Source organism: Burkholderia sp. NFPP32 (genome assembly GCF_900119325.1).
Classification (GTDB): domain Bacteria; phylum Pseudomonadota; class Gammaproteobacteria; order Burkholderiales; family Burkholderiaceae; genus Burkholderia; species Burkholderia pyrrocinia_C.
In genome coordinates, this window is record NZ_FPJP01000011.1 from 57,672 (window position 1) to 172,630 (window position 114,959).

The following is a 114,959-nucleotide window of genomic DNA, read 5'->3' on the forward strand; positions in this document are numbered from 1 at the left end:
CTTCGTCGCGATGAACGAGAACAACGGCAGCTTCCGCGATACGGTGTCGAGCAAACGCTACCTGTTCGCGCCGTCGTTCACGTGGGACATCGGCGCGGACACGACGCTCCACTACGAGTTCGAAAGCGTGCGCCAGCGCGCGCCGCTCGATCGCGGCGTGGTCGCGGTCAACGGGCAGCTCGGCGCGATTCCGGCATCGCGCTTCCTCGGCGAGCCGCGCGACGGCGACTACGACGTGCGCAACACGGGCCACCAGTTCACGCTCGAGCACCGTGTCGATGCGAACTGGTCGATCAATGCCGGCTTCGCGCAGCGCGACACCGACCTGTCCGGTCGCTCGTCCGAAGCGTTCGCGCTGCAGCCGGACGGGCGCACGCTGTGGCGCCGCTACCGGCAAGTCGCGTTTCACTCGAACGACCTGCAAGGCCGCATCGAAACGACCGGCAAGTTCCGCACCGGCGGCATCGGCCACACGCTCGTGATGGGCGTCGATGCGTATCGCTTCAACTACGACCAGTTCGTCGCGCGCTCGACGCCGAGCGCCGCCGCGCCGTATGCGATCGACATCTTCGATCCGGTCTACGGCCAGCCGGCACCCGCGCTGCGCACCGCGACCAGCCTGCTCGAGCGCGACGACGGGCAAGGTGCCTATGCGCAGGACACGCTGGCGTTCGGGCCGCACTGGAAAATCCTCGCCGGGCTGCGCTGGGATCGCTTCCACCAGTCGGTCGAGAACCGCCTGAAGGGTGTGACGAGCAGCCAGCTGCAGACCGCGTTGAGTCCGCGCATCGGCGTCGTATACGAAATGAGCCCCGCGCTGTCGCTGTATGCGAACACCGCATATTCGTTCCGGCCGAACAACGGCGCCGATGCCAACGGCCGCGCGTTCGACCCGGAGAAGGGGCACGGCTACGAAGCCGGCGCGAAATGGGCCGGCACGCGCTGGCTCGCGACGGTCGCGGCGTTCTACGTCAACAAGCGCAACGTGCTGACCGCCGATCCGGCGAATGCCGGCTTCTCGCGCGCAGCCGGCGAGGTGCGCAGCCGCGGCGTCGAATTCGAATGGAACGGCGACCTGGGCCACGGCTTGCGCGGCATCGTCAACCTTGCGTACGTCGATGCCGAGGTCACGCGCGATGCCGTGCTGACGCCCGGTGCGCGCCTCGTCGACATTCCGAAGCTGAGCGGCAGCGCGCTGCTCATGTACGAAACCGCGCTGCCGTTCGCGGACAAGGCCGGCATCGGCACGGGCTTGATCTATGTCGGGCGCCGCGCCGGCAACACCGCGAACACGCAGGACGGCTTCGAGCTGCCGGCCTATGCGACCGTGCAGCTGAACGGCTATGTGCAGGTCGACAAGCACCTGCGCGCGTCGGTCGTGTTGAACAACCTGTTCAATCGCACCACCTACGTCAGCTCGTACAACAGCCTGTGGGTCACGCCGGGCGCGCCGCGCAGCCTGTTCGCGTCGCTCTCCTACTCGTTTTAGTCGAAGCGGTCGCCTGGCGTGCGTCGCGCGTCAGGCGCCGAGTGCAGGCATGCGCGAGCCGTACAGCACCAGATTCGCCAGGTTCGCGATCGGCAGCACGAAGCGCGCCGCGTTGGCCACGAACACGCAGATGTACAGCAGCGGCATCGGGTCGGCCTTCGCGCGGCGTGCACACGCGACGAAGGCCGGATAACCGAACTGCCGCTCGGGGACGCCGCCCAGCGCGGGACAGAGCACCACCCCGGCCCCTGCCCGTTACATTCGGGAAAGGCGGATGAAAGACCGAAACAATAGACTGCCATCGCATGCATTCGCACCGATCGCGTCAGGCCGCCGCCGCGCATTCCGCTTACGCATCGCAAAACAATCATTACCACCGAGGGCCTCATGCGCCATCTGTCGATCCGACCGCTATTTGCAGCGTTGTTCACCGTGGCCGCGCTTTTCGGCGCCACGCCACCTTCGCGCGCATGCGAGGTACCTACCCCCGTGCGGACGATCGATCCACCCGGCTACTACGACGACGCCGCCGGCTATGCGCGCGCCGTGAAGCCCATGCGCGATTTCGTGTCGAAGCTCAACACGGCCGCGAGCCACGGCGACTGGTCGTGCGCATTGACGCTTCTCGACAGCTGGGCGCGATCGGACGCGCTGATGGGCCATATCTCCGGTTATCAGGGCTATTACGAGCGCTCGTGGGCCGGCACGGATTTCGCAATGGTGATCCTGCGCGTGCCGCGCGGCTTGCGCGAAGCGAACCGCGCGCAATTCGACGCGATCGATCCGTGGCTCGAACGCATCGCGATCGCCACCCGCGATGCGGAAGCGATCAACCACCTGCACAACAATCTCGTGTACTGGGCGGGGCTCGACCTGATCGCGATCGGCACCGTCACCGGCAATGCGAGCCTGATCGATTCGGGCCTGCTGCGGGTCCGCGAAGGAATTCGCGACATCGGCCCGGACGGTTCGCTCGCGCGCGAAGTCAAGCGCGGCGACCGCGCGCTCCACTATCACACCTTTGCGCTGCTGCCGCTCGTGTTCGCGGCGGAACTCGTGCAACGGCGCAATATCGACCTCTATCGCGAAAACGACGGCGCGATCGGCCGCCTCGCAAATCTCGTGATCGACGCGGTGGACAATCCCGCGAGCTTCACGAAAATCACGCCGGTCAAGCAGGACCTGTTCCCGTGGACGTTCCGTGACGAACTGAGCTGGGTCGAGCCGTACTACGCGCGCTTCGGCGATCGCCGCCTGCCCGCAATCATCGCGCCGCGCCGCCCGTTCGACGAATGGCGGCTTGGCGGCGACGTGACGGCGGCGTGGGGCGTGCCGCTGCCGTAGGTCCCGGGCGCTCTCGCAGAGCGCGCCCCCGGCGCGACGCCGGGCGTGTCGTGCCCCTGATCGCACCTGCTCTCCCGGCATTGACCCGGCTGGTCGGGGTGCACGGTGCACGAGCGCCGTCATAACCAGACGGTAAACTGCGTTCCCGTCGCGAGACTGCTCACCGTCAACCGCCAGTTGTGCGCCGACGCAATTTCCTTGCATATCGCCAACCCAAGGCCCGCGCCGTCGTGCCTGGTATCGGGCGCGCGCCAGAATCGCTTGAACAGAAACGGAAGATGATCCTTCGGGATGCCGCGGCCTTCGTCGCGAACCTCGATCGAGGCGTCGTCGATCGTCAACGACACGATGCTGTTGGCGGGCGACGCATGGATCGCGTTTTCGACGATATTCTTGAGCAGGATGAACAGTGCGCCCTTGTCCGCCCAGATCGGCGGCGATGCGCGACGCTCCTCGATCCGCAGCGTCACCTGCTTTCCATCTGCCTGACGGGCCAGATACTCGACGACATCCTGCATGACATCGATGGTGCGGACTTCGCCGAAATCGAAATTCTGCGCCTCGCTGACTTCGGCAAGATGCAGTAGCTGCCGAACCTGTCGTGACATCAGATCGATTTCGCGAAACAGCAGGTCTTTTCCTGTGATCTCCGGCTGCAACTCGATCTGGCCGCGGATCAACGTCAGCGGCGTGCGAAGTTCATGCGCGGCAGCCGCAAGAAATTCCTGCTGGACCCTGAAACCGTTCTCCAGCCGTTCAAGCGCGTCGTTGAATGCGTTGATCAACGGCTTGATCTCGCTCGGAACGCCACTGGCCGAAAGGCGCGTCTTGAGCCGGTGCGGCGTTATCCGCGCGGCCGCCCCGGACGCATCTCGCAACGGCTTGAGCACCCGATAGATCGTAAGCGGCAGCACCAGGCCGGAAATAATGAATATAACGAAGAAAATGACCTTGACCGTGGCCGGAATCGACTTGACTTTCGAACCGACCAGCGCGTTCAGGAAACGTTCGCTGGTTGCGGTCTGCACATAGAACACGGAGCGCCCCCGCAGAACCCGCCGCGTCGCGACGAAGAACAGCTTTCCGTCGATATTCAGGTAAGCTATCTTTCCGACGGCTGCAGCCGGATCGTCTACCGGCCATTGACCGGCTGTCTTTGCTCCGATCGACGCAAGCAGGACTCGACCTTGCCCATCCAGCACACGGTATTTGAGTTCCGCGGGCACGAGATCGAACCCGCCCCCTTCGTCACGATCGGGAAGATCGACGGAATAGGGGCGATCGGCTTCGTTGAACCTGAGTCCATTGATTACCCTGTCGACGTTCTCCGTCAGCTCGTGGTAACCCAGCGTCTGCTCCGGATAGCGGTCGAATACGTAGATAACCAGACCGGCGATCGCCGTCAGGCTGATTGCAAGGGCAACGACCGTCGTCGCCCACAGTCGCGCCGACAGACTTCGAATCCAGTGATTGAGCATGACGTCCCCATATTGGAACGGGTGTGGAATGCCGTAGCCGAGCGAAGCGCCGCTCACCGAGCATCTTTGTCGGATGCGCCGCCGGGCGAAGCGATCCGTCCAATCCTTCCGCTCACACGCACGAGCCTGCCACTCGCGTCCGGGCAGAGCGCACCCTCGTGCACGTATCGTCCTCGTCACCCCTCACGCATCGCGTCTCGTCCCACCCCAAGACGCCTCCGGCGAGCGTGCTCGAGTGTGGAACGCTCCGCTACCGTTGCGGCGGCCCGGAGACTTCCTCGACGGCGAATCCCACGCCGCGAAGGTTCGTCAGGCGTGTCCTTGTGTCGATCGACGCCAGTTTTTTACGCAACCGGTGCACGGTCACTTCCAGTGCATTCGGTGTTACGGCGTCGGCAAGCCCCCAGGCGGCATGCTCGAGCGCCGCATGCCGCACCGTTCGGCCGGCCGCTTCGATCAGGCAAAGCATGATCTGCAGTTCAGCGGGCGCAAGCTGAACCGACCGCGCGCCGCAGCGCATCTCACGTTGCAGCGGATCCACTGCAATGTCCGCGAATGACGCGACAAGCGCGGTCAGCGCCGCTGGCCGACGCATCAGCGTGCGCACCCGCGCAACCAGCTCGCTCATTTCAAACGGCTTGGTCACGTAGTCGTCCGCGCCGCTTTCGAGCCCGTCGACACGATCGTGCAAAGCATCGCGCGCCGTCAGCATGAGGCATGGCGTCATCCGACCGGCCGCGCGCAACGCGCGCAGAAAGGACAGCCCGTCGCCGTCCGGAAGGCTACGATCGATGATCAACACCGCGTAGTCGAGCTGGCGCACGCCGTAGGTCGCTCCGGAGATGTTGCGAAACTGATCGGCTTCGATGCCCACTCGCATGAGGGCCTGGCTCACCATGTCGGCAAGGCGTGCATGGTCCTCGACAATCGCAACTCGCGACATGACGTTGCACTCACTTGAATTGGTACAGGTAGCCGACCCGGATCTCCGGGATGAACCGCTTGCCGACCAGAGGACTATCCGTGAGACCGCTGCCAAGATGCGACACGCCGACGTCCAACAGGAGGCGTTGATGCTTCGCGAAGTTGTAATCGACACGCGTTCCCAACGAAGTCTTCCAGGTTGCCGTGCCGGTGTACGCCGGACGTCCGGGGCGCACCTCGGCGGGGCGCACGCCGTAATAGTAATCGACGTATTTGCCGCTCAACCAGTCCACGCCCACATGCGGAGCGATCGAGAAATCTCCGACATCAAAAGACTTGCTGTAGTCCAGGCTCGCACGCTGCCCCTTGTTTCCGCCCGCCAGATAGTCTCCCGAAAGCGTGCCGAATGCGGTATGTAAAGCAAGCGCGGGACCGTACCAGAATGCACCATGTCGGTCTTCCATGCCATTCAGGATTGGTGCATCGGACTGCTTGTAACCATCGCCGAGCGAAAACTTTCCGCGCAGCGCAACGCTTATACCACTCCAGTTCCCGATCTTCACGTCGATCGCGGTACCGAAAACATGTACCCACTTGTCGTCGAAGTAGACCAGCGGGAGCGGCTCGACTTTCGAGCCGTATCCCTTGTATGGCGATTCCCCGATGCCGACGCCCGCACCAAGACCCCAGTGCGTCACGTTCGCCGCATTGTTCAGGATCGCAAGACCGGAACGCTGCGCATCGATATGGTCGGCGTCGCCTTCTTCCGCCCACGCCGGCCCGGAAATGAGCGCGAACCATGCAGCAGTCAGCAATATACGGCGAACAGGCAACGGATTTTTTATCACGATCGATCCCAGGAAGTCGGTGGACAAAGCGGAACCGACTTTATGGGAACCCGACTTACCGGTTACTTACCGTTCAAAAGTTCACCGCGTTGCAGCGCGCGCAGCGTCGATGATGCGATGGCCGCCGAGGCCAGTCGGGCCTACGATTTGTCGCCCTCCGACATCGAGCCCGACGGCACGCACCTTGCTAATCACGACGGCATCCACCGGCCCCCCGGACATCGACGTGACGAGCAAATCAGGTGAAATTCACATCGGCATTTCAGGCTGGCGCTACGGCGGCTGGCGCGGCACCTTCTATCCGAAAGGGCTGAAGCAGGCCGCCGAGCTGCAGTACGCATCGAACCGGATGCAGACCATCGAAATCAACGGTACGCACTACAGCCTGCAATCGCTCGACAGCTGGCAGCACTGGTACGACGAAACGCCGCCGGATTTTACGTTCAGCGTGAAGGGTTCACGCTACCTGACCCACATGCTGCGCTTTCGCGGCGAAACGGCGACGGTCGCATGCGCGAACTTTTTCGCGCAGGGGCTCCTGGCGCTGAGGGACAAGCTCGGGCCGATCCTCTGGCAGTTTCCGCCGTCGCTGCGGTTCGACCCCGAGCACATGGAGCACTTCCTGGGCCTGCTGCCGACCGATACGGCAGCCGCGCTCGCTCTCGCGCAACAGCACGATCGCAAGGTCAGGACGCCGTATCTTCGGATCGACCGCAAGCGCAAGCTGCGTCACGCAGTCGAAGTGCGTCACGCGAGCTTCGTGGATCCGGCGTTCGTGAAGCTGCTGCGCCGCCACCGCGTGGCGCTCGTCGTGTCGGATTCGACCGAGCCATGGCCGCGGTTCGAAGACCTGAGCGCGGGCTTCGTCTACATGCGACTGCACGGTACCGAAACGAAGTATTCCGGCGAATACTCCGATGCGGCACTCGAACACTGGGCGCGCAGAATCGAGTCGTGGAGCCGCGGCGAACAGCCCGCCGATGCCCGTCTCGCCGCACCGGAGCTGCCTGCGCCGCGCGCGCGAACACGCGACGTGTATTGCTACTTCGACAACGACGCAAAAACGAACGCACCGTTCGACGCCCGGCGTTTGATGGAACGCCTCGGTCTGCGTGCGCACGAAGCGGCGGCCGGATAAAACGGCATGCCGCACGGCAGCAGTCTGCACGATGTAACCGAACCGCAAGGAGAGGAACGATGACCCTGCTTATCTACCTGGTCGGATGGATCATTTTCATCGGCGGCGTGGCATGGGGACTGGTGACGCTGCACGTGTCCCAGCACATCGTCGAGATCGTCGCCGTCATTCTGTTCGGCATCGCGGTGATCACGGGCGCGACGCGCGCCCGTAACCGCGACCGGACGTAGCGCGCGCCGCCTCACCGCCGGTTCGACCGCGACACCACGTCGATCCACACCGCCAGCACCAGCACCGCGCCCTTGACGATCATCTGCCAGTACGCGTCGACGTCCAGCATCGACATGCCGTTGTCGAGGCTCGCCATCACGAGCGCGCCGATCAGCGCGCCGTAGACGGTGCCCGACCCGCCGCGCATCGACGTGCCGCCGATGAAGCATGCGGCGATCGCGTCGAGTTCGCCCATCGAGCCCGCGGACGGCGAGCCGGCCGCGAGCCGCGCGGTGTTGACGATGCCCGCGAACGCGCACATCAGCCCCATCAGCGCGAAGATCGCGAGCTTCACGCGATCGGTATCGACGCCCGACAGCCGCGTCGCCTCGAGATTCGAGCCGACCGCGTAGATGCGCCGGCCGAACACGGTCTGCGTCGCGATCCACGAGAAGATGCCGAGCAGCGCGAGCAGCAGCAGCACCGGCACCGGAATGCCGCCGTAGCGGTCGAGCGTCGCGACGAACGCGAGCAGCACCGCGCCCGCGCCCGCGATCTTCACGACGTCCTGCCACAGCGGCGCGACCGCGAGCCGGTAGCGGCGCCGCGTGCCGCGCTGCCGCACGACCAGCAGCACGACGAGCGCGAACAGCAGCAGCGCGAGGCCGTCCCCCGCCACGCGCGGCAGATAGCCCTGCCCGAGGAACACGAAGCCGTCCGACACGGGCGCGATCGTCGAGCCGCCTGTCACGCCAAGCAGGATCCCGCGAAACGCGAGCATCCCGCCCAGCCCGACGATGAACGACGGCACGCGCCGGTAGGTCGACCACCAGCCGTTGAAGAGCCCGATCAGCACGCCGAGCGCGAGCACGGCCGGCACCGTCGCGGCGACCGGCCAGTGGCGGTTCACGTCGAGGATCGCCGCGACGCCGCCGAGCAGCCCGAGCAGCGAACCGACCGACAGGTCGATCTCGCCCGCGATGATCACGAACACCATCCCGCACGCGAGCATGCCGGTGATCGACATCTGCCGCAGCAGGTTCGACACGTTGCGCGGCGTGACGAACGCGCCGTCGGTCAGCACCGAGAAGAACGCCCAGATCGCGACGACCGCGAACAGCAGCGCGAGGATCTTGTAGCGCACGAAGACCTGGCGAAGCGGACGGCCAGTTGAACGGCCGCGCGCGTCGGCGTCCGGCGCCGCCGGAGTAGAGGAGGAAAGTTCGGAATTCATGTCGCACTCGCTGCAATGGGTTCGGTCGGACGCCGCGCGGGCTTCAGCGCGGCGCCGAGGATCTGTTCCTGCGTGAGGCCGTCGTTGACGAAATCGCCGCGCAGCTCGCCTTCGCCGATCACCAGCACGCGGTCGGCAAGCCCGAGCACCTCGGGCATTTCCGACGACACGACGATCAGCGCGACGCCGCGCTTCGCCAGCGCAAAAATCAGCCGGTAGATCTCGGCCTTCGCGCCCACGTCGACGCCGCGCGTCGGCTCGTCGAGGATCAGCACCTGCGGCTCGGCCAGCAGCATCTTGGCGAGCACGGCCTTCTGCTGGTTGCCGCCGGACAGGCTCGAGATCGGCAGGAACGGATGCGCGGCGCGCACCGACAGCCGCTGCATCTCGGTGCGGATCGCGTCCAGCTCGGCGGCCGCGTCGATCCGCCCGTGCGCCGCGAAGCGCCGCAGCACCGTCAGCGTGATGTTGTGGCCGACGCCGAGCTGCGGCACGATGCCGTGGCGCTTGCGATCCTCGGGCACCATCGCGATGCCGGCGCGGATCGCGTCGGCGGGCGAGCGGATCGCGAGCGGCCGGCCGTTCATCAGCACGGTCGCCGTGCACGCGCCCGGATACGCGCCGAAGATCGCCTGCATCAGCTCGGTGCGGCCCGCGCCGACGAGCCCGGCGACGCCGAGAATCTCGCCGCGCCGCACGCTGAACGACACGTCGTCGACCCGCTTGCGGCGCGTGTTCGTCACGTCGCGACAGGTCACGTGGCGCGCTTCCAGCACGACGTCGCCGATCTCGTGCGGCTCGCGCGGATACAGGTCGCGGATTTCGCGGCCGACCATCATCGAAATGATCCGGTCGGTCGTCAGCGTGCGCATCGGCTCGGTCGCGACATGGCGGCCGTCGCGGATCACGGACACCGTGTCGCACACGGCCTCGACCTCGTCGAGCTTGTGCGAGATATACACGCACGCGACGCCGCGGCGCTTCAGGTCGCGCACGATGTCGAGCAGGATGCGCGTTTCGGAAGCGCTCAGCGACGACGAAGGCTCGTCGAGAATCAGCAGCTTTGCGCGCTTGTTCAGCGCCTTCGCGATCTCGATCAGCTGCTGGTGTCCGCCGCCGTAGTTCATCACCGGCTGCGCGACGTTGATCGAATCGATCCGCAGCTCGTGCAGCAGCGCCTCGGCACGCTGGACCATCGCCGCGTAGTGCATCCGGCCGCCCGGCAGCGTGATCTCGTTGCCGAGGAAGATGTTCTCGGCCACCGACAGTTCGGGCACGAGCATCAGTTCCTGGTGGATGATCACGATGCCCGCGCGCTCGGTGTCGCGCACGCCGGACGCGATCAGCGGCGCGCCTTCCCAGCGAATCTCGCCGTCCCACGTGCCGTGCGGATAAACACCCGACAGCACCTTCATCAGCGTCGATTTGCCCGCGCCGTTCTCGCCGCACAGCCCCACGCACTCGCCCGGCCGCACCGTCAGGTCGATGCCGTCGAGCGCCTTTACTCCGTCGAAATCCTTGACGATGCCGCGCATCGTCAGCAAGGGTTCGGTCATTCGCTCATGCCTCGCAGTATGCGCGCGGACGCACCGGTGGGCCGTCCGCGCGCCGCGCCGTTACTGGCTCGCCAGCTGCGCCTGGGTATAGAAGCCGTCCTTCACGACGATGTCGACGTTGCGCTTGGTCAGCAGCGTCGGCTGCAGCAGCACCGTGTCGACCTTCTTCTTGCCGTTGTCGTATTGCGCGTTGAACGCGGGCTTCGCGCCCTTCGCGAGATCCACCGCGAGCTTCGCCGCTTCGCTCGCGATCAGCTTGAGCGGCTTGTAGACGGTCATCGTCTGCGTGCCGGCGATCACGCGCTTGACCGCCGCGAGGTCCGCATCCTGCCCGGACACCGGCACCTTGCCGGCCAGATGCTGAGCGGCGAGCGCCTGGATCGCGCCGCCCGCGGTGCCGTCGTTCGATGCGACGATCGCATCGATCTTGTTGTTGTTCGCGGTCAGCGCATCCTCGACGATCCGCAGCGCGGTCGACGCGCTCCATTCCGGCACCCACTGCTGGCCGACGACCTTGATGTCGCCGCGATCGATCGCCGGCTTCAGCACCTTCAGCTGTCCTTCGCGCAGCATCTTCGCGTTGTTGTCGGTCGGCGCGCCGCCGAGCAGGAAATAGTTGCCCTTCGGCTTCGCGTCGTAGACGCCCTGCGCCTGCAGCTCGCCCACCTTCTGGTTATCGAACGAGATGTATGCATCGACGTCGGCGTCGAGAATCAGCCGGTCGTACGACACCACCTTGATGCCCGCCTTGCGCGCTTCGGCGACGACGTTGCCGAGCGTCTTCGAATTGAACGGCACGATCACGATCACATCCACGCCGCGCGAGATCAGGTTCTCGATCTGCGAGATCTGCCGCGCCTCGCTCGCGTCCGCGGACTGCACGGACACCTTCGCGCCGAGCTGCGTGGCGGCGGCCACGAAATAGTCGCGGTCGCGCGACCAGCGCTCGACGCGCAGGTCGTCGATGCAGAAGCCGATCTCCGGCTTGTCCTTGCTCGCATGCGCGAGCGGTGCGCCAAGCGTGAGAGCCGCCAACGTGGCGGCGCCTGCCAGCGCACTCAATACGGTACGACGCGTTACGGATTTCATGTCTCCAACTCCTCTCTTTATTGGACAACCCCACGAACGCCGGGCGACCGCCGAAACGCGCCGCCCTTTGTCTGGCCACTACACGGCGCGGCGTTATGCGGTATGACCCGCGCCTGCCGAAAACACCGGTTCGAGTGCGCGATACAGCGCGCGAAACGTCGGCCGCCGCGCGTCGCGATACCACGCGTGGCGCGCCATGTCGGGCTCGCGCACGGCCACCACGGGCGGCTGCGGGCACACCGCGTCGAGCGGCGTATCCGGTTCGAGCGCGAGATGCGCGAGCCGCGCGGCGCCGAGCGCCGGGCCGACTTCGCCGCCCGCGCGCAGCGTCAGCGCGCGGCCGCTCAGGTCGGCGAGCATCTGCGTCCAGTACGCGCTGCGCGAGCCGCCGCCGATCACCGTGATGCCGTCGGGCGCGAGCCCGGCCGCATGCAGCGCGTCGATCCCGTCGAGCAGCGCGAAGCCGACGCCCTCGATCGTCGCGTTCGCGAGATCCGCGCGCTGCGAGTCGGGCGTCAGCCCGTAGAACACGCCCTTCGCATTCACGTCGTTGTGCGGCGTGCGCTCGCCGCTCAGATAAGGCAGGAACCATGGGCGGTCACGGCGCGCGTTCGCCTCGGCGTCGGCGAGCAGCGCGGCAATGCCGTCGTAGCCGGCCAGTTGCGCGGTGAAATCGATGCAGCCGGCCGCATTCAGCATCACCGACATCAGGTGCCAGGTATGCGGCAATGCATGACAGAAGCTGTGGACCGCCGATTCGGGATTCGCGCGGAACCCGTCCGATACCGCGAAATAAACGCCCGACGTACCGAGCGACAGCAGCGCATCGCCGGGCCGCACGATGCCGACGCCCACCGCGCCGGCCGCGTTGTCGCCGCCGCCCGCGACGACCGGGATCTCGCGCAGCCCCAGCGTGCGCGCGACGGCCGGCAGCAGCGTGCCGGTGATGCGGTTGCCCTCGAACACGGCGGGCATCTGCTCGCGCGACAGCCCGCACGCGGCGAGCAGCGTGTCGTCGTAATCGCGCTTGGCGACATCGAGCCACAGCGTGCCGGCGGCATCCGACGGATCGGTCGCGAACACGCCGGTCAGCCGGTAGCGCAGATAATCCTTCGGCAGCAGAACGTGCGCGATCCGCGCGAACACGTCCGGCTCGTGCCGGCGCACCCACAGCAGCTTCGGCGCGGTGAAGCCCGGCATCGCGAGATTGCCGGCGACGGCGCGCAGCGCGGGCGCGAGCCGCTCGAGCTCCGCGCATTCGGCATCCGCGCGGCCGTCGTTCCACAGGATCGCGGGGCGCAGCACGTCGCCGTGCGCATCGAGCAGCGTCGCGCCATGCATCTGCCCGGTCAGGCCAAGCGCGCCGATGTCGTGCGGATCGATGCCGGCCGCACGCGCGTCGGCGACGAGCGCCGCCAGCGCGCCGCATGCCCCATCCCACCAGTCGAGCGGCGCCTGTTCGGACCAGCGCGGCCGCGGCCGGCTCACCGACAGCGGCCGGCTCGCGCTGGCCCGCACCGCACCGTCGCGGTCGAGCAGCACGGCCTTCACGCCCGACGTGCCAAGATCGAGTCCGATGTACATGAAGTCAGCGCAGCCCGTAGATCGCCTGGTTCACGATGTTCTCGAGCCGCTCCTGCGCACCGCTCGCATGCCGCGGGTTCACGCCGCGCGCGAGCGCGTCGGCGGCGAGCGACTCCAGCGTGTAGCCGCCCGACAGGATCTCGCGGCCGAATGCGCTGTCCCACTGCGCGTAGCGCTGCCGGCGCAGCGCGTCGAGCCGGTCGTTGCCGACCAGCACGGCCGCGCGCTCGAGCGCGAGCGCAAGCACGTCGATCGCGCCGACATGGCCGTAGAACAGGTCTTCCGGATCGACGCTCTGGCGCCGCACCTTCGCGTCGAAGTTCATGCCGCCGGTGGTAAAGCCGCCGTGGCGCAGGATCTCGTAGAACGCGAGCGTCAGCTCCTCGACGCTGTTCGGGAACTGGTCGGTGTCCCAGCCGTTCTGCGGATCGCCGCGATTCGCGTCGACGCTGCCGAACACGCCGAGCGCAAATGCGTTCGCGATCTCGTGATGGAACGAATGGCCGGCGAGCGTCGCATGGTTCGCCTCGATATTCACGCAGATTTCGTTCTGCAATCCGTATTGCGTGAGGAAACCGTGCACCGTCGCGACATCGTAGTCGTACTGGTGCTTCGTCGGCTCCTGCGGCTTGGGCTCGATCAGCAGCGCTCCTTTGAAGCCGATCCGGTGCTTGTGCTCGACGACCATCGACAGGAAGCGGGCGAACTGCTCGCGCTCGCGCACGAGATCGGTATTGAGCAGCGTCTCGTACCCTTCGCGGCCGCCCCACAGCACGTAGTTCTCGCCGCCGAGCCGATGCGTCGCGTCGAGCGCATGGCGCACCTGGGTGGCCGCCCACGCGAACACGTCGGGGTTCGGGTTGGTCGCCGCGCCCGCCGCGAAGCGCGGATGCGAGAACAGGTTCGCGGTGCCCCACAGCAGCCGGACGCCCGTCGCCTGCTGACGCTCGCCCAGGTAGTCGGTCATCCGCGCGAAGTTCTCGACGTACTCGTGCAGGCTGTCGCCCTCCGGCGACACGTCGGTGTCGTGGAACGTATAGAACGGCGTGCCGAGCTTCGTGAAGAACTCGAACGCCGCATCCGCCTTCTGGCGCGCGCGCTCGAGCGGGTCGCCCGGCTGCTGCCATGGCCGCTGGAACGCGCCCTGGCCGAAGATGTCGTGGCCCGGCCACACGAACGTGTGCCAGTAGCACACCGCGATCCGCAGGTGCTCCTCGAGCGTCTTGCCGAGCACCCGCTTCGTGCGGTCGTAATAGCGGTATGCAAGCGGGTTGTCCGACTGCGGACCTTCGTAGCGAATCGCGGGAATATGTTCGAAATACGACATGGCGTCTCCGTCCGGTTTCTTGTTGCAGTGCGGCGTGCATCGCGTTGGCGTGCGGGCCGGATTCGATCTGGCTGGATCGTGCCCGCGCGCCCCCTCGCCCGCAATTGCGAAATTGCGCAGCACGCTTAACGTTTCTTGCCAGCGCGCTGCGCACGGCACGCGTTCCGTCCTACAATCGCCGGACACCAGACAGATCAGACAGCCGCGCGGCGCTGCCCGCGCGCCCGGAGACAACGGCGCGACGCCCCGCACGGCGCGCGCTTCGAGACCGAGATGAACCGCGCCCCTTCCACCCAGACGCCGCACCGCATCGCGCTGCTGTTCAACGCCAACAAGGTCTACGACCGCGAGATCATCAGCGGCATCGGCCAGTACCTGCGCTCGACGCGCGTGGTATGGGACCTGTTCCTCGAAGACGATTTCCGCTGCCGGCTCGCCGGCATCGAGCGCTTCGACGGCGACGGCATCATCGCGGATTTCGACGATCCGGCCGTCGCCGACGCGCTCGCCGGCTCGCCGCTGCCTATCGTCGCACTCGGCTCGTCGTACGAGGATCCGGCGCAGTATCCGGACGGCGTGCCGTATATCGCGACCGACAACGCGAAGCTCGTGTCGCTCGCATACACGCACCTGATCGGCGCCGGGCTGCCGCACTTCGCGATGTACAGCCTGCCCGTCGCGCAGCAGAACCGCTGGGCGCAGCAGCGCGAGCTCGCGTTCGACGGCCTCGCGCGCGCGGACGGCGTCGACGCGCCGATCTACCGCGGACTGTCGACCAGCGCATCGGGCTGGAACCACGCGATCGAGCAGCTGATCGGCTGGCTGCACGCACTGCCGAAACCCGTCGGCGTGATCGCGGTGACCGACGCGCGCGCGCGGCACCTGCTGCAGGCGTGCCTGATCGCCGGCCTCGCGGTGCCGGAACAGGTCGCGATCATCGGCATCGACAACGATCCGCTCACGCGCACGCTCACGCGGATTCCGCTGTCGTCGGTCATCCAGGGCACCGAGGAAATGGGCCGTACGGCCGCGCACCTGCTGCACCGGATGCTGCGCGGCGCGCGTTTTCCGGACCGGCGGATTCTCGTGCCGCCCGTCGGGATCAACGTGCTCGAATCGACCCGCCACCAGCCGCTCGCGAGCCCGCACGTGATGCGCGCCCGCCACTTCATTCGCCAGTACGCGTGCCAGGGCATCAAGACCGAGCAGGTCGCCGACTACGTCGGTGTGTCGCGCTCGCTGCTCGAAGAGCACTTCCGGCGCGAACTGCAGCGCACCGTGCACCAGGAAATCCTGCGCCACAAGCTCGAAGCGGCGCAGGCGCTGCTCGCCAGCAGGCAGGCGTCGAGCGCCGAGGTCGCGATCCGCTGCGGGTTTACGTCGCTCCAATACATGTATGCGGTGTTCCGGCGCGAGCTGGGCTGCACGCCGCGCGAATACCAGGAACGCGCGATCGCCGCGCACTGAAGCCCGCCGTTCACATCGAATCATCCTATGCACATCGATACCGATTCCCCCCGCCCGACGCCCGGCGTCGCACGCGTACACGCCGAGCCGTGGGGCACGCTGCCCGACGGCGACACGGTGCGACGCTATACGCTGCGCAACACGCACGGCATGCGCGTCGTCGTCAGCGACCTCGGCGCGACCGTCGTGTCGTGGCTCGCGCCCGATCGCACCGGACGCTTCGCCGATATCGTGCTCGCGCACGACACGCCCGCGGAATATGTCGAATCGGGCGCCTACCTCGGCGCGACGGTCGGCCGCTGGGCGAACCGGATCGCCGGCGCGCGCTTCACGCTCGACGGCGTCGACTACCTGCTCGATCGCAACGAGAACGGCAATCTGCTGCACGGCGGCGCGAGCGGCTTTCACCGCCAGCGCTGGGAAGTCGTCGACGACTGCGGCGGGCTGACGCTGCGACTCGATTCGCCGGAAGGCGACGCGGGTTTTCCGGGCAACGTGAGCGTGCAGGTTCGCTACGCGCTCGACGACGACGGCACGCTGACGATCGACTACACCGGCGTCACCGACGCGCCCACGCCGCTCAACCTCACGAATCACAGCTATTTCAACCTCAGCGGCCGCGCGGGCAGCGACGTGCGCGGCCACGTGCTGAGCATCGACGCCGACGCGTTCCTCGAGGTCGACGACGCGCTGATCCCGACCGGCACCGCCGACGTGACCGGCACGGCTTTCGATTTCCGGCACAGCGCGCCGCTCGGCGCGCGCCTCGACTGGCCGCATGCGCAGCTTGCAAGGGCGCGCGGCTTCGATCACTGCTTCGTGCTGCGCGACGGCGCGCGCGCGGTCAGGCCCGTCGCCGGCATCTACGATCCCGAAAGCGGCCGCGAGCTGGTCGTGTCGACCGATCAGCGCGGCCTCCAGCTTTATACCGGCAACTATCTGGACGGCGTGCGCGTGAGGGGCGGCACGCGGTGCGCGCAACACGCCGCGCTGTGCGTCGAAGCCGGCGGTTTTCCGGACCAGGTCAACATGGCCGACCTGCGCGACGACGTCATCCTTCATCCGGGCGCCGTCTATCGTCAGACCACTCTGTACCGGGTAGCCGTTCGCGCGTAACGCGCGCGCCGGCCGCCTTCGACAACAAGCACCGGCGGCCAGGCATCAACCACGTCGCGCGTGCCGCCACCCCGTTGCCCGTCACCGCACGGCGCGCGCCGTGCGCTCCACTACACGCACTACACGCGCCGCATCGTCGACACCAGCGCCGCGTCCTCTCCGGGCTCGGCCGGCCGCGCGTGCGCGGAGTCGCGCTTCGGCTGCTGCGCGCCGAGTCCCGTGCCGCCCGTGCGCCGCCGCGTTGCGTGCCGCTCGATGACCCGCTGCAGCACGCAGAACACGCACAGCAGCGCGCCGATCACGATCCGCGTCCACCACGAACTCAACGTGCCGTCGAACGTGATCAGCACCTGGATCGTGCCGAGGATGCCGACGCCGAACACCGAGCCGATCACGTAACCCACGCCGCCCGTGAGCAGCGTGCCGCCGATCACCGTCGCGGCGATCGCGTCGAGCTCCATCCCCTGCGCCTGCAGCCCGTAGCCCGACAGCACGTAGAGCGTGAACACCACGCCGCCGAGTGACGAACACAGCCCGCTCAACGCATAGACGCCGATCTTCGTGCGCGCGACCGGCAGCCCCATCAGCAGCGCCGAACGCTCGTTGCCGCCGATCGCATAGACGTTGCGGCCGAAACGCGTGAAATGCGCAACGTAGATCGCGACGGCCAGCGTCGCGAGCGCGATCAGCGCGCCCGCGCTCAGCGTGCCGCCGCCGACCGGCACGCTGACGCCCGCGATCGCATGAAACGTCGGCTCGTTGATCGTGATCGACTGCGTCGTGATCAGGAAGCACGCGCCGCGCGCGAGAAACATCCCGGCCAGCGTGACGATGAACGGCTGCAGCCGGAAATAGTGGATCAGCGCACCCATTGCCGCGCCGTACAGCGCGCCGAACGCGAGCACCAGCGGCACGATCACCCATACGGGCCAGTGCAGCCGCTCGGCGCCGACCGCGCAGAAGATCGTTGTCAGCGCAACGACCGAGCCGACCGACAGGTCGATGCCGCCCGACACGATCACGAACGTCATGCCGATCGCGACGATCAGCAGGAACGCGTTGTCGACGAGCAGGCCGGTCAGCACCTGCATCGAGAAGAATCCCGTGTACATCACGGATCCGAAGCCGAACAGCGCGGCGAACAGCATGATCGTCACGACGATCGGCAGCGTGCGCGGGTCGGCGAGCCGGCCAAGGAATCGGGTCATCGGGGCGTGGCTCCGGAGGTGGCGCGCGAACGCGCGGAAGGCAGCAGCCGCGACGCGTGCCGGACCGCGAGCGCGCGCGCCGCGTCCGACTGGATCAGCGTCACGACGATCACGACGACCGCCTTGACGACCAGCGTCGCCTCCGGCGGCACGCCGATCGAATAGGTCGTGTAGGTCAGCGTCTGGATGATCAGCGCGCCGAGCACCGAGCCGGCGAGGCTGAAGCGGCCGCCGAGCAGCGACGTGCCGCCGAGCGTCACCGCGAGGATCGCGTCGAGTTCGAGCAGCAGCCCCGCGTTGTTGCCGTCGGCGCTGCGCACGTTGGAACTCGCGAGGATGCCCGCGACCGCCGACATCACGCCGGAGCACAGGTACACGCCGAACACGACCGCGCCCGAGCGCAGCCCGACGAGCCGCGTCGCAACCGGGTTCACGCCGATCGCGCGGATGAACAGCCCGAGCGCCGTGCGGTTCACCAGCAGCGCGGTCGCGGCGATCGTCGCGAGCGCGATCCACACCGAACATGGCACCGTCGCCAGATAGCCGCCGCCGAGCGCGAGGTAGCCGGGCGCGCCGATCGGAATGATCTGGCCGCCCGTCAGCAGTTGCGCGATGCCGCGGCCGGCCACCATCAGGATCAGCGTCGCGATGATCGGCTGCATCCCGACGAACGCGACGAGCAGGCCGTTCCACGCGCCCGCGAGCAGCCCGACGCCGAGCGCGGCGGCCAGCGCCGTGCCGACCCGCGACGGATCGGCTTCGAGCACGATCGCCGCGGCCGCGCCGGCAATCGCGACGATCGCGCCGACGGAGATGTCGATCCCGCGCGTCGCGATCACGAGCGTCATGCCGAGCGACACGATCACGAGCGGCGCCGCCCGGTTCAGGATGTCGATCGGCGCGCCGAACAGGTGGCCGTCGAGCAGCGCGATCGACAGGAAGCCCGGACGATGCGCGACGTCGAGCGCGAACAGCAGCGCAAGCGTCAGCAACGGCCACGCGAGCGGATGACGAAACAGCGTGCGTACACGCATCATGACTGGCCTCCCGCGATCAGCCGGTAAACCTGCTCCTCCGACGCGTCGGCGCCGGTCAGTTCGGCGACCTTGCGCCGGTCGCGCAGCACCGCGATCCGGTGGCTCACGCGCACGACCTCGCCGATCTCCGACGAGATGAACAGGATCGCGAGCCCGGTCGCGCACAGCGCGAGCACGCGCTCCATGATGTCGAACTTCGCAGCGACGTCGATGCCGCGTGTCGGCTCGTCGAGAATCAGCAGCTTCGGGTCCGTCGCGAGCCAGCGCGCGAGCAGCACCTTCTGCTGGTTGCCGCCCGACAGCAGCCCGATCGGCTGCTCCGCGTCGCGCGCCTTGATGCCGAGCCGCGCGATGTACGACTCGGCGATCTCGCGCTGGCGCGCGCGCCCGATCAGCCGCCACCAGCCGCGCCGCGCCTGCAGCGCGAGGATGATGTTCTCGCGGATCGACAGCGCGGCGACGATGCCCTCCTTCTTGCGGTCTTCCGGGCAATACGCGATCCCGTGCCGGACCGCATCGTGCGGCGACGCAAGCCGCTTGCGCGCGCCGTCGATCTCGATCGCGCCGGTGTCGGTGCGCTCCGCGGCGAACGCGAGCTGCGCGGTTTCGGTGCGCCCCGAGCCGAGCAGCCCGGCCAGCCCGACGATTTCGCCGGGCCGCACGTCGAGATCGAGCGGGCTCATCATCCCGCGCCGGCCGACCTGCCGCATCGACAGGAACGGTGCGGCAGTGCCGGCCGCGCGCTCGACCGCGGCGGCACCCGCCTGCAGCGTGTCGGACATCCGTTCGCGGCCGGTCATCTTCGCGACCAGCACGTCGACCGGCAGGTCGCGCGCCAGGTACTCGCCTTCGCGCTCGCCGTTGCGCATCACGGTGATCCGGTCGGACACCGCATAGGTCTGCTCGAGGAAATGCGTGACGAACAGGATCGCGATGCCCGACGCCTTCAGCCGGCGCAGCACGTCGAACAGCCGCGCGACCTCGCCGTCGTCGAGGCTCGACGTCGGCTCGTCGAGTATCAGCACGCGCGCATCGACCGACACGGCACGCGCGATCGCGACCATCTGCTGCACCGCGATCGGATACGCGTCGAGCGAGCGCGTGACGTCGAGCGACAGGTCGAGTTCGGCCAGCGCGGCGCGCGCCCGTGCATGGATCGCGTTCCAGTCGATCGCGCCGCGCCGCGTCGGCTGCCGGCCCGCGAAGATGTTCTCGGCGACCGACAGGTTCGCGCACAGGTTCACTTCCTGATACAGCGTCTGGATCCCGGCCGCCTCGGCCTCGCGCGGCGCGGCGAAGCGCACCGGCTCGCCGCCGACGCGAATCTCGCCCGCGTCGTGCGCATGCACGCCGGTGAGCACGTTGATCAGCGTCGACTTGCCCGCGCCGTTCTGGCCCATCAGTGCGTGGATCTCCCCCGGAAACAGCCGGAAACTCACGCGCTGCAGCGCGCTGACGCCCGGAAACGCCTTGTCGATGCCGGTCATCTCGACCACCGGCGGATGCGTCATGAACCCTCCCTCGGAGCGGTTGCCGGACGACGGCGTGCCATGCCGCCGCCCGCACGGACATCAATATTTGCGGGTCGGCAGCACCTGCGCCGCAACGCTCATCGGGAACACCGTCTCGTTCGTCACGATGCGCTTGGGCAGCGGCTTGCCGGCGACGACGTCCTTCACCGCGCTCATCAGCTGCGGGCCGAGCAGCGGGCTGCATTCGACGTCGACGTTGATCTTGCCGGCGATCATCGCCTGGAAGCCGCCCTTCGTCGCATCGAACGACACGACGCTCACGTCCTTGCCGGGCTTGATCCCGGCCTCTTCCATCGCCTGGATCGCGCCGAGCGCCATGTCGTCGTTGTGCGCGTAGACGACGTTGATCTGCTTGCCGTAGGTCTTCGCGAACGCTTCCATCACCTGCTTGCCGCCGGCGAGCGTGAAGTCGCCGCTCTGCGACGCGATCACCTTGAACTTCGGATTGCTTTTGATCACTTCGAGCAGCCCGGCGCGACGATCGTTGGCCGGCGCCGAGCCGACCGTGCCCTGCAGCTCGACGATGTTGATCGGGCCCGCGTCGTTCTTGTAGCGCTCTTCCATCCAGTGGCCCGCGCGCCGCCCTTCCTCGAGGAAGTCCGAGCCGATCATCGTCACGTACAGCGACGGATCCTTCACGTCGACCGCGCGGTCGGTCAGGATCACCGGGATGTGCGCGGCCTTCGCCTCGGTCAGCACCGGCTCCCAGCCCGATTCGACGACCGGCGAGAACGCGATCACGTCGACCTTCTGCGCGATGAACGAGCGGATCGCGCGGATCTGGTTCTCCTGCTTCTGCTGCGCGTCCGAGAATTTCAGGTTGATGCCGGCGTCCTTCGCCGCACCCTTCACCGACACGGTGTTCGCGGTGCGCCACGCGCTTTCCGCGCCGACCTGCGAGAACCCGAGCGTGATCGGCTTTTGCTGCGCGAATGCGCCGGGCGCGAGTACCGTCGCCGCGGCGACGATCGCACCGGCCGCCAGCTTCCTGATGAATGTCATGGTCCGTCTCCGATGATGTCGTTGTATGCCGCGGCGCTGTTCTGTTTCTGCGTGGCGCGCGCGGTTCAGGGCTGTGCCGGGCAGCCTGTCCGGCCGGCCCGGCCCGGTATGCATGCCCCGGATCAGTCTAGGAACAAGTCCGATAACCTTCCAATGAAATCTTGGATTGAATCGATATCGGAATCGGCATACGTATAAACACCTAAGCGCGCGGGGGCGCCTGGAGCGGCGGCGGACGACGCGCCGCCCCCGAAACCGGGAACCAGGACGGCCATCGCCGCGGCGCTCGACGAGACTCAGTTCCGGCGGGCCACCGCCCTCCTGTCGGTCCCGCCGCTCGAATTCGACGCGACGCCGGCGGCATGCGCCCGCGTCGGATTCAACTCGCGCAGCACGCTGGCGCGCCCGCCGTCGTCATCGGACAGTTGCGGCTGCCCGCGCGCAAACGCCGGCGTGATCGCCGCCGCGAGCAGCGCGGCGATCGCCAGTCGGGAAAGGAACTTCATCACCCGACTCCCGGCTTACTGCGCGCTGACGGTCGGCACGGACGCCGACGCGGTCGCGACGCCCGGCTCGCCGTGCGCGATTGCGTAAAGCTCGCGATTGCGCGCGATCGTCCGCGTGCTCGGCGGATAGTCCCAGTTCGACGTGGGCACGGTGCCGTCGCGCTGCGCCTGGACCAGATCGGCGATCACATCGGCGCGCGTCAGGCCCGACGACGACGTCTGTGCGAAAGCGGCGACCGGCGTGCCGATTGCGAGTGCGAGCAGCGCGGCGGCTGCGATCAGTCTGCGATTCATGATGAAACTCCCGAGAACGGTTCGATGAGGACGCATCGTCGATGCGCCGCCGGCGGGACCGCGGATGCGTTTTCGCCGCCTGACACGTTCATTCTGGTGATCGCGGCCGGCGCGACGCTGACCGCCGGATGACAATTTCGAAATCTGCGGCGCGGCACGCAGATAACAGCTTCGTAATCTTCGAGTCAGGGTCGGGTCAATGCGGCATCGTCAGACTGCATGCTCGTCGCATCGAATGCGGCACCCCTGCCCTGCTTCGAGGAAAACATCATGTGGATCGTCCGGCTGGCGTTACGCAGGCCCTATACGTTCGTCGTGCTCGCGCTGCTGATCTTCATCGCGGGACCGCTCGCGCTCCTGCGCACGCCGACCGACATCTTTCCCAACATCGACATCCCGGTCGTCAGCATCGTCTGGTCGTACAACGGCTTCTCCGCCGAGGACATGGCCAAGCGCATCACGTCGAACTACGAGCGCGCGCTCACGTCCGACGTCGACGACATCGAGCACATCGAGTCGCAGTCGCTGAACGGCGTGTCGGTCGTGAAGATCTTCTTCCACCCCGGCGCGGACATCAATCGCGCGATCGCGGAAGCCGCGAGCAATTCGGCGTCGATCCTGCGGATCCTGCCGCCCGGCACGCTGCCGCCGAACATCATCACGTACAACGCGTCGACGGTGCCGATCCTGCAGCTCGGGCTGTCGAGCGACACGCTCGCCGAGCAGCAGCTCTACGACCTCGGCAACAGCTTCATCCGCACGCAGCTCGCGACCGTGCAGGGCGCGGCCGTGCCGCTGCCGTTCGGCGGCAAGATCCGCCAGATCGTCGTCGATCTCGATACGCGCGCGCTGCAGGCGAAGGGGCTCGCACCGATCGACGTCGTGAACGCGATCAACGCGCAGAACCTGATCCTGCCCGGCGGCACCGCGAAAATCGGCACGCGCGAATACAACGTGCAGATGAACGGCAGCACGCAGACGGTCGCCGCGCTGAACAACCTGCCGGTGAAGACGATCGGCGGCAGCGTCGTCTATGTGCGCGACGTCGCGCACGTTCGCGACGGCTACGCGCCGCAGACCAACATCGTGCGCGCCGACGGCAAGCGCGCGGCGCTGCTGACCGTCGAGAAAACCGGCAGCGCGTCGACGCTGACGATCATCGACCAGGTCAAGACGATGCTGCCGAAGATCGCGGCCGGCCTGCCGAAGGCGCTGCACATCTCGGCGCTCGGCGACCAGTCGGTGTTCGTGAAAGCGGCGATCCAGGGCGTCGTGCGCGAGGCGCTGATCGCCGCGTGCCTCACCGCGCTGATGATCCTGCTGTTCCTCGGCAGCTGGCGCGCGACGCTGATCATCGCGGTATCGATTCCGCTCGCGGTACTCACGTCGCTGCTTGCGCTCGCCGCGCTCGGCCAGACGATCAACATCATGACGCTCGGCGGGCTCGCGCTCGCGGTCGGGATCCTCGTCGACGATGCCACCGTCGCGATCGAGAACATCACGCATCACCTCGAACGCGGCGCGCCGCTCGAAGACGCGATCCTGACCGGCGCGGGCGAGATCGCGGTGCCGACCTTCGTGTCGACGCTGTCGATCTGCATCGTGTTCGTGCCGATGTTCCTGCTCACGGGCGTCGCGCGCTACCTGTTCGTGCCGATGGCCGAGGCGGTGATCTTCGCGATGGTCGCGTCGTATTTCTTCTCGCGCACGCTGGTGCCGACGCTCGCGATGGCGCTGATGCGCGCGAAGGGGCACGGCCGGCCGCCGCACGGCGTGTTCGCTCGGATCGCACGCTTCCAGGCCGCGTTCGAACATCGCTTCGAGGCGGTCCGGCTGCGCTATCGAGCGCTGCTGTCGGCGGCGATCGCGCGCCGCCGCCGCTTCGCGGCCGCATTCCTGCTCGCATGCGTCGCATCGACCGCGCTGTTCGCGTTCGCCGGGCAGGATTTCTTCCCGTCGGTCGACACCGGCGAGATCCGCCTGCACCTGCGCGCGCCGACCGGCACGCGGATCGAGGAAACCGCGCGCCTGACCGACGAAGTGGAAGCGCGCATCCACGACGTGATTCCCGCGAACGACATCGCGAGCGTGCTCGACAACATCGGCGTGCCGGTGAGCGGCATCAACCTCACGTACGACTCGTCCGACCCGATCGGCACCGAGGATGCCGACGTGATGATCACGCTGAAGCCGAACCACGCGCCGACCGCCGCCTACGTCGCGAAGCTGCGCAACCTGCTCGCGCAGTCGTTCCCCGGCGTGACGTTCGCGTTCCTGCCGGCCGACATCGTCAGCCAGATCCTCAACTTCGGGCTGCCTGCGCCGATCGACATCCAGATCGTCGGCAACAAGCTCGACCAGAACCGCGCGGTCGCGAACGCGCTGCTCGCGAAGCTGCGCGGCGTGCGCGGCCTCGTCGACGCGCGCATCCAGCAGCCCGGCGACGAACCGGCGATCAACGTGAACGTGGACCGCACCAAGGCGATCCAGGCCGGCCTCGAACAGCGCGACGTCGCGCAGAACCTGCTGATCGCGCTGTCCGGCAGCTCGCAGACCACGCCGAACTTCTGGCTCGACCCGCGCAACGGCGTCAGCTATCCGCTGCTGGTGCAGACGCCGCAGTATTCGGTCGATTCGCTGCAGGCACTCGCGAACGTGCCGCTGCCGGCGGGCACCGCGCGTTCGCCGCAGACGCCGGCCGGCGGCCCGGCGGCCGGCGCGCCCGCGCAGAACCTGCTCGGCTCGCTCGGCAGCTTCTCGCGCGCGACGCAGCAGGCGGTCGTCTCGCACTACAACGTGCAGCCGGTGCTCGACATCTTCGCGTCGGTGCAGGGGCGCGATCTCGGCGGCGTCACGGCCGACGTAACCAAGCTCGTCGACGATGCGCGCGCGCAGTTGCCGCCCGGTTCGTCGATCGTGCTGCGCGGCCAGGTGCAGGCGATGCACGAGTCGTTTGCCGGGCTGCTCGGCGGCCTCGCGATCGCGATCGCGCTCGTCTACCTGCTGATGGTCGTCAACTTCCAGTCGTGGCTCGACCCGCTCGCGATCGTCGGCGGCCTGCCTGCGTCGCTCGCCGGCATCGCGTGGATGCTGTTCGTCACGCGCACGACACTGTCGGTGCCCGCGCTGACCGGCACGATCCTGTGCATCGGCATCGCGACCGCGAACAGCATCCTCGTCGTCAACGCGGCACGCGAGCTGATGGCGGGCGGCGCGCCGCCGTGGCAGGCCGCGCTCGACGCAGGCTTCAGCCGCTTCCGCCCGGTCGTGATGACCGCGCTCGCGATGCTGATCGGCATGCTGCCGATGGCGCTCGGCCTCGGCGACGGCGGCGAACAGAACGCGCCGCTCGGCCGCGCGGTGATCGGCGGGCTGGCGTTCGGCACGCTGTCGACGCTGCTGTTCGTGCCCGTCGTGTTCGGCTTCATCCATGCATGGCTCGAACGGCGCCGCGATGCGGCCGCCGCGCGCCGCGCGCAGGACACGCCGGCATTGCGCTGATCGCGACTTCACCTCGACTCCCTTCGACTCGCCCGACCCGGAACCCATCATGAACGACTCGACCGAACCTCTCGCCCCGCCGCCGGCCGCCGAAGCGGACACGGCACCGTCAACCGCGCGCGACACGGCGCCCGACACCTCGCCGCCCCGCCGCGGCCGCAAGCTGGCCGTTCCGCTCGTCGCGATCGCGGCGGCCGCCGCGCTGCTGGCCGCCGGCATCGTGCCGCGCATCGACGCGCGCGCCGCGCAGCGCGTGCAGGTCGCCGCGCAGCAGGCGCTGCCGGTGTCGGTGATCCTGCCGGGCGCGGCGCCCATCGACCAGACGCTGACGCTGCCGGGCTCGGTGATGCCGTACGCGGAAGCATCGATCTATGCGCGCACGAGCGGCTATATCGCGCACTGGAGCACCGACATCGGCGCGCACGTGAAAGCCGGGCAGACGCTCGCGCAGATCACGGCACCCGACCTCGACGCGCAGTTGCGGCAGGCGCGCGCCGACGCGGCGACCGCGCAGGCGAACTACGACTACGCGAAATCGACCGCGCAGCGCTGGCAGGACATGCTGAAGACGCAATCGGTGTCACAGCAGGACACCGACACGAAGGTCGCCGACATGAACGCGAAGCGCGCGATGCTGGCCTCCGCGCAGGCGAACGTCGCGCACCTGACCGAGCTGGTGTCGTACGAATCGGTCGCGGCGCCGTTCGACGGCGTGATCACCGCGCGCAACGTCGACGTCGGCACGCTCGTCACCGCGGGCGGCACGCCGGGCAGCCCCGGCCTGTCCGGCGAACTGTTCCATCTCGAACAGACCGGCACGCTGCGCGTGTTCGTCGACGTGCCGCAGGACAGCGCGGCAGGCGTGACGACCGGGACCGCCGTCTACCTGACCACGCAGCAGTATCCGGGGCGGCGCTTCGCCGCGCGCGTCGCGCGCAGCGCGGGCGCGATCGATCCGGTCACGCGCACGCTGCGCGTCGAGATCGACGTCGACAACGGCGACGGCGCACTGATGCCCGGCGCGTATGCGCAGGCGCACCTGCTCGTGCCGAGCGCGGCCCCGGCGTTCGAGCTGCCCGTCAGCGCGCTGCTGTTCCGGCCGAACGGCGTGACGGTCGCGACCGTTGCCGCGAACGGCACCACCGCGCTGAAGACCGTGCAGATCGGGCGCGATTTCGGCACGCGCGTCGAGATCGTGTCGGGGCTCGCCGCGAGCGATCGCGTGATCGACAACCCGGGCGATTCGATTGCCGCCGGCGAGGCCGTGAAGATCGTGTCGGGCGCACCGGCGGTGCAGATGGGCGCGGCAGCCGGTGCGACGGCAGCGTCTGGCGCGACTGCGTTGACGCCTGCCGCCGTCGCAGTGCCGGCTTCGATACCGGCGGCAGCTTCAACGCCCGTTCGCGGCTGATCCATTCACGAACTCTCACGGGATACCCATCATGCGCTTCCTCCCTCCGCTTCCGTTCACCCGGCGCGTCGTCGCGCTCGGCGTCGCCGCCGCGTTGGCCGCGTTGTCCGCGTGCTCGACATTGCCGCCCTATTCGCCGCCCGCCGTCGCCGTGCCCGCGCACTATGCGGGCGTACCGGCATCGGGCATACCGGCTGCGGGCGTACCGGCTGCGGGCATACCGGCTGCGAACGCCCCCGCCGCCCAGCCGGGCTGGAACGTCGCGGCGCCGGCCGATGCCGCATCGCGCGGCGCATGGTGGACCGTCTTCGACGACGCCGACCTGAACGCGCTCGAAGCGCGTGTCGACGTGTCGAACCAGACCGTGAAGAAAGCCGTCGCCGATCTCCAGCAGGCGCGCGCGATGGTCGACTACCAGCATGCGGGGTTCCTGCCGACCGTCACGGCCGGCGTCGCGCAGAGCCGCGCGCGCCTGTCGCAAAACAAGCTCGGCTCGTCGCTCGCCGGCAAGACGACGCCCGACTATCAGGCCGGCGTGGCCGCGAGCTGGGAACCCGACCTGTTCGGCCGCGTGCGCGACGCGGTGACGGGCGCGCAGGCGAACGCCGACGCGAGCGCGGCCGACCTGCAGGCCGTGAAGCTGTCGGTCACGGCCACGCTCGCGACCGACTATTTCGCGCTGCGCTCGCTCGATACGCAAAAGCAGTTGCTCGACGATACGGTGCGTGCGTATGCGGACGCGCTGAAGCTGCTGAAACAGCAGCTCGCGGCCGGCGCGATCGACGCGTCGGCCGTCGCGCAGGCCGCGACGCAACTCGAATCGACCCGCACGCAGGACACCGACATCGATGCGTCGCGTGCGCAGCTCCAGCACGCGATCGCGACGCTGGTCGGCGAAAGCGCGTCGACGTTCGCGCTGCCGCCGCGCGTGCAATCGTTCGCCGTGCCGGCGATCCCGGCCGGCGTGCCGTCGCAACTGCTCGAACGGCGGCCCGACATCGCGGCGGCGGAGCGTCGCGTCGCGGCCGCGAACGCACAGATCGGCGAGGCGCGTGCCGCGTTCTTTCCCGATCTCGTGCTGTCGGCGAGCGCCGGGCTTGAAAGCTCGTTCTTCGCGCCGTGGCTCACCGCACCGAGCCTGTTCTGGTCGCTCGGCTCGCAGCTCGCCGGCACGCTGTTCGACGGCGGCCGCCGCAGCGCGTCGCTGCGCGGCGCGCATGCGCAATACGACAGTACGGTCGCCGATTACCGGCAGACCGTGCTGGTTGCGTTCCAGCAGGTCGAGGATCAGTTGTCCACGCTCGATGCGCTCGCGTCGGAAGCCGGCAGCCAGCAGCGCGCGACCGATGCGGCCGACCTGTCGCTGCGGCTGACGACCAACCGCTTCAACGCGGGTGCCGTCAGCTACCTCGATGTCGTGACCGCCCAGACGATCGCGCTGACGAACCGGCGTCTGTCGGACCAGATCGCCGCACGCCGGATGGAGGCGGCGGTCGGGTTGCTGACCGCGCTGGGCGGCGGCTGGCATACCGGTGCAGATGCGGATGCGGACGCAACCGCCGCCGCGCACACGGCCGCTACGCCGTCGGCGTCTTGATGAACGTCAGGATGAACCGCGTGCCGGCCGCATCGCTCTCGACACGTGCGGTGCCGCCGTGCAGTTCCATCACCGACCGCACGATCGCGAGGCCGAGCCCGGCCGTGCCGCCCGGCACGCCGCCGCTGCGCGCGGGGTCGCCGCGCACGAAGCGGTCGAAGATGCGCGGCAGCAGCGCGGGATCGATCGGTTCGCCCGGGTTCGAGACGACCACGTATACCGCGTCCGCCGTTTCGTCGACGCGCAGCACGATCACGCCGCCCGCCGGCGTATAGCGCAGCGCGTTCGCGAGCAGGTTGCTGACCGCGCGGCGGAACAGTTCGAGATCGGCGGTCAGCCGGCCGTGCCCGTCGACGCGCAGCATCGAACCGGCTTCGTCCGCAAGCCCTTCGAAATAACCGGCGATGCGCTCCAGTTCGTCGTGCACGTCGAAGGCGCGCTGCCGCGTGACGAAGCCGGGATGCTCGGCGCGCGCGAGAAACAGCACGTTCTCGATCATCCGCGCGAGACGGTCGTATTCCTCGAGATTCGATTCGAGCAGCGCCTGGTATTCGCCGGCGGAACGCGGCCGCGCCAATGCCACCTCGGTCGCGCCGCGCATGTTGTTCAGCGGCGTGCGCAGGTCGTGCGCGAGATCCGCGCTGAATTGCGACAGGTGCCCGAACGCCTGCTGCAGGCGGCCGAGCATCGCATTCTGCGCGTCGACCAGCGCCGTCAGCTCGCGCGGCGCGCGCGATGCATCGAGCCGCGTATCGAGCTTGTCGACGGTGATCCGGCCCGTGTTCGCGACGATCTCGCGCAGCGGCGCGAGCGCCTTGCGGATCAGCCAGTAGCTGAGCAGCATCGCGAACAGCGCGCCCAGGCCGCCGGCGATCTTCAGCTTGTCGCGGTAGCCGTCGAGCAGTTCGACGCGATCGCTCATGTTGCGCGCGATCGCGATCCGGATCTTCGTGCGGTCGCGCAACGCGGCCTCGGCGACGACGCCGCGCACGGGCGTGCCGCCGTCGGCGGTCCACGTCGCGATCCGGTCGGCGGTAATCCGTTCGTTCGCGGGCACCGGCGTCGCGTGCGGCGGAAACAGTTCGGCATCGGGCAGCACCGGCACCGCGGGCGACGATGCGCCGGCTGCCGTCCCGGGCAGATCCCCGAGCGCGGTCCGCTCGACGTTGTGGCGCGCGAGTATGCTGCCCTGCCCGTCGACGACGGCCAGCGACAGCGCCTCGTTGCCGAGCACCTGGCTCGTCAGCCGGTCCGCATGCGCGCGCACCGCGTCGAGCGAATCGAGTTCGCCCGCCAGCCGGCGCGTATGCCGCGCGGCGAGCACGATGTCGAAGTCGTCCTGCGTGCTCACCTGCCGCTCGAGGCCGGTGTACACGTATGTGCCGACAAGCGCGAATACGGCAAGCAGGGTCGCGCCGAACCCGAGCGCGAGCGTCGCGCCAAGCGAGCGGCCGAGCGTCATGCGGCTTCCTTCGGTTCGAGCACGTAACCGACGCCGCGCACCGTATGAATCAGCTTGACCGCGAACTCGTCGTCGATTTTCGCGCGCAGCCGGCGAATCGCGACCTCGACGACGTTGGTATCGCTGTCGAAATTCATGTCCCACACGTACGACGCGATCTGCGTGCGGCTCAGCACTTCGCCCTGCCTGCGCGCGAGCAACTGCAGCAGCGAGAATTCGCGCGGCGTCAGGTCGATCCGCACCGTGCCGCGCTTCACGCGGCGGCGCACGACGTCGATCTCCAGGTCGCCCACCGAAATGCGCTCCGTCTCGCGCGGCGGCCCGCGGCGCGCGAGCGTGCGGATCCGCGCGAGCAGCTCGACGAACGCGAACGGCTTCACGAGGTAGTCGTCCGCGCCGAGTTCGAGGCCGTGCACGCGGTCCTGCACGTCGTCGCGCGCGGTCAGGAACAGCACGGGCGTCGCGTGCGTGTCGCGCAGCCGCTTGAGCACGCTCCAGCCGTCGAGCACGGGCAGCATCACGTCGAGCACGATCACGTCGTAGCTCTCTTCCTGCGCGAGTGTCAGGCCCTCGCCGCCGTCCGTCGCGAGATCGACGCTGAAGCCCGATTCCTCGAGCCCTTTCTTCAAGTACGCGCCGGTCTTCGGTTCGTCTTCGACTATCAGGATGCGCATGTTCGACTCCGTCGCATTCGGTGGTGACATGCGCCGATGTTACCGGGAAACGGCGCGGGCGAACGGCAGCGCGCAAGCGCGCCACGCCCGGATGACGAAACCGTAATCGGCGGGTCAGGGTGGTGACGGCCGCGGCGGCCAGAATTCGAAGCGTGGGCCTACCCCCACTCGCCCGTTCACTCATCCATCCAGGAGCCGTCATGAAACTCGTCGCCGCTTTCGTCGTTGCCACGCTGAGCCTGCCGTTCGGCGCGCAGGCCTTCGCCCAGTCCACGCAGGCGCCGCTCACGCGCGCCGAAGTGCGCCAGCAACTGATCGATGCCGAAGCCGACGGCCTGCTGCCGTCGAACCGGAACGACTATCCGCCGTCGCACGCGGAGATCGCGCGAAATCGCCAGATTTACGCGATCCAGCATCACGACGCGACGCCGATCGCGACGGCTTCGGCCGGAACTTGATCGCGGCATGTCACCGGCATCCGGCCGACAGCCGGATGTCGGGCCGGCCCACGATGCACTTGCACCCGACGCCAAGGCCCGCGCACTGGCCCGTTTCTTCATCGCCAGGCCATCCGAAGACCAACTGGCGCGCGCCGGTCGAACGATCGCGCCAGGCACGCTGCGGGTTCGTGCACGGCCCGCTCGCCCCTTCGATATCGATGCGCCAACCGCTGCCACGGCGCGTTTCGCTGCGCCATGTCGTACGCGGCCCGGTAGCGAAGCCCGCTCGCAAACGCCCGATCCGGCACCACACGCAGCGCTCGAACCCGTGTCGTTTACGACCGAATTGCGGGCGCATGACCGATAGCCGGTTGCGCCCGATTCTCTAAACTGGTTCGCACAACACGCCTGCCCGGTGTCGCCCGCTGCGCGCGTCATCCCACCGACATCGAGGCCCCCCTAGACATCCGCCTTCGCTGTCCATCGGCCCGCACTACTTCGTCGCATGTCCGCCCGGCTGACCGCCAAGGCAATTCCAGGAGAGTTCATTGAGCCAGTCGCAAGCGCACCCCGCGAAAGCCCGGTCTTCGCGCAAGTCCGTCAAGCTGGACGACATCACGATCGTCGACCCTGCCGTCCTCAAGCGCGCGGTGGGCGCAATGGCGTTCGGCAATGCGATGGAATGGTTCGACTTCGGCGTGTACAGCTATATCGCCGTCACGCTCGGCAAGGTGTTCTTCCCGTCCAGCAGCCCGTCCGCGCAGTTGCTCGCGACCTTCGGCACGTTCGCGGCCGCATTCCTCGTGCGCCCGCTCGGCGGCATGGTGTTCGGCCCGCTCGGCGACCGCATCGGCCGCCAGCGCGTGCTCGCCGCGACAATGATCATGATGGCCGCCGGCACCTTCGCGATCGGCCTGATCCCCAGCTACGCGTCGATCGGCATCATGGCGCCCGCGCTGCTGCTCGTCGCCCGCCTCGTGCAGGGCTTCTCGACCGGCGGCGAATACGGCGGCGCGGCCACCTTCATCGCCGAATTCTCGACCGACAAGCGCCGCGGCTTCATGGGCAGCTTCCTCGAATTCGGCACGCTGATCGGCTATACGCTCGGCGCGGCGACGGTCGCGCTGCTGACCGCGACGCTGTCGCAGGACGCGCTGCTGTCGTGGGGCTGGCGCGTGCCGTTCTTCATCGCCGGGCCGCTCGGCCTCGTGGGCCTCTACGTCCGGCTGAAGCTCGAGGAAACGCCCGCATTCAAGAAGGAAGCCGAAGCACGCGAGGCGGACGAACGCGCGCGGCCGAAGCAAGGCTTCGCGACGCTGCTCGCCGAACAATGGAAGCCGCTGCTGCAATGCGTCGGCCTCGTGCTGATCTTCAACGTGACCGACTACATGGCGCTGTCGTATCTGCCGAGCTACCTGTCGGCGACGCTGCACTTGCGCGAATCGCACAGCCTGTTCATGGTGCTGTTGGTGATGGTGCTGATGATGCCGATGACGCTGTATGCGGGGCATCTGTCGGACAAGGTCGGCCGCAAGCCGGTGATGATGGCCGGCTGCGTGGGCCTGCTCGTGCTGTCGGTGCCGGCGCTGATGCTGATCCGCACCGGCGGCATGCTGCCCGTGTTCGGCGGGATGCTGATCTACGGCACGTTGCTGTCGACGTTCACGGGCGTGATGCCGTCGGCGCTGCCGGCGCTGTTCCCGACGCGGATCCGCTACGGCGCGCTCGCGATCGGCTTCAACGTGTCGGTATCGCTGTTCGGCGGCACGACGCCGCTCGTCACCGCGTGGCTGGTCGATCGCACCGGCGACCTGATGATGCCCGCGTACTACCTGATGGGCGCGTCGTTCATCGGCATCGTGTCGGTGCTCGCGCTGCGCGAAACTGCGCGCCAGCCGCTGCCCGGTTCCGGGCCGTGCGTGTCGAGCCGTGCGGAAGCGCTGAGCCTCGTTCGCGGCGGTGCCGAACAAGCCCGCGTGCCAGGCAGGAAATTCACGCCGGTCAGCGAGCGCGCGTGACGCGGTTCGGCGTGATGCGGCGCCGCGCGGCAGGTGCCGCCGGCGTCGCCCGCGCGTGCGTACGTCAGTTCGACGACAACCGCTGCCCTTCGAGCCAGTCGAGCAGCGCGCGCGTGACGAACGCGGGATTTTCCAGATTCGAGATGTGGCCGGCATCCGGCACCAGCGCATGCGCGCAGCCGATCACGCTCGCCATCTTCACGGTTTCCGACGGCGGGCGCGCCATGTCGCCCGCGCCGCACATCAGCAGCGTGCGCTCGGCGTCCAGGCCGGCGAGCGCCGGCAGCGTGTCGGGCCGGCCGAAGATCAACCGGCCGAGCGGGACGATCGATTGCCGCAGCCGGTCGGCGGGCAGGTTCGCCAGCGCGTCGCGAAACGCGGTCGGCACCGGGTCCGCCGGATTGACGTCCGGCCGGAAGAACAGCGGCACGATCGCGTCGAGCAGCGGCGGCGCGATGCGGCCCGCGGCGGCGATCGCATCGAGCATGCCGAAGTAGCGCAGGCGCGTCGCATCGGGCTCGGCCTCCAGCGACGCATCCATCAGCACGAGCGAGCGGACGCGCTGCGGTTCGCGCAACGCGAGCAGCGCGCCCCACATACCGCCGACGCTGAGGCCGACGACCGCACATTGTTCGATCTCCAGCGCGTCGAGCAGCGCGCTCGCGTGCGCGGCGAGATCGTCGAGCGTCTGGGTTCCCTCCGGCAATGCGCCCGATGCGCCATGCCCCCACAGGTCCGGCACGATCACGCGATACTTGCGCGACAGCGCGTCGATCTGCGGCGCCCACATCGCCGCGTCCCACAGATAGCTGTGCCCGAGCAGTACCGGAAATCCGGTGCCGTGGTCCTGGTAATGCAGGGTACTGCCATGAATGGTGTGTGCGGGCATGTCGTCTCCGGATGTCAACACGATCGGCAGCGGCCCGGAAGCGGGCGCCGCGGTCTGCGGCGTGCTGCGACGAACGCAAAGCGGCGCATCATCGCACAGGTAGCGGACGTGCGTGTGACGAGCCGCATATCGTGCAGCGACGAAAACGCCGCGCCGTATGCCGCCAGTCAGTTCGTCCCGTCGTACGTGACGATCTCCACCCAGTTCGCACCCTTGCCGACCGGGTATTTGCCGATTTCGTCGAGGCGGCCCGTGCCGCGGTCGATCCGGTAGACGGCAAGCGTCGGCGACAGTTGCCCGGCCGCGAGCAGATAGTTGCCCGACGGGTCGATGCCGAAGCCGCGCGGCTGCTTCTCGGTGGCGAACGTGCCGATCCGCGCGAGCTTGCCCGACGCGGCGTCGACGCGATATGCGGCGAGCGTGCTCGACGTGCGCTCCGACGCATACAGGAATCGCCCGTCCGGCGTCAGGTGCAGGTCCGCGCCCCACGGCTTGTCGCCATGGAAATCCGGCGGCAGGATCGATACGGCCTGGATCGGCCGCACATCCGCGCCGCCGCGCGACAGCGCGAGCACGTGCAGCTTGCCGTCGAGTTCGTCGATCAGGTATGCAAAGCGCCCGTTCGACGAAAACACGAAATGGCGCGGGCCGGATTTCTCCGGCAGCCGGTACGCCGGCGTCGCGACGTCGGTCAGCGTCCCCGTCGACGCATCGAACGGCAGCCGCAGCCACGCATCGGCACCGAGCACCGACGCGAACGCGTGGCGGCCGTCCGGCGATTGACGGATCGCGTGCGCCATCGGGCCGGTCTTCACCGTCTGCTGCACGTCGGCCGCGACGCCGTTCGCGTCGATCCGGTTCACTGCGAGCAGGTTGCCGCCATACGACGCCGAAAACAGATAGCGGCCCGACGCATCCGTCGAGACATAAGCCATGCTGTCGGCGAGCGGCGCGCGGCCGAGCTCGATCAACCGTCCGTCGAGCGGGTTGATCGCGAAGCTGATGACGCGGTACGGCGTCGAGCGCAGCGCCGCATAGAGGCGATGATGATCGGGCGACAGCGCCATCGGCATCACGGTGCCGCCGACCGGTACGGTTTCGATCGCGGTCAGCGCGCCGTTCGACGTGTCGATGCCGAACACCGAGATGTCGCGGCTGTCGCCGTTCGATATGTACGCATACGTCGCCGCGTGCGCGAGCGACGCGACCATCCCGAATGCGGCCGCGGCAACGGCAACGGCGCGCCGGAGTGTTTTCGTGTTCATGAGTCTTCAGGTGAAGGAAAGCGAACGACACATGCAACTGCGGCGCCGGACAACCTCGGTCGTCCGGCGCCGCGACGGGTGAAGACAAGCGCAACGCGCGATCAGAACACCGCGTGCCCGCTGATGACGCTCGGCAGCCAGGTCGAGAAGAACGGCATGTACGTGACGATGTTGATCGCACTGAAGATCGCGAGGTAGTACGGCCACGCCATCTTCGTGGTCTCGCCGATCGACACGTTGCCGATCGCGCAACCGACGAACTGCACCGAGCCGATCGGCGGATGCACGAGGCCGAGCGAGCAGTTCAGCAGCAGCATGATCCCGAACTGCACCGGCCCGACGCCGCACGCCATCGCGATCGGCAGGAACAGCGGCGTCGTGATCAGGATGTGCGCGGCCATGTCGACGAACGTGCCGAGGAACACCTGGATGATGTTGATGTACAGCAGCATCAGCCAGGGCGCTGCGGTCGACTGCTTCAGCAGCCCTTCGATCGCATCCGGGATCTCCAGGTACGACATCTGGAAGCGCAGCATGTTGGACACCGCGATCAGCAGCAGCACGACACCCGTCGTACGCGCCGCATGCGACAGCGCGCGGCGCAGCTTCTCGACCGTCAGCGTGCGGTAGACGATCGCGGTCAGCACGAGCGAGTACACGACGGCGATCGCGGCCGCTTCGGTCGCGGTTGCAATCCCCTTCGCGACGCACACGAGGATGATTGCGATCACCATCAGCCCGGGCACCGCGCCGACGAAGCTGCGCAGCACCGCATACCAGCCGGGAAACGCGGGCAGCGCGGACGAGCCGTCCGCACGGCGCGGATAGCCGTGACGCACGGCCTGCCAGTACGCGGCCGCGAGCACGAAGCCCATCACCCACAGCACGGGCAGCAGCCCCGAGAACAGCAGGTCGCCGATCGACACGCCGCTCACCGGCTGGCCGTGCAGCATCCCCGTGATCCCCTGCGCGGCGAACGCATAGATGATCATGTTGGTCGACGTCGGCATCAGCGCGCCCGCGAGCGACGCATGCGTCGTCACGTTGACCGCGTACGCGGCGCTGTAGCCTTCGCGCTTCATCAGCGGAATCACCACGCCGCCCATCGCCGACGTATCGGCGGTCGGCGAGCCCGACACGCCGCCGAACAGCGTGCACGCGACGACGTTCGCCATCCCGAGGCCGCCGCGGAAATGGCCGACGGTCGCCTGCGCGAAGCGCAGGATCCGGTCCGCGATGCCGCCGTGCAGCATCAGCTCGCCCGAGAAGATGAAGAACGGCACCGCGAGGAACGAGAACGCATTCATCCCCGAGATCATCGCCTGCATCGCGGTCGCGATCGGCAAGCCTTCCACCATATAGGTCAGCACGCAGGCTATCCCGAGCGCGAACGACACGGGCACGCCGAGCACGAGGAAAATCAGAAAACTGACGGACAGGATCGCTAGTTCCATGGCGTTATTGTCCCGACGAAGAACGACGAAGCGCGAGCAGGTGCTCGAGCGAGAAAAGGATGATCGCGACCGCCGCGGGCATCGTGATCAGGTAGCGCACGCCTTCGGGCAGCCCGATGATCGGAATGCGGTCGCCCATCGTCTCGGCGGCCATGCTGCCGCAGCCGACCATGATCGCGATCGCGAACGCGATCAGGCTCAGGTGCTGGATCGCGACGACCGCGGTGCGCGCGTTCGGCGGCAGCCGGCACACGAGCGAATCGAGGCCGATATGGCCGCCGTCGCGCACCTTCATCGCCGCGCCGAACATCGCGATCACGATCACCAGCAGCAGCGCGATCGGCTCGACGAAATCCGGTGCGTTCTCGAACACGTAGCGCATCACCACCGCGTAGAACACCAGCATCGTCAGCACCGCGAGACAGGCCGACGCGATCACGGCCAGCACGCGGAACAGCACGTCGTTCACGCAGCGCAGGAGCGGCGCGGCGTGCGGCCGCGCCGGCGCCGCGCCGTCCGGGGCGGCGGCCGGCGAACTAGCGGCCGCCGCGCTGTTCAGGGAAGTGCGACGCGTCACTTGGTCGCCTCGATCTCGTCGACGATCTGCTTCATCTGCGGCGTCTTTTCATACTTCGTCCACAGCGGCTGCATCGCCTTCACGAACGCCGCGCGGTCGATCTGCGCGGCCGGCAGGATCTTCGCGCCGCCCTTCGCCACCGCCTGCTGCGCGGACGCCTCGCGCGCGGTCCACAGCTTCTGGTAGTACGGCACCGAATCGGCCGCCGCCTTCCTGATCGCCGCCTGCTCCTGCGGCGACAGCGTGTCCCAGACCTTCTTCGAGAACACCAGCACTTCAGGCGTCATCGCGTGCTGCGTCTCCGAATAGTCGGGCGCCACTTCGTAGTGCTTCGTTTCCTCGTACGACGGCAGGTTGTTTTCCGCCGCGTCGACGAGGCCCGTCTTCAGGCCCGTGTATACCTCGGCGAACGGCATCGGCGTCGGCGTGCCGCCCATCGCCCTGATCTCGTCGACCATCAGGTCGGACGGTTGCACGCGCACCTTCAGCCCCTTCATGTCGGCCGGCGTGCGCACCGGGCGCTTCGCGTAGATCGAGCGCGCGCCGCTCTCGTAGAACGTCAGCGCGATCATCCCCTTCGCGGTGAACGCATCGAGGATCTTCTGGCCGGCCGGGCCGTACATCGCCTTGCGGAAATGATCGACGTCGCGGAACAGGAACGGGAATGACGGGATCAGCGATTCCGGCACGATCTCGTTGAACGACGCGCCGTTCACGCGCGCCATGTCGATCGCGCCGATCCGGACCTGGTCGACCGTGTCCTTTTCGGAACCGAGCGCGCTGTTGCCGAACACCTTGATCGAATCCTTGCCGCCCGTCTGCTTCGACAGTTCGTCGCCCATGAACTTCACCGCCATGTTGGTCGGGAAGTTGTCGCCGTGCACGTCCGCCGAGCGGAACACGCGCGCCTGCGCGGACATCGCGAAGCCGGCCAGCAGCGCGACGGCCAGTGCGGTACGGGAACCGGTGAATCGATGCTTCATGGTGAGTCTCCTTGATGGTCGTTCGTTGTTGTGCGGCGATCCGTCGGCATGCGCGTTCGGCGGCGATGCGCTCTCCCCTGAGCCGCAGAGTCATACGTCGTATGATGTGTTGACGCGAATGTACGTCGGTTAATCGTTTAACTCACTTGGTGCATACCCCTATAATCACTACCGCTGGGGTTTTCGGCAGAAGTCGTGGAATCGCGTTCTCTGTTCTGGCGGTTTTCGGCGAAACGTTTTCCGGAAATGGGTCCGCGTTTGAGTCAGGTGCCCGCATGGCTGGTTTCCCGACGCCGGAAAGCAATCTTTCGCTTCGGTTGCTTTCGTTATAGGATGACTGACCACGACGCAAGCACGCCCGCGTGCGGCCAAGAGCACGTGCCGGCACACGCATCGTGTGCGGCGGACCGACGAAGGTTCGGGAGGAATCCGTGCAAGCGCGGGCGCTTGCCGCGCCGTCACGTCTGCATGACCAGCGACGTCAGTTGCGCCGCGCGTGCCACATCCGTCTTCGCGTAGATCGATTTGATCTGCGCGCGAACCGTGCCGATCGACACGCCGCGCAGCGCCGCGCATTCCTGCGGCGACAGCCCGTCGCAGCACAGCAGCGCGGCGAGATCGGCTTCGGCCGACGACAGCCCGTAGAACACGCGCAGCCGCTGCGCGCGGGCCGCCGGCGAACGCAGGTCGGCGGCCGTCATCAGTGCCGCGACGCCGGGCCGTTCACGCAGGAGGCGCGACTGTTCGGGAATCGGCATCAGCGCGAGCGACAACCGTTCGTCCGTCGCACGGCGCAGCAGCAACCCGCCGCACGCGAACGCGTGCCGCCATTGCGCATCGTCGACGCAGCCTTCCGGCGCGAAGCGCCCGTTCACGATCCGCATTGCCGGTTCCGCCGCGATCAGTTGATCGGCCGCGCGATTCGTATAAAGCAGTTCGCGATGCGCGCCGAGCAGGAACACCGGTACCGGAATCGCATCGAGCGCCGATTCCGCAGCGGCCACGCGTGCCTCGAGTTCCCCGATGCGCGCCTGGATCCGCAGCGCGCGGCTGATATGCGTACCCATGATTTCGATCGTGCGGCGCTGATCGCCGGATAGCCCTTGCGATTCGGGGCCGCTCTGTACGCTGAGGAATGCGCCGGCCCCCGCTTCGCGATGGATATACAGGCCCGAGATGCTGCCGAGCCCATACGGACGCAGGAATTCCTGATAGAACACGCCGTGTGTGCGCTGTCGCGGGGACAGGTGCTTGACGTCCTCGAACCAGCGGCCCGCCGGCCAGTTGCCGGCGACCGGCACGACCGGGTCGTACCGGTAGAACTCGGTGTTGTAGGTGTGATAACACGCGGCGACCCACGACGCGTCGTCGCCGGCCGCCTGCTCGATCGCCGGCACCCTCGCCGCGTCGTCGAACGACAGCAGCGTGGCCATGCGCACGCCGACCGTCGATCGCAGCCCGTCCAGCGCCGTTTCCCATCGCTGATCGCCCAGTGCCGCAGCGTAGATGTCATCGATCCATGCCGATGGAATCAATCCGTTCCGTTGCATCTGGCTACCCCGCGCCGTGCGTTTTTGTCGAACGTCTTGCGCGAATCTTACTCAACCAGCGGCATTGTTCAAATTATCGGTGCGCATTTGATTCGGAATACCACGTTTGTTACCGCTTATCGTCAGACGTAATGGCCATTCTCAACAAGCTTTCGGTTCCTTTCCGCGCAAATGACGGACCCTGGCACTCGACGACGCCGATCGGGATTGCAGCGCGCATTCCGCGGAATTCATCACGACGCAGGCTATTCATCAGGATCGGCGTATGTCATGATGCAGCGCATGAAGATCCGAAACGCGACGACCCACCTGCACCATCACCACGGACGCCCTTTGTTGCGCCGTGGATCGTTTCGCATCTAGCACTTGAATCGGGGCTTTCCCGATCAAGACGACAACCAAGGCGCCTCTGGCGCCTTTTTTGTTTTTTGTCGCCTTAAAAACCTGCTGCGCCGATCAATCGATAACGTACGGAGTGTTTCCAATGCAACGACCGTGGAAAGAAGTGTCCCTGTCGGATTTGCCGCTCAGGGAGGATCTCAGGTTGCAGCACGCTTACGGGGCGCCGCAACTCGACGTGCCGGTCTGCCTGAACGTCAACGAGAATCCGTATCCGCCGTCGCCATCGCTCGTCGAGCGCATCGCGACTGCCGTGGCCGACGCGGCGCGACAGGCGAACCGCTATCCCGACCGCGACTTTGCCGAGCTGCGCGCGCATCTGGCCGCTTATCTGACGCACGATACAGGCGTGACGATCGACGCATCGAGCGTCTGGGCAGCCAACGGTTCGAATGAAGTGATCCAGCAGATTCTTCAGGCGTTTGGCGGCCCGGGGCGAGCGGCGCTGGCCTTTACGCCCGCGTATCCGATGTACGACGAATACTGCCGCACGACCTTCACTCGCCTGCATACGTTGCCGCGTACCGAGGATTTCGCGCTGGATCTGCATCAGGCGATCGACAGCATCCGCGCGCATCGGCCGAGCGTGATTCTGCTGACTTCGCCGAACAACCCGACCGGGACCGCGCTTCCCGTCGACGATATCCGCGCCATTCTCGACACCGCGCCGGGCGTGGTGGTCGTCGACGAAGCGTATGCGGAGTTCCGGCGCCAAGGCGTCCGCAGCGCGGTGACGCTGCTGCCCGACCATCCGCGGCTCGTCGTTACCCGCACGCTGAGCAAGGCGTTCAAGTTCGCGGGCGGCCGCGTCGGGTATTGCGCATGCGCGCCTGCGATCGTCGAAGCGCTGAAGCTGGTTCGGCTGCCCTATCACCTGTCCGCCTTTACGCAGGCGGCCGCCTGCGCGGCGCTGGTCGCGCGTGACGAGATGCTGTCGCAGGTCGACGCGATCAAGGCCGAGCGCGACGCAATCGTTTGCTGGCTGCGCAGCCAGGGTTTCACCGTGGCCGATTCGGACGCCAACTTCGTGATGTTCGGCAAGTTTGCCGATCGCCACCGGATCTGGAGCGGGCTCCTGCGCCACGGCGTCCTGATTCGCGAGTCCGGCCCGCCGGAATACCTGCGCGTGTCCATCGGCACCGCGGCGGAGATGGCCGCGTTTCGCGCGGCGTTGCTTGCGGTGATGGCGAACGAACAGGCAGCGGACCATGCGGTCGATGGCGCGATGGAGAGCGACGTTTGATGATCGCGCCCGTTCGGGTGCGCCGTGCCGGCCACGTCGCCCGTCGCGGCGGCCGGCGCGTGTCGGTGCAATGACCAACGATGCGCTTACTTCATCGCCACGTATCGCGATTCCATCTCGTCGATTTTCGCGAGCACCGTTTCGCTGAGCTTTCTGAGGTGACGCGGCACGTCGGGCGTCGACAGCAGTTCCTCGATCCGCCCTCGCCAGTAACTCGGGTGCCTCACGCGTGCGGCGCCCGACATCGACACGTCGTCAGCGATCGTCTCGCTGTCCAGGAGAGCCACCATTCTCTGGATGTGAGAAAGCTCTCGTTCTACATAGTCTCGTGCCAGCATATTGATTGAAATTCCCCGAAATGCGACATCAGGCCTTCCGTCATCAACGCGCCATCGTGCGGCGATGCAGTGAGGCATGATGCACCGCACACGTTGCCCGTCAGCGTACGCCCAGCCTGTGTCAGTCGACTGCGTGGGCCTTGCCGGCATTCGACACGGAATGGCGACCCTGTCCGTGCGTTCCGGTTACATCCATCCCCGATGCCCTGCTGCCAATCGTAGGCGGACTGCCCGGCGCCGGCATCCCCAAAAGTGGGGATGCCGGTCGAAATCGGGGAAGTGGCGGTTTCAGGAAATGACGGGAAGCGGAATGGCCGGCGAGCACGCGGCTGCCCGCCGGCGCTGCTGCGCGATAGCGCCCGACTCGAACGGCCTGCCGCCGGTGCGCTGTTGTCGGGCGAGTCGGAAACGGGGATTTTCAGCGTGCCCGAACGGATCTCGCCCCGTGCACGACGGAGCGCGGTTACCGCCGATAAGGCGGCGGCTCGAGTTTGACCGGATCGGGGTTCAGGCGCACCCATGCGACGGCGAACCGGCACAGTTGCGCCGGATCGCCGGACTGGCGCTTGACGTCGTGCACGACCGCTTCCACGTCCGACAAATCGGCCGACGGCAGCGGCGTGCCGGTGCGCACGAATGCCGCGAACGCATCGGCCATCTTCCGGAAGTCCGCGTCCCAGTTGCAGCCGCCGTTGTGGTCGAGTTCGTACGCGATGCGGCCCGAGATCCGGATGAGTTCGCCCTGCACCGTCGCTGCATGCCCGGCCCCCGGCACCAGTTGCGTCCACAAAGCCTGATGCTGCTCTTGCCACGTGCCGGCCGCGACGACGATCGGCCGTCGCGCGTCGTGCAGTTGACGGCGCGGCACCGGCGGCACGTCGAACAGCGTGTAGAGCCGCTCCAGCGCGGCGCTGGCCGCATCGACGGACTCCGGGTTGAAGCGCTCGCGCATGAACTCGAAACGCTCGCCGATCTCCGCGACGCTGGTCTGCATGGGCAGCGTCCTCGCCGCGCCGGCGCCGAGCAGCACCTCGGCGAGCGCGACCATGTGTTCCAGATCCGCATTGCCGCAGGTGCGCAGCGCGCGCTCGAGCGGCGTCTGCCCGTCGCGGTTCAACGCGTCGACGCGGGCACCGTGGTCGAGCAGCACGCGGGCGGACTGCGCATTGCGCGAATCGGCCGCCGCGTGCAGTGCGGTGCCGATCGATGCACCGTCATCGTGAACGTCCGCGCCGAGTTCGAGCAGCACGTCGAAACGACTGCGGCGGCTGCGGGCGCGCACGTGCAGCGCGGTGTTGCCGTATGCGTCGGCCGCTCCGATATCTGCGCCCCGCGCAACCAGCCAGCGGGCAAGGTCATCGGGGCAACGGTCGAACGACAGCGCCGTCCGTTTGCCGACCCCGCCGCGCGCATTCACGTCGCAGGTGTCGAACACGGCCTGCAGCTTCGCGAGGTTGCCTTCGTCGAGCAACGTTTCGAAGTCCTTCGGTAGCAGCTTCTTTTTTGCTTTCGGCATTGCAAGTCTCCGCCATCGCAAGAATACGCATCATGCATCGGTTGTCTGAATGTGTTTCGCAAGGCTGCCTGCACGTGAAATCCGGCTCGCGGAGAATCAGCTACCGGCATTGCTACGCTGCAACCGGAAAATGAAATCCGCTTCCACCGAAGCACCTTTCGGCAATTGCAGCACGCCGACCGACGAACGCGTATGAACGCCCGCATCGCCGAGCACCGCATACAAAACGTCGGACGCACCATCGGCCACTTCGCTTTGCATCGTGAAGCCGGGTGCGCTCCGCACGTACACGGTGATGCGCGGAACCGTCTCTATCGCATCGAGCGTGCCGCAGTGCTTGCGAATCAGCGACAGCGCACGCAGCGCCGATATTCCCGCCGCACGGCGACCGTCATCCAGCGAAACGGATTCGCCCACGACGCCGACGAAATGCACCACTTCCCCCACCCGCGGAATCTGGCCGGCAATATAGGCCGTACTCCCGTCGACCAGAACCGGCGTGTACTTTCCGCCGATCCTGATTTCCTCGTCCGGATCGAATCCGAATTCGGCCGCAACCCGTATCAGCTTATCGTCTCTGTTCATCAGTGAATTCCCCGATACTTCCGAAAAAAAGATAAAGAATAATTGAGTCTCGGGGGCGTGTCCCGAAGGATAGGTTCCGCCTCTAGGTTCCGCCTCGAACGGCCAAAGAGACGTGGCCAGACCGTTTGTGCTTCTCGGCAATCATGTATGCGTTCGCCAAATGCGACGCACTTTTCAGGTGTTCGAAGCAGTCTTGCGCGCCATATCGCCGATGGAATTCGTAGTCGGAGAGAATTTCCTCATCATTTCCGATTGAAACCGCTATCATGTGTGAACACACAACCCCAAGAGCGATATATGGCAACTTACAAGGAACTGAAAGCCCAAATGGAAGCTTTGGCCGAGAAAGCCGAAGCAGCGCGCGCCGCGGAATTCCAGTCGATCGTCGACGACATCCGCGCCAAGGTCGCGGAATTCGGCATTACCGAGAAGGACATTTTCGGCGTACGTCGAGGCCGGTCGGCCAAGCAAGCAGCAGCCCCCGTGCAGGCAAAGTATCGCGACCCGAAGACCGGGGCAACCTGGTCCGGTCGCGGCCGTGCGCCCGCATGGATCAAGGATGCGAAGAATCGCAATCGATTCCTGATCCAGGAATAAGGTTCTCGACGCGCACCGGCGCGCGGTTCAGCGCGCTGTCCGGCGATATTGGGCATCGATACCGGCGGTATTCAAAGACCGCTCCGGGTTGATGGCGATTTGTGTCATTCAGCGCGTGGCGCGCCGGCTAATCGTCAGATTGCGTCGCGCGCCAATACTTTCTTCAGCGTTCGTAATAGATCGCAAGCCAGACGGATTGCTCGTCTTCATGCGTCCACGCGACGCGATGGCGGCAATGCGGCTCGATCAGCACGTAATCGCCGGGGCGCATGTCGTGCCGCGTCGAACCCTCTTCGAACTCGAGCACGGCCGCCCCCGACAGCAGCACGACCCATTCGGCGCGCGAGTCGTCATACCAGAACCCGTCGGGACTCGCGTGCCCCATCGACACGATCCGCTCGACATTCAGGCGCTGCCCCGTGACGAGGATGTCGATCCGCTCGTCGCCGCCGCGCTGCCCTTCGACGCTGAACAGGTTGCCGGTTTGAAGTTGCATGGTTTGACCTCGTCGTTGGCCTTCGTTTGAAGGAAGCAGGTTCAAGAGTGCCGGGAATGTTCACTGTAGCCTAACGGTCGCCTTGTTTACAAACGCGTCGATGAATGCACGCAAAAAGATGATGAATGGGCGTTGAACGACGGATCCCGCTTGTAGACCCACCATTCGCGCGTTCCAGGTTCGATCGTCATATCGACCCGCCAACATTCAGCTGCACGATCGAATCCCCAACAATGAGTTGGGTGTGCCGGATGGCAGCATTCTGAAATATCAAGTGCAGACGCGAAAGTTCACGGCACCCATTCGGGATCACCAAGCCAAAGCCCCGTTCTGAAACACTTCAGATGACCGCCGGCCACTTTGTGACATTCAACCGCAGTGTAAAAGCCGGGAAATTTCCCGGCCTCTTTCAGAATCGGAAATTGATGCCTGCACCTCCATAGTAATTGCTCCGCGTCTGCACGATGGGGTTGTCGCCGTAGCGGCCACGGATTCTCGATATCCCGGTCGTTGCAACAACCGACCAATGTTGCGACACTGCGCGCGTCCACGCGAACGACATCGACGCGTGATGAAATCCGCCGGTCAATGAATACGGCCGGAATCCGCTTGACGCCGCCTGCGCATCCGTCACGCCATAAAATGGCTGCATATAACGGCCTGTCGCCGCGTGTGCGGTTCCCGTCAAGACGATTTGATTCTTGCCCGCATGCAGCAGCGGCACCGCCAGATCGATGTGTTCGGCGAACCCGCGCGATGTGTGCGTGATCGGTGCATCGATCGTCACCGACAGTTCGACACCCTCTTTGTCGCACACGCCTGCCCGCCGCTAGCGCGATCACCGAACCGGGCGCGTTGCCCATGCCCTTCAGGTAATCCGAACCCTCCCCGCTAAAACTGTTCGAATCCTTGCGCCCGCCCGCGTAGCCGATCGATGCGGACACGAACATGCCGCGCGGCGATGTATGGCGGTAGCCTGCCCCGCCTGTGGAGCTGATGAAGAAGCCGTTTCAAAATTCCCATGAGGGGACGACGGCAATCCGGGGACGCACGGATCCCCAAGACAGTGGCCTGGCCTCGTGGATATCAACGAGACGGTCGAGCCCGGACGTGTGCCGTGAACGCGAAGATCAGGATCGCGGATCGAGCCAGTCCCGGACGAGCCGGGCAACCTGCCTCCGGCGCTCGATCATCACCATATGCCCTTCGCCTGGCAGCGCATGATGAGTGACCGACGGCACCCACGCGGACGTTTCGCGCGCTGCGTCGGCGAAGATCGGGTCGGCGGTGCCGCCGACGATCAACGTATCTGCGCGGATCTGGCGGGGCCACGGCGAACCGTCGTGTGCGTCGTCACGCAACGCGCGCAGGGTGCGGACTATGACGTGTCCTGCGTTGACCGACGACGCGACGCTGCGGCGTCGACCGAGCAACGCTGCGCGCAGAAGCAGGTTGCGCCAGCCGGCGCGGAAGCATCCCGACATCGTATCGAGCAGGCGTACGAACTCGGAGCGGGTCGCGTGAATGATTTGCTGCTCGACCAGCCGGCAGCCGCCCGGAGCCAGGCGATGCGCACTCGAGATCAGCACGAGTCGCGAGACGAGTTCCGGATGGGCGGCCGCAAGGCGAGCCGCGACGACGCCTCCGAACGAGATGCCGATGAGCGTCGTGCACTGCCAATGCGCGGCGATCCCGCGCGCGATATGCGCGACGATGTCGGCGATCCGGTATTGCGCGCCGGGCTTGTCAGGATATCCGAGCAGTACGAACGGCGTGTCGGGCGGCAGGATGCCGGCAACGCGGCGCAGGTCGCGGCGCAGCCGACGCGGGGTCGCCTTCGAGACGAAGGCTTGTCCGCCATTCAGTACGACGACCGCTGGCGGTCCGTTACCCACCTGCGCGGCCAGGATACCGCCGTCCAGCCGCATCGCTCGAACGGGACGAGCACCGATCCGGAACTCGTTCAGTTCGTCAGGTATGGAGTTCATGCGCTTCCTCCGATGAAAAGACGCCAGCATGAACCCTGACGTCCACGTGAGGGTCAAGCGCCAGACTCATCGTTACCGTCGTCGGCAATGACGGCTCCCTGACGTTGCAGCCATGCGAATACGTCGGAATCGATCGGATGGCCGGCTTGCAGAATGGGCTCGTCACGCAGTGCCTGTTGCAGCTTGCGGCGTAGCGCGACGTCGCCGCGCGTCGTTCGTTCGAGCAGCGAGTGCCAGCGGCTCGCGAGCGAGGCGTGATCTCCATTGTCGGCGCCGCAAGCGATCGCCCGTCTGATGTCTGCACCGAGCGTGATCCATTCGGCCGACAGCGTCTTGTCGAGGCGCTGGAGTTCGTCCTCCGTCAGGTGGCGCCGCCAGGCCGCCAGATGCAGACGGGTCGCCTGTTCGATGTAGGCGATCAGCGTGTGATCGAGCCCTGCATGGTCGGGAGCCGGCGCCGCGCCGACATGCAATTGCCGCCAGCGCCGCGTGATACCGATGTCGCCGTCCATCCATTTCATCGCGGCGGCAAGCCAGCGATACGCGAGCTTTTGCGCTTCGCGGGAGTCGGGCGGGACATGCCGATCCATTGCGTCGCGCACGTCCGCAAACAATGCCGACAAGGCCGCTTCCATGTCCTTCCAACGCGCAAGGATCGTCGCAATTTCTGACGTGTTGAAGTGTTCCCGATACCGATCGAGCAACGCGAGCGTGTCCGGCCAATCCGCATCACGCCAGGTCATGCCTGAATCGGAGGCCGCTTGCAGCACCCCGAGCCGCTCGCTTAGCGTATTCAACCTTGTCAGTTCAGCGTCGATTGCGCGCCGGCTCTCGGCAATCACTTCCGCCAGGGCGATCTGCCGGTTGCGCAGCATCTGCGCGATCGCATCCAGTGTCAGTCCCAGACCACGCAGCGCCTGGATCGTCCTGATCGTCGACACGCTGGCTTCGTCGTACAACCGATAGCCTGATGTAGAGCGGCCGATCGGCTTCAGTAGACCTGTCTGATCGTAGTAGTGCAACGCGCGGACGGTAATGCAGCAACGTCGGGCAAGCATGCCAACCGTTAATGGCATAGAAATTCCGTCAACAATATGGAGTATGGCGGATAAGGAAGCGGGAATTGCTCAATGTCCGTGACTGCCGCGTTCCGGGCGAATTTCTGCTCCTGAACAAACAGCAACTGCTTTCAGACATTCGCTGGCGTAGGTTCCAGCGTAGCTTTCTGATTCCAGCCTCGTCACACAAAGCGCAAAGGCCTGCGCATCATTGGAGCGACGTTGGCAGGTGCGTCGGGGCGTTGAGCGCTCATGTGACCGGGAAAAGTTGTCTTGGCCGCCCGAGTTTACCAGCGGCCCGGACGTGCAAGCGCGAAGTTCGCCTTTCGGCCAGATGCCCGAGGTCACGACCGACTGAATCTGAAGCCGGAAGCAGCCGATCGCGTACGTCGTTAGCCGACCATCTCCGAGCACCCTTCCGCACCCGTCAAACCATCGTCTTCAACCACGCAAGCAGATCCGACTGCGCGCTTCCGGCCGTCACGGGTTCCGGCGTCAACAAGCAGTAGTGCGAGCCGTCTTCCACGAAGCCCATCGGCGCGACCAGCACACCGCTTTCCAGATCGTCGCGAACGAGATGCCAGGGGCCGATGGCAACCCCCAGCCCCGCGACAGCCGCCTGCAGACTGAAGTAGAAATGATCGAACATCTGCCGCCGCCCGTTCCCCGCCGGCCGATTCGCGGCCACCGCCCATTCCTTCCACGCGTCCGGCCTGGTCCACGTATGCAATTGCGGCGCATCCGGCTTCAACAAACAACCATCGCGGCCACTGGAAAACCACGCATCGACTTTGTCCGGCCGACAAACCGGCCCCACCCTCTCGGCAAACAAACGCTCGGCGTGAAAACCGGCCGGCCACGCAAAGTCATTCCGCCGGATAGCCATGTCGATGCCGCTGTCGAACGAAAACGGACCGCCCGCAGCGGCCAGGTGGATATCGACGCCCGCGTATCGGGCCTGGAAACCCGGCCAGCGCGGGATCAGCCAACGCATCAACAGCGTGGGCTCGCACGACAGAACCCAACGCCGCGCGCGGGCGGCCTCGGTGCGCAATTCGTGCGCGGCGTGACGCATCAGCCCCAGGCCGTCATGCACCGCCTGGGCCAGCTTGCGGCCCGCGTCGGTCAGGAACACACGGCGGCTGCGCCGCTGGAACAGCGCCACGCCCAGGTCGTCTTCGAGCAGACGCACCGCACGGCTGACCGCGCCGTGGGTCACGCACAGTTCGTCGGCGGCACGGCTGAAATTCTCGTGACGCGCCGCCGCCTCGAAACAGCGCAACGCCATCAGCGACGGCAGGTTTGTGCGAACGTGTTGTGAGTCAATCTCACCATTCTGGTCAGAAATCATCGCTTTTCCGGATGGAATACGGTCCCTAAGATTGTGCCACGACGACATCAATCGAAAGGACGACGCGATGACAGAACTGATAGTTGTATTCACCATCACGCTGCTGGCCGTCATCAGCCCCGGGCCGGACTTCGCGATGGTCACGCGCAACAGCCTGATGCTGTCGCGCCGATCGGGCCTGCTCACTGCGCTGGGCATCGGGCTCGGTGTGACGGTGCATGTGAGCTACACGCTGCTGGGCGTGGGCCTGCTGATCCGGCAATCGCCGTGGCTCTTCAATGCCGTCAAGCTCGTCGGCGCGATCTACCTGATCTACCTCGGCGCGAAGATGCTCATGACGAAGGCCAACACCGGGCAACCCGACGCAAATGTGGCGCCGCTGTCCGATCTGGCGGCGCTGCGCACCGGTTTCTTGACCAATGTGCTGAATCCCAAAACCACGGTATTCATCGTCAGCCTGTTCATGCAGGCAGTCCGGCCCGACACGCCATTGATCGTGCAGATCGGCTACGGCGCCTTCATCGCGTTCGCGCATGCCGGCTGGTTCAGTCTGGTGGCCGCCTGCTTCTCCGCCACGGCCGTCCGCGAGCGATTGCTGTCGCTGCGTCACTGGATCGACCGCACCTTCGGAGGCTTGCTCGTGGGCTTCGGCGTCGCGCTCGCCATCGCGCGCGGCGGCCGCTGATTCGTGTGTCCGGTCCGCGCTTCGAGGCGGCCGTCAGGCACGTTCCGCTGACGCGCCGGATGCGAAGCGCGGCTGCCTTATTCAGAACGCGCGCGCAATCGCGCGGGCTTCGTCGATCGCACGACTGCGATCGACCTTTCCGTCCGGACCGAACAACGTGCGCTCGACCACAATGCCGGTGATGTCTCTCACGCCCACGAATTTCAGCCAGGTTTCCATGTACGGGCGCTGAAGGTCGAACTCGGCGGCCGGCGTAAACGAACCCGGCGACTCGTAACTGAGCCCGCGCGCGTAGACGACCGCCGCCTTTTTCCCGGCCAGCTTGCCGGCAAAACCCGAACCGTCGAACGTGAACAGCACGTCCTTCTGCGAGATCGCGTCGATCAGGTGCTTGAGTTTGTACGGAATACTGAAATTCCACAGCGGCACACCGAACAGGAACTTGTCCGCTTCATGGAACGGCGCCGCGAGCTGCTCGATCTGCTGCCACGCCGCGGCCTGTTCCGGCGTCAACGCGGTTCCGCTCAATCCGGCGTATTTCGCGGCCAGCGCGGCTGCGTCGAACTCGGGCATCGCCAGATCCCAGATGTCGAGCTTCCGGATCTCGTGATCGGGATGTGCGTGCCGGTATGCATCGAGAAATGCCTGACACACTTCGATGGACGCCGAATATGCCTTGTTGGGTGAACCTTCGATATAGAGCACGCGTGTCATGGAGCCTGTCCTCGCCAAGAGCGACGGCGACGCGCGGGATGCGCGGCCGCCCACTACGATCCGCAGACTATCGAATCGGCCTATAATTTTGAAACGCTATTAATTGATTAAATTGACCCGATCTGGTGATCAATGAGCCATCCCCTCGACACGGCGCTGCTTCATACGTTTGTGGCGGTCGCCGACATGCGGAGCTTTACCGGCGCCGGTCGCAGACTGAATCTCAGCCAATCCGCGGTCAGCGCCCAGGTCGTTCGTCTTGAAGAGCAGGTCGGCCGTGCGCTGCTCGTGCGCAATACGCGCAGCGTCACGCTCACCGCGCATGGCGAGACGCTGCTCGGATACGCTCGCGCGATGCTCAATCTGAGCGAGGAAGCCCGGTCCAGGCTGGGGCCCGGCAACGCAGTCGAGATCAAGCTGCGTATCGGCGCTTCGGAGGATTTCGCGGGAGGCTGGCTACCCGATGCGATGCGCCGCTACAGCGCCGCGCGACGTGGCTTGCGGCTCGATCTGACGGTCGACATCGGCGACAGTTTGTTTCGACGGCACGCAAACGGCGAATTCGATCTCGTGATCGGCAGCCGGTGTGCGCACTCGGGCCAGGGCGCGACGTTGTGGCAGGAACCGCTCGTCTGGGCATTTGCGCGCCACGAGCCGCTTCCGGAAGGCGATGTCCCGCTCGCATGCTTTCCCGATCCGTGTCCGTACCGAGGCGCCGCCATCAAGGCGCTCGCGCTGGCCGGCATGCGCTATCGGATCGCATGCGAAAGCCCGAGCGTCACCGGCATCCTCACGTTCGCGCGCGCCGGTATCGCGATCGCACCGGTGCCACGCAGTGCGATCGACGACACGCTTCGCGAACTGGCCGGGCCCGAAGGGTTGCCGGAACTGCCGGACACGGAATTCGTGATGATGCATGACGCCCGGATGCCGGCCGCCGTCGAATTCGCCGCGACGATTTCAGATGAAGCGGCGGTTCGCACGGGGGCAGGCAAGCGCAACCGGCCGTAGCGAGCTTCCTTCGCGCCTGATGCGCAGGCCGGCGCCGCGAAGAAGGTGCCCTATAACGCCGAGCGGCAGATGGAACAGCGGGGCGCGCTACAGGCCGGTGCGTTCCGCCAGTTCCCCGATCGTCATAATTCCGGGACTCCCCGGCCGGACCGCAGCCGACCATTCGACCCGCCGCGACAGTAAGTTTTCTCCTCACATTGATTCGCAATCCGATCTGCATAGCGGACAGGAATCGCGCTCAAATCACCTCGAAACGCAACCCCGCGTGGCGAACCAGACGCTCGACAAAACGCTCGTCGAACATCGTCGCGGGCGTCCAGAAACCGCCGCCGCGCCCGGTCTTGATGCCGTCCCTGCCGCAATCCAGCGCAAGACTGATCGCGGCCTGGCCCAGCATCTTGCCGGTGGAGCCGTAACCCGGATCGCGGTCGCCGGTGACTTTTACGCGCAAGCTTCGCCCGTCGTCGGTGCGGCCGAAGAAACGCAAGTCGTAGCGGCCGGCCAGTTGAGCCGCGGCACTCGGACCCTCACCGGGTTTCGGCAGCAGGAAGCGCTCCATCAGGCTGCGCACCGGCTTGATGACGACGCCCACCATGAACGCACCCAGGCCCGCCACCATCGTCAGCGCGGTCAGACGGCCCTTGAGGCCCGTGCCGGTCATGACGGCTTCGTCATAAGTGAACCGGCTGCCGTACGCATTGCCCGCGAGCGCATTGGAGCGATGCACGACACGCTCGTTGACCGCCGCCATCACGAAGGGCGCGATCCACGCGTCGCAGTCGCGATCGAATTCGGCCGATCGAACCGCATGCTGCCGCACCGTAAAGCCATGCCCTTTCGGGCACAGCGAATACGGATCGAGCAGTTCCCTGCGCAACGCGGGATCGGCCGCGGCTTCCCGGACGACGTTGATCATGCTCGCCACGGTACCGCCCGACGCGCCGCCCTTCAGTGTTCGGACGCGCATCTTCACCTGCCCGGCCGGCATGCCCCACTGTTGCATTGCCTGTTGCTGCAGGAAGAACACGCCCATGTCCGACGGAACCGAATCGAACCCGCAGCAATGGACGATGCGCGCGCCCGATTGCCGGGCCGCGGGCTCGTATTTTTCGATCATCCGCTTGATCCACTGCGTCTCGCCGGTAAGGTCGCAGTAGTCGGTGCCGGTTTCCGCGCAGACCCTGACCAGCGGCTCGCCGTAAAGCGCGTAGGGTCCGACAGTCGATACGACCACCCGCGTTTGCGCACAGAGCGCCCGCAATTGCGCTTCGTCGGCCGCGTCGGCCACGATGATCGGCACCGACCGTCCCGCCGCGCCGAGCGAATCCCTGACCTGCCCGAGCTTCGTTTCGGAACGGCCGGCAATGGCCCAGCGCAGCGTCTCGCCGGCGCCCGACAGGTATTCGGACAGGTAGCGGGTCAGAATCCGCCCGACGAAACTGGTCGCGCCGAATACGACGAGATCGTGCGTCGGCTGGGTCATGGACGGCTCCTTCGGCGCGGGCGTGTCGCGAGCGTCCGTGCCGTGAACGTAGCTTTCCGGGTTCATCGATGGCCTTCAAAGGCGTCGGCAGGTTCAGGACCAGTTGCGCGTCTTTTACCACATCGAGACGCATGATGGTGGATGCGCCGAGCCCGTCGAGCAGTTGGCTCAGCGGGCCGCCGTGCCGCACCAGCTCGACATCGCGCGGCAACAGGCGCTGGGCGAACGATAGCGTATTGGTCTGCACCGAGGTCTGGTGCCATTCGCCGTCGATGCGATTGATCATCGTCGTCATGCTCATCCGCGACTGGGACGCGACGTTGATCAGCGCAGGCAGCGGCACGCTCAGGCTCAGAAGTGAAGTATCGAAGCTGGCGAGGGGCGTCCCGCCGCGAACTCGAACCGCTCGGCCTGGTGCTCAAGGGCGGCGCCTGGTATCTGATTGCCAAGGTCGTGGGCAAACCGGGCGCACTCACCTTCCGGCTGGCGAATATCTGCGAATTCAGCGCGACGCGGCGCCGTTTCAAGCGCCCTGCGCGATTCGATCTGGCGCAGCACTGGCGTGACGCAATGAGCCGGTACGAGACCGATATTTACCGGCTGACCGCTCATATCGCCGTCTCGCCGCGCGGCGAGACCTGGCTGGCCAATGCGCGGATCAAGACCGCGCCGGTTTTGCAGGAGGCCGGCAACGCGGAGGTGTCGTCAGGATGGAAGGCGTTCCTGATCCCCATCGAATCCATCGAGCACGGCGCGCGGAAGCTGCTGGGGTACGGCGCGCATCTGAAGATCCTCGGGCCGCAAGCGCTCAAGGATCAACTCATCGAAGAGTTGTCGCAGTTGAAGACGCTCTATCAATCGGGCGGCGATTGAAGCGTCGCCTTTGGCGTCGATGCACCGCGTATGCCGTATCGAACCGTGTTTGCCGGCCAATAACGGTATCTGAGGCCACCGTCGGCACAATCAAATCTCGTCGGCAAACTCGTCGAGAAAGCGGCGCAAGCGATCGTGGCGGATGTTCGCCAAACGGGCACCGGCAGCGGTCTGAAAACCCGACGCCAGCTTCAGCAGTTTCGTGTGAAAGTGATCGATCGCGAATCGCGTGTCGTCGAGCTCGCGTGCCGATGCGTGCGGATCGGCCGGGTCATACAGCGCACTGCCCATCCGGCCGGCGACATAAAAACAACGTGCGACACCCAGCATGCCGATCGCATCGAGCCGGTCGGCATCCTGCAGCGTTTTTGCTTCGAGCGTCATCGGCGTAACACCGGCCGAAAAACTATGTGCTTCGACCGCATGCGCGACAGCGTCGATCTTCGCGTCCGGCCAATCCAGCGACTTCAGCACCAACCTGGCCTGTTCCGCCGACAGACGCGACGCCTGCGGCCGAAGCGGAGAGTTTTTCTCTACCGACATGCAATCGTGCAGCAGCGTTGCCGCAAACAGCACTTCGGCATCTCCGCCCTCCTCGGCATGGATCGCCGCCGCGTTCTTCCACACGCGTTGCAGATGCGAAGTGTCATGGGAGCCGTCGCCGTTGGCGTCGTTCCAGTGAGCCAGCAGGGTCTCGGCCAAATCCTGAAAGGGGGCATACGCAGATGTCGTCACGGGTGCGAGCGATGAAAGACTGAATGCCGATTATCGCCGCAAGCGCGACACGGCACACGATCCGCGGTCCATGCGAGTGCATAAAGCAAGCCGTTCCCTCCGGCGGAACCCGATTGGCTTATAGTGCGGAGTGCCCATTCGACGAGGAGATCCGCAATGAAACTGCAGGCCAACGGTCCGTTTGAAGTGAAGCTGAATCCAGAATCGCTGAGTAGCGTCGCGGAAAACACCGGACTCGGCCGCATGTCGCTCGACAAGCAATTTCGCGGCGACCTGGAAGCCATCAGCCACGGCGAGATGCTCGCGTTTCGAAGCAGCGTTCAAGGCTCCGCGGGCTACGTTGCGATGGAAGCCGTGCAAGGCACGCTGGGTGGCCGCCAAGGCAGCTTTGTCCTGCAGCACAGCTCCACCATGACCCGTGGGCAGCCGAAGCAATCGATCACCGTCGTGCCCGATTCCGGAGCGGGAGAATTGCTGGGGCTCTCAGGCTCGATGATCATCAACATAGATAACGGCCAGCATTCGTACACCTTCGACTACGAGTTGCCCGAATCGCCGCAGTGAATCGACATGCAAAGGTACCGCTAGACGATGACGCACTCCAGCCTCTCGCGCGCCGTACGGAAAGCAGCGGCCTGAGTCTTCAGCACGTCGCGAAAGCAATCGACATCGACAACCCGGCTGCGGTCGCAAGCGTCAGCACGTCATGCGACTGCCTCGTCGCGCAGACGGAACTGCGCGACCGCCGCGCTCAGCCGTGAACCCTGCTCGTCGAGCGACAGCGCCGCGGCCGCCGCTTCCTCGACCAGCGCGGCATTGCGTTGCATCGTCTGCTCCATCTGGATGACCGCGGCGTTCACCTGCTCGATGCCCGACGACTGTTCCTCGAAGGCGTTGCTCGTTTCGCTCATGATCGCGTTCACGCGCTCGACCGCGGCGACGAGTTCGGCCATCGCCGAGCCGGCCAGCGTGACGAGGCCGCTGCCGTCTTCGACCCGTCGCGCGGAATTGCCGATCAGATCCTTGATTTCCTTCGCCGCCGACGCGCAACGCTGCGCAAGCCCGCGAACTTCCGTTGCGACGACCGCGAAACCGCGCCCCTGCTCGCCGGCACGAGCGGCTTCGACGGCAGCGTTCAACGCGAGGATGTTCGTCTGGAACGCGATGCTCTCGATCACGCCGACGATGCCGGAGATCCGCGCGGAGCTGTGCGAAATCTCGGACATCGTCTCAACGACGCGCCGCATCGTGTCGCCGCCGCGCGACGCGATGCCGGCCGCGCCCTCGACGTAAGTGCGGGCATCGCGTGCGTTGTCCGCATTCTGGCGCACGGCCGCCGTCAGTTGCTCGACGCTCGCCGCCGCCTGCTGCAGCGATACGGCCTGTTGCTCGGTACGCGCGGACAGGTCGACGTTGCCGCTCGCGATCGTGCGAACGTCGCCGACGATCGTCTCCGTGCTCGCACGCACCTGGTTCACGGTGTCGACGAGGCCGTCCTGCATCCGCTTCAGCGCATTCAGCAGATAAGCCATTTCGTTTGCGCCGGGAATGACGACCGTTCCGGTCAGGTCGCCTTTCGAAATCTTTTCGAATTGATCGACCGCGAGATTGATCGGCTCGATGATCGCCTTCGCGAGCACGCGCTGCGCAAAGAAGCCGACGACGAGCGCAAGCACCGCGACCGCCGCCATCCCCCACACGATCCGGTGGAAATTGACACCGGCTGCATCGTAGCGGGCTTTTTCGCGTGCGACCTGGAACGATTCGAGCGCGTCGATCGCATCCTGGTACGCAGCGAACAGCGCCGCTGGCGCCGTACGCTGCGTATCGAGGAAGTTGAACGCGTCGTCGCCGTCGAGCTGCGACAGCGCCTTCAGGAACACGCGCTCGAGCAGCGCGCGGCGGCGGTTCTGCAGCGTGTCGAACAGCGCCTGCTCATTGGCGTCGCGCACATGCAGGCGCGTGTAGGCGTCCAGTTCGTCGTTGCTCTGCTTGAGGAGCACGTGCAGCTGCGCGATTTCCGCTTTGCCCGACTGGCCCGCGCTGATGATCTGCGCGACGTCGCTCATGCGTTCGCGCAGCACGAGCATCCGCTCGGAGCTGGTCTTCAGGTGCAGCAGCGACGCGGTGTCGTCGCGGTACATCGCCTCGAGCGAGCCATTGCTCACGTAGAGGCCGGCGATGCATGCGCCGACCACCAGCACGAGCAGCACGGTATAGCCGGCGATGGTCGCGACGAGTCCGCCACGGATGGTGAATTGTTTTCGCATGACGTTCCCTTGCGCCAACCACGCGCGGCCGGCGGCGGATGTGGATTCCGGATCACGAAAGACGAGCGCTGCATCGCAACACGCGGCGCGTGGGCTACGAACGGGTTAACGGCGGGGTCGGCGGGAAGGTTTTATCTGCACGCGACGCGAATCTTGACGATTGCGACAAATGGGGCGCGGAAGAGGCGTGCGGCCGGTGCGTTCGCTGTCGAGCGAAGCGGTGCTGGCGGGGCGCCGTGGGCGGAATTCGGGCAACTGCGGACGGAAAGCGGAACCCTCGGAGCGCGCGCTGCACCGCTGCCATCGGCTATCCGTCGTTGGCCAGCCTCGAACGAATCTCGTCAACCGGGAAGTCGCGCTGGTGCGTGGCAATCTGCCATGTGTTTCCCCATGGATCCTTCACCATCGCGCGCCTGTCGCCGTACGGCATGTCGGCCGGAACTTCGAGCGAGATCGCATGCGCTGCAATCGCTCGCCGATAGGTCGAATCGGCATCCTCGACGTAGACGTACAGAAACGCCGGCATCGGATCGCGCAGGCCGTCTCCGCCGCTGATCATCACGACGGAATCGCCGATCCGGATTTCGGCAGGCAGCCCGGCGCGGAATTCGCCCAGTGCGCGAAACACCGTCCGGATGAATTCGATCAGGTTCTCCGGATCCCGGACGACGATTCGAGGCGTGATGGTATGCCATCCATCGGGCTGAAATTTGGTCATGTCGCGCTGCCTCCGACGAGATTTCCCGGGGTATTGTCCTCCCGGCGCCGAAGGTCTGCAAAGGGAGAGGCAACGGCCGATTGCGTCTGTCGGCAACCGGCATGGTTCAGTCGCCTGTCGGTTCCACGATCTTGCGAAATAAGCATTCCTATTCGTGCCGCCTCGACTTTTCCTGATTCTCGTTACCGCGCCAGATTCGATCACGGATGGCCAGGCAAGCCTCCGGCCTCGTTTCGGGCAGTTGGCGGCGATCGACGTCGATCTTGTTGACCATCGATGTGCACGGTGCAATCGGCGCGGTAACCGCTAGAATTGCGGTTTTAGCCCGGAATACGCCCATGTCTTTTGCCTCGCTTGGCCTGATCGAGCCCTTGCTGCGTAATGTGCAGGACCTCAATTACCAGACACCTACGCCGGTGCAGGCCAAGGCGATTCCTGCCGTGCTCGGTGGCAAGGACGTCATGGCCGCGGCACAGACCGGCACCGGCAAGACGGCGGGGTTTGCGCTTCCGCTGTTGCAACGGCTGGTGCAACACGGCCCGGCGGTATCCAGCAACCGCGCACGTGTTCTGGTGCTGGTGCCCACGCGAGAACTGGCCGAACAAGTGCTGCAAAGCTTTGTCGATTACGGCAAAGGCCTCGATTTACGATTTCTGGCCGCCTACGGCGGTGTGAGTATCAACCCGCAGATGATGAAGTTGCGCAAAGGCGTGGATGTGCTCGTTGCCACGCCGGGCCGTTTGCTGGATCTCAATCGCCAGAACGCCGTGCAGTTCGATCAAGTACAAACGCTGGTGCTGGACGAAGCCGACCGCATGCTGGATCTGGGCTTTGCGCGCGAACTCGACACCGTCTTTGCCGCGTTGCCCGCTCGGCGCCAGACTCTGCTGTTCTCTGCCACGTTTACCGACGATATCCGTGCCATGGCGGCGGGCATTCTGCGCAGCCCGGTCAATATCAGCGTCAGCCCGCCCAATGCCACGGCCAGCAAGATCAAGCAGTGGGTGGTGCCGGTGGATAAAAGGAACAAGCCCGACCTCTTCATGCACCTTGTGGCCGAGAACAACTGGGAGCACGCGCTGGTGTTCGTCAAGACCCGCAAAGGCGTGGATTACCTGGCGGCCATGCTGGATGAAGCGGGCTATGCGATCGACACCATCCATGGCGACAAACCGCAACCCGCGCGCCTGCGTGCGCTGGAACGCTTCAAGACGGGCGAAGTCAATATGCTGGTCGCCACCGATGTGGCTGCGCGCGGGCTGGATATCGACGACCTGCCGCTGGTGATCAACGTTGATCTGCCGATCGTGGCGCAAGACTATGTGCACCGTATCGGCCGTACCGGCCGCGCGGGCGCCAGCGGCGTGGCGGTGTCCCTGGTGTGTGCCGATGAAGCGCCGCAACTGGCCGCGATCGAAGCGCTGATCCGGCAAACGCTGCCTCGTGAAGAAGAGCCGGGTTTCGAAGCCGAACACCGCGTGCCGGAAACCAGCGCAACGGGGCAGATCATCAAGAAACCCAAAAAGCCCAAGAAGCCCAAAGTGCCGCAAGCTGCGTCGGGCGCCCTGCAGGCGCCCGGCAAAAAACCGCGCCCGCAAGGTGGCGAAAACAAGCACAAGCCGGCGGCGCAGCGTGCTGTAGCCGCGGGGAAAGGCACGAGTTCGTCGAGCGGCAACCCATTCAGCGCTCAGAAGCCACGCAGCAAACCCGCCAGCAAACCGGCTGCGGGTTCACGCAAGCCGGCTGGCAAACTCGCTGGCGGCCGCGGCAAACGTCAACCCTGATTCGTTGGGATGAGTCACGCCAGCCTCGCAACAGGCCGGCGGTTTGCGGCCCCCGCCGGCAGGCAGCAGCGCGGCTTCGGCGCGCATCGGGTTGGCGGGTAACGGCGCACTGAATCCAGGATTCGCAACAACTTCGGGGCCGAACGGACGTTGAAATCGTGCGCAGCGAGCGCCCGATCGAGGTCGTCTCCGGCGAATGTGCCCGCTTCTCACACGAAAGCCGTCATTTGATCGGCATCGCGAACTACCGCTTAGGGTCGTTCGGAATCACCGACCGGCTTACGCTCCGCCTAACCCGCGCGCCATGCCACGCATGGCGCGCAGCCACGCAGGGCCACATCGCTTCACCCGCAAAACGGACCGCCCGGCAACACAGTTACAAGATAATTATTGACGCTGGCACTACCCGGCGGTTAGTGTGTGCATCGAAGTTCAAGAAGTTCGATTGCTGTTCATCAATTGCTCGCTCCTCGGCGGTATTCGTTGTCCTCTCCCTCCTTGACGCTTCACGCGCTCTTCAACAGAGCAAATCTCCGTATTTTTTTCTCAAGGATTCTTCATGGATACCGGTATCGTCAAGTGGTTCAACGACAGCAAAGGCTTTGGCTTCATCACTCCGGACAAGGGCGGCGACGACCTGTTCGCTCATTTCTCCGAAATTCGGACCGACGGCTTCAAGACGCTGGCTGAAAATCAGAAGGTGAGCTTCGAAACGAAGCAAGGCCCGAAGGGTCTGCAAGCGGCTAACATCCAGCCGCTGTAAAGTTTGAAGAACCCGGCCTCCCGAAACGGACGCCGGGTTGCAGCGACACCCTCGCGGAGCTTCGTCTCCCAAAGTTGGCGCGATCGCTCTTAGCTGCATCTGTTTATTCAGCAGCTTGCCAAGCGCCACACGCCTCGTTGCACTTCATTCTCCCCTCTGGCTGCAAGGCCCTTTTTTCGCTTTCCGACTGCTTCAGATTCAGCTCGCAATGGCTTTGAATCGGCGCACCCGTGCATATTTCGCACGGCACGCGCGCATTCGCACATCATTATTAAAATTAAAATGCAGAACAAACGAATTCAACAATACAACGGCTATGCCGTCCAACCCTCGGCGCATCGTTTGCCCGACGGTAGTTTTTCATCCAACCTGCTGCTCGAACACACCGATAGCTCGCGCGCCGAAGGCCGCTACCAGTTCTATTCGCTCGATTACTTCACGAGCGAAGCGCAGGCGCTGCAGCACTCGACACGCTGGGCACGCAACTGGGTCGACACGCGCGGTTAAGCGCAACGCCCCCGGTACCGGAAACCCAACGTATCCGAGGCACCGGGGCGCGCTCGACAAAGCGCGCCCAAACATCACTCGAGCGGATCGGAAGTCGACCTAAAGAATGCGGTCCAGCGCGCCGGCGAACCTTGCAACCGCGCCTTCGACGTCATGCAGTTTTTCCAGGCCGAACAGTCCGATGCGGAAGGTCTTGAAATCTTCAGGCTCGTCGCATTGCAGCGGAACGCCGGCCGCGATCTGCAAGCCGACATCGGCGAATTTCTTGCCGGATCGAATGCCGTCATCGTCCGTGTAGCAGACCACGACGCCCGGTGCCTGAAAACCTTCAGCCGCCACGCTCCTGAAACCCTTGTCTGCGAGCAGCGCACGAATGCGCTTGCCGAGCTCGAGCTGCTCCGCTCTCACCTTGTCGAAACCGTATGCGTCGGTTTCCTTGATCACATCGCGCAGCGTCGCGAGACTGTCCGTGGGCATCGTCGCGTGGTACGCGAACCCGCCGTTCTCGTACGCCTCCATGATCTGCAGCCATTTGCGAAGATCGCACGCGAAACTGGTGCTGGTCGTCGCATCGATTCTTTCGCGGGCGAGCGGGCTGAGCATGACCAGTGCGCAGCAGGGTGGCGCACTCCAGCCCTTTTGCGGCGCGCTGATCAGGACATCGACGCCGCTGGCCTGCATGTCGACCCAGACCGTACCGGAGGCGATGCAATCCAGTACGAACATGCCGCCGACGGCATGCACGGCGTCGGATACCGCGCGCAAATACGCATCGGGCAACATCATCCCGGATGCGGTTTCGACGTGCGGCGCAAAGACCAGATCCGGCTTGTGCTCCCTGATCGCGGCGACCACCTCGTCGATCGGGGCCGGTGCATAGGCGGCCTGCCTTCCCTGTTCGACCGGGCGTGCCTTCAGCACCGTCGTCTCGGACGGAATGCTGCCCATGTCGAAAATCTCCGACCAGCGGAAACTGAACCAGCCGTTGCGGATGACCACACACTTCTTGTTCGTCGCGAACTGCCGGGCGACGGCTTCCATGCCGAACGTCCCGCTGCCCGGGACGACGACGGCCGACTTCGCGTTGTAGACCTGTTTCAGCGAAGCGGAAATGTCATGCATGACGCCCTGAAAAAGCTGCGACATATGATTGATCGATCGGTCGGTGTAGACCACGGAATATTCGAGGAGCCCGTCGCGGTCGACATCGGGAAGCAAGCCTGGCATGGTCGTCTCCGGTAATAGATGAGCAATGGCGTCGGGGCGAGCCGTATCCGTGACGGGGTACAGCTGCACCGATGCAAATTCGTTTTTTTTCTCGACGAAAGCCGATTCTAACGAAGGCCGCCCGCAACCTGGCGCATATTTTGTCTGGTCTCGCGCGCACGCTTGAAGTTGCGCGGCGGCGGCCGGAGCGAAGCGCCGGCGGGCTGCGAAACGGCGCGCCCCCATGCGCGCGCAGCGACGGTATTGAACGGGAGATCGAGAACCACCGGGACGCCGGCCTGCAACACGGCGCGGACGTGATCGGCGATCACATCCTTGATGCGCGTTGCACATCGGACATAGTCGTCGATCGACAGAATCTCGCCCGGATAGAGGCGAGCAAGCCAATCGTCTTCGCTGATCGGGATGGTCCGCTCGGCGCTTGCGTGCGTCGCGGTCAGCGTCGATTTTCCGGACGCGATCTTGCCGCATACCATGTGCAGCGTGACCGCATCGTTCGATGCCGTCGCGCGATGCGTCGTTTCAGTCTGCCTTTCCAGGCTCTCCATCGATTGCCCGGAAAGCAAAAAACCCGCCTTTCGAGCGGGTTGTGATGACATGCATTCAGTCGATGGCTACCTCGCCGGCAAGATTGCGGCGCGTCCACGTCACGCCGCCCCGCCACTCTCCTTCGGAAACACCCCCTTGCTCATTGCATCCAGCTGCCGGACGATCTCCGAACGCAACTCGGCCGATACCTCGACGCTGTCGAGCAATTCCGAAATCCACAGCCCGTCGGCCGCGAGCCGGCAGATCATCAGCGTCGCCGCCCGCTCCAGCGGCACGGGATCGGGCCGCGTCCATTCCCGCATCGGCACCGACCATCGCGCGCGCGTCTCCTGCTCGGTAATCATCGACGCGACCAGCACGCGCAGCACATCGGTACTCGCCGCCGGATTGGCCGCGTCGAGCACCGCGTGCAGATAGGCCCGCGCCGCCGCGCCGTCGCCGCCGGGATCCGCCGCCGTCCGCGCGGCCATTTGCGCGGCGAACCGCTCGGTCGCCTGCCCGAACAGCGCATCCAGCAGCCCTTGCTTGTTCGCGAAGTGATATTGCAGCGCGCCTTTCGTCACGCCGGCACGCTCGGCCACCGCATCGAGCGTCAACGCCGCAACGCCGTGATGCGTCGCAATCTCGGATGCCGCCGCCAGCAATTGCGCGCGCACCTGATCCGGCGCTTTTTTCCGCCGCACGCCGGCAGCGGCGGCAGCCACCGGCACCGATGATCCTTCGGATGCCCGCACAGCGGCCGTTCCAGCCGGTTCGACAGGCGCGGACACGTCGTGCGGCGCAGGTTCAAGGCGTTTTTTCATGGTGCGGATGTTAGCACCCGAGGGTCTCGATATAAACATTCCGGCCGGATGGTATGATCCGCCGCATGAACAAACCCGCTCCATCCCCCCGGTCCGCGCTCGACACCGCCATCGCCCGTGGACGCGACGCGCTCGTGCGTCTTCAGCAGCCCGACGGCAGCTGGTGTTTCGAACTCGAATCCGACGCGACGATCACCGCGGAATACATCCTGATGATGCATTTCATGGACAGGATCGACGACGTCCGCCAGCAGAAGATGGCGCGCTACCTGCGCGCGAACCAGCGGCTCGACACGCATGGCGGATGGGATCTGTACGTCGACGGCGCACCGGACGTGTCGTGCAGCGTGAAGGCGTATTTCGCGCTGAAGGCCGCCGGCGACAGCGAACACGCGCCGCACATGGCCCGCGCGCGCGACGCGATCCTGAAGCTCGGCGGCGCAGCGCGCTCGAACGTGTTCACGCGCATCCTGCTCGCGACGTTCGGCCAGGTGCCGTGGCGCGCGGCCCCGTTCATGCCGATCGAATTCGTGCTGTTCCCGAAGTGGGTGCCGATCTCGATGTACAAGGTCGCGTACTGGGCGCGTACGACGATGGTGCCGCTGCTCGTGCTGTGCTCGCTGAAGGCGCGCGCCCGCAATCCGCGCAACGTTTCGATCCGCGAGCTGTTCGTCACGCCGCCGGACCAGGAACGTCACTACTTCCCGCCCGCGCGCGGCATGCGCAAGCTGTTCCTCGCGCTCGACCGCACGGTCCGCCATCTCGAGCCGCTGATGCCGAAGCGCCTGCGCCGGCGCGCGATCCGCCACGCGGAGGCGTGGTGCGCGGAACGCATGAACGGCGAGGACGGGCTCGGCGGCATCTTCCCGCCGATCGTGTACAGCTACCAGATGATGGAAGTGCTCGGCTATCCGGACGATCATCCGCTGCGGCGCGATTGCGAAAACGCGCTGGAAAAGCTGCTGGTCGCGCGGCCGGACGGCAGCGTGTACTGCCAGCCGTGCCTGTCGCCGGTGTGGGACACCGCATGGAGCACGATGGCGCTCGAGCAGGCGCGCGGCGTGGCAGTGCCGGAAGGCGGCGAGCCGGCCGGCGCGCTGCGCGAACTCGACGAACGTATCGCGCGCGCGTACGACTGGCTGGCCGAGCGCCAGGTGAACGACCTGCGCGGCGACTGGATCGAGAACGCGCCGGCCGATACGGAGCCGGGCGGATGGGCATTCCAGTACGCGAACCCGTACTACCCCGACATCGACGACAGCGCGCTCGTCACCGCGATGCTCGATCGCCGCGGCCGCACGCATCGCAACGCGGACGGCACGAACCCGTATGCGCCGCGCGTCGCGCGCGCGCTCGACTGGATGCGCGGGCTGCAATCGCGCAACGGCGGCTTCGCGGCCTTCGACGCCGACTGCGACCGCATGTACCTGAACGCGATCCCGTTCGCCGATCACGGCGCGCTGCTCGATCCGCCGACCGAAGACGTGTCGGGCCGCGTGCTGCTGTGCTTCGGCGTGACGAAGCGCGCGGACGACCGCGCGGCGCTTGCGCGCTGCATCGACTACGTGAAGCGCACGCAGCAGCCCGACGGCAGCTGGTGGGGTCGCTGGGGCACGAACTACCTGTACGGCACGTGGAGCGTGCTGGCCGGCCTCGCGCTTGCCGGCGAGGACAAGTCGCAGCCGTACATCGCCCGCGCGCTCGACTGGCTGCGCACACGGCAGCACGCGGACGGCGGCTGGGGCGAGACGAACGACAGCTACATCGACCCGAAGCTCGCCGGCACCAATTCCGGCGAGAGCACGTCGAACTGCACCGCGTGGGCGCTGCTCGCGCAGATGGCGTTCGGCGACTGCGAATCCGATTCGGTGAAGCGCGGCATCGCGTATCTGCAGTCGGTGCAGCAGGACGACGGTTTCTGGTGGCACCGCTCGCACAATGCGCCGGGCTTTCCGCGCATCTTCTATCTGAAGTATCACGGCTATACCGCGTACTTCCCGCTGTGGGCGCTTGCGCGTTATCGGCGGCTCGCGGGCGCTGCGTCATCGCCGGGCTCGACCGTGCGCGGTACGATGGCAGTGGAAACAACCGACACGGCAGTCGCCTGAGCGACGCCGCGCCGGCGCGCTCCACTCCACCCAACTCGACGAAGCATGCCGATCATGATCGACGTTTCATCCATTACCGACGCACTCACCCCGAGCGGCGAGCCGACGCAGTACCACGTGTCGCCTGAGAAGCTGATTTCGGGCGATCCGCTGCAAACGCTCACGCCCGGCTTCGCGAGCCCGTGCGGCCGTTTCTCGACCGGCATCTGGGAAAGCACGCCGGGTTGCTGGCACGTCGCGTACACCGAAGCGGAATACTGCGAGATCCTGGAAGGCACGTCCGTGATCACCGACCTGGAGGGCAACAGAAAGACCCTGCGTGCCGGCCATCGTTTCGTGATTCCGCCGGGTTTTCGCGGCACGTGGGAAGTCGTCGAACGCACGCGCAAGATCTTCGTCGCGTACGACGAACAACCGCCCGAGTAAGCGGCGGCGCTTCGTCCGCCGCTGGAAGCATTACCGGCCGCCGCCGAGCGACTCGAGAATCCGGTATGCCGTCTTCACTCGATCCTCGATCGGGAAGCTGCGGTTCGCGAGCATCACGATCGCGATCCGCTTCGCGGGGACGAACGCGACATACGTGCTGAAGCCGTTGGTCGAGCCCGTCTTGTTGATCCATGTGTCCGGGTTCGGCGCGAGCGGCGGCTTGATCGCGCTGGCCGGCGTCGCATCGAACAGCATCTTCGGCGCGTTGCCGTCGAGCAGCGTCGACAGCGCGACCGGATACGGATACTGCTCCCAGATCAGGTCCTGCGTCAGCGGCCCTGCACGGAAATAGCCGGTGTGCGTGCGCTCGATCGCGCGCTGCAGCCGCGGCGCCGTTTCGATCAGCCCCATGTTCGCCTGCACGAAACGCAGCAGGTCGGCCGCCGTGGTCCGGACGCCGTACGCCGGCTGCCACAGCATGCCGCCCGTCATCCGGATCGGCTTGCCGTCCTGCGTATAGCCCTGCGCATAATCGGCCGTGCGCGCATCGGGCACGTTGATATACGTGTGCGTCATCCCGAGCGCGGGAAAGAGCCGCTGCTCCATCAGCACCGAGAAATCGCGGTTCATCGCCTTCGCGGTGAGCCACCCGAGCATCCCGATCGCGACGTTCGAATACGTACGGCGCGTGCCCGGCGCATACGCAGGCCGCCACGCGTCGAGATAGCGGATCAGGCCGGCATCGTCGCGGATGCTGTCGGGCACCTGCAGCGGCATGCCGCCCGGCGTGTGCGTACCGAGCTCGAGCAACGTCACGCCGCCGAACGGCTTGCCCTGCATTGCGGGCAGGTACTTGGCCGCAGGGTCCGACAGCGACAGCTCGCCGCCTTCTTGCGCGTCGGACGCGAGCGTCGCGGTCAGCGTCTTGCTGACGGAGCCGATCTCGAACAGCGTGTCGCCGGTGACGGGCTTGCCGGTTTGCGTCGACATCACGCCGTAGTCGAACACGTAGGGCTTGCCGTCGGCGACGATGCCGATCGCCATGCCGGGAATGGCGTACTGCTTCATCAGCGGCGCGACGTGGCGGGTCACGGTTGCGTGGATGTCGTTCTGCGTGAATGCGGCCGCGCGGCCGGCCATGGCGGTGGCGCACGCGGCGACGAACAGGGTCGCGGCGAAGCGTGTCGCGTCGAATCGCATGGTTGCGGTTCCTTTGATATCGGATGGTTGCATGAACAACGGATTCGGCCGCGCCGCGCGGAAATCGCGGTGGCCGGCCAGTCGAAGCAGGACTATCCATTACCGGCCGGCCGCGCACAATCGACGATATGTTGCGCGAGCCTAAAGAAAAACTTATGAAACGCACGAAGCGCCGGATCGCCCCGCTGCAACCCCGAATCGCTCGACGGTTTGCCGGAAAAACCTGTCGGCTTTAACGGCATTCAATCCGGCAGCCGAATGGCGCTGCATCGAAAATCGATGAAAAAGAGATAAGTCTTGTCAGATCGGCAAACGCCGGCGCGCCGCGTGATTGATTCGTCCGCGCGGATCGCAGTAAACTCGCGGCAGCAAAAAATAAAATTCGTCCTGAGAGAAACCATGAATCGCCATTCCTCGATCGCCCGCTCCCGCGTCATTGGCCGCCGCGCGGTCGCGTGATTTTCACGCGTCGACCGACCAGCATCGGGCACCCGCAATACCGCCGCGTATCGCGCCCGCATGCCCTCCAGCACGCAAGCCAAAAACCTCCAGGGTCCCGCCCGCGGACGCCCTGCCTGACCGGAGAGTGACCCCGTGACCGAAACCGTCGCCGCGTCCGCCTATCGGCCGCGCGATGTCGTCAACGCGCCCGACATCAAGGCGGCCATCGCGCGCCGCAGCGCCGAACGCGGCGATCCGGCCGACATCCGCGCGTGGCTCGGCAATCATTTTTTCCGCTGGGTCGTCGGCGCGTTCGAGCAGGCGCGGCCGCTCGATTCGCTCGCCGATTACCGCGCGCTCGCCGGTGCCGACCGGCCGGCGCCCGACTGGCTCGTGCGCCGGTTCCGCACGCAACCGGCATCCGGCTGCGTCAACGGCGCGGCGGTCGAGCCGAAGCCGCTCTACTTCATCGATCCCGAGCACATGCTGCTGATCGACCGCGAGCGCGTGCTGGTCGAATTCCTGCGCTCACGCGCCGGCACGCGGCTCGCGCAGAAACTGCAGCGCATCACGTGCGCGATGGCGCTCGACATGCGGGAGCGCGAACACCAGCGGATGCAGGCGCGCCGCGACAAGGGCTGGGTGCCGAGCAGCGGCCTCGCGCTACGCGAGGTGCTGCGCACGCCGAACGGGATCGTCTTCGAATTCGCCGGCGATCATGCGGCGCTGCGCGAGGAGCTGGCTTACGAGTCGTACTACATGCAGCACTGTCTCGGCCAGTTCGCGGATCGCCGCCGGCTGCGCGGCGGGTACGGCGAGCAGTATGCGCAAGCCGCGCAGGACGGCCGGCTGCGCCTGTTCACGCTGCGCGGCGCGGGCAACCAGCCGCACGTGACGATCAGCCTGTCGGTGACCGGCGACGGCCTGCGCATCGACCAGATCAAGGGCAAGCAGAACCGCCATCCGGTGCGCCGCTATGCGGACGACGTGCGCCAGTTCCTGCGCACGCTCGCGCCGCGCGGCGAGCGCCATCCCGATTGCGAGGGCATGGGCCTCGTGTTCGAGCCGGACACGCCGGGCGCGGCCACCGGCGAATGGACCTTCGTCACCGACGTGCGCTCGCCCGACCATCTGCTGAGCGTGATGAGCGAGAACTTCCACCTGATCGAGCATTTCGCGCAGCCGCCGGCCGTGCTGCAATGGCTGCTGCTACGCAACGCGCCGTACGCGCTCGGCCAGCTTCGGCAAATCGACCCGGCCGTCGCGGCGGCCGCGCGCCACGCGTTGCCGGGCGATGCGCTGCCGGCCGCGCGCGAACCTGATGCACCTCGGGCAGCGGCAGCCTTCTCGATCGAGGGCATTCCGATCGATCCCGCGCTGTGCGCGGCGTTCGCGCTGCCCTCAACAGCGGCCGGGAGCCCGTCATGCTGAAACTGCTGATCGGCGCGGCCGTGCTGTGGCTCGTGTGGTACGTGTGGCGTTCGTTGCGGATCGCCGCGCGGATGGTGCGCGAAGTCGACGCCGACCAGGCCGCGGGCACCGACCGCGCGGTGCCGGTCCGGCAGACCGCCGCGGTTTCGCTCGCCCTCACGCTCGCCGACCAGGCGCCGCCGAATCGCCGCCGCTGGTCGCTCGCACTTGCCGACATCCTGCTGATCCGCAACGGGCTGCGCTGCGATTGCGACGACCTCGTGTACGCGCTGCCCGACACACAGCGCGAACAGCTCGCCCGCCAGTTGCGGCGCGAACTCGACCTGCCGGCCGACCTGCCCGAGTGGCAGATCATGCAGCGCGTTGCGCCGATCCTCGCGGGCTGGATACGCGGTGTCGGCCGCTCGCACGAAGGCTTCTACGAACAGCTTGCGGCCGTCGGGCGCGTGCGCGACGCGCTGGCGTTCGATTGCGCGCGCACCGCGTTTCTCGTGCGCTGCATCGCGCTGCTCGGCTGGGCGTCCGAACAGCAGGCGTGGGTCGTGCTGCTGCTCAATGCGCAGCGCGCGCAGGACAGCTTCGACAGCTGGGAAGACTTCGGGCTCGCGTATGCGCGGGCGCGCCAGCACTGGTTGCGCGGCAGCGGCCAGGACGGCCCCGCGTCGTCGCGCGCCACGCAGGAAGTGCGCGAGCACCTGCGCAATCCGTCCGGAAACTGGCTTTCGCTGCCGTGGAAGCGCTACCGCATCTTCGATCCCCAACCCGTTTCGTCATGACCGCCGACACCGACATGTCCTCTGCTCCCGCCGACCTGATTCCGCCCGCGAAGTCCCGATGGTTCATCTGCGACGTCGACGCGCTGCTGCGCGCGGGCGATTTTGCCGCGCTCGACACGCAGCTCGACGCCGCGCTCGCCGCCAGCTTCGCCGACCGCACGGCCGAGGCGCTGTACGTCGACGCGCTGCCGGCCGACGTGCAGCCGTGCATCGAAGCCGGCGCCGAAGGCCTCGCGCGCCTGCGCGCCTGGCAGGCCGCGAACCCGCAATCCGCGCACGCGTGGCTATGCGAGGCGCATTACTGGCACCACTGGGCGTACGAGTACCGCGGCTCCGGCTGGGCCGAGACGGTGACGGAAACCGGCTGGATCTGCGCGCATGCGTGCGCAACGCTGACGATCGTCGCCGCGCTGCGCGCGCTCGTGCTCGCGCCGACGATGTGGAGCGCGCCGAAGGTGATCTTCACGAGCGTGTCGTCGTTCGACGAACCCGAGTGGCTCACGCAGCTGGTGCAACAGCGGCGCTGGCCCGTGACCGAGCTGCACCTGAACGTCGGCGCCCACGACGAGGCCACTCGCGCCGAACTGCAGGGCATGCTCGCGCGTTCGGGGCTGAACCCCGGCGCACCCGTCGCCTGTCCGGCGGAATTTCCGGAAGCGCTGCCCGGCCCCGTCCAGGGCAAGAAGCTGCGCAAGGGCAAGTGGTACTGGATGGAAGCGACGCTGCACATTCACCCGCACCAGTTTTTCCCGATGCGTACGTTCATCTGGTACATGCAGCCGCGCTGGGGCGGCTCGCACGACCACGTCCGCGCGTTCGTCGATTCGGACGCGTGCGCGCACCTCGACGCGGTCGAGAAGGACCGGCTGCGCCACGAGATCTGGCGCGACGACCATATCGGCAATACGCTCGATTCGAATGACGACGACGACGATGCACGCCGCGCGATGGCCGCGACGCTCGCGCGGGCCAAGGCCGCGCTGCATCCGTATCACCGCTGGGAAACGCTGCACTGGCTCGCGCACAGTCATTTCATGCGCAGCGAATACGAGCAGGCTTACGCGCGCCTGCGGGAAGCCGAGCACGATCAGCCGATCGACGACAACCACGCGATGGCAATGGGCGTACGGCTGGCGCTCGACCTCGATCCGCAGGGCACCTGGCTGACCGGCGCGATCGAGCGCGCATCGGATGCGCGCGCATGCACGTCGGCGATGATCCTGCGCGGCTACGCCCATCGCACCGGCACGTTCGGCTTCGCGCAGGACGACGCACGCGGCGATGCGTGGCTCGAAGCCGCGCGTGTGAACGAGCCGGGCTCGCTCGCATGGAACCAGCTCGCGTCGGCGATGCGCGACGAAGGCCGTCGGCCCGCCGACGCCGTCGCGCTGTGCGAACTCGGCTATGAAGCGGGCGGCGATTCGTGCGGCTACCTGCTCGGCTGCTTCTACGAAGACGGCATGCACGTCACGCAGGATCTGTATCGCGCCGCCCATTACTTCCGCGAGTCGGTCGACGACGGCGGCAACATGGCCGCGTACAAGCTCGCGTTTGCGTACTATCACATCGCGGGCGCCAGCAAGGACGAAGCCGAACGCACGCGCATGCAGGTCGAAGCCGTCGAGGCCGCGCGCGTGGCGCATGAGATGGGGCATACCGAGGGCCTCGAGACGATGCTGATGTTCATCGCCGACGTCGACGATCTCCCGTCGCGCCATCGTTACGTCGACGAACTGCGCCGCCATGCGGAAGGCGGCCATCCGGCGGCGATGGCCGCGTTGTCGTCGATCCTGGCCGACAGCCGCGACAAATCGCTCTACAACTATCGCGAAAGCGTGCGCTGGATCATGGGCGCCCAGGCGATCGCTCCGGACGACGAATACGTGCGCAACATCACGCGCCTGCGTCACGAGGACGGCATGCTCGGCAAGCTGCTGTACAAGCTGCACCGCAAGCAGATCAAGGCGCACGAGATTCCCGGCAACGACAACGCGATGGTCTGAGCACGGGCGACCAACGCGCGCACCCATCGACGGCGCGCGCGGGCCGCACGAGCGGTCAGCCCGGCAGCCGGTCGAGGAAGGCCAGCATCGCCGCGTTGAATCGCGCGGGCCGCTGCAGCGGCGCGAAGTGGCTCACGCCGGGCAGGATCGTCAGCGTCGCGCCCGGGATCGTGCGCGCCAGATACGCCGCATGCTCGGGCCGGATGAATTCGTCGTGCTCGCCCTGTACGATCGTCACCGGCACCGCGATCGCCGCGAGATCCTGTGCGCTGTAATTCGGTTGCGTGCGCATCATTTCGCTGACGGCCGAAACGAATGCATCGAACTGGTCCGGCGTTGCGGACAGTTGCGCGTAGTCCTTCCGGTGGCGCGCGAAGCAGCGGTCGATCAGCGGGCTCGGCACTATCTCCTTCGTGCCGCCCGGGTCCATGTTGCACGCGAAGAAGAACACGCCGGCCGCGCGCTCCGGCGCACGGGCCGCCAGCACGAGCGCGGTGCATGCGCCGTCGCTCCAGCCGACGAAGCGTGCGCGGTCGACGTGCAGCGCGTCCAGGACCGCAAGCACGTCCGACGCCATGCGTTCATAGGAATACGGTTGATCGTCGCGCGTGCTGCGGCCGTGGCCGCGGCTGTCGATCAGGATCGCGCGGTAGCCGGCCGCGAGCAGCGCCGGCACCTGGTTGCCCCAGTTGCCGCCGTGGCCGAGGCCGCCGTGCAGCAGCACGACGGGCGGGCCGTGGCCGAACGACGCGTGCCAGATGCGCGCGCCGTCGTGTTCCAGCCATCCTTGCGCATCGGCCGCCGGCAGCGGCGTGCCGCCGTGCGCGTCGAAGCGGACGAGTTCGTCGTCGTCGAGTTCCGCATGCATCGTTCTGCCGTCCTTTCGAGGGAGACGAGCTTGCGATTGTAATGCGTGCGGCCGACGCGGCATTGACGGCGCGCGCAGCCGGAAACCGTCAGGCCTGCGTCGACACCAGCCCGCCCGCCGACGAGCCGCCCGACTTCTCGATCGCCGCCGCGAGCTGCGAGATCGCCGTCGCCAATGCCGCCGAGATCGCGCTGGCCTCCGCGCTCAGCGACTGCTGTTCGACCGCCGCGGCCGGGTCGTCCTTCGCGCGCTGGGCGGCGCTCGCCATTTGCCGCTCGAGCGTCGCGAGCTGCTTCTGCAGCCGTTCGATCAGCGCCTTCAACTGGCTGACTGCCGGGCTTTCCGACGACGCGCCCGATGCGCCGAGCGTTTCGCCGGTGCCGCCGGTCGAACTCTTCGCGCCGGTGGTACTCGTCGTGCCGGTGGTACCCGCGGTATCCGTTGCGCCGTCGGCGGATGATGTCGTGGCCGATGCGCCCGGCGGGTTTGCTGTAACGCTGCCGTCCGCCAGTGGGGATCGCGCGGTCGTGGAAAAATCGATCTGCATCGTGTCGGTCCGTGTGTCGGTAAACAAATCGTGACGGGGTGGCATGAAATGCCTTCCGACTCGTTTACGTCATTCGTCACACGAAACTTGAGTATCGGGGTCGGACGGATTCCGCGGATTCCGCGGTAGATCGCGGCACTCAAGTCGCGAAAGGGCCAGATTGGCGGCGAAACGGCGCTGGTAAAATTGCCGTTTCGCCGGGCGGATCCGCGCGTCGACGGCCTGCGGGCACGGTCGCGCAACGCCGCCGGGTTCGACTCCCGCCCTTCCGGGCGTGGCACGTGAGCGTGCCGCGCCGCCGTCGCGGCTTCGCGGGTCACCCTCTCCGTCCGCCTTCGTGCACCGCTCGCCGGGCGGCGCCCACTTCATTACGCATTCGAGGAACAGACGATGGCCCGCATCGGCGCCTTCTGCATCACGACGTGGCTTGCTGCCGCGATTCTCTACTTCGGCCAGCATTCCGTTGCGATGATCGCGCTCAGCGGTGTCGTCGTATTCGGCGGGTTCGATCTGCTGCGGCCGTAACGCGCATCGACGGGCGCCTGGAAAATCCGGGCGCCGCATGAATGCACGGAGGTGAACGAACCGGCGCCCCGCACGTTAGCGCGGCAACGTCCTCAACGAAGACGGCCCGCCGGTCAGCGCGATACGCTTGCCCGTATCGCGCAGCTTGCCGCCTTCCACCGCATAAAGCGCAAGCTGCCGTTCGACGTTGAACTGCACGATCACGTGCCGGTTGTCGGCGGTAAACACGATGCCCTGCGCGGCTTCGCCGCCGGGCAACTCGCTGGTCTGCACGGCCTGCCCGTCGCGGATCTCGAACAGCAGCACCTTGCCGAGCTTGCGGCGGCCCGGATTATCGGACGTCAGGTTCGAGCCGTCCATCGCCTGCACGGCGATCCATTTCCCGTTCGGCGAAATCGCGACGCCTTCCGGCAGCGACGGCACCGTCAGGTACTGGACCGTCCGGAACGGCACGCGCGACACGTCGATCAGCGCGACCGTATCGGCGTCGCCCGCGAGCGTGCCCGTATAGCCCGGCAGCCCCGCGAGCCCGACGTTGCTGACGACCGCCCAGCGGTTGTCGCTCGACACGTCGATCGTGTAAGGCGCGACGCCCGTGCTCAGGCGCGTGCCGCTGTCGGTCACCTTGCCGTCGTCGACGTTCAGCACCGCGACGCCCTGCTCGTCGCGCAGCGACACGAGCGCATGCTTGCCGTCGTGCGTGAAGCTGATCCCTGCGAGCCGCTTCTTGCCGATCTTCAGGTTGCCGTCGAGCGTCACGTGCGTGCCGTCGATGCGCAGGATCGATACGCTGCCGTCGACATTGGCGACAAGCGCGAGCCGCCCCGAACGGTCGATCGCGATCCCTTGCGGATGCGTGCCGAGCTCGATGCGCGTGATCGCGGGCGGTGCGGCGTCGAGATTCACGACCTGCAGGAACGTGTCGAACAGGAGTTGCTTCGCGGCCGCGTCGTAGCGCGTCGGCGCGCCGACGAGCGCGAGCTTCGCGTCGGGCGTGATCGCGACGGCCTGCGGCGGCCCCTGGATGCCGTTCTCGACGTCGACCTGCAATGCGACTTTCGGCGGGAACGTGCTGGCGTCGAGCAGTGTCAGCGTGTCGGCGGGCGGTGAGGCGAGGAAGGTGTCGCGGCCCTCGACGCGCTGGTACTTGCCGTCGTTGCCGGACACGATCCAGTCGGCGGCGTGCACGGCGACGCCCGTCGTGGCGAGGGTCAGCGCGGCGAGCAGGCGCGCGCCGCGCAGGCGGAAAGGATTCGAATGCATGGCGATCGATTCTCCGGATCGGTTGCGGACGCAATGGATTGCACGACCCTGCTGCTCGACGGGCCGCTGCCATCGCATGATGCCCGAAAGCGTGCGAATCCGGCGTCTCGCGCCCCGCTCCGTCAGGCCGCCGGTGACGCGCCCGGCCCCCACCGATCGACGGTGTCGAGCGGATACACGGGCCGCGCGAGCCGCTCGTAGCGAAACAGCCCGTAGTCCGAGCCCGTCACGCCGCGGCTGTCGCATTCGACCAGCGCGGCCGCGATCGGCACGAATACCGGCCGACAATACATCCGCGATTTCAGCAGCAGGAAGCGCGCACGGCGCGGATCGACGCCGACGCTCTCGAACACGCCGAGATCCCACGGCTCCTGCGTGCGCTCGGTGACGACGAGCGTCGCCGCGCCGATGTCGAGCACGGCCGTGCGGCCCATGTACGCGCGCTGGCCCGTATAGGTCGGCCCCGTGATCACGTATTCGCCGTCGGTAATCGCGCGCACGACGCCGGTCGCGCGAAACGGCTCGCGCCGCACGCCGCCGTGCGACGGCAGCCGGTTGCCGACCGGCACCGTGACGGTCGCGCCGACACCCGCATCGATCAGCGCCGCGACCGCTTGCGGGTCGCACAGCGGCCCGCTGACGATCCCGTCGAGCCCCTGCGCGAGCGCTTCTTCGAGCAGGTCCATCGTGTCGCACGGGCCGCCCGACATGCAGTTGTCGCCGTGATCGAGCATCAGCACCGGGCGGTCCGCGCCGCGCGCGAGCGCTGCGGCCTGCGCAACCGACTCCGCGAGCGGCGCGCTGCGGTAGACGAATTCGTCGCGTGCGTCCCAGATCTGCCGCGCGATACGTTCGGCGACGGCATCGGCCGCCGCGCGGTCACCGTCGCCGACCACGACGACGCTGATGCACGGCGCGGGAATGTCCGCGAGCGAGAAACCCGAAAGCACCGACACGGCGAGCACGCCGCCGACCTCGGCCTCGGCCGCGCGCGCGGCCTCCACCGCGCGCCGCATCGCGCCTTCGGCGCTCGCGCTGCGCAGCGTCGACGTCATCAGCGGCGGTTGCCGCCACGCAAGCACCGGCCGCGCGCGACCATGAAGCCGGTCGAGCAGCACGCGCGCCGCATGCTCGCCCGTCTCATACATGTCGACATGCGGATAGGTCTTGAAACTGACGATCACGTCCGCATGGTCGATCATCTTCTGCGTGACGTTCGCGTGCAGGTCGAGCGCGACCGCGATCGGCGCGTCGGGCAGCGCCGCGCGCACGCGCGCGAGCAGGTCGCCCTCGCCGTCCGCGCTCTGCTCGGCGACCATCGCGCCGTGCAGGTCGAGCATCACCGCGTCGCAGCCGGGCGCGGCCGCGACGATCGCCTCGCAGATCGCCGCATACGCATCGGCCGCAACGGGCCCGCTCGGGTTCGCGGCCGCCGACACCGGCGTCACGATTTCAGCGCCTTCACGCGCGGCCGCATCGATGAACGCGGCCATCGCGGTACGCATCCCGTGGTTCGCGCGATATGCGTCGTCGCCCCAGTCGGGGCCGTTGCGGCCGAACGCGGCAAGCGGCGTCGGCACCGGCGAGAACGTGTTGGTCTCGTGGTTCATCCGGGCGATCAGGATCTTCATCGTGCGCCACCTTCCGCGATCCCGGCAGCGCCCAGCATCGCCTGCAGCAGCACGTTGCAGCCGGCTTCCAGATGCACCGGATCGGCGTCCTCGATCTCGTTGTGGCTGATCCCGTCCTTGCACGGCACGAAGATCATCGCGGTCGGCGCAACGCGCGCGAGATACACCGCGTCGTGGCCCGCGCCGCTGATCACGTTCATCGACGACAGCCCGAGCGCGCTCGCGCCGGCCCGAACCTGCCCGACCAGCGTCGCGTCGAACGGCTGCGGCGGGAAGTACACGACCTGCTCGACGTCGATCCGCATGCCGGCCGATGTGCCCAGGTCGGCGCAGGTCGCGCGCAGTTGCGCATCCATCGCCGCGAGCGTCGCATCGTCGGCCGCGCGCAGGTCGACGGTCAGCGTCACGCGGCCCGGAATCACGTTGCGCGAATTCGGGTACACGTCGACCCAGCCGACCGTGCCGCGTCCGTGAGGCGGATGCGCGCGCGCGATGCCGTTCACCGCGCGCACGAGATCGGCCGCGACCAGCAGCGCGTCGCGCCGCAGCTCCATCGGCGTCGGGCCCGCGTGCGCCTCCATCCCGTGCACGGTCACGTCATACCAGCGCTGCCCGAGCGCGCCCTCGACCACGCCGATCGTCGTGTCGTGCGCCTCCAGCACCGGCCCCTGCTCGATATGCGCTTCGAAATACGCGCCGACCGGATGCGCGTCGCGCCCATCGTCCGCATCGCCCGCATAACCGATCTCGACGAGCGCGTCGCGCACCGACACGCCGTCGCGATCGCACTGCGCGAGCGCATGGTCGAGCGTGAACGCACCCGCGAACACGCCGGAGCCCATCATCACGGGCACGAAGCGCGAGCCTTCCTCGTTGGTCCAGACGGCGACCTCGAGCGGCGCACGCGTGCGCACGCCCGCATCGTCGAGCGTGCGCAGCACTTCGAGGCCCGCAAGTACTCCGTAGTTGCCGTCGAACTTGCCGCCGGTCGGCTGCGTGTCGATATGGCTGCCCGTCGTCACGGGCGGCAGGTCGTCGCGTTCGCCCGCACGCCGCGCGAAGATGTTGCCGATCGCGTCGACACGCACCGTGCAGCCGGTTTCCTTCGCCCATGCGACGAACAGGTTGCGCGCCTCGCGATCGAGTTCGGTGAGCGCGAGTCGGCACACGCCCCCTTTGTCGGTCGCGCCGATCCGCGCGAGACGCATCAGGCTGTCCCACAGCCGCGCGCCGTCGACGCGCAAGCCGGACGCCGCGACGCCCGGTGTCGAATCCTGAACTTGCATCGATGGAATTCCTCGCAATGAAAAGGCACGGCGCTTACGCGACGCCGACGCCCAGGTAACGGTCCTTCACCTCGTGATCGGCGGCGAACGCCGCGTTGCTGCCTTCGTAGACGATCACGCCCTGTTCGATCACGAAGTGGCGGTCCGCAAGCCGGGTGCACACTTCGAGGTTCTGTTCGACGAGCAGGATCGCGACGCCGGCCGCCTTGATCCGCTTCAACTGCTCGACGATCTCCTCGACGATCACCGGTGCGAGCCCCTCGACCGGCTCGTCGAGCATCAGCAGCCGCGGGTGGTTCATCAGCGCGCGGCCGATCGCGAGCATCTGCTGCTCGCCGCCCGACAACTGCGCGCCGCCGTTGCGGCGGCGCTCCTTCAGGCGCGGAAAGATCCGGTAGATATCGTCGAGCTGCCACGGCGAATCGCGGCGCGCGCCGAGCCGCAGGTTTTCCTCGACCGACAGCAGCCGGAAAATCCCGCGATGCTCGGGCACGAAGCACAGGCCGCGCGCGGCGATCCGGTGCGCGGGCTGCCCGGCGATCGGCCGGCCCGCGAACGTCAGCGTGCCGCCGGTCGGCGCGACGACGCCCGCGATCGTCTTGAGCGTCGTCGACTTGCCCGCGCCGTTGCGGCCGAGCAGCGTCACCGTCTCGCCTTCGTTCACGTTCAGCGTCATGCCTTGCAGGACGTGGCTCTTGCCGTAGCACGCATGGACCTCCTTCACGTCGAGCATCATGCGCGGCCTCCCGTGATCATGTTGCCGAGATACGCACTGCGCACGCGCTCGTCGCCGCGAATCGCGTCGGGCTTGCCTTCGACCAGCACGCGGCCCTGCTGCATCACCGTGATCGTGTCCGAGATGTCCATCACGATTCCCATGTTGTGTTCGATCAGCACGACCGTGTAGTCGTCGCGCAGGCCGCGGATCAGCGCCTTCATGTCGTCGAGATCGTCGATCCCCATACCCGACGTCGGCTCGTCGAGAAAGATCGCGCGCGGCCGCGCCGCCAGTGCCATCCCGACCTCGAGCCGGCGCTGCTGGCCGTGCGACAGCACGCCGGCCGCCGTGTCGGCGAAGCGCTGCAGGCCGAGCCGCTCGAGCACGTCGTCGACGATGCCGTCGTGCGCGAGCGCACCGCGCGGCGGCGTCCACGGATTCAGCGCGCGCCGCGATTCGACGCCCTGTGCGGCAACCCGCAGGTTCTCGCGCACGCTCAGGTTCGGAAACAGGCTCGTCACCTGGAACGAGCGTGCGATGCCGCGCCGCACGCGCTTGTGATCGGGTTCGCGCGACACGTCGTGACCGTCGAACAGGATCGAGCCCGACGTGATCGGCAGCGTGCCCGTCAGCGTATGGAACAGCGTCGTCTTGCCCGCACCGTTCGGGCCGATCACCGAATGCACGGTGCGCGGCATGATCCGCAGGTCGACGCCGCCCAGCGCCGTGAACTTGCCGTAGCGCTTGACGACGCCGCGCGCCTCGAGAATCGCTTCGCTCATTGCTGCTCCCTCGCATCGGTCGCCGTGCCATCGGTGCGCCGCAGTTTCGCCGCGACGCGTTCGCCCAGCCCCCACAACCCGCGCTGCATGAACAGGCTGACCGCGATCAGCACGAGGCCGAGCAGCAGCAGCCAGCGCGGCCACAGCGTCGACAGCCAGTCCGCGAACAGCACGTAGAACGCCGCGCCGAGCACCGACGCGAACAGGTTGCCGGTGCCGCCGATCACCGTCATCACGAGGATCATCTCGCTCGTGTGATAGTCGATGTTCGACAGCGGCGCGATGCCCGTCATCAACGCGTGCAGCGCACCCGCGAGGCCCGTGACCGCACCCGAGATCACGAACGCCGCGAGCTTGAAGCGCTTCACGTCGTAACCGGCCGCCGCCGCGCGCGCCTCGTTGTCGCGGATCGCGAGCAGCGTACGGCCGAACACCGAGCGCGACACGCGCAGCAGCAGCCAGAACACCGCGACGAACAGCACCGCGACGAAGCCGTAGTAGCGCCACGGCGAATCGAGCGAAACGAGCGGATGCCCGAACGCGGCGAGCGCGGGGCGCGGGATGTCGAGCAGCCCGTTGTCGCCGCCCGTGACGTCCGGCGTCGTATAGGCGAGAAAGTAGAACAGCTGCCCGAACGCGAGCGTCAGCATCACGAAATAGGTGCCGCGCTGCCGGATCGAGAACCAGCCGACGAGCGCTGCCGCGACGGCGCCGAGCGCGGCGGCAGAGAGCAGCGCGACGCTCACCGACGCGACGCCGCGCGTCAGCACGAGCCCCGCCGCGTAGCTGCCGAGCCCGAAGAAGATGCCCTGCCCGAACGACAACAGCCCCGTATAGCCGAGCAGCAGGTTGCAGCCGAGCGCGGCGAGCGCGAACACCAGCACTTCGGTCGCGAGCGATCCCGAGCTCAACACGAGCGGCAGCACGCAGGCCACGGCCACCGCGAGCCAGCCTTCCGGGCGTTGCAACGCGGCGCGCCATGCCGGCGCGCGCTGCGAGGCCGCCGCCCCCGGCGGCAGCGGTTTCGACGATTCGATCATGCGGCCCTCCCCAGCAACCCGTTCGGACGCAGCAGCAGCACGGCCGCCATCGCGACGTAGATCATCAGTCGCGCGCCTTCCGGCCACAGCGTGCTCATCAGGCTCTGCACGATGCCGACCAGCAGCCCGCCGACGAGCGCGCCGAGAAAATTCCCCATCCCGCCGACGACGACCACGACGAACGCGACGCCGAGCGCCTCGATGCCCATGAACGGATCGACGCCGCGGATCGGCGCGGCGAGCACGCCCGCGAGTGCCGCCGTCGCCGCGCCGAGCGCGAACACGAGGCTGAACACGCGCGTCACGTTGATGCCGAGCAGCGAGACCATCTCCGTCGATTCGCTGCCCGCGCGCACCGTGCTGCCGAGCCGCGTGCCTTCGAGCACCCACCACAGCAAGGCGGCGAGCACGGCCGTGAACGCGATCACGAACAGCCGGTATTTCGGGTAGACGAAGCCGCCCCAGATCACGACGCCGTTCAGCGCGTCGGGCGGCGGCACGTTGTCGCCGAGCGGGCCCCATGCGAGGATCGCGCACTCCTGCAGCACGAGCGCGAGCCCGACCGTCGCCAGGATGTGGAATTCATGCTGCTGCGCGTACACATGACGCAGCACGAGCTTTTCGACGCCCCATGCGAACGCGCCGACGACGAGCGGCACGACCGCGAGCGCGACCCAGAAATTCGCCGACCATTGCAGCGCCTGGTAGCAGAGATATGCACCGAGCAGGTAGAACGCGCCGTGAGCGAAATTCACGAAGCGCAGCAGGCCGAATACGATCGACAGGCCGACGGCGAGCAGGAAATACAGCATGCCCACGCCGATGCCGTTGACGATCTGCAGCAGATAGACGTTCATGGCTTCCGTGTCGGAAAGGAAGGTAACGGACGTCCGCGGCGCACGACGGCCGCGGACGCATGCACGGCGTCACGCGAGCTTGCAGCCCGTCTTGTCGACCGGCAGGAACGACTGGCCCGAGCTGACGATGTCGGCATAGTCGTCCGCGCTCTTCATCCGGCCCTTCGGCTTGCCCTTCAGCAGGTAGTAGTTCTTCAGCACCTGGTGGTCGGCCTTGCGGATTTCCTCCGGGCCCGTGAGGCCGTCGTACTTCATGCCCTCCATCGCCGCGACGACCTTCTTCGGATCGGCGCTGCCGGCCTTCACCATCGCGTCGATCAGGATCTTCGAGCAGATGTACGAACCCGCGAGGCTGTAGTTCGGGTTCGCCTTGAACACGGCGTTCGTGCGCTTCACCAGGTCGCGGTTCAGCGGCGAATCGATGCCGTGCCAGTACTGCGCGCCGAAATACACGCCGTCGCAGATGTCGGGCCCGAGCGCCTCGAACTGCTCGAGGCCCGATGCCCACGCGAGCAGGATCGTGCAGTTGCGCTTCATCCCGAAGCTGACGGCCTGGCGCAGCGTGTCCGACGACTGCGAGCCGAAGTTCAGGATCAGCAGCACGTCCGGCTGCGCGGCCGCCGCGTTCGTCAGGTAGCCGCTGAACTCCTTCTCGGCGAGCGAGTGGTAGCTGTTGCCGACATGCTCGATGCCCTTCTCCTTGAAGATCGCTTTCGCGGCCGACAGCAGGCCGTCGCCGAACACGTATTGCGGCGTGATCGTGTACCAGCGCTTCGCCTTCGGCAGCATCTGGATCAACGGGCGCACCGTCTGCTCGATCGCACCGAAGGTCGGCACCGACCAGCGGAACGTCGCGGCATTGCAATCCTTGCCGGTGATTTCGTCCGCGCCGGCCGTGGTGATGAACACGCCGTCCGCCTTCTGGACTTCCTTGCCCATCGCCAGCGATTCGGACGACAGGATGCCGCCCGCGAAGAAGCGCACGCCCTTCTGCTGCGCGATCTCCTGCACGCGCCGCACGGCGGTCGCGGGCTTGCCCTCGGTGTCGAGCGCCGTATAGGCAAGCGGCGCGCCGAGCACCTTGCCGTATTGCTTGACGGCGAGCTGCATGCCGAGATCGGCATACTTGCCGTTGGCGGCGAACGGCCCCGACATCGGCACCGGGCACGCAAGCTGGATGGTCGAACCCTGCGCGAACGCGGCACGGGACGACATGCTGCCGAGCGCACCCGGCACGGCCGACAGTGCGGCCAGTTTCAACAGTTCTCGGCGATTCAAGTTGACGCTCCTGATAAAGGGGACACACGCGATGCGACCGACTGCCAAACCGTGCCCACGCCCTGCAGGATGCGCGCCGCCGGTTGATCCTATTTATCATGATAAATAGAATGAACATGATGCTAGAGTTGATCAAAATTGGTGTCAATCAGGCAAAATTCCGTACCCTGCGCCGGAACGGATCGTCGACGATGACGCGGCGCGCAGTCAGACAAAGGAGTCGTGAAGATGGTCATGGACCGAGCCAGGGCGGGCCTCGCGGTCGAAATCAAGCAGCCGAAGCGGGCCGATCTCGTCGCCGAGGAGATCAAGCGGCTGATCACCGAGAAGGACCTGAAGCCGGGCGACCGCCTGCCGCGCGAAGCCGAGCTGCAGCAGCTCTATGCAGTGAGCAAGAGCACGATCCGCGAGGCGCTGAAGTCGCTCGAGGTGCAGGGGCTCATCAAGGTCACGACGGGGCCGTCGGGCGGCGGGATGGTCGTCGAGGTGCCGCTCGACCGCACGCTGCAGCTCCTGCAGAACTACCTGTTCTTCAAGGACGTGACGATCGACGACATCTATACGGTGCGCCAGCTGCTCGAACCCGAGCTGGCGGCGGGCGCCGTGCCGCACCTGAGCGAGCGCGACTTCGCGGCGCTGGAGTCGAACATCGCGTGTTGCGACGGCGCGTCGGGCGTGCACGACCGCGGCCACATGCTGCGCCAGCGACAGGAGGACACGACGTTCCACGACATCCTCGCGGCCGCGAACCCGAACCCGTTCCTGCGATTCAGCTGCGAGCTGATCAACGAGATGATCCGGCAGTTGATCGAGTTCCGGAACGATACGCCGCTCGTCGAACACAAGCGCTTCGGCGAAGCGAACGTGTCGATCCACAAGGCGATCCTGCAGGCCGCACGCGAGCGCGATGCCGAGCGCGTCCGTGCGCTGATGGTCGAGCACATGACCGAGGCGCCCAAGCATGTGAAGCGGATGAAAGGCAAGCTGCGCGGGCGTCTGATCCTCGACTCCGAGATCCGCAGGCGGGCCGCCGCTCACGTAGCGGGATCCGATGCGGCCGCAACGGATCCCGAAGAGGGCTGATCGTCGGCAAACGCAGTCTTTATCGCGCGCCGCCTTCCGTGTACCCCGTCGTGCCCTTCGTCTCCAGATATTCGACGAGGCCGAACTCCGCATACTCGCGCCCGTTGCCCGAGCGCTTGTAGCCGCCGAACGGCGCGGCCGGGTTCCACGCCGGATAGTTGATGTGGACGTTGCCGACACGCAGCCGCGCCGCGATCCGGCGCGCGCGTTCGAGATCCTTCGACTGCACGTAGGCCGCGAGCCCGTACACCGAATCGTTCGCGAGCGCGACCGCCTCGTCCTCGGTCCGGTAGGTCATGATCGACAGCACCGGCCCGAAGATTTCCTCGGTCGCGATCGTCATGCCCGGCGTGACGTTCGAGAACACCGTCGGTCGCACGTAGAAGCCGTCGCCGAGCCCGTCCGGCCGCCCCGGGCCGCCTGCGACGAGCGTCGCGCCCTCCTCGATCCCGAGCCGGATGAAATGCTGGATGCGGTCGAACTGCGTGCTGCTGACCACCGGCCCGATGCCCGTCTCCTGCGAACGCGGATCGCCGACGACGGTGCGCTCCGCCTCGCGGCGCGCGGCCTGCTCGGCCAGCGCCAGATGACCGGCATGCACGAGCATGCGCGTCGGCGCGTTGCACGACTGGCCGCTGTTGCTGAAACAGCTGCGCACGCCGCGCGTGACCGCATCGTCGATATCGGCGTCGGGCAGGATCAGGTTCGGGCTCTTGCTGCCGAGCTCCTGGTGCACGCGCTTCACGGTATCGGCGGCGGCCTTCGCGACCTCGACGCCCGCGCGCGTCGAACCCGTGAACGACACCATGTCGACATCCGGGTGCCGCGACAGCGCGTCGCCCGCTTCATGCCCGTAACCGTGCACGAGGTTGAACACGCCGGGCGGCACGCCGGCTTCGTGCAGGATCTCCGCGAACAGGATCGCGCTGAACGGTGCGATCTCGCTCGGCTTGAGCACCATCGTGCAACCGGCCGCGAGCGCCGGCGCGACCTTGCACACGATCTGGTTGATCGGCCAGTTCCACGGCGTGATCAGCGCACACACGCCGATCGGCTCGTGCGACACCAGCAGCGAATCGGTCTGCGTGCTGAAGCGGAACGACTGCAGCGCGCGGATCGTCTGTTCGAGGTGCGCGGTGCCGACCGCGGCCTGCATTGCGCGCGCGAACGCGATCGGTGCGCCCATCTCCTGGCTGATCGTTTGCGCGACCTCTTCGTAGCGGCGCCGATAGATGTCGAGCACGCGCCGCAGCAGCGCGACGCGCTCGGCCACGGACCAGCGCGAGTATGTTTCGAAGGCCTGCTTCGCCGCGCCGACCGCGCGGTCGACGTCGGCCGCGCCGCCGATCCTGAGCTGCGCATACGGTCGCGCGGTGGCCGGGTCGACCACGTCGATCGACCGTGCATCGGCCGGATCGAGCCACTGGCCATCGATATAGGACTGTTGTGACGTTCGCATCGAATGCTCCTGTTGTGAGGATGCCGGCTCAGCGCATCGCACGCGTATAGGTGTCGACGAGGATGTCTCGAATCTGCGCGACGAACCACACGATCTCGTCGCGCGACATCACGAGCGGCGGCGAGAACTGCACGATCGGCGTGCCTTCGTGATCGACGCCCGCGCGGCACAGCAGCCCCGCGTCGAAGATCGCGGGCGCAAGCAGCGTCGACACGAACGCCTGCGCGCCGATGCCGGCCGACCAGCGGTGCGCGGCCTTGTCGGTCACGAGTTCGAGCGAGTAGTGGTAACCGTCGCCGCGCACGTCGCCGACGCACGGCAGTTCGAGCAGGCCGTCGAGCGTCCGGCGGAACATCGCTTCGTTGTCGCGGACGTTCGCGAGCACGCCTTCGCGCTCCATGATCGCGAGGTTCGCGAGCGCGGCCGTGCATGCGACCGGATGGCCGCCGTACGTCGCGCCGTGCAGGAACATCTGCTGCGGCCCGTCGAGCACCGTATCGACGACCGCGTCGCTCGCGATCACGCCGCCGAGCGGCACGTAGCCCGACGCGATGCCTTTCGCGAACGTGATGACGTCCGGCTTCAGCCCGTAGCGCGCCGACCCGAAATATTCGCCGAGCCGGCCGAACCCGCAGATCACTTCATCCGCGACGAGCAGCACGCCGTGCCGGTCGCAGATGTCGCGCAGCCCGGCCGTGTAGCCGGCGGGCGGCGTCAGGCTGCCGCCCGCGTTCTGCAGCGGCTCGACGACGATCGCGGCGACCGTGTCCGGCCCTTCCTGCACGATCAGCGATTCGATCTCGTCGAGCAGGTGGCGCGTGAACTGCGCTTCCGTCTCGCCCGCCGGGCGGCCGTAGCGCTTCGTGTTGCCCACATGCCGCACGCCGGACATCAGCGGCTCGAAATGCTTGCGGAAGTTCGTCATTCCGTTCAGTGCCAGTGCGCCGAACGACGTGCCGTGATACGCGACGCGCCGCGCGATGAACTTGCGCCGCTGCGGCTCGCCGCGCGACTGGTGATACTGGCGCACCAGCTTGATCGCCGATTCGTTCGACTCCGAGCCGCTCGACGTGAAGAACACGCGGTTCAGGCCGTCGGGCGCGAGCGCCGCGAGCTTGTGCGCGAGACGGATCGCCGGTTCGTGGCCATAGCCCCAGTTGGTTGCGAACGGCAGCCGCACCATCTGCTCGCGGATCGCGTCGCCGATCTCCGCGCCGTGGCTATAGCCGACCTGCACGCAGTACAGCCCGGCCAGCGCATCGAAGTAGCGCTTGCCGTTGCGGTCGACGAGCCAGCAGCCTTCGCCGCGGTCGAACACGGTCAGCGCGTTGTCGCGATACGCATCGGCATGCGTGAAGTGCATCAGCAGGTGGCGCTTGCCGAGCGCCTGCAGGTCCGCATCGGGATTGACGTCAACGGCGTTCATGGATCACTCCTCCTTCAGGGTTTCAAAACCGGTATCCGGCGACCGGTCGTTCAATTCATCGACAGCGTCGGCGCCGGGCGCGTGAAGCCGCGCGTCAGCCACACGAGCTGGCAGAGCCCGAGCGCGAGCCAGCCGATGCCGACGTAGAACGTCTGGCGCGACAGCCCCGACCAGAGCCACACGTTCATCGCGAAGCCGATCGCCGGCATCGCGCCGAACGCGATCCAGCCCGCGGCATGACGGTGCTCGGGCCGGCACAGATAGCTGCGCATCACGCACAGGTTCACGATCGCGAATGCGACGAGCGCGCCGAAGCTGATCATCGTCGACGCGAGATCCAGCGTGACGAACAGCGCGGACAGCGACACGACGCCGACCGCGAGCGTCGCGCGCACCGGCGTGTGCAGCCGCGCATGCAGGTGGCCGAACACGCACTCGGGCAGCACCCGGTCGCGGCCCATCGCGAACAGCACGCGCGTCACGCTCGCCTGCCCGGCCATCGCGCTTGCGAAGCAGCCGGCCACATACACCGCGACGAACAGCGCCGACAGCGTGCCGCCGCCGATGCGCCGCATCAGTTCGAGGCTGGCCGAATCGAGATCCCTGAACGCGTGCCAGTCGGGAAACACCACTTGCCCGATGTACGCGATCAGCATGAACAGCAGGCCGCTCGCGAGCGTGCAAAGCAGGATCGCGAGCGGGACCGTGCGCCGCGGCTCGCGCGTTTCCTCCGACAGCGTGGTGACCGCATCGAAGCCGAGGAACGACAGGCACAGGATCGCGGACCCGGCGAAGATCGCGCGCGCATCGCCCGACGACGGCAACGCGACGGCCATCGACAGGCCTTCGCCGCTCGCGACCCGCGCCGATGCGACGACGAAGATCGCGATGAACACGAGCTGGCTCGCGATCAGGATCAGGTTCACGCGATTGACGAGCCGGATGCCGATGATGTTCAACCCGGTGACCAGCGCAATGCTCGCGACGATCCACACGCTGGCCGGCACGGCCGGGAATAGCTGCTTCATGTAGATGCCGATCGCGAGGTAGCTGATCATCGGGATGAACAGGTAGTCCATCAGCAGCGCCCAGCCGACCATGAAGCCGGCCGACGTACCGAAGTTGCGGCTCGCGAACGTATAGGCCGACCCGGCGCTCGGCATCAGCCGGGCCATGTGGCCGTAGCTGCGCGCGGTGAACAGCATCGCGATCAGCGTGACCGCATACGCGGCCGTCAGATGCCCGTTCGTCTCGCTCGTGACGATTCCGTAGGTCGTGAACACCGTCATCGGCAGCATGTACGCGAGGCCGAAGATCACCAGCGTGAACAGTCCGAGCGGATGCGCGTCGCGTCGTCCGTTTGCATCGCATCGATGCGCGCGCGGCTCCGAGTCATTCGCCGAATCGACCGATGCGGACCGACCTGGCCTGTCGTTGTTCATGCTGTCCTCACGTGGATTTCGTTCATGACGTCAACACTCGTTTCGTCGGCAACGCGTGCATTGCACGATTCGGAAACGAGTGTGGTGCGCCAAAAAATCGACGACGAATGAGAAAAGCGGACGTAATAGAGGGATATTTTCGGACACATCGCCGCGCGTCGTGCCGGCCAGTCATGAATGGTGCTGTGCCGCACTGGCATTTTGCGGACATTCCGGCTATGTTCTACGCGATCCCGTCGCCGCATCCGCACCATGGACAGCCGCTCCCACCAAAACCAGAGCAGGGCCGAGCGCAGCCTGCGTTCGTCGCTCGGCCTCGCGCGTCCGGCCGGACGCCAGGAAGACATTCCCGCCACCGTCCACGCGATCGCGGTCGCGCTGGACGAGTGCCGCGTGCGGCGCATCGACGGCGCCGCGCTGCTCGAAGGCACCGGGCTCGGCGCGGACGAAGTCGCGTCGCCGAACCTGCACGTGAATCGCGGCCAGGAGCAGCGCTGTTTCCGCAACCTGCTGCGCTGCAGCGGCGTGCCGTCGATCGGGCTGTCGATCGGCGCGCGGCTTCACGTGTCGACGCTCGGCCTCGCCGGCTACGCGATGCTGATCAGCGGCTCCGTGATGCAGGCGTTCCGGTGCATGAGCCAGTTTCCGCTGTTCATGGGGCTGTATTTCGATGTGCGTATCGATGCGCATGCGGAAGGCATGAGCGTGACGATCGGCCGCTACAACGGCGAGCCCGATCTCGAGGTGTTTCAGGTCGACATGTGCCTGTCCAGCCTGCGCCTGATCGTGTCCGACCTCGTCGGCAAGCCGGTCTGGCCCGAGCAGTTGCAGCTTGCGCGCCGCACGCCGCGCAACGCGGCCGACTACACGCGCCACTTCGGCTGCAAGGTCGCGTTCAATGCGGGCGACAACCGTCTCGTGTTCACGTCCGTGAACGGCACGGAAACGCCGCGCCTCGCGAACGAAGTCAGCTTCAACGCACTGCACTATCAGTGCGAAGCACTCGAACGTCAGTGGGCCGCGTCGGTCGGCACGCGCTTCGCCGATCGCGCGAAGGAGCTGATGGCGCGCGACCTGTCGCGCTTCAAGTCGATGACGTCGCTCGCGGATGCGCTGCATCTGACGGAGCGCACGCTGCGCAGGCGGCTCGACAAGGACGGCATCACGTTTCAGTCGCTGCTCGACGAAGTGCGTCACGACGAAGCGGCGCGGATGCTCGACGACCACACGCTGACGGTCGCGGCGATCGCGGAACGTCTCGGTTACAGCGAGCCGCGCAGCTTCCGTCATGCGTACCGGCGCTGGACCGGCAAGGCGCCGCGCGCCGAGCCGGACGTCGACGCGTGAGCAGCACCGGTTACGGCTTCATTGCCGACATCGGGATTCTTTGCATACATCATCCATGACCAGCGCCTGAATGGAGACATGCTCGACAAGTCGGTCAATCGACAACCGGGTAACGCGTATAGATCGCGCATCGAAAAATCTGCAACCCGGAATGAAAATCGCAATGAATCGACTCGCGTAGAATGCCCGCAACAATCAATCCGAACGCGGCCACGCTCCGATTCCGCTCGCATCGACGCAATGCGAAAGAGACCCGCGGCATCCGCTGACGCCGCCGCGTAATCGGGCGAGCGCAACCGCGACGATCGTCGACCGACGAAGCCTCCATGAGCAAACCGATCCTGTACCTCCTCGCCGGCAACGGCAGCGCGGCCGACTGGTGGGACGATGCGCTGCCCCACTTCCACCGCTACCAACCCGTGCCGCTGGAACTGCCGGGCTTCGGCGACAATCCCGCGCCGCCGTGCGAAGACCTCGCCGCCTACGCGCAAGCGCTGCTGGACGCGACCGAACCGGGCCACGCGATCATGGCGGTCGGCGTGAATGCACTGCTGGTGCTGCACGCGTTGCAGCGGTGCCCCCGCCACTTCAGCCGCAGCGTGCTGCTCGCGCCCGTCGGTGCGTTCCTGTGGGAACGGCGTTTGCCGAAACTGATGGCGCCGAAGCCGCTGCGCAAAGCGATCCACTGGCTGCTCTCGCGCTACCCGACGCTGTTCGCACGCAAGTTCTCGAACCAGACCTGGACACACGCGCAGTACCGCCGCATGGGCGCCGGTTATGCGCGCTGCCGTGCGTTCCTGCCGCATTGGGATCTCGTGCGCGCCGATACCGCGCTGCCGCTGCTCGAGTGGATCACCGATCGCATCGAACTCGTGTGGGGTGACCAGGACAACGTGCTCGGCGTGCGCCAGGCCGCCGCGTGGTCGGCGATCCTCGCGCGCGCCGACCTCACCGTCACGCTGCAGGCCGGCTGGGGACACTATCCGTGGATCGATGCGCCGGCAACCTTCGCGCAGTGGCTCGAAGCAGGCGACACGGGTTTCGTCGCGCACACGAAAGGCGGACGCCTGGCGCTGGCAACGATGGCCGGTCTGCCCGTACCGCCCGCGCTGTCGCTCACCCGAGCCGACGACCCGCGCCTGCCCGGCTTTCTCGCGAGCCAGCCCGATGCCGAGTGGGCAGTCCGGTCGTCGAGTCATGGCGAAGACCAGGCCGATGCGGCCAATGCCGGCCTGCACACGACGTTCCTGCGCGTGCCGGCGTCGCAGGCGGCCGCGCGCGTGGCCGCGCTGCTCGACGGCGGACTCGAGGAAGCGGTCGTGCAGCGCTTCGTCGCGCCCGTGCTGTCGGGCATCGCGTTCGTGCGACATCTCGCGGTCGAAGTCGAATGGGTGCAGGGCCACCTCGAAACGCTCGCCGACGGGCAGGCGAGCCCGCAGCGCGCGATCCTGTCGCGGCTCGGCGAGCCATGGCAGAGCGGCACGTTCCCGACCGCGCACGGCTTGAACGCGACGCAACTGTGGACCTTCCTGCAACGCGTGCTGCGCGCGTTCCATTACGTGCCGGGCGATGTCGAATGGGCATGGGACGGCACGCGGCTGTGGCTGCTGCAGTACCGGCCGATCAGCAGCTACGGCTGGCACCGGCACCTGACCTCGGCCAACATCGCCGAGATCCTGCCGCCGCAGCCGAGCCGGCTGGTCGAGTATGCGCAGCGCCGCGCGGCCGGCAGCATCCCGGCCATCATGGCGCGCTGGGATGCACGCGTGCTGCGGGACAACGAACCGTTCACCGCGCTCCATGGCGGCGCGTCGTACATCAACAACGACCTGTTCCTGGCGCGCCTGGCCGACTGGGGCGTATCGGCCGGCAACTACAGCGGCGAGATCGGCGGCGCGACGCCGCCGCTGCGCTGGCGACCGCTGCGCCTGCTGCAATCGCTGCCGGTGTTCTGGCGCATGCTGCGCGTCGCGCGCACGCACCTGCCGACGCTCGAGCACGGCTTGCGGCGCTTCGACCGGGAACTCGCGACGCTCGTCGAGCAGCGCGCCGACGGCCGGCAACTGGCCGACTGGTTCACGCGCTTCTACGTGTTCGTCGTGCAGGGCAACCTGTGCATCGCGGCATCGCTCGCCAGCAGCGGCGGCGCACTGTGGGGGCGCCCGCCGACCGTGTACGGCCAGCTCGACGACAGCCCGCACCGGCTGCCGTGGGAAACCGATCCGGGCACGGCGCGGCCGGCGGCCACGGACCTGCCGCTGCAGGCGTTTCCCGACTGGCCGCTGCCGGTTCGCGTGCTCCATACGCTCGGCGCGCCGGGCATGCGCGGCTGGTATCTGCAAGTGCGCGAGTGGTATCGCGACAACCTGATGCGCGTGTTCTTCCGCCTGCATCATGCGATGCCGGCCGCCGATCGCGACGCGTGGTTCGCGCCGCATCCCGAGCGCCGCGAACGCAACGGCAGCTTCTGGCAGGACGGCAGCGAAGGCGCCGATGAGGCGACCGGCTTCATGATCTATCCCGGCCACACGCAGGGCGTGCTCGGCCGCGACATCCTGCTGGAAGACACGCTCGACCCGGGCCGGCACGCGCAGTACCAGGCCGCGCGCGCCGTGATCGCGCGCATGGGTGGCCGGCTGTCGCACGGCGCGACGCTGCTGCGCGAGCTGCGCAAGCCGTCGGCCGTGCTGCCGCGCGTCGACGCGGCATGGGTCGGGCGCGAAGTGCGGCTCAGCGACGGCCGGCTGACGCTGGTCGAATCGCTGGTCGAATAAGCGCGGCGCGCCGCCTGCCGGCGTGTCGAAGGGGCCGGCGCCGGATGCACTGGAACAGGCGATTGCGGGGATGGACGCGCTGTCGCGGAACGGGCTGCGCCATCCGTTCGCGCAGTACGGCATCCAGCAGGACGTGCGCGCGGGAATGGAAGTCAGCGATCCGAAGACGACGTGACCCGTCGCGGCCGACGGGGCCGGAATCGGCACTCAGCGCTGCGGCGTGCGGACTTTCCCGTCGACCTTCAATATGCGCCTGTCGTGCGCGGCCTCGTATTCGACCGTCTGCGCGGGTGTGACGGCGCCGTACGACCGGCCGTTCACATAGACGGTGCCGTCCCGCAGTTCGACCCGGTCGCCGTCGACCGTCGCGGTCGCCCGTTCGCCCTGCAGCACCGCGCCCGAGCAACCGGCGGTCGAAAAGCTGCGGACCGACGTGCCCGACATCGGGGCGTTCCCGTCCTGATCCGCCGCATGCGCCGCGCTGCAGGGTGGCGCATCCATGCTGCCGGCAGCGTGGAGCGGTCCGGCGCCGATGCCGGATCCGGCAAGCAACGCAATCGTCATCGGCAACAGCTTGTTCATGGTGGTCTCCGTGGTCGGTGGACCTGGATCGACGACGATGCATCATGTCCGGATGATGGCCCGCGATCGCGCAACCGGATCGACGACGATGCATCATGTCCGGATGATGGCCCGCGATCGCGCAACCGGATCGACGATCGGTCGGCACTCCTGCCCGCAGGTCGACTCGATACACCCAGTATGCGTCCACGTCACCGCACTGCGCCACCCGCGCCGCGACCATTCACCGCCAAAAACTGCCGACTCGTTCGGGCCCCTTGATCGACCTCAACGCCGCTCCCCCGACGGCGACCAAAGGGGGCCGCCGCTTCGCCGAAAATCCGCCTTGATCAAGTTGCGACCCGCAACTATTATCGATTGCGACACGCAACCTTTTCGGGCAGACCATGGATCTCATCGACGCTCCCGCCAAGCCTCGCGAAGCGACCATCCTCGAGCTTCGCGACTTCTCCCGCAAACTGGTTCGCGAGCTCGGCTTCATGCGCGCGACGCTGGCCGACAGCGACTGGGCGCCTTCGGCCGTTCACGCGATCCTCGAGATCGGGATGGCGCCCGGCATCAACGCCCGGGATCTCGGCAACATCCTGCGCCTGGACAAATCGAACACGAGCCGGCAACTCGCGCGGCTCGAAGCCGCCGGGATCGTGGAGCGCCGCGTGTCGAGCGAGGATGCGCGCGCGACCGAGCTGACCCTCACCGCCGAAGGGAAAAAGCTCCGCAAAAAAATCGACCAGTTCGCGACGGACCAGGTATCGAATGCGCTGCGGCGCATGATTCCGGCCGACCAGCAGGCGCTGCTGCGTTCGCTCGCGCTGTATGCCGATGCGCTCGCGCAGGACAACGCCGCCAAGTCGCCCGCCGCGGCACCCGACGCACCGCAGATCCGCGAAGGCTACCAGCCGGGCTGCATCGGCGATATCGCGAGCCTGCACGCGCGCTTCTATTCGGAGCACTGGGGATTCGGCGCCTTTTTCGAAAAACGCGTGGCGACCGAGCTTGCCGAGTTCGCGGGCGCGCTGCCGGCCGACGGCAAGGCGCTCTGGCTCTGCCAGGAGGACGGGCGGACGCTCGCGTCGCTCGCGATCGACGGCAACCCGGCGACCGGCGTCGCGCATCTGCGATGGTTCATCGTGAACGACGCGTTGCGCGGATCGGGCATCGGGCGCCAGCTGATGACGCAAGCCATGCGCTTCGTCGACGAGCAGCGCTTTCGCGAAACCTGCCTGTGGACGTTCAAGGGCCTCGATTCCGCGCGCCATCTATACGAGTCGTTCGGCTTTACGCTGACCGGCGAGTCCGCGGGCACGCAATGGGGAACCGAGGTGGTCGAGCAACGTTTCAGCCGGCCGGGACCGTCCGGCTGCTGAGGTTCAACCGGGATCGACAGCCTGTCGATCGACGGCGTCGTCCGGCGCACCAACATTTCGCGGCGCACGCTGTCCCGGTATCTCGGCGGACACGTTCGCGCCCGATTCATCGCCGCGCGGCGGCGCAGGTCGCAAGCCGTCGAAGCCGAACGCATGAACTATCGCAGCGCCTGCGCCACCTGCACCTGCTCCGGCGCAAACGCGTCTTCCACGAAGCGGATCACGTCGTCGAGCGACGACGTGCATGCGGCGCCGGCAGCCAGCTCCCGAAACGCGCCATCCGGCCCGAAGCAGACAAGCGGCTTGCCCCAGCGCCGCGCGAGCGAAATCTCCTCGGCCGTGCCGTGCCCGCCCGGCAGCGCGACGATCAGGTCGCTGCTCAGCACGTTCACATAGGCGGATCGGCCTGCGTCGGCAGGATGCCGATCGAACGCCCGGCCCGCCCCGGCACGCCGGCGAACGCGCGCGCGACCGCCAGCATCACGCCCTGCCCGCCGCCCGTCAGCAGGTTGAAGCCGGCCTGCGCGAGCCACGCGCCGAGCGGTTCCGAAAACACGAGCCACGGTTCCTTGCCCGAGCCCATCACGCCGATCGTTTTATTCCTTGGTTGCATCGTGGTTTCCGGTGATGTCGTTGCGGTGTGTGCGATCGCATCGGGTTCCGACCGCAAGCGGGCCCGCGCCCGCCGCGCTCATTCGAGCTCGACGCCCTTGAGTTCGGGAATCAGGAACAGCGTCGCGACCATGTCGAGCACATAAAGGCCGGCGAGCAACGCGATGGCCGTCTGGAACGAGTAGTGCGCGGCCAGTGCGCCGACCGCGACCGGCCCGAAGCCCCCGACCGCGCGGCCGATATTCCACAGCACGTTCTGCGCGGTCGCGCGTGCGGCCGTCGGATAGCCTTCGGACATCAGCGTCCCGTAGCCGCCGACCATCCCGTTGACGAACATCCCCATCAGCGCGCCGGCCCACAGCATCGCCGTCGGGTCCGACAGCCGCGCATACGCGATGACCGTCGCGACCGAGCCGAGCTGGTACAGCAGGAACGTCGGCTTGCGCCCGATCCGGTCGGCCAGTTGCCCGAACACCCAGACGCCGATCATCATCCCGACGACGGTTGCCGCCGTCCACAGCCCCGACTTCGTCAGCGAGAAGCCCATCTGCTTCGACAGGAAGGTCGGCAGCCAGATCATGATCCCGTAGTAGCCGAAGTTCTGGACCGAACACAGGATCACGATGCCGAGGCTCGTGCGCGCGGTGCGGCCGTTGGCGACGAGCATGCGGAACGCGTTGGACTTCGGCTGCGCCGCGCGCTGCACGAACGCTTCCGGCTCGTGCAGCTTGTTGCGCATGACCCACGCGAGCAGCGCGGGCAGCACGCCGACCACGAACATGCCGCGCCAGCCGATGTGGAGCAGCAGGAACGGCGTCAGCAGCGCGGCCAGCAGCACGCCGGCCTGCCAGCCGAGCGCGACGTAGCACGACACGCGTGCGCGCTTGCTCGCCGGCCATGCTTCGGCCGCGAGCGCCATGCCGATCCCGAACTCGCCGCCCAGCCCGATGCCCGCGATGGTGCGGTAGACGAGCAGATCCGAGAAGCCGCGCGCGAACGCGCACAGGCCGGTAAAGACCGCGAACAGCAGGATCGTCCAGGTCAGCACGCGCACGCGCCCGTAGCGGTCGCTCAGCGCGCCGAACACGATGCCGCCCGCGACCGCGCCGATCAGCGTCCACGTGACCAGCGCGCCGCCCTGCCCGGGCGTCAGTTGCAGCGCCGCCGTGATCGCGGGCAGCATGAAGCCGAGGATCAGCAGGTCGAAGCCGTCCATCGCATAGCCGATCGCCGACCCGGCCAGCGCTTTCCACGCGTAAGGGCCGACCTGCTCCGCGCGCGGGGCCGACGAGCCGTCGAGCGCCGGGGATTTGATGTTTGCCGCCATGGTGTCCTGCCACGAAAGTCCGGCGACATTCTAAGGCCTGTGCCCGCGCATGATGGGCCGGCGAACGTGCCGATGCGCGGCGGTGCGCGGCGGTGCGGGCGCGCGTCCCCCCCGCTCCCATCCGTCATGCGCGCATGGTCGGCGACGCTTCAGGATGCGCCGCGCGCCCGCTTTCCGGGACGGAGAGCGGGAGTCGGCGGGCAATGAACGGGAAAGCGGCGATCCGGTGTCGGCGGCAAGGCCGGCGATGTCGCGATCAGGCCGGACACCGAACGAAAGACATTGTGCTGGCCGGGTGGTGCCGGCCGGCCCGCGCGCGCGAACCGGACGGCGCCGCGGCGGGCTTCAGCCCTGATCGTCCCCGGGCCACCAGGTCTTGGCCTCGCGGTCGACGACGAGCATGTCGAGATCCTTGCCTTCGAGCCATTTCGGCCGCGGGCCGCGGCCCGACCACGAGCGGCCGGTCGTCGGATCGTAGTACTTGGCGGGCGCCTTGCGTTTTCGCTGGACGATATAGCCGAGCGCGCTCAGCACTTCCTGCTGCGTGATTCCCAAAAGCTCGACCTGTTCCTTGAAGGCCGCGAGCGCGGCCTGCTTCTCCTTCTGTTTCGCGTCCGACAGCTTGATGTTCAGGTCCCGAAGTTGTGCTTCGAGTTCCTGCAGGGCCTGGGTCATGTATTCATCCTCTTTGGGCATGTTTTTGCAAAAAACTCCGATGCGCGAACCTACCACGAAGTTCCGCCGATCGGTGCTGTCATATAGGCGAATCGTTTGCCTGAGCCGGCGTGGTTTGCGCGACGCGCACGAAACGACGTCGCGCGTCAAAAACAGACCGGGCCGGGCCGGCAACGCGCGGCACGCCGCATGCGAACGTACGGCGAACGGCTGCGGCAAGTTATGCACCGCACCTGACACCGGCGCGGCATGGCGCGAATGATAGCAGTGCGCGGCATCGCGTTGCAGGAGTTGCGGCCCGGAGCCCCAACGACGCGACGTTTGCCGGCCGAAGCCGACGCTGTCGACGGCCCACGCGATCCGGTCGAACAGCGCGCGCAGCTTCGCGCCGCGTTCAGCGCGGCCGCATGCGCGACGCGTCCGGCAAGATGCGCGCGGAAATCCGGGTGCACGTCGCGATTCTGCGACGTTGTGCAGTCAAGCACAAAGTGTCCTGCAAATAGCGCATGACGTGTCCGTCAGGCCAGGTCTGCCGGCGGTTTGTCCTTGATGCGAAAAAGCATGATTTGGCCAAACGTCTCGAAATAATGCACAAGATGACCAAAAGAATATTTGATTTAAAATCAATCGCCTATATTCTCAGCCTCCGGCAAATCCACTGGCTCCCACACGGGTCGAACAAAGTTTGTGAGATTTCGGTACCTCGAAGCCCGTAAATCGGGGCAACGATCATCCCGGGCAGCCGGCTTCGCCTACGAACTCCCCCGTACGATTTCCTCACTCCCACGACGCACGGATCCGCGTCCCGGCTGCCTGGACAGAACTTCGATGGTTTCCACGATTGACCGGGGCTTAAAACCCGTCACAAGACTACCTCGTACTTCAAGAGGTGCCGCGTGTCTTGAGATTCAAGAGGCAACTCCATTGGACGCGTGCGAATGTCAGCTTGCGTGGCCCAGCAAGAGGGAGGAACACCCAACCATTGCAGGTCGGGGCGAACTGGGTCCGCGAGCGCATGACCCGACGGACGTGTAGCGCTTCATGCGACCGGGTCGCTTACCGTGTCGGCGGGATACGAAGCAGCGCGGGCTGCGTGAGTACCTCTGGCTTGAGGATCTCGTCGAGTTGCTGCCCGATACGACCGCCGAACATCCATACGCTTGTCGTGTATGTCGCTTTGGTCAGCGAGACCGACCGGGTCAGCCTGCTGATCGGGTAACCGGCCGCTCCGCTGCCGCGGTCGCCAGGGCAACGCATTGCCGTGCAAGAACATCGGTCGGATCGACAAGACTGACGCGTGTGCCTGTCCTTCCCACGAAACTACCCTGCGGCAATAAAAGCGGCAGTTCGGTACATCCCAGTACGATGACTTCGACACCTTCCGCAATGAGCCCGTCAATGGCAGCGGAGATATCGTCGAGGCAACGTCCGGTGGTAAACCCCGCTTTCACCCCTGCCGTGCCGTAGATCGCTTCCATCACCCGGGCCTGCAATTCCGCTCCAGGCACGATTTGCCGCAACCCTTCCGATTCCAGGGCTTTCTCGTAGACGCCGCTTGCGATCGTCCCCGAGGTAGCCAGCACGCCAACGGAGGAAATCAGCGGAAACATCGCCCGGAGATGGCGAACCGTAACGGTCAGCATATTGACGATCGGGATGCCCAGATACGGTTGAATGCGTTCGACAAATGCATGGGCGGTATTACACGGAATGGCGATGATGTCCACGTCGCCCGACTCGAGCTTCTTGCAGGTCGCGTAAAGCGAAATGGTCGGGTCGGGACCGTCACCGATCAGGTTTTCCGTGCGGTCGGGAATCTGCGGATTCTGTTCGATCAGAAGCCTGATATGGTCCTGGTCGCGATTGGCCGGCGTGTTGCGTACGATCTTCTGCATGAAGTCCACCGTCGCCGCGGGGCCGACGCCACCAACTACGCCGACTTTGAAAACGGATTCGGGCAAACCGTAATTGCCCGCTATCACGTACTGCGCATACGCAAGATTCGAGTCGATCAGCGGTACGCGAAACGGGCCCATTTCCTCTGCCACGAGCGCAATTTCCGTCAGGCCTGGCACGATGATATTTGCGCCTTGCTCGACGAGGTCCTCGCACGCCTCGCGCAGCAGCGCGACAGGCCGGCCACACAGGTTGCCGCTCTTGATCCCGTCGGCGCCGTAGACAGCTTCGGTGATGAGATCGATACCGTCGCGTGGGCGAGGGTAAATAACCTCGAATTCCGGCGCCGCGAAATACTTTTCAAAGAGCCCTTTTCGACGGGAGTAGTCCGAGGTCAACACGCCGATTCGCCGGGCGGCCGGAAACTTCCTTCGAACATGGCTGCGAACGGCTTCCACCATATCGACGATCTGCAAGGGCGAGTTGGCCTTCAGCTCGTCGATGAACGTATGACTGATGAAGCACGGGAGTACCACGGTCGTCACGCCCCGCTTCTCGAAGCCGCGGATCATGTCGAAAATGTATAGCTTCCGTTGGGTCGTCGCTTCACCACCACTGGCCGACCCTCGAAAGGGATGCTGCTCGAAAATGACGTCGACGTGCTCCGCATCGCTCGATGCAGGCGTCGATTTGACGAGCTTGAAAAAGACATCCGCGCTAGCCAGTGGACCCAGGCCGCCCACCACGCCGAATTTTCTCCCGCTCAGCACGTTTGCGCCGATCATTTCGTTTCGCCCTGCAATTGGGCCAAGGCAACGCTGTTCGCTCCATCTTCCTGCGTGGCGAGCCGCTTCAACTCCCACTTGGCAATGACGGCCGTCGAGATACTGTTACCGATCACGTTCGTGGCGGTTCGCCCCATATCGAGAATCTGATCGATGGCGAGAATCAGCACCACGCCGGACGGCGGCAGATGAAACATCGGTGCAACTGCGGCGACCACCACCACGGAACCTCTTGCGACACCGGCCATTCCCTTGCTGCTCAACATCAGGACGAGCAACATCATGATTTGCGTTCCGACCGGCATGTCGATGCCGAATGCCTGCGCAATGAAAATCGCGGCAAACGCCTGGTACATCATCGACCCGTCGAGATTGAACGCGTAGCCGAGCGGCAACGTAAAGCCGACGACCTTCTTGTCGATACCGAACGCTTCAAGCTTCTCGGTCAGACGCGGATAAGCGGCCTCGCTGCTCGCGGTCGAAAAGGCGAGCATCGCGGGTTCACGGACAGCTCTCAGCAACTTCCAGATCGATTTTCCCAGGAAGACATAACCGACGACGATGAGGGCAATCCAAAGCAGGACCAGACCGAGATAGAAGCTGCCGACGAGCTTGCCGTACGTGGTCAGCACATCCAGGCCGTTCACCGTGATCGCGGATGCCAGGGCGCCGAATACACCCACGGGTGCGAGCCGCATCACATAGTCGGTCAGCTTCAACATTGCAGGGACGAGCGCATCGATGCCGGCGATCAACGGTGTGACCCGCGGGTCCTTTTTGATCGCACTCAGAACGACGCCAAACAGCACGGAAAAGACGAGGATTTGCAGGATGTCATTTCGCGCCATCGCATCGATGATGCTGGAAGGAAACGCATGCGTGACGAAGTCCTTGAAGTTCAGACCCGCGGTGTTGAGACCGGTTGCCACATCGGCACTGGTCTGCGTCATATGCAGCCCCGCGCCGGGCTGCAGCGCATTCGCAAGGACAAGGCCAAGCGCGAGCGAGAAAAGCGACGCGCACACGAACCATCCCACCGACCTGAACCCGATTCTGCGCACGTCGCTCGTCCCTTCCATGCCGGCGAGCCCGGATACCAGCGTGGCGAAGACGAGCGGCGCGATGATCATCTTCACAAGGCGCAGGAAGATATCCGTGATAATCGAGAAGTACCCTGCGATTGCCTTGGCTTCTGCAGCACCGGCGGCATTCCGATGGCACACGTAACCGACGGCGACGCCGAGCACCATGCCAGCCAGAATATAGAAAGTTAAGCGATTTTTCATTTCCATCAGTCCGAGGAGTGCGCACCAAGGTCTGACGTGACCACGGTATGCTGGCAGGAGGCAAAAATGTCGCTAGCGGGGCGACGTTTCTGTGTATGGGACGGATGATAGAGATGATCGAAAAAGGCTCGATGCGGGTCCTGCATGGGGATATGCGAACGTCACATAACGCGGGATAACCCCTAATCGGAGGCTGGCGACGCGGCACGAAGATGGCGCCAGAGCGTGTCTAGAAACTCATTACGATTCGATGCATCGCGGTAGACACGAAGTTCGATTTCGAGGTTCCATGCGTCCCGGCCCGCTGGAACCAGTTCGCTCGCGCCGAGCTCGTCGACAATCGAGCTTTTCGGAAGCCACGCGACTCCTTCACCTTCCAGGACCAGTTTCTTGACGACCTCCGCCATGTCGGACTCGTAATGCACCCGCAAGGCCGGGCTCGTGTCGACTCGACTCAAAAGGAGTGCGAGGCAGCGGCCGAAATAGCTGGTTTCCGTATACGAAATCAACGGCAATGCATGGGCCACCGTTCCAGGCAACCGGAACGCAGGCCCACCACGCGGGTTTGGCCGGCAGACAGGCATCAGTAAGTCGACGCCCACGGCGAGATGCTCGTACCTGGTCGGGTCGAGATGGAGGGGAAGCTCCGGGTGATGATAGGCAAACATCAGTTCACAGTTGCCGTTCACGAGCATCAGGATCGAGTCGTGGACATTGGTGGGTATCACCCGGGCACGTACCTCCCCGAAACGCGCAGTGAGCGCTTTCAACCAGCCGGGCAAGAAACCTAGCGCGATCGTATGACCCGCCGCAATCCGCAAGCCTTTGCCCGCCATGCGCTGGTCATTGCGAATGATGGCTCGCGTATCGAACAGCTTTCCCAGTATGTCTACCGCTGCCTCCCGAAACAGTTGTCCGGCAGGCGTCAGGGTTGGAGGGAAGCTGCTGCGGTCGATGAGATCCGCGCCAACCCACTGCTCGAGCGACTGAATGCGCCTGCTGAACCCCGACTGGGTGACGTTCCGAAATTGCGCCGCCCGCGAGAAGCTCTGATACTGCGAGAGGGCAATGAAGTCCTCAATCCACTTGATTTCCATTTCTGGTCCTGTAACAAGGCGGCATCTTCTGCGAGATCGATTCTACGCCCGGCCCCTTTCCCGATAACGTCGCGGGAAGCGGATGTCATCAGGCCGTGCAAGACCGGTGCGCTCCAGCTTTCAATGCGTTCAGGCTCCGTTCAACTTTGCGACGCCCGGCTGAAAGGTGCGGGTGACGACGTGCGGGCCGCTGCCGTCTTGGACTGGATAGTCCCGGTAGTCTGAAAATGCGTAGTTCAACAGGCTGGCGGCGCCCGCTATCCGCGCACCGGCCGTTGGCGCACCCAGGAGCACAGCAAAGACTCGCCTGGTCATAGGGGGTGACGTCTGCTTTCTTTTCGCGGTTGCGACGATGCAGTAGCCGGCCGCCTCGGTATGACCCGTCTTCATGCCGTCGACCGACGGGTCCTTTCCAAGCAGCCAGTTTTTGTTTCGCTTCTCGAACTTGCCGAATGCGAAATGCTGCTCCGACGAGAATGCGTAGTACTCCGGGAAGTCCTTGGTGAGGCGCAAGGCCAACGTGGAAAGGTCACGAGCGGTCGAGTAATTTCCCGGCGTCGTAACGCCCGACGGCGTCGAGTAATGGGTATGTTTCATTCCTAGCTGCCGTGCGGTTTCGTTCATGAGCTGCTTGAATCCAGCTAGCGAGCCTCCGACGCGCTCGGCCAGGACAAGTGCGGCATCGTTGGCAGAGGCGGCAATCAGACCGCGGACGAGCGCTTTGACCGGCACCCGTTGCCCCGGTACCAGATACATTCTGGCCTCGTCGTTTCCGACTTCACCGATGTCCGCGGCGTCCACCCGCACTTTCTCGTCCCAGCGCACGGTTCCACGCTTCAACGCGCCGAGTACGATGTACGCTGTCATGAGTTTGGTGAGCGATGCCGGCTGACGCTCGGCGTCCGCGTTATGCTCCACCAGCATCTGAGCGGATTCGCCGTCAACTACCATCCATGACACGGCCTGGACGTCAGACGGTGGCTGCGCGGCCGCACCTCCGGCTGTCACGCATGAAGCGATTACCGCCGTGACGAGAAGGCATCGAAAAAGAGAATTGGAAAACCGGAACGTCAAGTTTGAAACCTGCGTGAAGACATTGTTGGTCTTGCAAACGACGTTTTCCGCGGCAACTACGCGGCAAGTCACGTTGCATGGACAGGGCCGCTCATCTTAGACGCGTGAAGAGCATGGCTCCATGCCGCTTTCGCATGACGTCATGCTGAATCAGCAAACTCAAGACTTTGGATCACTAAGCGATAGCGGGTCGAACTGTCGTCAATCGACGAGCCCAGACACCTTCGACAAGATGGCCGACAAGGCGTGATGTGGCCCATCGAGCAACAAGACATAACCTGTCCGGGTGCCTGCTTCAGGCTTGACGGAACAACGTGCCGTTTGCCGGCCGAAGCCGATCCCTGCCCGAGCGCCTTACCGGCAGACGCCGTCCGCATCCCATCCGATCCGGTCGAACAGCGCGCGCAGCTTCGCGCCGCGCGCCGCGTTCAGCGCGGCCGCATGCGCGACGCGTCCGGCGAGATGCGCGCGGAAATCCGGATGCGCGTCGCGGTTCTGCGACGCCGGTCCGCTCCGGATGCAGTTGGTCAGGATGGCCTTCAGGAGATCGAACTCGTCGCGCGCCAGATTCGGATGTCGATTGACGACCACGCCGGCCAGCTGCTGCCGCGTGCCGCGCCGCATCACGCGGGTCTTGCGCAGGTGCAGCGCGAAGCCCTCCTCGAGCGCGATCGCGGCAACCCTGACCTGCAAGCGCTCGACTTCGCGCGCGAGCGCGCCGCCGCCCGAAAACGCGAGATCGTCGGCATAGCGCGTGTAGGTCGCATCGAGCGAACGCGCGAGCGCGGCGAGCCGCATGTCGAACCGGAATGCGCCCAGGTTCGCCAGCGCCGGCGACGTCGGCGCGCCCTGCGGCAGATGCCGGTTGCGGTAGCGCTGACGGCCGATCCAGTCGAGCCGGTCGCGCAGGTCCGGCGCGAGCAGCCGCGCCGACGGCACGCGGTTGGTGCACAGCCCGGTAAGCGTACGCGCGACTTCGGCCGGATACCCGAGCGTGACGAACAGCGCATGGACCCGCGCGGCGCGCACCGACACGAAGAAATCCGCGAGATCGAAACGGACGACCACGTCGCGATCCGCGTGCGGCGCCGCAAACGACACGATCCCGTGCCCCTTGCGAAAGCCGTGTACCGCGCCGTGCGGCGCAATGCGATCGAGCAGCCCGTGCAGGAGGCGGCGCTGCGCTTCGCGCAGCCGTCCCTTCGGGATCTCGACCACGCGGCACCCGCCGCTGCGCTTGTCGATCGCAACATACGTGTAGTGATGCAGCGGCGTCGTGCCGCCGCGTGCGTCGACGCGCCAGTGGTCGGACAACCAGTCGAGTTCCGGCACGCTCACGCCGAGCCAGCCGGCGAGATCGCCGGGCGTCGCCCATTGCGGCACGTCGCAGCCGGCAAGCGGCGCCGGCAACGGCCGCTGGACCGGCGGCCGCCGCACGACGCGGATCACGGCCGGGCGGTCGTCGCCGTACCACGCGCGCACGAATCCTGGCGCATCGGCCAGGTCCGCCGCAAGCGCATCGATGTCGGCGTCGGCCCACTTCGAGCCGAAGCGCGCGAGCGCGGCATCCGCGGCTTCGTGCGTCCACGGCGGCGCAGCGCCGAGCACGGCCGTCATGCGGGCGATGACGCCAGCGCGTTCGGGCGATCCGGCCAGCATCGCCTCGGCAATCGTGCGAACGGTATCGAACAGGGATGCGTACATGGAAATCGATGGGCGGGACGATGAGCCAACGTGACTGGTGCTGCGAGAGCCGCCGTTGCGCAACGCGCAACGTCCGCTCTTGCGACGCATCGGGGTATCGAGCTCATCCACGGGGTAGCCCCGTAGTCCTGGAACATCGGCTGCCTGTTCCGGGCGTGTGCTTGACCCACCGGCCCGCGTCGGGACTTTAAAGGCCGGGAAGGCGGGATGTCAAACCGGGCGGGCAGACCCGCGCCGCCGCTGCGCCCGCGAATTCGACGAAGTCTTCGAGCCATTTCAGTTGCATGGCTCGGCTCCTGGGCGCGCGGCGAGATGCTGCGCAGTGGTTGCGATTCGCCCTTGGGGCGAATCGGCAGGCCAGCGTCGGGCGTGCGCCGCAAGCCTCGGATGGCGCCCGATCCTACGGCACCTGCGGCGCATCGCGCAGCACCGTGCGCAACGCGGTATCGAACGGCGTCGCGTAATCGATCCCGAGTTCGCGCACGCGCGACGCGTCCAGATGGCAGTCGTACGGGCGCGGCGTCGCATCGGTCGGCTTGTCGATCGGCGCGAGCGATGCGTCGATGCCGAGCGCTGCCGCGATCCGCTGCGCGATGTCGTACTTCGTCATCGGCTCCTCGCCCGACCAATGACGGATACCCGTGATGGACGCGCCCGCGAGATGACGCAGCGTCAGGTCGCGGATGACTTGCGCGACGTCCGGCGTGTAGGTCGGATAGCGGATCGCCCATGCATCCATGCCGACCGCGTCGGCACCCGGGCGCGCGGAAGCGACGATCGCGGGGACGAGGCTCGTGACGGCCGATTCGCTCCAGTCGGCGACCGGGCCGTAAAGCAACGGCAGGCGCAGCACGCACGACAGCGGCGATGCGGCGACGAGCGCAGCTTCGCCTTCCAGCTTCGTGCGGCCGTAGATGTTCAGCGGGTTCGGCGTGGCGTCTTCACGGTACGGGGCCGCCTTGCCGTCGAATACGTAGTCGGTGGAGATGCCCAGCGTCCATGCGCCATATCGCGCGGCGAGCGCGCCGATGCGGGCCGGCGCTGTGACGTTGATGGCGCGCGCGGCGGCCGGGTCGCGTTCGCAGACGTCGGGGCGGCGTTCGGCTGCACAGAGGATGACGGCGGCCGGTTTGCGGGTTTCGAACAGGTGTTCGAGGGCCGGCTGGTCGAGCGCGTCGAGTCGGGCGATGTTTTCCGGGGGCAGCGCGAGAAGTTTTGCGCCTGCGCTTTGCGGGTTCCTGATGGTCGCGAGCAGCGTCAGCGACGATTCGCGGGCCAGCGACGCGGCAACCGCGCGGCCGAGCAGACCGGAGGCGCCGATGACGAGGATGGTCGGGAGTTCGGTCGACGAAGTTGGGCTTGGCATGGGCGGCGATTCGGGTGACGTAGGGAGGCGCGAGGTCGCGTTCGGCGTTCGAGCTGTGATCGTCCGGAGGATAGCGGAAAAGGTGCGCAACCGATCAACGACAAACGACCCTCGAACCGTACCATGCGGAATCGCCACCCGGCGCACGCAAGCTCCGGAGCCACCGGCGATTCGCCCGCCACCCAAAAGACAAAGCCCGGCACACTTGCGCGCACCGGGCCTGGCATACTGCACTGAAACTTCGCGCCGCTTTACTTCCGGTCGAGCGAATACCGCCCCGGGCCGGTCAGCGCGAGCAACAGCAACCCGCCGATGATGCTGACGTTCTTGTAGAAGTTGATCATCGCCATGTACTGGTCCATGCCCTGCAGCGCCCAGTAGCGATGGCCGATCAGCGCGGTCGCGAGCGTATAGGCGGCGAACACCAGCGCGAGCGGACGCGTATAGAAGCCGATCGCGATCAGCAGGCCGCCGGCCAGTTCGACCGCCACCGCGATCACGGCCGCCAGTTCCGGCGCCGGGTTCCCCGTCGACGCCATGTACGCGACCGTGCCCGAGAAGCCGTTCAGCTTCTGCCAGCCGAACAGCACGAACAGGATCATCAGCAGCACGCGAGCCGCCAGCAGCAGCTCGTCCTTCTTCGACTCCAGCGAAACGTAACGCATAGCAAACACCCTTGAATTGACGGTTTGAGGCATCCGGCGCCGACGCGCGCCGAATCGGCACGCCAGGTCGGCAACGGACCACTCCTCGCGCAATCGGACAGCGGACCGGCCGGCCCGCCGCCGCAGAATCCTTCCGGTTGCGCCGTTCCTGGCGCGCTCCGGATCGGTTCTGGCGAAGCACGGGTGCAGTCTACTGTCTCACCGGGAATCATCAATCCTCCATGAAGCGATTCGCTGTCTCACTTAAGTAGACAATCGGACGCAACAAGACCGTTACACCGCGGATGACGGGGCAGCGCAAACGACTTTCGGCCCCGCGCAAATCGCTCCGTTTTTGTGTTTCCAGATCAGGAAAACCGTTACTCTTCTTCCTGGCCGCCTTATTCAATTGATATTGTTGGCGCCAATTGACACATGCCGGTCACAACAACTCGTCTCGACAGTTAATTGGCGACACGTTCTACGCGTGCTTCATTCGCCATTGATTCTGCGTAGCAATTCGATCGTCTTTACAGTCAGCCAGTGATCTTTTTTCGATCAAAGACACACGGACCTGGAATGCAAATTGGTAACCGAAAACGTTTCACGTACGCGTGGCCCGACATCTCATGTAGCGTGATATCGCCTACCTGACAAGGTTTGCGACTCGATACTGACCAAGCATGACGCCTGCTCCACGCAGCCGCTCCGCCTGACGGATAGCGGCATGAACGAAAAATTCCCCATCAAACATTCACGCTTTCAGCAATTTTTAAACTCCAGAAAACATTCCTCAATAAATACAATAAAAATCATGCGCTTACGATGAAAAATAGCAAACCGCCATCGCGCATTCACTCGCCATCTTCCACCTACAATTTTCTCAACAAACATTACAAAAAATTACCAATTAATGCCGGTTTAAATATACGATGGCGCACCGATTCGTTCTTACGTTTCCCCAACGCCTCCCGTGAACCCCGGCATGCGTCGCACGGGAGGCCGCATGCAGGCGAATCGCGACGAGGCCGCCCGGATCACCGCGAGCGGACTCGACAGCCGTTCGTCGCAGGATCGCCTTTCAACCGGAGCCCACCCATGCCAACGAACACGCCCGTGCATAGCGGCGCGAACGCAAACAGCCTGATGCAACAGGCGGCGCAATCGATCATCAACGGCTCGACCGGCAATCCGTCGATGGACGTCGGCACGCTGGTCAAGACGCTGGTGAACGCGAAGACGGCCGGCCGTGCCGCGACGCTTGCCGCGTCGCAAGCGACCGGCAGCACGCGGATTTCCGCATTCGGCGCACTGTCTTCGGCGCTGGGCGCGCTCCAGGCGGGCCTCGCATCGCTGACGAACGGCGGGCTGCAGTCGACGTTCAACGCCGTCGCGAGCGGCAAGGGCCTGACCGCGACGGCGGGTGCGGGCGCGGTCGCCGGCACCTACACGGTCGGCGTCACGCAGATCGCGACCGCGCAGGCGCTGTCGTCGGCCGGTTTCAACGGGACCAAGGCACTCGGTACCGGCACGCTGACGCTGTCGCTCGGCAGCCAGTCGTTCAAGGTCGAGGTCGGCAGCACGCACAACACGCTGTCGGGCATCGCGGCCGCGATCAATGCGGCGTCGAACAACCCGGGGATCAGCGCGACGGTCATCAACGGCACCGACGGCGCGCACCTCGTGCTCGCATCGTCGAAGACGGGCGCGGCGAACGCGATCAGCGTCGCGGTCGGCAACGTGGCCAACGACAACGGGCTGTCGAGCCTCGGCGTCACGTCGACGGCCGACACGGCCGGCGGCGCGTCGAAGATCGAATCGGCGAACAGCGCGGCCGCGTGGCGGCAAAGCGCGGTCGCACAGGATGCGAGGTTCACGATCAACGGGATCGCGTCGACCAGCGCGAGCAACGCGGTGTCGGGTGTGCTGACGGGCATCACGCTGAACCTGTCGGCGGCCGCGGTCAGCGCGACCGATACGCAGACGCTGACGGTCAGCACCGACACGAAATCGCAGGCGGCGACGATCACGAATTTCGTGAGCCTGTACAACACCGTCGTCAAGACGATGGGCGCGCTGACGAGCTACACGGAAGGCGCGAGCGCACAAGGCGCGCTGATCGGCGATTCGACGCTGAACACGATCCGCAACTCGCTCGCATCGAGCGTCGCGCGCGGCGTCGACAGCGGCGGCACCGGGAAGGGCGGCGGGCACGCGAGCCTGCTGTCGATCGGCATCAAGCTCGAGCGGGACGGCACGCTGAGCGTCGACAGCGCGAAGCTCGGCGACACGCTGTCCGCCAACCCGGCGGCGGTCGCGCGCCTGTTCAACCCGACGAACGGGATCGGCACGCGCCTGACCGAGCAGATCACGCAATTTACGAAGAAGAACGGAATGATCGACGTGCGCACGACCGCACTGAACGCCGATCTGAAGCGCATCACGCAGCAGCAGTCCGATCTGTCCGACTACGCTGCGCAATTGACCAAGCAGTATCAAGCGCAGTTCACGGCACTCAACACGCTGATGGCCAAGATGAACTCGAACTCGCAGTACCTGACGCGATTGTTCGGCGGCGCAAACAGCAGCGGCACGCTGGCGAAAAGATGAACGGCCGGGCCCCGCGGTGACCGCTTCGGCGGTTCCCGCGCAATGGTTCGAGCGGGTCGAGCCGTCAGCCGAGCCCCTCGACGCGGTCGGCGAACAAATCGATCGCACGCGACACCTGACGCCCGAAATAGCCCGGCCGTTCGCGCTCGTATGCGCGCAGCAACGTCGTGCATTCGCGCTCGGCCCAGCGCCAGACCGGGCCCTGCTTCGCGAATACGGGATGATCGTGCAACTCCGCCGGCACCGCGTGCTCGTCCTCCCAGCCCCAGAAATACGCCTGGTACGCGCGGGCGAACGGCATCCCCAGATTGTTCGCGACGGTCTCGTCGTGGCGCAGCGTGAAGTCGACGATCTCCTTGCGCACGCGGCCGCCGACGTCGTCGTGGCGCGCTTCGATCCAGCAGTGATACCGCGCGAGGTGCGACAGATGCCGCGCGGTGCGGCGCCGCTCGCGTGTCGTGCACAGCGCGTACAGGTTGCCGCCGCCGAAATCCATCACTTCGCCGCCCGCGAACGGCCGGTAAGCCTTGCCGGTCAGCAGCGTCAGCACCTGCGCGCCGACGATCGCGTAGTCGGCGCACCGCATGTAGCCGCTGCGCGTCGTCGCTTCCGATACGCTCCGATGGACGACCTCGTCGATCACGGCGTGCAGCATGGCATCTACCGGCGCCGCCAGGATCGGTGGCTGGCTAGTCGTCGTCACTGGTTGCATCGGAAACGAATACGAATTCAACGGTTCATCGGTAAAAAACGCTCCGAGGCATAATATTACGAACCGTTACAAGAACCGATAGACGGATTGAGCAGATTTGTATGCTTTTGTCGTGCGGTGACGGAGCGTGCCGGACAGGTCACCGGACGCCACCGAAGCAGTACGCAGCGCAGGAGTCGGACGCGCGTCGGCGCCGCGCTCGTGGAGCGCGGGCGGTTCGATTTTGTGATGCGGTGGATGAAGGCCGGACGGCGTGTCCGCGGTGTGCCGCCGTTCATGAGAACGGGCATCGTGCCCGTCCCGGCCGGCTACCGCAGTGGTGTGGTCGCGGCAGGCGGCATTGCCGCCACCGATGTAATCGGGAATCCCGATGGTTTCCGTTGCGTTGCGCACCCGGCACGAACGCGGCGCCGGGCTCATACCATCCGGGACGTTGCAGGTGCGCCGTCAGCACTGCACGGCGCGCCGCATCCGCTATTGCGCGGCGATCCGCCGGCGGAAATGCTCGGTACCGGCCACGATCTTGTCGAGTACCGCGTCGAGCGCCCAGAATCGTTCGCGCACGTCGTAGTCGATCGCGCGGCATTTGATCGACCCGAAGGTGCCGATCCGCTGATGGTAGATCTTCGCGAGCGCCGGGTAGCCCAGCGCTTCCGACACCGCCGACACGACCAGGAACGTCGAAAGCTCGTCGGCCAGCGCCGGGTTCGCGTCTCCTTGCGTGCGCAACCACCGGTAGAGATCCGGATGGAAGTTGGTGAACACGCCGTTGAAGCCCGCGGACCCCGCCTTCATCGCGTCCCACGCAATCGCGGCGTTCGCGTTCAGGATCTTCAGCGGCGATCCCGCGGCGAGCGCGACCCGCCGCTTCACCGTCTCGAGGTCGCAGCTCACGTCCTTGAGCATCACGAACCGGCCCGTGTCGATGCACGCGCGCAGTTCGTCATCCGAAAGAAGCCGCCGGTAAGGCGCCGGACACTCATACAGGCCGAGCGGCAGATCCGACGGCAGTCGCGCGAGCAGCCTGTGAAGATGGTCGAGCAGCGCGGCGCTGCCCTTGCGCTGCGGATCGAGCCGGTTGGTCACGAGCACGACGCCCTGCGCACCCGATTCGGCCGCCGCGCACAGTTCGGCGACCTGCGCGTCGAGATCGTCGCTGACGTGCCCCGATGCGACGACGGGCACGCGCCCGGCCACCCGATCGACCACGAAGCGCGCCAGTTCCGCGCGTTCGGCAAGACTCAGGAACTGCATCTCGCTCGATTGCGCGACCGCGAACAACGCATCCGCGCCGTGCGCCAGATACCATTCGATGAGCCGCTCGAGCCCCGCGTAGTCGATCGCGCCGGCATCGTCGAACGGCGTCAGCATCACCGGTACGATCCCCTCGATGGTCACGTTCGCTTGCTGCTGGTGTTGCATCTGTTTCTCCTTCCTTCAGTGAATGCGTGTACAAGCTGCGTGTTCAGGCCGGCAACGGTCCGTGCGCGGCATTCGCCGCCTGCTCGGGAATCGGCTTGCGCACCAGCAGCAGGTAAGCCATCGCACCGGCGAACGCGATCGCCGCGGCGGTCAGCAGCGCAGGCACGAACGACCACTTCTGCGCAATGATGCCCGTCAGGATCGGCGCAAGCGCGCCGCCGATGAAACCGCCGAAATTCTGGATCGCGCCGAGCGATGCGACACGGCTCGGCGGCGCGGCCGCCGTCGCGAGCGCCCACGACGAGGCCGACGCCGCATTGGCGAGGAAGATCACGACCGAAATGCATGCGAGCGCGACCGCGTTGCTCTGCACGAGCGCGGCCGGGATCGTGAACGCGACCATCCCGAGCATCGCGACCACCACCGCATTGCGCCGGCTCACGACCGGCGAACGGCTGCGACGCGTGACCACGTCCGACAGCCAGCCGGCGACCAGCGAGCCGACGAACCCGCACAGGAACGGCACCGACGCGGCAAACCCGGTGCGGATCAGGCTCATGTGCCGCTCCATCGTCAGGTACCCGGGCAGCCAGGTCAGGTAGACCCAGTTCAGATACACGGAACCGAAAAAGCCGATCAGCATCCCCCAGGTCGTGCCGTGCGAGAACAGGCTGCGCCATTCGCCGAAAGTCAGTTTCGGCGCCGCGACGACGCTCTGCGCATCGGCATCGAGATAGCTGCGCTCGTCCACGGTCAGTTGCGCGCGCACCGGATCGCGGTACAGCGCAAACCAGACGACGGCGACGACAAGACCCGCTGCGCCCGTCGCAATGAACGCCCAGCGCCAGTCGAACGATGCGACGAGGATCGACAGCAGCAACGGCGCGAGCGCGGTGCCGAGTGGCGACGCGGCGTTGAAGATCCCGGTCGGCGTGCCGCGCGCACGCAGCGGAAACCAGTTGCTCACCACCCGCGCGGCCGACGGGAACTGCGGCGCCTCGCCGATGCCGAGCACGATGCGCGCGACGATGAACCAGCCGAAGGTGGACACGATGCCGCCGGCCGCCTGCGCGAACGACCAGACGATCAGCCCGATGCCGAGCAGCCGGCGCGGACCGATGCGGTCGACGAGCCCGCCGACCGGAAACTGGCACAGCGCATAGCTCCACGAGAACGCCGACAGCAGCAGCCCCATCTGCGCGAGCGACAAGCCGAGATCGCCCCGGATCGCCGAGCTCGCGACAGCCAGCGTGCCGCGATCGAGATAATTGACGATCCCGCTCGCCATCAACAGCGCGAGCGCGATGCGTTGCCCGCGCCGGATACGCGGCGGCGCGTGCGGAACAGTCTGGTTTTCGCTCATTACGTTTGTCTCCATGTCTCGGGTATCGGCCGGTTCCGGCCATTCCGTCGCTTGCGGAATTCAGGTATCCATACGTGTCACTTCTTCGCGCGTCGGGATCGAGGTCTGCGCGCCGTAGCGCGTGACGCTGATCGCGGCCGCACGCTGGCCGAAGCCGATCGCGTCGTCCATCGACGCGCCGTCTGCGCGGGCGGCCGCGAACCCGCCGACGAACGTGTCGCCGGCCGCGGTCGTATCGACGGCCGTCACCGACATCGCACGATGGCGGCCGTTCCCTGCACTGCCGCGCCAGCACACGCCGCGCGCGCCGAGCGTGACCAGCACGTTGCCGACGCCCTTCGCGCACAGCGCATCGGCGGCGCGCACGGCCGACGCATCGTCGCCGACGGCGATGCCGGTCAGCGACTCGGCTTCGGTTTCGTTGACGACGAGGTAGTCGACTCGCGCCAGCAACGCGTCGAACAGCGGCTGCGCAGGCGCGGGATTGAGCAGCACCGGCGTGTGGCGCGCGCTCGCACAGGCAATCGCGCGCGCCACGGTCGCGATCGGCACTTCGAGCTGGCATACCAGCAGCGCCGCCCCGGCGATCGTTTCGCGCGCCGCGTCGATCCGGCCGGCGTCGAGGCACGCATTCGCGCCGGGCACGACGACGATGCTGTTCGCGCCGCCGTCGTCGACCGTGATCGCGGCAACACCGGTCGACGCGCCGCCGATGCGATGCAGGTGCGTCACGTCGATCCGTTCAGCCGCCAGCGCGCCGTGCAGGCGCGCACCGAACGCGTCGTCGCCGACGCAGCCGATCATCGCGACCGACGCACCCAGACGCGCGGCCGCAACCGCCTGGTTCGCCCCCTTGCCGCCGTGAACGGTCTGGAATTCAGTGCCGAGCAGCGTCTCGCCCGGCACCGGCAGGCGCGGCGCACGCGTGACGAGGTCGATGTTCACGCTGCCGACGACAGCGATATGCGGTGAACGGGCGCTGTTCATGTCTCGATGTAACCGCTTACATTTGAAGTGGACAAAACGGCCGGGAAGGCCGTCGTCGATGAAAATTTCGCGATACGGATGGAATATGTGTCTGACATAATACGGAACACCATCAAGATAGCGCTTACATTCTCACAGGATCGAATCGGGATGCAAGCGGGACCACCATGAATCGAGGGTAAACAATGACGCTTTTGACAGCGCGCGGCGTCGGCAACACCGCCACGCAGGGAGACGGCCGATGAGCACGCCCCCGTCCCGCGGCGGCGCGTCCCGTGCGCGCCGCGGCAGCGGCCGCTCGGTGCTCGGTGACGTCGCGAAGCTGGCCGGCGTGTCGACCGCGACCGTCTCGCGCGTGTACAACGATCCCGGCAAGGTGTCGGCCGACGTGCAGCAGCGCGTGCGCGACGCGGCGCGCGCACTGAACTGGATTCCGAATGCGGCCGGCCGTGCGCTCGCGTCCACGCGCACCCACATCACCGGCGCGATCATTCCGACGCTCGACGACCAGGTGTTCGCGTCGCAGGTCGCGGGCATGCAGACGGTCATGGCCGAGCACGGCATCACGCTGTTTCTCGGCTGCTCGAACTACGATCCTGCGCAGGCGCTGGCGCAGGTGCGCGCGATGCTGTCGCGCGGCGTCGAAGCCGTATCGCTGGTCGGCGAAGCGTATCCGCCGGAATTGTTCGAACTGCTTGCGATGCACGGCGTGCCGTACGTCGTCACGTACGCCTATCGCGACGACAGCCCGCACTGCTGCATCGGCTTCGACAACCGCGCGGCGTTCGCGCGGCTCACCACGCACCTGCTCGACCTCGGGCACCGCGATTTCGCGATCATCA

The 114,959-nt window shown here is 66.4% G+C and carries 101 protein-coding genes and 3 pseudogenes (2 of these 104 cut by a window edge); 32 read left to right on the top strand and 72 right to left on the bottom strand.

Going from position 1 to position 114,959, the window contains the following annotated elements:
- On the top strand, positions 1–1,489 hold the 3' portion of the coding sequence (locus BT264_RS20780; RefSeq protein ID WP_072440566.1) for a TonB-dependent siderophore receptor. It extends 617 nt beyond the left edge of the window; 1,489 of the gene's 2,106 nt are visible here — the last part of the coding sequence; its start codon lies off the left edge, out of view; its stop codon occupies positions 1,487–1,489.
- Between the two features lie 30 nt (positions 1,490–1,519).
- On the opposite strand, the gene BT264_RS20785 is transcribed toward BT264_RS20780, so the two are convergent.
- Positions 1,520–1,729 (bottom strand): hypothetical protein, encoded by a 210-nt coding sequence (locus tag BT264_RS20785; protein WP_072440564.1) that lies wholly within the window; start codon positions 1,727–1,729, stop codon positions 1,520–1,522.
- Between the two features lie 147 nt (positions 1,730–1,876).
- Between BT264_RS20785 and BT264_RS20790 the strand changes: the two genes are divergently transcribed.
- Positions 1,877–2,833, top strand: coding sequence for a mannuronate-specific alginate lyase (locus tag BT264_RS20790; RefSeq protein ID WP_072440562.1), 957 nt, complete (start codon positions 1,877–1,879; stop codon positions 2,831–2,833).
- Positions 2,834–2,952: 119 nt separating this feature from the next.
- Here BT264_RS20790 and BT264_RS20795 read toward each other — a convergent pair whose 3' ends face one another.
- The 3 genes from BT264_RS20795 to BT264_RS20805 all read right to left on the bottom strand — a co-directional run bounded on the left by BT264_RS20795 (position 2,953) and on the right by BT264_RS20805 (position 6,110).
- Positions 2,953–4,368 carry a sensor histidine kinase gene (locus tag BT264_RS20795; protein ID WP_309146464.1) on the bottom strand — a complete coding sequence of 472 codons (1,416 nt, stop codon included), beginning with the start codon at positions 4,366–4,368 and terminating at the stop codon, positions 2,953–2,955.
- Positions 4,369–4,561: 193 nt separating this feature from the next.
- Entirely contained in the window at positions 4,562–5,254 is a 693-nt protein-coding gene (locus tag BT264_RS20800; RefSeq protein WP_072440558.1) for a response regulator transcription factor, read from the bottom strand.
- Positions 5,255–5,264: 10 nt separating this feature from the next.
- The gene (locus BT264_RS20805) at positions 5,265–6,110 is read right to left on the bottom strand and encodes a MipA/OmpV family protein (protein WP_239483155.1); all 846 of its coding nucleotides are present in this window, start codon (positions 6,108–6,110) and stop codon (positions 5,265–5,267) included.
- Between BT264_RS20805 and BT264_RS20810 the strand changes: the two genes are divergently transcribed.
- Both BT264_RS20810 and BT264_RS39275 read left to right on the top strand, forming a co-directional pair.
- Positions 6,103–7,221, top strand: coding sequence for a DUF72 domain-containing protein (locus BT264_RS20810; RefSeq protein ID WP_371287114.1), 1,119 nt, complete (start codon positions 6,103–6,105; stop codon positions 7,219–7,221). The two genes, BT264_RS20805 and BT264_RS20810, sit on opposite strands and share 8 nt — an antisense overlap.
- 59 nt (positions 7,222–7,280) lie before the next feature.
- The gene (locus BT264_RS39275) at positions 7,281–7,451 is read left to right on the top strand and encodes a hypothetical protein (protein WP_175963431.1); all 171 of its coding nucleotides are present in this window, start codon (positions 7,281–7,283) and stop codon (positions 7,449–7,451) included.
- A gap of 11 nt (positions 7,452–7,462) precedes the next feature.
- On the opposite strand, the gene BT264_RS20815 is transcribed toward BT264_RS39275, so the two are convergent.
- From BT264_RS20815 to xylA, 5 genes are all read right to left on the bottom strand, one after another.
- Positions 7,463–8,665, bottom strand: coding sequence for a sugar ABC transporter permease (locus tag BT264_RS20815; protein ID WP_072440554.1), 1,203 nt, complete (start codon positions 8,663–8,665; stop codon positions 7,463–7,465).
- A complete protein-coding gene (xylG, locus tag BT264_RS20820) occupies positions 8,662–10,221 on the bottom strand; it encodes a D-xylose ABC transporter ATP-binding protein (protein ID WP_072440552.1) in 1,560 nt (519 codons plus the stop codon). Before xylG ends, BT264_RS20815 begins: the two co-directional genes overlap by 4 nt.
- Before the next feature lie 60 nt (positions 10,222–10,281).
- Entirely contained in the window at positions 10,282–11,310 is a 1,029-nt protein-coding gene (gene xylF / locus BT264_RS20825; RefSeq protein WP_072440550.1) for a D-xylose ABC transporter substrate-binding protein, read from the bottom strand.
- 93 nt (positions 11,311–11,403) lie between these two features.
- Entirely contained in the window at positions 11,404–12,894 is a 1,491-nt protein-coding gene (gene xylB / locus BT264_RS20830; protein WP_072440548.1) for a xylulokinase, read from the bottom strand.
- A gap of 4 nt (positions 12,895–12,898) precedes the next feature.
- Entirely contained in the window at positions 12,899–14,221 is a 1,323-nt protein-coding gene (xylA, locus tag BT264_RS20835) for a xylose isomerase (protein WP_072440546.1), read from the bottom strand.
- 273 nt (positions 14,222–14,494) lie between these two features.
- Here xylA and BT264_RS20845 point away from each other — a divergent pair, with 273 nt between their 5' ends.
- Positions 14,495–15,688: a XylR family transcriptional regulator gene (locus BT264_RS20845; RefSeq protein WP_072440544.1), complete on the top strand. Its 1,194-nt coding sequence runs from the start codon at positions 14,495–14,497 to the stop codon at positions 15,686–15,688.
- A gap of 27 nt (positions 15,689–15,715) precedes the next feature.
- A complete protein-coding gene (locus BT264_RS20850) occupies positions 15,716–16,804 on the top strand; it encodes an aldose epimerase family protein (RefSeq protein WP_072440542.1) in 1,089 nt (362 codons plus the stop codon).
- Between the two features lie 119 nt (positions 16,805–16,923).
- Here the strand turns inward: BT264_RS20850 and yjfF are convergent, their stop codons facing one another.
- From yjfF to BT264_RS20880, 6 genes are all read right to left on the bottom strand, one after another.
- The gene (gene yjfF / locus BT264_RS20855; protein WP_072440540.1) at positions 16,924–18,012 is read right to left on the bottom strand and encodes a galactofuranose ABC transporter, permease protein YjfF; all 1,089 of its coding nucleotides are present in this window, start codon (positions 18,010–18,012) and stop codon (positions 16,924–16,926) included.
- Positions 18,009–19,049 (bottom strand): ABC transporter permease, encoded by a 1,041-nt coding sequence (locus BT264_RS20860; protein ID WP_072440538.1) that lies wholly within the window; start codon positions 19,047–19,049, stop codon positions 18,009–18,011. The genes yjfF and BT264_RS20860 overlap by 4 nt, the downstream gene beginning before the upstream one ends.
- Positions 19,046–20,560 (bottom strand): sugar ABC transporter ATP-binding protein, encoded by a 1,515-nt coding sequence (locus tag BT264_RS20865; protein WP_072440536.1) that lies wholly within the window; start codon positions 20,558–20,560, stop codon positions 19,046–19,048. Before BT264_RS20865 ends, BT264_RS20860 begins: the two co-directional genes overlap by 4 nt.
- A 60-nt stretch (positions 20,561–20,620) precedes the next feature.
- The gene (locus tag BT264_RS20870; protein WP_034182440.1) at positions 20,621–21,583 is read right to left on the bottom strand and encodes an ABC transporter substrate-binding protein; all 963 of its coding nucleotides are present in this window, start codon (positions 21,581–21,583) and stop codon (positions 20,621–20,623) included.
- A gap of 296 nt (positions 21,584–21,879) precedes the next feature.
- Positions 21,880–22,089, bottom strand: a complete 210-nt coding sequence (locus tag BT264_RS20875) for a hypothetical protein (RefSeq protein ID WP_072440534.1) — start codon at positions 22,087–22,089, stop codon at positions 21,880–21,882.
- Positions 22,090–22,104: 15 nt separating this feature from the next.
- Positions 22,105–22,383, bottom strand: a complete 279-nt coding sequence (locus tag BT264_RS20880; protein ID WP_072440532.1) for a DUF4148 domain-containing protein — start codon at positions 22,381–22,383, stop codon at positions 22,105–22,107.
- Between the two features lie 270 nt (positions 22,384–22,653).
- Between BT264_RS20880 and BT264_RS20885 the strand changes: the two genes are divergently transcribed.
- Genes BT264_RS20885 through BT264_RS20895 form a run of 3 tightly spaced genes read left to right on the top strand, consistent with a single transcriptional unit; the run spans position 22,654 to position 28,892 of the window.
- A complete protein-coding gene (locus tag BT264_RS20885) occupies positions 22,654–25,884 on the top strand; it encodes an efflux RND transporter permease subunit (RefSeq protein WP_072440661.1) in 3,231 nt (1,076 codons plus the stop codon).
- 49 nt (positions 25,885–25,933) lie between these two features.
- Positions 25,934–27,295, top strand: coding sequence for an efflux RND transporter periplasmic adaptor subunit (locus tag BT264_RS20890; protein WP_072440660.1), 1,362 nt, complete (start codon positions 25,934–25,936; stop codon positions 27,293–27,295).
- Positions 27,296–27,326: 31 nt separating this feature from the next.
- Positions 27,327–28,892, top strand: a complete 1,566-nt coding sequence (locus tag BT264_RS20895) for an efflux transporter outer membrane subunit (RefSeq protein ID WP_072440530.1) — start codon at positions 27,327–27,329, stop codon at positions 28,890–28,892.
- Here the strand turns inward: BT264_RS20895 and BT264_RS20900 are convergent.
- Positions 28,873–30,354 carry a heavy metal sensor histidine kinase gene (locus BT264_RS20900; protein WP_072440528.1) on the bottom strand — a complete coding sequence of 494 codons (1,482 nt, stop codon included), beginning with the start codon at positions 30,352–30,354 and terminating at the stop codon, positions 28,873–28,875. The genes BT264_RS20895 and BT264_RS20900 overlap by 20 nt on opposite strands.
- Positions 30,351–31,028: a heavy metal response regulator transcription factor gene (locus BT264_RS20905; RefSeq protein WP_072440526.1), complete on the bottom strand. Its 678-nt coding sequence runs from the start codon at positions 31,026–31,028 to the stop codon at positions 30,351–30,353. The genes BT264_RS20900 and BT264_RS20905 overlap by 4 nt, the downstream gene beginning before the upstream one ends.
- 200 nt (positions 31,029–31,228) lie before the next feature.
- Between BT264_RS20905 and BT264_RS20910 the strand changes: the two genes are divergently transcribed.
- Together BT264_RS20910 and proP are read left to right on the top strand one after the other, a co-directional pair.
- Entirely contained in the window at positions 31,229–31,486 is a 258-nt protein-coding gene (locus BT264_RS20910) for a DUF4148 domain-containing protein (protein ID WP_072440524.1), read from the top strand.
- A 530-nt stretch (positions 31,487–32,016) separates the two neighbouring features.
- Complete coding sequence (proP, locus tag BT264_RS20915) at positions 32,017–33,486, top strand: glycine betaine/L-proline transporter ProP (protein ID WP_072467049.1); 1,470 nt, start codon at positions 32,017–32,019, stop codon at positions 33,484–33,486.
- A gap of 64 nt (positions 33,487–33,550) precedes the next feature.
- Here the strand turns inward: proP and BT264_RS20920 are convergent, their stop codons facing one another.
- The 6 genes from BT264_RS20920 to BT264_RS20945 all read right to left on the bottom strand — a co-directional run bounded on the left by BT264_RS20920 (position 33,551) and on the right by BT264_RS20945 (position 40,204).
- Positions 33,551–34,375, bottom strand: a complete 825-nt coding sequence (locus BT264_RS20920; RefSeq protein ID WP_072440518.1) for an alpha/beta fold hydrolase — start codon at positions 34,373–34,375, stop codon at positions 33,551–33,553.
- 167 nt (positions 34,376–34,542) lie between these two features.
- A complete protein-coding gene (locus BT264_RS20925; protein WP_072440516.1) occupies positions 34,543–35,640 on the bottom strand; it encodes a lactonase family protein in 1,098 nt (365 codons plus the stop codon).
- Positions 35,641–35,741: 101 nt separating this feature from the next.
- The gene (locus BT264_RS20930) at positions 35,742–37,094 is read right to left on the bottom strand and encodes a TRAP transporter large permease (RefSeq protein WP_072440514.1); all 1,353 of its coding nucleotides are present in this window, start codon (positions 37,092–37,094) and stop codon (positions 35,742–35,744) included.
- Positions 37,095–37,098: 4 nt separating this feature from the next.
- Entirely contained in the window at positions 37,099–37,671 is a 573-nt protein-coding gene (locus tag BT264_RS20935; RefSeq protein WP_072440513.1) for a TRAP transporter small permease, read from the bottom strand.
- On the bottom strand, positions 37,668–38,654 hold the full coding sequence (locus BT264_RS20940) for a TRAP transporter substrate-binding protein (RefSeq protein WP_072440511.1): 987 nt from the start codon (positions 38,652–38,654) through the stop codon (positions 37,668–37,670). The genes BT264_RS20935 and BT264_RS20940 overlap by 4 nt, the downstream gene beginning before the upstream one ends.
- Positions 38,655–39,112: 458 nt before the next feature.
- Positions 39,113–40,204: a helix-turn-helix transcriptional regulator gene (locus tag BT264_RS20945; protein ID WP_072440509.1), complete on the bottom strand. Its 1,092-nt coding sequence runs from the start codon at positions 40,202–40,204 to the stop codon at positions 39,113–39,115.
- A 484-nt stretch (positions 40,205–40,688) separates the two neighbouring features.
- Here BT264_RS20945 and BT264_RS20950 point away from each other — a divergent pair, with 484 nt between their 5' ends.
- A complete protein-coding gene (locus tag BT264_RS20950; RefSeq protein WP_072440507.1) occupies positions 40,689–41,846 on the top strand; it encodes a histidinol-phosphate transaminase in 1,158 nt (385 codons plus the stop codon).
- A gap of 86 nt (positions 41,847–41,932) precedes the next feature.
- On the opposite strand, the gene BT264_RS20955 is transcribed toward BT264_RS20950, so the two are convergent.
- The 3 genes from BT264_RS20955 to BT264_RS20965 form a co-directional block, all read right to left on the bottom strand.
- Positions 41,933–42,184 (bottom strand): hypothetical protein, encoded by a 252-nt coding sequence (locus BT264_RS20955; protein WP_072440505.1) that lies wholly within the window; start codon positions 42,182–42,184, stop codon positions 41,933–41,935.
- Positions 42,185–42,647: 463 nt separating this feature from the next.
- Positions 42,648–43,700: an ankyrin repeat domain-containing protein gene (locus BT264_RS20960; protein ID WP_072440503.1), complete on the bottom strand. Its 1,053-nt coding sequence runs from the start codon at positions 43,698–43,700 to the stop codon at positions 42,648–42,650.
- 96 nt (positions 43,701–43,796) lie between these two features.
- Positions 43,797–44,285 (bottom strand): RidA family protein, encoded by a 489-nt coding sequence (locus BT264_RS20965; RefSeq protein WP_072440501.1) that lies wholly within the window; start codon positions 44,283–44,285, stop codon positions 43,797–43,799.
- Positions 44,286–44,582: 297 nt separating this feature from the next.
- On the opposite strand from BT264_RS20965, the gene BT264_RS20970 reads away from it, so the two are divergent.
- On the top strand, positions 44,583–44,882 hold the full coding sequence (locus BT264_RS20970) for an H-NS histone family protein (RefSeq protein WP_034182467.1): 300 nt from the start codon (positions 44,583–44,585) through the stop codon (positions 44,880–44,882).
- Between the two features lie 163 nt (positions 44,883–45,045).
- On the opposite strand, the gene BT264_RS20975 is transcribed toward BT264_RS20970, so the two are convergent.
- The 5 genes from BT264_RS20975 to BT264_RS21000 all read right to left on the bottom strand — a co-directional run bounded on the left by BT264_RS20975 (position 45,046) and on the right by BT264_RS21000 (position 49,775).
- Positions 45,046–45,378 (bottom strand): cupin domain-containing protein, encoded by a 333-nt coding sequence (locus tag BT264_RS20975; RefSeq protein ID WP_072440499.1) that lies wholly within the window; start codon positions 45,376–45,378, stop codon positions 45,046–45,048.
- Positions 45,379–45,787: 409 nt separating this feature from the next.
- The gene (locus BT264_RS37525) at positions 45,788–46,195 is read right to left on the bottom strand and encodes a MipA/OmpV family protein (protein WP_072440497.1); all 408 of its coding nucleotides are present in this window, start codon (positions 46,193–46,195) and stop codon (positions 45,788–45,790) included.
- Positions 46,196–46,508: 313 nt separating this feature from the next.
- Positions 46,509–47,423, bottom strand: a complete 915-nt coding sequence (locus BT264_RS20990) for an alpha/beta fold hydrolase (protein WP_143155755.1) — start codon at positions 47,421–47,423, stop codon at positions 46,509–46,511.
- Entirely contained in the window at positions 47,420–48,442 is a 1,023-nt protein-coding gene (locus BT264_RS20995; RefSeq protein WP_083534142.1) for a MerR family transcriptional regulator, read from the bottom strand. The genes BT264_RS20990 and BT264_RS20995 overlap by 4 nt, the downstream gene beginning before the upstream one ends.
- Positions 48,443–48,851: 409 nt before the next feature.
- Positions 48,852–49,775 (bottom strand): LysR family transcriptional regulator, encoded by a 924-nt coding sequence (locus BT264_RS21000; RefSeq protein WP_072440491.1) that lies wholly within the window; start codon positions 49,773–49,775, stop codon positions 48,852–48,854.
- Positions 49,776–49,842: 67 nt separating this feature from the next.
- Between BT264_RS21000 and BT264_RS21005 the strand changes: the two genes are divergently transcribed.
- A complete protein-coding gene (locus BT264_RS21005; protein WP_072440658.1) occupies positions 49,843–50,460 on the top strand; it encodes a LysE family translocator in 618 nt (205 codons plus the stop codon).
- A gap of 81 nt (positions 50,461–50,541) precedes the next feature.
- On the opposite strand, the gene BT264_RS21010 is transcribed toward BT264_RS21005, so the two are convergent.
- On the bottom strand, positions 50,542–51,174 hold the full coding sequence (locus tag BT264_RS21010; protein WP_072440489.1) for an FMN-dependent NADH-azoreductase: 633 nt from the start codon (positions 51,172–51,174) through the stop codon (positions 50,542–50,544).
- A 132-nt stretch (positions 51,175–51,306) separates the two neighbouring features.
- Here BT264_RS21010 and BT264_RS21015 point away from each other — a divergent pair, with 132 nt between their 5' ends.
- Entirely contained in the window at positions 51,307–52,185 is an 879-nt protein-coding gene (locus BT264_RS21015; RefSeq protein ID WP_072440488.1) for a LysR substrate-binding domain-containing protein, read from the top strand.
- A gap of 238 nt (positions 52,186–52,423) precedes the next feature.
- On the opposite strand, the gene BT264_RS21020 is transcribed toward BT264_RS21015, so the two are convergent.
- Together BT264_RS21020 and BT264_RS40065 are read right to left on the bottom strand one after the other, a co-directional pair.
- Positions 52,424–53,668, bottom strand: coding sequence for a saccharopine dehydrogenase family protein (locus tag BT264_RS21020; RefSeq protein WP_072440656.1), 1,245 nt, complete (start codon positions 53,666–53,668; stop codon positions 52,424–52,426).
- Between the two features lie 52 nt (positions 53,669–53,720).
- Positions 53,721–54,023, bottom strand: a pseudogene (locus BT264_RS40065) (acetoacetate decarboxylase); the annotation flags it as partial.
- A gap of 2 nt (positions 54,024–54,025) precedes the next feature.
- On the opposite strand from BT264_RS40065, the gene BT264_RS21030 reads away from it, so the two are divergent.
- On the top strand, positions 54,026–54,541 hold the full coding sequence (locus tag BT264_RS21030; RefSeq protein WP_072440485.1) for a WYL domain-containing protein: 516 nt from the start codon (positions 54,026–54,028) through the stop codon (positions 54,539–54,541).
- 90 nt (positions 54,542–54,631) lie between these two features.
- Here BT264_RS21030 and BT264_RS21035 read toward each other — a convergent pair whose 3' ends face one another.
- Positions 54,632–55,276: an HD domain-containing protein gene (locus BT264_RS21035; RefSeq protein ID WP_072440483.1), complete on the bottom strand. Its 645-nt coding sequence runs from the start codon at positions 55,274–55,276 to the stop codon at positions 54,632–54,634.
- Positions 55,277–55,432: 156 nt separating this feature from the next.
- On the opposite strand from BT264_RS21035, the gene BT264_RS21040 reads away from it, so the two are divergent.
- Complete coding sequence (locus BT264_RS21040) at positions 55,433–55,840, top strand: DUF3224 domain-containing protein (RefSeq protein WP_072440481.1); 408 nt, start codon at positions 55,433–55,435, stop codon at positions 55,838–55,840.
- 140 nt (positions 55,841–55,980) lie between these two features.
- Here the strand turns inward: BT264_RS21040 and BT264_RS21045 are convergent, their stop codons facing one another.
- Both BT264_RS21045 and BT264_RS21050 read right to left on the bottom strand, forming a co-directional pair.
- Entirely contained in the window at positions 55,981–57,546 is a 1,566-nt protein-coding gene (locus tag BT264_RS21045; protein WP_072440654.1) for a methyl-accepting chemotaxis protein, read from the bottom strand.
- A gap of 307 nt (positions 57,547–57,853) precedes the next feature.
- Positions 57,854–58,264, bottom strand: a complete 411-nt coding sequence (locus BT264_RS21050; RefSeq protein ID WP_072440479.1) for a VOC family protein — start codon at positions 58,262–58,264, stop codon at positions 57,854–57,856.
- Between the two features lie 338 nt (positions 58,265–58,602).
- On the opposite strand from BT264_RS21050, the gene BT264_RS21055 reads away from it, so the two are divergent.
- The 3 genes from BT264_RS21055 to BT264_RS21065 all read left to right on the top strand — a co-directional run bounded on the left by BT264_RS21055 (position 58,603) and on the right by BT264_RS21065 (position 61,318).
- Positions 58,603–60,048, top strand: coding sequence for a DEAD/DEAH box helicase (locus BT264_RS21055; protein ID WP_072440477.1), 1,446 nt, complete (start codon positions 58,603–58,605; stop codon positions 60,046–60,048).
- Between the two features lie 559 nt (positions 60,049–60,607).
- Positions 60,608–60,811, top strand: coding sequence for a cold-shock protein (locus tag BT264_RS21060; protein ID WP_027780910.1), 204 nt, complete (start codon positions 60,608–60,610; stop codon positions 60,809–60,811).
- A gap of 282 nt (positions 60,812–61,093) precedes the next feature.
- On the top strand, positions 61,094–61,318 hold the full coding sequence (locus BT264_RS21065) for a hypothetical protein (protein WP_072440475.1): 225 nt from the start codon (positions 61,094–61,096) through the stop codon (positions 61,316–61,318).
- Positions 61,319–61,417: 99 nt separating this feature from the next.
- On the opposite strand, the gene BT264_RS21070 is transcribed toward BT264_RS21065, so the two are convergent.
- The 3 genes from BT264_RS21070 to BT264_RS21080 all read right to left on the bottom strand — a co-directional run bounded on the left by BT264_RS21070 (position 61,418) and on the right by BT264_RS21080 (position 63,897).
- On the bottom strand, positions 61,418–62,545 hold the full coding sequence (locus BT264_RS21070) for an aminotransferase class V-fold PLP-dependent enzyme (RefSeq protein WP_072440473.1): 1,128 nt from the start codon (positions 62,543–62,545) through the stop codon (positions 61,418–61,420).
- 107 nt (positions 62,546–62,652) lie between these two features.
- Complete coding sequence (locus BT264_RS21075) at positions 62,653–63,144, bottom strand: P-loop nucleotide/nucleoside kinase family protein (RefSeq protein WP_256260686.1); 492 nt, start codon at positions 63,142–63,144, stop codon at positions 62,653–62,655.
- 48 nt (positions 63,145–63,192) lie between these two features.
- Positions 63,193–63,897, bottom strand: a complete 705-nt coding sequence (locus BT264_RS21080) for a TetR/AcrR family transcriptional regulator (RefSeq protein WP_072440471.1) — start codon at positions 63,895–63,897, stop codon at positions 63,193–63,195.
- A gap of 53 nt (positions 63,898–63,950) precedes the next feature.
- Between BT264_RS21080 and shc the strand changes: the two genes are divergently transcribed.
- The gene (shc, locus tag BT264_RS21085) at positions 63,951–66,005 is read left to right on the top strand and encodes a squalene--hopene cyclase (RefSeq protein WP_072440469.1); all 2,055 of its coding nucleotides are present in this window, start codon (positions 63,951–63,953) and stop codon (positions 66,003–66,005) included.
- Positions 66,006–66,059: 54 nt separating this feature from the next.
- The gene (locus BT264_RS21090) at positions 66,060–66,431 is read left to right on the top strand and encodes a cupin domain-containing protein (RefSeq protein WP_239483149.1); all 372 of its coding nucleotides are present in this window, start codon (positions 66,060–66,062) and stop codon (positions 66,429–66,431) included.
- A 30-nt stretch (positions 66,432–66,461) separates the two neighbouring features.
- On the opposite strand, the gene ampC is transcribed toward BT264_RS21090, so the two are convergent.
- Both ampC and BT264_RS21100 read right to left on the bottom strand, forming a co-directional pair.
- On the bottom strand, positions 66,462–67,631 hold the full coding sequence (ampC, locus tag BT264_RS21095) for a class C beta-lactamase (protein ID WP_072440466.1): 1,170 nt from the start codon (positions 67,629–67,631) through the stop codon (positions 66,462–66,464).
- Between the two features lie 242 nt (positions 67,632–67,873).
- The gene (locus BT264_RS21100) at positions 67,874–68,173 is read right to left on the bottom strand and encodes a hypothetical protein (RefSeq protein WP_218173352.1); all 300 of its coding nucleotides are present in this window, start codon (positions 68,171–68,173) and stop codon (positions 67,874–67,876) included.
- A gap of 52 nt (positions 68,174–68,225) precedes the next feature.
- Between BT264_RS21100 and BT264_RS21105 the strand changes: the two genes are divergently transcribed.
- Genes BT264_RS21105 through BT264_RS21115 form a run of 3 tightly spaced genes read left to right on the top strand, consistent with a single transcriptional unit; the run spans position 68,226 to position 72,282 of the window.
- Positions 68,226–69,503: a hypothetical protein gene (locus tag BT264_RS21105; RefSeq protein WP_072440462.1), complete on the top strand. Its 1,278-nt coding sequence runs from the start codon at positions 68,226–68,228 to the stop codon at positions 69,501–69,503.
- The gene (locus BT264_RS21110; protein ID WP_072440460.1) at positions 69,497–70,279 is read left to right on the top strand and encodes a DUF1266 domain-containing protein; all 783 of its coding nucleotides are present in this window, start codon (positions 69,497–69,499) and stop codon (positions 70,277–70,279) included. Before BT264_RS21105 ends, BT264_RS21110 begins: the two co-directional genes overlap by 7 nt.
- Before the next feature lie 14 nt (positions 70,280–70,293).
- Positions 70,294–72,282, top strand: coding sequence for a DUF4034 domain-containing protein (locus tag BT264_RS21115; protein ID WP_256260687.1), 1,989 nt, complete (start codon positions 70,294–70,296; stop codon positions 72,280–72,282).
- Positions 72,283–72,337: 55 nt separating this feature from the next.
- Here BT264_RS21115 and BT264_RS21120 read toward each other — a convergent pair whose 3' ends face one another.
- Together BT264_RS21120 and BT264_RS21125 are read right to left on the bottom strand one after the other, a co-directional pair.
- Positions 72,338–73,150 carry an alpha/beta fold hydrolase gene (locus tag BT264_RS21120; protein ID WP_072440456.1) on the bottom strand — a complete coding sequence of 271 codons (813 nt, stop codon included), beginning with the start codon at positions 73,148–73,150 and terminating at the stop codon, positions 72,338–72,340.
- A gap of 88 nt (positions 73,151–73,238) precedes the next feature.
- Positions 73,239–73,697, bottom strand: a complete 459-nt coding sequence (locus BT264_RS21125) for a hypothetical protein (protein ID WP_072440652.1) — start codon at positions 73,695–73,697, stop codon at positions 73,239–73,241.
- 390 nt (positions 73,698–74,087) lie between these two features.
- On the opposite strand from BT264_RS21125, the gene BT264_RS40070 reads away from it, so the two are divergent.
- Positions 74,088–74,222, top strand: coding sequence for a hypothetical protein (locus BT264_RS40070; RefSeq protein WP_006405345.1), 135 nt, complete (start codon positions 74,088–74,090; stop codon positions 74,220–74,222).
- Between the two features lie 75 nt (positions 74,223–74,297).
- Here BT264_RS40070 and BT264_RS21130 read toward each other — a convergent pair whose 3' ends face one another.
- The 8 genes from BT264_RS21130 to BT264_RS21165 all read right to left on the bottom strand — a co-directional run bounded on the left by BT264_RS21130 (position 74,298) and on the right by BT264_RS21165 (position 83,077).
- Complete coding sequence (locus BT264_RS21130) at positions 74,298–75,485, bottom strand: YncE family protein (protein ID WP_072440454.1); 1,188 nt, start codon at positions 75,483–75,485, stop codon at positions 74,298–74,300.
- Positions 75,486–75,607: 122 nt separating this feature from the next.
- Positions 75,608–77,116 carry a M81 family metallopeptidase gene (locus tag BT264_RS21135; protein WP_072440452.1) on the bottom strand — a complete coding sequence of 503 codons (1,509 nt, stop codon included), beginning with the start codon at positions 77,114–77,116 and terminating at the stop codon, positions 75,608–75,610.
- Entirely contained in the window at positions 77,113–78,402 is a 1,290-nt protein-coding gene (locus tag BT264_RS21140) for a Zn-dependent hydrolase (RefSeq protein ID WP_072440450.1), read from the bottom strand. Before BT264_RS21140 ends, BT264_RS21135 begins: the two co-directional genes overlap by 4 nt.
- A 34-nt stretch (positions 78,403–78,436) precedes the next feature.
- Positions 78,437–79,138, bottom strand: coding sequence for an ABC transporter ATP-binding protein (locus BT264_RS21145; RefSeq protein ID WP_072440448.1), 702 nt, complete (start codon positions 79,136–79,138; stop codon positions 78,437–78,439).
- Entirely contained in the window at positions 79,135–79,902 is a 768-nt protein-coding gene (locus BT264_RS21150; protein WP_072440446.1) for an ABC transporter ATP-binding protein, read from the bottom strand. The genes BT264_RS21145 and BT264_RS21150 overlap by 4 nt, the downstream gene beginning before the upstream one ends.
- The gene (locus BT264_RS21155) at positions 79,899–80,942 is read right to left on the bottom strand and encodes a branched-chain amino acid ABC transporter permease (protein ID WP_072440445.1); all 1,044 of its coding nucleotides are present in this window, start codon (positions 80,940–80,942) and stop codon (positions 79,899–79,901) included. Before BT264_RS21155 ends, BT264_RS21150 begins: the two co-directional genes overlap by 4 nt.
- Complete coding sequence (locus tag BT264_RS21160; RefSeq protein ID WP_072440443.1) at positions 80,939–81,799, bottom strand: branched-chain amino acid ABC transporter permease; 861 nt, start codon at positions 81,797–81,799, stop codon at positions 80,939–80,941. Before BT264_RS21160 ends, BT264_RS21155 begins: the two co-directional genes overlap by 4 nt.
- A gap of 69 nt (positions 81,800–81,868) precedes the next feature.
- Complete coding sequence (locus tag BT264_RS21165) at positions 81,869–83,077, bottom strand: ABC transporter substrate-binding protein (RefSeq protein WP_072440441.1); 1,209 nt, start codon at positions 83,075–83,077, stop codon at positions 81,869–81,871.
- A gap of 228 nt (positions 83,078–83,305) precedes the next feature.
- Here BT264_RS21165 and BT264_RS21170 point away from each other — a divergent pair, with 228 nt between their 5' ends.
- Positions 83,306–84,160 carry a FadR/GntR family transcriptional regulator gene (locus BT264_RS21170; RefSeq protein ID WP_072440439.1) on the top strand — a complete coding sequence of 285 codons (855 nt, stop codon included), beginning with the start codon at positions 83,306–83,308 and terminating at the stop codon, positions 84,158–84,160.
- Between the two features lie 19 nt (positions 84,161–84,179).
- On the opposite strand, the gene BT264_RS21175 is transcribed toward BT264_RS21170, so the two are convergent.
- Genes BT264_RS21175 through BT264_RS21185 form a run of 3 tightly spaced genes read right to left on the bottom strand, consistent with a single transcriptional unit; the run spans position 84,180 to position 88,487 of the window.
- The gene (locus tag BT264_RS21175) at positions 84,180–85,619 is read right to left on the bottom strand and encodes an aldehyde dehydrogenase family protein (RefSeq protein ID WP_072440437.1); all 1,440 of its coding nucleotides are present in this window, start codon (positions 85,617–85,619) and stop codon (positions 84,180–84,182) included.
- 28 nt (positions 85,620–85,647) lie between these two features.
- On the bottom strand, positions 85,648–87,045 hold the full coding sequence (locus tag BT264_RS21180; protein ID WP_072440435.1) for an aspartate aminotransferase family protein: 1,398 nt from the start codon (positions 87,043–87,045) through the stop codon (positions 85,648–85,650).
- Positions 87,046–87,095: 50 nt separating this feature from the next.
- A complete protein-coding gene (locus BT264_RS21185; protein WP_072440433.1) occupies positions 87,096–88,487 on the bottom strand; it encodes an APC family permease in 1,392 nt (463 codons plus the stop codon).
- Positions 88,488–88,739: 252 nt separating this feature from the next.
- Between BT264_RS21185 and BT264_RS21190 the strand changes: the two genes are divergently transcribed.
- Together BT264_RS21190 and BT264_RS21195 are read left to right on the top strand one after the other, a co-directional pair.
- Positions 88,740–89,834 (top strand): AraC family transcriptional regulator, encoded by a 1,095-nt coding sequence (locus tag BT264_RS21190; RefSeq protein ID WP_072440431.1) that lies wholly within the window; start codon positions 88,740–88,742, stop codon positions 89,832–89,834.
- Between the two features lie 326 nt (positions 89,835–90,160).
- Positions 90,161–92,608, top strand: coding sequence for a PEP-utilizing enzyme (locus BT264_RS21195; protein ID WP_072440429.1), 2,448 nt, complete (start codon positions 90,161–90,163; stop codon positions 92,606–92,608).
- A 207-nt stretch (positions 92,609–92,815) separates the two neighbouring features.
- Here BT264_RS21195 and BT264_RS21200 read toward each other — a convergent pair whose 3' ends face one another.
- Positions 92,816–93,190, bottom strand: a complete 375-nt coding sequence (locus BT264_RS21200; RefSeq protein ID WP_072440427.1) for a S26 family signal peptidase — start codon at positions 93,188–93,190, stop codon at positions 92,816–92,818.
- A gap of 386 nt (positions 93,191–93,576) precedes the next feature.
- On the opposite strand from BT264_RS21200, the gene BT264_RS21205 reads away from it, so the two are divergent.
- On the top strand, positions 93,577–94,557 hold the full coding sequence (locus BT264_RS21205) for a bifunctional helix-turn-helix transcriptional regulator/GNAT family N-acetyltransferase (RefSeq protein WP_072440425.1): 981 nt from the start codon (positions 93,577–93,579) through the stop codon (positions 94,555–94,557).
- Positions 94,558–94,715: 158 nt separating this feature from the next.
- Here the strand turns inward: BT264_RS21205 and BT264_RS21210 are convergent.
- The 11 genes and pseudogenes from BT264_RS21210 to BT264_RS21255 form a co-directional block, all read right to left on the bottom strand.
- Positions 94,716–95,170: pseudogene (locus BT264_RS21210) on the bottom strand (DNA-binding protein).
- Positions 95,171–95,248: 78 nt separating this feature from the next.
- Complete coding sequence (locus BT264_RS21215) at positions 95,249–96,496, bottom strand: MFS transporter (protein WP_072440423.1); 1,248 nt, start codon at positions 96,494–96,496, stop codon at positions 95,249–95,251.
- A gap of 345 nt (positions 96,497–96,841) precedes the next feature.
- Positions 96,842–97,171, bottom strand: coding sequence for an H-NS histone family protein (locus tag BT264_RS21220; protein WP_072440422.1), 330 nt, complete (start codon positions 97,169–97,171; stop codon positions 96,842–96,844).
- Positions 97,172–97,498: 327 nt separating this feature from the next.
- Positions 97,499–97,638: pseudogene (locus BT264_RS40540) on the bottom strand (RNA-directed DNA polymerase); the annotation flags it as partial.
- A gap of 732 nt (positions 97,639–98,370) precedes the next feature.
- On the bottom strand, positions 98,371–99,852 hold the full coding sequence (locus BT264_RS21225; RefSeq protein ID WP_072440420.1) for a cysteate racemase: 1,482 nt from the start codon (positions 99,850–99,852) through the stop codon (positions 98,371–98,373).
- Positions 99,849–101,138 carry a dicarboxylate/amino acid:cation symporter gene (locus tag BT264_RS21230; RefSeq protein ID WP_072440650.1) on the bottom strand — a complete coding sequence of 430 codons (1,290 nt, stop codon included), beginning with the start codon at positions 101,136–101,138 and terminating at the stop codon, positions 99,849–99,851. The genes BT264_RS21225 and BT264_RS21230 overlap by 4 nt, the downstream gene beginning before the upstream one ends.
- A 182-nt stretch (positions 101,139–101,320) precedes the next feature.
- Positions 101,321–102,235 (bottom strand): LysR substrate-binding domain-containing protein, encoded by a 915-nt coding sequence (locus BT264_RS21235; RefSeq protein ID WP_072440418.1) that lies wholly within the window; start codon positions 102,233–102,235, stop codon positions 101,321–101,323.
- A gap of 129 nt (positions 102,236–102,364) precedes the next feature.
- The gene (locus BT264_RS21240; RefSeq protein WP_083534146.1) at positions 102,365–103,309 is read right to left on the bottom strand and encodes a D-alanyl-D-alanine carboxypeptidase family protein; all 945 of its coding nucleotides are present in this window, start codon (positions 103,307–103,309) and stop codon (positions 102,365–102,367) included.
- 354 nt (positions 103,310–103,663) lie between these two features.
- Positions 103,664–105,013 carry a reverse transcriptase family protein gene (locus tag BT264_RS21245; RefSeq protein ID WP_072440416.1) on the bottom strand — a complete coding sequence of 450 codons (1,350 nt, stop codon included), beginning with the start codon at positions 105,011–105,013 and terminating at the stop codon, positions 103,664–103,666.
- A 400-nt stretch (positions 105,014–105,413) separates the two neighbouring features.
- Positions 105,414–106,379: a dTDP-4-dehydrorhamnose reductase family protein gene (locus BT264_RS21250; protein ID WP_072440414.1), complete on the bottom strand. Its 966-nt coding sequence runs from the start codon at positions 106,377–106,379 to the stop codon at positions 105,414–105,416.
- Positions 106,380–106,630: 251 nt separating this feature from the next.
- Positions 106,631–107,044: a DoxX family protein gene (locus tag BT264_RS21255; protein WP_034182511.1), complete on the bottom strand. Its 414-nt coding sequence runs from the start codon at positions 107,042–107,044 to the stop codon at positions 106,631–106,633.
- Positions 107,045–108,121: 1,077 nt separating this feature from the next.
- Here BT264_RS21255 and fliD point away from each other — a divergent pair.
- A complete protein-coding gene (fliD, locus tag BT264_RS21260) occupies positions 108,122–109,633 on the top strand; it encodes a flagellar filament capping protein FliD (RefSeq protein WP_072440412.1) in 1,512 nt (503 codons plus the stop codon).
- A 64-nt stretch (positions 109,634–109,697) separates the two neighbouring features.
- On the opposite strand, the gene BT264_RS21265 is transcribed toward fliD, so the two are convergent.
- The 5 genes from BT264_RS21265 to rbsK all read right to left on the bottom strand — a co-directional run bounded on the left by BT264_RS21265 (position 109,698) and on the right by rbsK (position 114,117).
- The gene (locus BT264_RS21265; RefSeq protein WP_072440647.1) at positions 109,698–110,345 is read right to left on the bottom strand and encodes a hypothetical protein; all 648 of its coding nucleotides are present in this window, start codon (positions 110,343–110,345) and stop codon (positions 109,698–109,700) included.
- Between the two features lie 66 nt (positions 110,346–110,411).
- Positions 110,412–110,765 (bottom strand): hypothetical protein, encoded by a 354-nt coding sequence (locus BT264_RS39620; protein ID WP_218173353.1) that lies wholly within the window; start codon positions 110,763–110,765, stop codon positions 110,412–110,414.
- 54 nt (positions 110,766–110,819) lie between these two features.
- Positions 110,820–111,767: a dihydrodipicolinate synthase family protein gene (locus BT264_RS21270; RefSeq protein WP_072440410.1), complete on the bottom strand. Its 948-nt coding sequence runs from the start codon at positions 111,765–111,767 to the stop codon at positions 110,820–110,822.
- A gap of 43 nt (positions 111,768–111,810) precedes the next feature.
- Positions 111,811–113,130 (bottom strand): MFS transporter, encoded by a 1,320-nt coding sequence (locus BT264_RS21275; RefSeq protein ID WP_072440408.1) that lies wholly within the window; start codon positions 113,128–113,130, stop codon positions 111,811–111,813.
- Positions 113,131–113,190: 60 nt separating this feature from the next.
- Positions 113,191–114,117 (bottom strand): ribokinase, encoded by a 927-nt coding sequence (gene rbsK / locus BT264_RS21280; RefSeq protein WP_072440406.1) that lies wholly within the window; start codon positions 114,115–114,117, stop codon positions 113,191–113,193.
- 241 nt (positions 114,118–114,358) lie between these two features.
- Between rbsK and BT264_RS21285 the strand changes: the two genes are divergently transcribed.
- A protein-coding gene (locus BT264_RS21285; RefSeq protein ID WP_072440404.1) for a LacI family DNA-binding transcriptional regulator crosses the window boundary here: on the top strand, positions 114,359–114,959 show its 5' portion. The gene runs 491 nt beyond the window's last position; 601 of the gene's 1,092 nt are visible here — the first part of the coding sequence; it begins with the start codon at positions 114,359–114,361; its stop codon lies beyond the right edge, outside the window.

What these genes read in the sequence shown, in the direction of transcription:
- BT264_RS20975 (WP_072440499.1), bottom strand. Translation starts at nt 45,378, where the DNA reads ATGCAACTTCAAACCGGCAACCTGTTCAGCGTCGAAGGGCAGCGCGGC.
- BT264_RS20815 (WP_072440554.1), bottom strand. Translation starts at nt 8,665, where the DNA reads ATGAATTCCGAACTTTCCTCCTCTACTCCGGCGGCGCCGGACGCCGAC.
- BT264_RS21055 (WP_072440477.1), top strand. Translation starts at nt 58,603, where the DNA reads ATGTCTTTTGCCTCGCTTGGCCTGATCGAGCCCTTGCTGCGTAATGTG.
- shc (WP_072440469.1), top strand. Translation starts at nt 63,951, where the DNA reads ATGATCCGCCGCATGAACAAACCCGCTCCATCCCCCCGGTCCGCGCTC.
- BT264_RS20930 (WP_072440514.1), bottom strand. Translation starts at nt 37,094, where the DNA reads ATGGAACTAGCGATCCTGTCCGTCAGTTTTCTGATTTTCCTCGTGCTC.
- BT264_RS21060 (WP_027780910.1), top strand. Translation starts at nt 60,608, where the DNA reads ATGGATACCGGTATCGTCAAGTGGTTCAACGACAGCAAAGGCTTTGGC.
- BT264_RS39275 (WP_175963431.1), top strand. Translation starts at nt 7,281, where the DNA reads ATGACCCTGCTTATCTACCTGGTCGGATGGATCATTTTCATCGGCGGC.
- BT264_RS20965 (WP_072440501.1), bottom strand. Translation starts at nt 44,285, where the DNA reads ATGAACAGAGACGATAAGCTGATACGGGTTGCGGCCGAATTCGGATTC.
- BT264_RS20960 (WP_072440503.1), bottom strand. Translation starts at nt 43,700, where the DNA reads ATGCCGAAAGCAAAAAAGAAGCTGCTACCGAAGGACTTCGAAACGTTG.
- BT264_RS20925 (WP_072440516.1), bottom strand. Translation starts at nt 35,640, where the DNA reads ATGAACACGAAAACACTCCGGCGCGCCGTTGCCGTTGCCGCGGCCGCA.
- BT264_RS21130 (WP_072440454.1), bottom strand. Translation starts at nt 75,485, where the DNA reads ATGCATTCGAATCCTTTCCGCCTGCGCGGCGCGCGCCTGCTCGCCGCG.
- BT264_RS20800 (WP_072440558.1), bottom strand. Translation starts at nt 5,254, where the DNA reads ATGTCGCGAGTTGCGATTGTCGAGGACCATGCACGCCTTGCCGACATG.
- BT264_RS20950 (WP_072440507.1), top strand. Translation starts at nt 40,689, where the DNA reads ATGCAACGACCGTGGAAAGAAGTGTCCCTGTCGGATTTGCCGCTCAGG.
- BT264_RS20910 (WP_072440524.1), top strand. Translation starts at nt 31,229, where the DNA reads ATGAAACTCGTCGCCGCTTTCGTCGTTGCCACGCTGAGCCTGCCGTTC.
- BT264_RS20940 (WP_072440511.1), bottom strand. Translation starts at nt 38,654, where the DNA reads ATGAAGCATCGATTCACCGGTTCCCGTACCGCACTGGCCGTCGCGCTG.
- BT264_RS21175 (WP_072440437.1), bottom strand. Translation starts at nt 85,619, where the DNA reads ATGCGAACGTCACAACAGTCCTATATCGATGGCCAGTGGCTCGATCCG.
- BT264_RS21145 (WP_072440448.1), bottom strand. Translation starts at nt 79,138, where the DNA reads ATGATGCTCGACGTGAAGGAGGTCCATGCGTGCTACGGCAAGAGCCAC.
- BT264_RS21115 (WP_256260687.1), top strand. Translation starts at nt 70,294, where the DNA reads ATGTCCTCTGCTCCCGCCGACCTGATTCCGCCCGCGAAGTCCCGATGG.
- BT264_RS20890 (WP_072440660.1), top strand. Translation starts at nt 25,934, where the DNA reads ATGAACGACTCGACCGAACCTCTCGCCCCGCCGCCGGCCGCCGAAGCG.
- BT264_RS21185 (WP_072440433.1), bottom strand. Translation starts at nt 88,487, where the DNA reads ATGAACAACGACAGGCCAGGTCGGTCCGCATCGGTCGATTCGGCGAAT.
- BT264_RS21195 (WP_072440429.1), top strand. Translation starts at nt 90,161, where the DNA reads ATGAGCAAACCGATCCTGTACCTCCTCGCCGGCAACGGCAGCGCGGCC.
- BT264_RS21270 (WP_072440410.1), bottom strand. Translation starts at nt 111,767, where the DNA reads ATGCAACACCAGCAGCAAGCGAACGTGACCATCGAGGGGATCGTACCG.
- BT264_RS21120 (WP_072440456.1), bottom strand. Translation starts at nt 73,150, where the DNA reads ATGCATGCGGAACTCGACGACGACGAACTCGTCCGCTTCGACGCGCAC.
- xylF (WP_072440550.1), bottom strand. Translation starts at nt 11,310, where the DNA reads ATGAAATCCGTAACGCGTCGTACCGTATTGAGTGCGCTGGCAGGCGCC.
- BT264_RS20895 (WP_072440530.1), top strand. Translation starts at nt 27,327, where the DNA reads ATGCGCTTCCTCCCTCCGCTTCCGTTCACCCGGCGCGTCGTCGCGCTC.
- BT264_RS21245 (WP_072440416.1), bottom strand. Translation starts at nt 105,013, where the DNA reads ATGTACGCATCCCTGTTCGATACCGTTCGCACGATTGCCGAGGCGATG.
- BT264_RS21160 (WP_072440443.1), bottom strand. Translation starts at nt 81,799, where the DNA reads ATGAACGTCTATCTGCTGCAGATCGTCAACGGCATCGGCGTGGGCATG.
- BT264_RS20870 (WP_034182440.1), bottom strand. Translation starts at nt 21,583, where the DNA reads ATGACATTCATCAGGAAGCTGGCGGCCGGTGCGATCGTCGCCGCGGCG.
- xylB (WP_072440548.1), bottom strand. Translation starts at nt 12,894, where the DNA reads ATGTACATCGGACTCGATCTTGGCACGTCGGGCGTGAAGGCCGTGCTG.
- BT264_RS21250 (WP_072440414.1), bottom strand. Translation starts at nt 106,379, where the DNA reads ATGCCAAGCCCAACTTCGTCGACCGAACTCCCGACCATCCTCGTCATC.
- BT264_RS21230 (WP_072440650.1), bottom strand. Translation starts at nt 101,138, where the DNA reads ATGAAAAATCGCTTAACTTTCTATATTCTGGCTGGCATGGTGCTCGGC.
- BT264_RS21065 (WP_072440475.1), top strand. Translation starts at nt 61,094, where the DNA reads ATGCAGAACAAACGAATTCAACAATACAACGGCTATGCCGTCCAACCC.
- BT264_RS21005 (WP_072440658.1), top strand. Translation starts at nt 49,843, where the DNA reads ATGACAGAACTGATAGTTGTATTCACCATCACGCTGCTGGCCGTCATC.
- BT264_RS21155 (WP_072440445.1), bottom strand. Translation starts at nt 80,942, where the DNA reads ATGATCGAATCGTCGAAACCGCTGCCGCCGGGGGCGGCGGCCTCGCAG.
- BT264_RS20865 (WP_072440536.1), bottom strand. Translation starts at nt 20,560, where the DNA reads ATGACGCATCCGCCGGTGGTCGAGATGACCGGCATCGACAAGGCGTTT.
- BT264_RS20970 (WP_034182467.1), top strand. Translation starts at nt 44,583, where the DNA reads ATGGCAACTTACAAGGAACTGAAAGCCCAAATGGAAGCTTTGGCCGAG.
- BT264_RS21125 (WP_072440652.1), bottom strand. Translation starts at nt 73,697, where the DNA reads ATGCAGATCGATTTTTCCACGACCGCGCGATCCCCACTGGCGGACGGC.
- BT264_RS21020 (WP_072440656.1), bottom strand. Translation starts at nt 53,668, where the DNA reads ATGACCCAGCCGACGCACGATCTCGTCGTATTCGGCGCGACCAGTTTC.
- BT264_RS20955 (WP_072440505.1), bottom strand. Translation starts at nt 42,184, where the DNA reads ATGCTGGCACGAGACTATGTAGAACGAGAGCTTTCTCACATCCAGAGA.
- BT264_RS21140 (WP_072440450.1), bottom strand. Translation starts at nt 78,402, where the DNA reads ATGCAAGTTCAGGATTCGACACCGGGCGTCGCGGCGTCCGGCTTGCGC.
- ampC (WP_072440466.1), bottom strand. Translation starts at nt 67,631, where the DNA reads ATGCGATTCGACGCGACACGCTTCGCCGCGACCCTGTTCGTCGCCGCG.
- BT264_RS21010 (WP_072440489.1), bottom strand. Translation starts at nt 51,174, where the DNA reads ATGACACGCGTGCTCTATATCGAAGGTTCACCCAACAAGGCATATTCG.
- BT264_RS21200 (WP_072440427.1), bottom strand. Translation starts at nt 93,190, where the DNA reads ATGAACAAGCTGTTGCCGATGACGATTGCGTTGCTTGCCGGATCCGGC.
- rbsK (WP_072440406.1), bottom strand. Translation starts at nt 114,117, where the DNA reads ATGAACAGCGCCCGTTCACCGCATATCGCTGTCGTCGGCAGCGTGAAC.
- BT264_RS20875 (WP_072440534.1), bottom strand. Translation starts at nt 22,089, where the DNA reads ATGAAGTTCCTTTCCCGACTGGCGATCGCCGCGCTGCTCGCGGCGGCG.
- BT264_RS20860 (WP_072440538.1), bottom strand. Translation starts at nt 19,049, where the DNA reads ATGATGCGTGTACGCACGCTGTTTCGTCATCCGCTCGCGTGGCCGTTG.
- BT264_RS21090 (WP_239483149.1), top strand. Translation starts at nt 66,060, where the DNA reads ATGATCGACGTTTCATCCATTACCGACGCACTCACCCCGAGCGGCGAG.
- BT264_RS21205 (WP_072440425.1), top strand. Translation starts at nt 93,577, where the DNA reads ATGGATCTCATCGACGCTCCCGCCAAGCCTCGCGAAGCGACCATCCTC.
- BT264_RS20845 (WP_072440544.1), top strand. Translation starts at nt 14,495, where the DNA reads ATGAACCGCGCCCCTTCCACCCAGACGCCGCACCGCATCGCGCTGCTG.
- BT264_RS21180 (WP_072440435.1), bottom strand. Translation starts at nt 87,045, where the DNA reads ATGAACGCCGTTGACGTCAATCCCGATGCGGACCTGCAGGCGCTCGGC.
- BT264_RS21110 (WP_072440460.1), top strand. Translation starts at nt 69,497, where the DNA reads ATGCTGAAACTGCTGATCGGCGCGGCCGTGCTGTGGCTCGTGTGGTAC.
- xylG (WP_072440552.1), bottom strand. Translation starts at nt 10,221, where the DNA reads ATGACCGAACCCTTGCTGACGATGCGCGGCATCGTCAAGGATTTCGAC.
- fliD (WP_072440412.1), top strand. Translation starts at nt 108,122, where the DNA reads ATGCCAACGAACACGCCCGTGCATAGCGGCGCGAACGCAAACAGCCTG.
- xylA (WP_072440546.1), bottom strand. Translation starts at nt 14,221, where the DNA reads ATGTCGTATTTCGAACATATTCCCGCGATTCGCTACGAAGGTCCGCAG.
- BT264_RS21220 (WP_072440422.1), bottom strand. Translation starts at nt 97,171, where the DNA reads ATGACCCAGGCCCTGCAGGAACTCGAAGCACAACTTCGGGACCTGAAC.
- BT264_RS20945 (WP_072440509.1), bottom strand. Translation starts at nt 40,204, where the DNA reads ATGCAACGGAACGGATTGATTCCATCGGCATGGATCGATGACATCTAC.
- BT264_RS20880 (WP_072440532.1), bottom strand. Translation starts at nt 22,383, where the DNA reads ATGAATCGCAGACTGATCGCAGCCGCCGCGCTGCTCGCACTCGCAATC.
- BT264_RS21050 (WP_072440479.1), bottom strand. Translation starts at nt 58,264, where the DNA reads ATGACCAAATTTCAGCCCGATGGATGGCATACCATCACGCCTCGAATC.
- BT264_RS21170 (WP_072440439.1), top strand. Translation starts at nt 83,306, where the DNA reads ATGGTCATGGACCGAGCCAGGGCGGGCCTCGCGGTCGAAATCAAGCAG.
- BT264_RS21235 (WP_072440418.1), bottom strand. Translation starts at nt 102,235, where the DNA reads ATGGAAATCAAGTGGATTGAGGACTTCATTGCCCTCTCGCAGTATCAG.
- BT264_RS21045 (WP_072440654.1), bottom strand. Translation starts at nt 57,546, where the DNA reads ATGCGAAAACAATTCACCATCCGTGGCGGACTCGTCGCGACCATCGCC.
- BT264_RS21075 (WP_256260686.1), bottom strand. Translation starts at nt 63,144, where the DNA reads ATGTCATCACAACCCGCTCGAAAGGCGGGTTTTTTGCTTTCCGGGCAA.
- BT264_RS21265 (WP_072440647.1), bottom strand. Translation starts at nt 110,345, where the DNA reads ATGCAACCAGTGACGACGACTAGCCAGCCACCGATCCTGGCGGCGCCG.
- BT264_RS21275 (WP_072440408.1), bottom strand. Translation starts at nt 113,130, where the DNA reads ATGAGCGAAAACCAGACTGTTCCGCACGCGCCGCCGCGTATCCGGCGC.
- BT264_RS20920 (WP_072440518.1), bottom strand. Translation starts at nt 34,375, where the DNA reads ATGCCCGCACACACCATTCATGGCAGTACCCTGCATTACCAGGACCAC.
- BT264_RS21150 (WP_072440446.1), bottom strand. Translation starts at nt 79,902, where the DNA reads ATGAGCGAAGCGATTCTCGAGGCGCGCGGCGTCGTCAAGCGCTACGGC.
- BT264_RS21015 (WP_072440488.1), top strand. Translation starts at nt 51,307, where the DNA reads ATGAGCCATCCCCTCGACACGGCGCTGCTTCATACGTTTGTGGCGGTC.
- BT264_RS20900 (WP_072440528.1), bottom strand. Translation starts at nt 30,354, where the DNA reads ATGACGCTCGGCCGCTCGCTTGGCGCGACGCTCGCGCTCGGGTTCGGC.
- BT264_RS21135 (WP_072440452.1), bottom strand. Translation starts at nt 77,116, where the DNA reads ATGAAGATCCTGATCGCCCGGATGAACCACGAGACCAACACGTTCTCG.
- BT264_RS39620 (WP_218173353.1), bottom strand. Translation starts at nt 110,765, where the DNA reads ATGAGCCCGGCGCCGCGTTCGTGCCGGGTGCGCAACGCAACGGAAACC.
- BT264_RS21040 (WP_072440481.1), top strand. Translation starts at nt 55,433, where the DNA reads ATGAAACTGCAGGCCAACGGTCCGTTTGAAGTGAAGCTGAATCCAGAA.
- BT264_RS21080 (WP_072440471.1), bottom strand. Translation starts at nt 63,897, where the DNA reads ATGAAAAAACGCCTTGAACCTGCGCCGCACGACGTGTCCGCGCCTGTC.
- BT264_RS20790 (WP_072440562.1), top strand. Translation starts at nt 1,877, where the DNA reads ATGCGCCATCTGTCGATCCGACCGCTATTTGCAGCGTTGTTCACCGTG.
- BT264_RS21070 (WP_072440473.1), bottom strand. Translation starts at nt 62,545, where the DNA reads ATGCCAGGCTTGCTTCCCGATGTCGACCGCGACGGGCTCCTCGAATAT.
- BT264_RS20995 (WP_083534142.1), bottom strand. Translation starts at nt 48,442, where the DNA reads ATGCCATTAACGGTTGGCATGCTTGCCCGACGTTGCTGCATTACCGTC.
- BT264_RS21215 (WP_072440423.1), bottom strand. Translation starts at nt 96,496, where the DNA reads ATGGCGGCAAACATCAAATCCCCGGCGCTCGACGGCTCGTCGGCCCCG.
- BT264_RS20850 (WP_072440542.1), top strand. Translation starts at nt 15,716, where the DNA reads ATGCACATCGATACCGATTCCCCCCGCCCGACGCCCGGCGTCGCACGC.
- BT264_RS21000 (WP_072440491.1), bottom strand. Translation starts at nt 49,775, where the DNA reads ATGATTTCTGACCAGAATGGTGAGATTGACTCACAACACGTTCGCACA.
- BT264_RS20905 (WP_072440526.1), bottom strand. Translation starts at nt 31,028, where the DNA reads ATGCGCATCCTGATAGTCGAAGACGAACCGAAGACCGGCGCGTACTTG.
- BT264_RS21225 (WP_072440420.1), bottom strand. Translation starts at nt 99,852, where the DNA reads ATGATCGGCGCAAACGTGCTGAGCGGGAGAAAATTCGGCGTGGTGGGC.
- BT264_RS21255 (WP_034182511.1), bottom strand. Translation starts at nt 107,044, where the DNA reads ATGCGTTACGTTTCGCTGGAGTCGAAGAAGGACGAGCTGCTGCTGGCG.
- BT264_RS21190 (WP_072440431.1), top strand. Translation starts at nt 88,740, where the DNA reads ATGGACAGCCGCTCCCACCAAAACCAGAGCAGGGCCGAGCGCAGCCTG.
- BT264_RS20885 (WP_072440661.1), top strand. Translation starts at nt 22,654, where the DNA reads ATGTGGATCGTCCGGCTGGCGTTACGCAGGCCCTATACGTTCGTCGTG.
- BT264_RS40070 (WP_006405345.1), top strand. Translation starts at nt 74,088, where the DNA reads ATGGCCCGCATCGGCGCCTTCTGCATCACGACGTGGCTTGCTGCCGCG.
- yjfF (WP_072440540.1), bottom strand. Translation starts at nt 18,012, where the DNA reads ATGACCCGATTCCTTGGCCGGCTCGCCGACCCGCGCACGCTGCCGATC.